At 63.8% G+C, this 82,500-nt stretch carries 88 protein-coding genes, 2 tRNA genes and 1 pseudogene (1 of these 91 only partly in view); 39 read left to right on the forward strand and 52 right to left on the reverse strand.

What is annotated here, in order from left to right; all coding sequences use genetic code 11:
* Positions 1-51: 51 nt before the first annotated feature.
* The 4 genes from DKB74_RS17610 to DKB74_RS17625 all read right to left on the reverse strand — a co-directional run bounded on the left by DKB74_RS17610 (position 52) and on the right by DKB74_RS17625 (position 2,736).
* Complete coding sequence (locus tag DKB74_RS17610; RefSeq protein ID WP_109809600.1) at positions 52-1,071, reverse strand: nucleotidyltransferase domain-containing protein; 1,020 nt, start codon at positions 1,069-1,071, stop codon at positions 52-54.
* Entirely contained in the window at positions 1,071-1,931 is an 861-nt protein-coding gene (locus tag DKB74_RS17615) for an HprK-related kinase A (RefSeq protein WP_109809518.1), read from the reverse strand. Before DKB74_RS17615 ends, DKB74_RS17610 begins: the two co-directional genes overlap by 1 nt.
* The gene (locus tag DKB74_RS17620; RefSeq protein WP_239987592.1) at positions 1,928-2,206 is read right to left on the reverse strand and encodes an HPr-rel-A system PqqD family peptide chaperone; all 279 of its coding nucleotides are present in this window, start codon (positions 2,204-2,206) and stop codon (positions 1,928-1,930) included. Before DKB74_RS17620 ends, DKB74_RS17615 begins: the two co-directional genes overlap by 4 nt.
* Positions 2,207-2,325: 119 nt before the next feature.
* Positions 2,326-2,736: a hypothetical protein gene (locus tag DKB74_RS17625; RefSeq protein WP_109809519.1), complete on the reverse strand. Its 411-nt coding sequence runs from the start codon at positions 2,734-2,736 to the stop codon at positions 2,326-2,328.
* A gap of 97 nt (positions 2,737-2,833) precedes the next feature.
* Here DKB74_RS17625 and DKB74_RS17630 point away from each other — a divergent pair, with 97 nt between their 5' ends.
* The 10 genes from DKB74_RS17630 to DKB74_RS17675 all read left to right on the forward strand — a co-directional run bounded on the left by DKB74_RS17630 (position 2,834) and on the right by DKB74_RS17675 (position 12,809).
* The gene (locus tag DKB74_RS17630; protein ID WP_109809520.1) at positions 2,834-4,048 is read left to right on the forward strand and encodes an ATP-binding protein; all 1,215 of its coding nucleotides are present in this window, start codon (positions 2,834-2,836) and stop codon (positions 4,046-4,048) included.
* A gap of 94 nt (positions 4,049-4,142) precedes the next feature.
* Complete coding sequence (locus tag DKB74_RS17635) at positions 4,143-5,174, forward strand: PstS family phosphate ABC transporter substrate-binding protein (protein ID WP_109809521.1); 1,032 nt, start codon at positions 4,143-4,145, stop codon at positions 5,172-5,174.
* Between the two features lie 45 nt (positions 5,175-5,219).
* The gene (pstC, locus tag DKB74_RS17640) at positions 5,220-6,596 is read left to right on the forward strand and encodes a phosphate ABC transporter permease subunit PstC (protein WP_109809522.1); all 1,377 of its coding nucleotides are present in this window, start codon (positions 5,220-5,222) and stop codon (positions 6,594-6,596) included.
* Entirely contained in the window at positions 6,589-7,917 is a 1,329-nt protein-coding gene (pstA, locus tag DKB74_RS17645) for a phosphate ABC transporter permease PstA (protein WP_109809523.1), read from the forward strand. Before pstC ends, pstA begins: the two co-directional genes overlap by 8 nt.
* 50 nt (positions 7,918-7,967) lie before the next feature.
* The gene (gene pstB, locus DKB74_RS17650; RefSeq protein WP_109809602.1) at positions 7,968-8,741 is read left to right on the forward strand and encodes a phosphate ABC transporter ATP-binding protein PstB; all 774 of its coding nucleotides are present in this window, start codon (positions 7,968-7,970) and stop codon (positions 8,739-8,741) included.
* A gap of 20 nt (positions 8,742-8,761) precedes the next feature.
* Positions 8,762-9,466, forward strand: coding sequence for a phosphate signaling complex protein PhoU (gene phoU, locus DKB74_RS17655; RefSeq protein WP_109809524.1), 705 nt, complete (start codon positions 8,762-8,764; stop codon positions 9,464-9,466).
* Between the two features lie 17 nt (positions 9,467-9,483).
* On the forward strand, positions 9,484-10,176 hold the full coding sequence (phoB, locus tag DKB74_RS17660; protein WP_109809525.1) for a phosphate regulon transcriptional regulator PhoB: 693 nt from the start codon (positions 9,484-9,486) through the stop codon (positions 10,174-10,176).
* Between the two features lie 106 nt (positions 10,177-10,282).
* Positions 10,283-10,585, forward strand: coding sequence for a DUF2059 domain-containing protein (locus DKB74_RS17665; protein ID WP_109809526.1), 303 nt, complete (start codon positions 10,283-10,285; stop codon positions 10,583-10,585).
* 117 nt (positions 10,586-10,702) lie between these two features.
* Positions 10,703-11,599 carry an SDR family NAD(P)-dependent oxidoreductase gene (locus tag DKB74_RS17670; RefSeq protein WP_109809527.1) on the forward strand — a complete coding sequence of 299 codons (897 nt, stop codon included), beginning with the start codon at positions 10,703-10,705 and terminating at the stop codon, positions 11,597-11,599.
* 91 nt (positions 11,600-11,690) lie between these two features.
* Positions 11,691-12,809 (forward strand): hypothetical protein, encoded by a 1,119-nt coding sequence (locus DKB74_RS17675; protein WP_109809528.1) that lies wholly within the window; start codon positions 11,691-11,693, stop codon positions 12,807-12,809.
* Between the two features lie 61 nt (positions 12,810-12,870).
* On the opposite strand, the gene DKB74_RS17680 is transcribed toward DKB74_RS17675, so the two are convergent.
* The gene (locus tag DKB74_RS17680; protein WP_109809529.1) at positions 12,871-13,209 is read right to left on the reverse strand and encodes a DUF2794 domain-containing protein; all 339 of its coding nucleotides are present in this window, start codon (positions 13,207-13,209) and stop codon (positions 12,871-12,873) included.
* Positions 13,209-13,895: a serine O-acetyltransferase EpsC gene (epsC, locus tag DKB74_RS17685; protein ID WP_109809603.1), complete on the reverse strand. Its 687-nt coding sequence runs from the start codon at positions 13,893-13,895 to the stop codon at positions 13,209-13,211. The genes DKB74_RS17680 and epsC overlap by 1 nt, the downstream gene beginning before the upstream one ends.
* Positions 13,896-14,168: 273 nt before the next feature.
* On the opposite strand from epsC, the gene DKB74_RS17690 reads away from it, so the two are divergent.
* From DKB74_RS17690 to DKB74_RS17705, 4 genes are all read left to right on the forward strand, one after another.
* Positions 14,169-14,750 (forward strand): hypothetical protein, encoded by a 582-nt coding sequence (locus DKB74_RS17690; RefSeq protein WP_145961042.1) that lies wholly within the window; start codon positions 14,169-14,171, stop codon positions 14,748-14,750.
* A 143-nt stretch (positions 14,751-14,893) separates the two neighbouring features.
* Positions 14,894-15,457, forward strand: coding sequence for an alkyl hydroperoxide reductase subunit C (gene ahpC / locus DKB74_RS17695; protein ID WP_109809531.1), 564 nt, complete (start codon positions 14,894-14,896; stop codon positions 15,455-15,457).
* 84 nt (positions 15,458-15,541) lie between these two features.
* On the forward strand, positions 15,542-17,122 hold the full coding sequence (gene ahpF, locus DKB74_RS17700; protein WP_109809532.1) for an alkyl hydroperoxide reductase subunit F: 1,581 nt from the start codon (positions 15,542-15,544) through the stop codon (positions 17,120-17,122).
* A 140-nt stretch (positions 17,123-17,262) separates the two neighbouring features.
* Positions 17,263-18,168, forward strand: a complete 906-nt coding sequence (locus DKB74_RS17705) for a hydrogen peroxide-inducible genes activator (RefSeq protein ID WP_109809533.1) — start codon at positions 17,263-17,265, stop codon at positions 18,166-18,168.
* A 3-nt stretch (positions 18,169-18,171) separates the two neighbouring features.
* Here DKB74_RS17705 and DKB74_RS17710 read toward each other — a convergent pair whose 3' ends face one another.
* The 6 genes from DKB74_RS17710 to pgsA all read right to left on the reverse strand — a co-directional run bounded on the left by DKB74_RS17710 (position 18,172) and on the right by pgsA (position 21,886).
* Positions 18,172-18,759 (reverse strand): DUF1989 domain-containing protein, encoded by a 588-nt coding sequence (locus tag DKB74_RS17710; RefSeq protein WP_109809534.1) that lies wholly within the window; start codon positions 18,757-18,759, stop codon positions 18,172-18,174.
* Positions 18,756-19,436 (reverse strand): guanitoxin biosynthesis heme-dependent pre-guanitoxin N-hydroxylase GntA, encoded by a 681-nt coding sequence (gntA, locus tag DKB74_RS17715; protein ID WP_109809535.1) that lies wholly within the window; start codon positions 19,434-19,436, stop codon positions 18,756-18,758. Before gntA ends, DKB74_RS17710 begins: the two co-directional genes overlap by 4 nt.
* A gap of 87 nt (positions 19,437-19,523) precedes the next feature.
* Complete coding sequence (locus tag DKB74_RS17720) at positions 19,524-20,639, reverse strand: FG-GAP repeat domain-containing protein (RefSeq protein ID WP_161956906.1); 1,116 nt, start codon at positions 20,637-20,639, stop codon at positions 19,524-19,526.
* 1 nt (position 20,640) lies between these two features.
* Positions 20,641-21,078, reverse strand: a complete 438-nt coding sequence (locus tag DKB74_RS17725) for a molybdenum cofactor biosynthesis protein MoaE (protein ID WP_109809537.1) — start codon at positions 21,076-21,078, stop codon at positions 20,641-20,643.
* Positions 21,075-21,332: a molybdopterin converting factor subunit 1 gene (moaD, locus tag DKB74_RS17730; RefSeq protein ID WP_109809538.1), complete on the reverse strand. Its 258-nt coding sequence runs from the start codon at positions 21,330-21,332 to the stop codon at positions 21,075-21,077. The genes DKB74_RS17725 and moaD overlap by 4 nt, the downstream gene beginning before the upstream one ends.
* The gene (gene pgsA, locus DKB74_RS17735) at positions 21,332-21,886 is read right to left on the reverse strand and encodes a CDP-diacylglycerol--glycerol-3-phosphate 3-phosphatidyltransferase (RefSeq protein ID WP_109809539.1); all 555 of its coding nucleotides are present in this window, start codon (positions 21,884-21,886) and stop codon (positions 21,332-21,334) included. The genes moaD and pgsA overlap by 1 nt, the downstream gene beginning before the upstream one ends.
* Before the next feature lie 128 nt (positions 21,887-22,014).
* On the opposite strand from pgsA, the gene DKB74_RS17740 reads away from it, so the two are divergent.
* The gene (locus tag DKB74_RS17740) at positions 22,015-23,304 is read left to right on the forward strand and encodes an MFS transporter (RefSeq protein WP_109809540.1); all 1,290 of its coding nucleotides are present in this window, start codon (positions 22,015-22,017) and stop codon (positions 23,302-23,304) included.
* 10 nt (positions 23,305-23,314) lie between these two features.
* On the opposite strand, the gene DKB74_RS18920 is transcribed toward DKB74_RS17740, so the two are convergent.
* From DKB74_RS18920 to DKB74_RS17765, 6 genes are all read right to left on the reverse strand, one after another.
* Positions 23,315-23,485 carry a hypothetical protein gene (locus DKB74_RS18920; protein WP_164497960.1) on the reverse strand — a complete coding sequence of 57 codons (171 nt, stop codon included), beginning with the start codon at positions 23,483-23,485 and terminating at the stop codon, positions 23,315-23,317.
* 165 nt (positions 23,486-23,650) lie between these two features.
* Positions 23,651-23,726, reverse strand: a tRNA-Ala gene (locus DKB74_RS17745).
* Between the two features lie 257 nt (positions 23,727-23,983).
* Positions 23,984-24,943 (reverse strand): alpha/beta fold hydrolase, encoded by a 960-nt coding sequence (locus DKB74_RS17750; RefSeq protein WP_109809541.1) that lies wholly within the window; start codon positions 24,941-24,943, stop codon positions 23,984-23,986.
* The gene (locus tag DKB74_RS17755; protein WP_109809542.1) at positions 24,940-25,146 is read right to left on the reverse strand and encodes a helix-turn-helix transcriptional regulator; all 207 of its coding nucleotides are present in this window, start codon (positions 25,144-25,146) and stop codon (positions 24,940-24,942) included. The genes DKB74_RS17750 and DKB74_RS17755 overlap by 4 nt, the downstream gene beginning before the upstream one ends.
* Positions 25,143-25,553 (reverse strand): hypothetical protein, encoded by a 411-nt coding sequence (locus DKB74_RS17760; RefSeq protein WP_109809543.1) that lies wholly within the window; start codon positions 25,551-25,553, stop codon positions 25,143-25,145. The genes DKB74_RS17755 and DKB74_RS17760 overlap by 4 nt, the downstream gene beginning before the upstream one ends.
* Positions 25,554-25,636: 83 nt before the next feature.
* Entirely contained in the window at positions 25,637-27,037 is a 1,401-nt protein-coding gene (locus tag DKB74_RS17765) for a glutamate ligase domain-containing protein (RefSeq protein ID WP_109809544.1), read from the reverse strand.
* A gap of 171 nt (positions 27,038-27,208) precedes the next feature.
* Between DKB74_RS17765 and DKB74_RS17770 the strand changes: the two genes are divergently transcribed.
* Positions 27,209-28,036 (forward strand): LD-carboxypeptidase, encoded by an 828-nt coding sequence (locus DKB74_RS17770; protein WP_109809604.1) that lies wholly within the window; start codon positions 27,209-27,211, stop codon positions 28,034-28,036.
* A gap of 9 nt (positions 28,037-28,045) precedes the next feature.
* On the opposite strand, the gene DKB74_RS17775 is transcribed toward DKB74_RS17770, so the two are convergent.
* On the reverse strand, positions 28,046-29,116 hold the full coding sequence (locus DKB74_RS17775) for a M48 family metallopeptidase (protein WP_109809545.1): 1,071 nt from the start codon (positions 29,114-29,116) through the stop codon (positions 28,046-28,048).
* 5 nt (positions 29,117-29,121) lie between these two features.
* On the reverse strand, positions 29,122-30,234 hold the full coding sequence (locus tag DKB74_RS17780) for a YjgN family protein (protein ID WP_239987593.1): 1,113 nt from the start codon (positions 30,232-30,234) through the stop codon (positions 29,122-29,124).
* 203 nt (positions 30,235-30,437) lie between these two features.
* On the opposite strand from DKB74_RS17780, the gene thrS reads away from it, so the two are divergent.
* Entirely contained in the window at positions 30,438-32,429 is a 1,992-nt protein-coding gene (gene thrS / locus DKB74_RS17785; RefSeq protein WP_420822424.1) for a threonine--tRNA ligase, read from the forward strand.
* A 205-nt stretch (positions 32,430-32,634) separates the two neighbouring features.
* Positions 32,635-33,153: a translation initiation factor IF-3 gene (gene infC, locus DKB74_RS17790; protein WP_109809548.1), complete on the forward strand. Its 519-nt coding sequence runs from the start codon at positions 32,635-32,637 to the stop codon at positions 33,151-33,153.
* A gap of 79 nt (positions 33,154-33,232) precedes the next feature.
* Here infC and DKB74_RS17795 read toward each other — a convergent pair whose 3' ends face one another.
* Positions 33,233-34,237 (reverse strand): proline iminopeptidase-family hydrolase, encoded by a 1,005-nt coding sequence (locus DKB74_RS17795; protein WP_239987594.1) that lies wholly within the window; start codon positions 34,235-34,237, stop codon positions 33,233-33,235.
* 100 nt (positions 34,238-34,337) lie between these two features.
* Positions 34,338-34,721: a VOC family protein gene (locus tag DKB74_RS17800; RefSeq protein WP_109809606.1), complete on the reverse strand. Its 384-nt coding sequence runs from the start codon at positions 34,719-34,721 to the stop codon at positions 34,338-34,340.
* 92 nt (positions 34,722-34,813) lie between these two features.
* Between DKB74_RS17800 and DKB74_RS17805 the strand changes: the two genes are divergently transcribed.
* The gene (locus tag DKB74_RS17805) at positions 34,814-36,697 is read left to right on the forward strand and encodes a cation:proton antiporter (RefSeq protein WP_109809549.1); all 1,884 of its coding nucleotides are present in this window, start codon (positions 34,814-34,816) and stop codon (positions 36,695-36,697) included.
* Between the two features lie 18 nt (positions 36,698-36,715).
* On the opposite strand, the gene DKB74_RS17810 is transcribed toward DKB74_RS17805, so the two are convergent.
* Entirely contained in the window at positions 36,716-39,484 is a 2,769-nt protein-coding gene (locus DKB74_RS17810) for a [protein-PII] uridylyltransferase (protein ID WP_109809550.1), read from the reverse strand.
* Positions 39,485-39,663: 179 nt separating this feature from the next.
* On the opposite strand from DKB74_RS17810, the gene DKB74_RS17815 reads away from it, so the two are divergent.
* A complete protein-coding gene (locus tag DKB74_RS17815; protein WP_109809551.1) occupies positions 39,664-40,203 on the forward strand; it encodes a glycoside hydrolase family 108 protein in 540 nt (179 codons plus the stop codon).
* A gap of 96 nt (positions 40,204-40,299) precedes the next feature.
* Positions 40,300-40,713, forward strand: a complete 414-nt coding sequence (locus tag DKB74_RS17820) for a holin family protein (RefSeq protein ID WP_109809552.1) — start codon at positions 40,300-40,302, stop codon at positions 40,711-40,713.
* A 3-nt stretch (positions 40,714-40,716) separates the two neighbouring features.
* On the opposite strand, the gene DKB74_RS17825 is transcribed toward DKB74_RS17820, so the two are convergent.
* Positions 40,717-40,899, reverse strand: coding sequence for a hypothetical protein (locus DKB74_RS17825; protein WP_109809553.1), 183 nt, complete (start codon positions 40,897-40,899; stop codon positions 40,717-40,719).
* Between the two features lie 315 nt (positions 40,900-41,214).
* On the opposite strand from DKB74_RS17825, the gene hslV reads away from it, so the two are divergent.
* The gene (gene hslV / locus DKB74_RS17830) at positions 41,215-41,769 is read left to right on the forward strand and encodes an ATP-dependent protease subunit HslV (protein ID WP_109809554.1); all 555 of its coding nucleotides are present in this window, start codon (positions 41,215-41,217) and stop codon (positions 41,767-41,769) included.
* Between the two features lie 60 nt (positions 41,770-41,829).
* On the opposite strand, the gene DKB74_RS17835 is transcribed toward hslV, so the two are convergent.
* Positions 41,830-42,126, reverse strand: coding sequence for a DUF4282 domain-containing protein (locus DKB74_RS17835; protein ID WP_109809555.1), 297 nt, complete (start codon positions 42,124-42,126; stop codon positions 41,830-41,832).
* 279 nt (positions 42,127-42,405) lie between these two features.
* On the opposite strand from DKB74_RS17835, the gene hslU reads away from it, so the two are divergent.
* Entirely contained in the window at positions 42,406-43,701 is a 1,296-nt protein-coding gene (gene hslU, locus DKB74_RS17840) for an ATP-dependent protease ATPase subunit HslU (RefSeq protein ID WP_109809556.1), read from the forward strand.
* A gap of 45 nt (positions 43,702-43,746) precedes the next feature.
* On the opposite strand, the gene DKB74_RS17845 is transcribed toward hslU, so the two are convergent.
* Together DKB74_RS17845 and gloB are read right to left on the reverse strand one after the other, a co-directional pair.
* Entirely contained in the window at positions 43,747-44,148 is a 402-nt protein-coding gene (locus DKB74_RS17845; protein WP_109809557.1) for a hypothetical protein, read from the reverse strand.
* 39 nt (positions 44,149-44,187) lie between these two features.
* Positions 44,188-44,913, reverse strand: a complete 726-nt coding sequence (gene gloB / locus DKB74_RS17850) for a hydroxyacylglutathione hydrolase (protein WP_193504504.1) — start codon at positions 44,911-44,913, stop codon at positions 44,188-44,190.
* A 190-nt stretch (positions 44,914-45,103) separates the two neighbouring features.
* Here gloB and DKB74_RS17855 point away from each other — a divergent pair, with 190 nt between their 5' ends.
* A complete protein-coding gene (locus DKB74_RS17855; protein WP_161956907.1) occupies positions 45,104-46,774 on the forward strand; it encodes a GGDEF domain-containing protein in 1,671 nt (556 codons plus the stop codon).
* 14 nt (positions 46,775-46,788) lie between these two features.
* On the opposite strand, the gene DKB74_RS17860 is transcribed toward DKB74_RS17855, so the two are convergent.
* From DKB74_RS17860 to ypfJ, 4 genes are read right to left on the reverse strand one after another with little or no spacing between them, the layout of a single operon-like run.
* A complete protein-coding gene (locus tag DKB74_RS17860; protein WP_109809560.1) occupies positions 46,789-47,202 on the reverse strand; it encodes a VOC family protein in 414 nt (137 codons plus the stop codon).
* Positions 47,202-47,951 (reverse strand): tetratricopeptide repeat protein, encoded by a 750-nt coding sequence (locus DKB74_RS17865; RefSeq protein WP_109809561.1) that lies wholly within the window; start codon positions 47,949-47,951, stop codon positions 47,202-47,204. Before DKB74_RS17865 ends, DKB74_RS17860 begins: the two co-directional genes overlap by 1 nt.
* Positions 47,939-48,679, reverse strand: coding sequence for an alpha/beta fold hydrolase (locus DKB74_RS17870; protein WP_109809562.1), 741 nt, complete (start codon positions 48,677-48,679; stop codon positions 47,939-47,941). The genes DKB74_RS17865 and DKB74_RS17870 overlap by 13 nt, the downstream gene beginning before the upstream one ends.
* 58 nt (positions 48,680-48,737) lie before the next feature.
* Positions 48,738-49,637: a KPN_02809 family neutral zinc metallopeptidase gene (ypfJ, locus tag DKB74_RS17875; protein WP_109809607.1), complete on the reverse strand. Its 900-nt coding sequence runs from the start codon at positions 49,635-49,637 to the stop codon at positions 48,738-48,740.
* Positions 49,638-49,794: 157 nt separating this feature from the next.
* On the opposite strand from ypfJ, the gene DKB74_RS17880 reads away from it, so the two are divergent.
* On the forward strand, positions 49,795-50,940 hold the full coding sequence (locus DKB74_RS17880) for a patatin-like phospholipase family protein (protein WP_109809608.1): 1,146 nt from the start codon (positions 49,795-49,797) through the stop codon (positions 50,938-50,940).
* Positions 50,941-50,965: 25 nt separating this feature from the next.
* Positions 50,966-51,751, forward strand: coding sequence for a 3-hydroxybutyrate dehydrogenase (locus DKB74_RS17885; protein ID WP_109809563.1), 786 nt, complete (start codon positions 50,966-50,968; stop codon positions 51,749-51,751).
* Positions 51,752-51,823: 72 nt separating this feature from the next.
* Here DKB74_RS17885 and DKB74_RS17890 read toward each other — a convergent pair whose 3' ends face one another.
* A complete protein-coding gene (locus DKB74_RS17890) occupies positions 51,824-52,288 on the reverse strand; it encodes a peptidase S1 (protein WP_109809564.1) in 465 nt (154 codons plus the stop codon).
* A 228-nt stretch (positions 52,289-52,516) separates the two neighbouring features.
* On the opposite strand from DKB74_RS17890, the gene DKB74_RS17895 reads away from it, so the two are divergent.
* Together DKB74_RS17895 and DKB74_RS17900 are read left to right on the forward strand one after the other, a co-directional pair.
* Positions 52,517-53,143 carry a DUF4893 domain-containing protein gene (locus DKB74_RS17895; protein ID WP_109809565.1) on the forward strand — a complete coding sequence of 209 codons (627 nt, stop codon included), beginning with the start codon at positions 52,517-52,519 and terminating at the stop codon, positions 53,141-53,143.
* A gap of 89 nt (positions 53,144-53,232) precedes the next feature.
* Positions 53,233-54,549, forward strand: coding sequence for an amidohydrolase (locus tag DKB74_RS17900; RefSeq protein ID WP_109809566.1), 1,317 nt, complete (start codon positions 53,233-53,235; stop codon positions 54,547-54,549).
* 291 nt (positions 54,550-54,840) lie between these two features.
* Here the strand turns inward: DKB74_RS17900 and DKB74_RS17905 are convergent, their stop codons facing one another.
* The 3 genes from DKB74_RS17905 to DKB74_RS17915 all read right to left on the reverse strand — a co-directional run bounded on the left by DKB74_RS17905 (position 54,841) and on the right by DKB74_RS17915 (position 57,049).
* Positions 54,841-55,782, reverse strand: coding sequence for a cation diffusion facilitator family transporter (locus tag DKB74_RS17905; protein ID WP_109809567.1), 942 nt, complete (start codon positions 55,780-55,782; stop codon positions 54,841-54,843).
* Between the two features lie 71 nt (positions 55,783-55,853).
* Positions 55,854-56,156, reverse strand: coding sequence for a hypothetical protein (locus DKB74_RS17910; RefSeq protein ID WP_109809568.1), 303 nt, complete (start codon positions 56,154-56,156; stop codon positions 55,854-55,856).
* A gap of 140 nt (positions 56,157-56,296) precedes the next feature.
* The gene (locus tag DKB74_RS17915; RefSeq protein ID WP_109809569.1) at positions 56,297-57,049 is read right to left on the reverse strand and encodes a Bax inhibitor-1/YccA family protein; all 753 of its coding nucleotides are present in this window, start codon (positions 57,047-57,049) and stop codon (positions 56,297-56,299) included.
* 117 nt (positions 57,050-57,166) lie between these two features.
* On the opposite strand from DKB74_RS17915, the gene thpR reads away from it, so the two are divergent.
* Positions 57,167-57,709, forward strand: coding sequence for an RNA 2',3'-cyclic phosphodiesterase (thpR, locus tag DKB74_RS17920; protein WP_109809570.1), 543 nt, complete (start codon positions 57,167-57,169; stop codon positions 57,707-57,709).
* A 9-nt stretch (positions 57,710-57,718) separates the two neighbouring features.
* Here the strand turns inward: thpR and DKB74_RS17925 are convergent, their stop codons facing one another.
* A complete protein-coding gene (locus DKB74_RS17925) occupies positions 57,719-58,183 on the reverse strand; it encodes a low molecular weight protein-tyrosine-phosphatase (RefSeq protein ID WP_109809571.1) in 465 nt (154 codons plus the stop codon).
* A 91-nt stretch (positions 58,184-58,274) separates the two neighbouring features.
* On the reverse strand, positions 58,275-58,889 hold the full coding sequence (locus DKB74_RS17930; protein ID WP_239987595.1) for a superoxide dismutase family protein: 615 nt from the start codon (positions 58,887-58,889) through the stop codon (positions 58,275-58,277).
* 135 nt (positions 58,890-59,024) lie between these two features.
* On the opposite strand from DKB74_RS17930, the gene DKB74_RS17935 reads away from it, so the two are divergent.
* Positions 59,025-59,300, forward strand: a complete 276-nt coding sequence (locus tag DKB74_RS17935; protein WP_109809572.1) for a hypothetical protein — start codon at positions 59,025-59,027, stop codon at positions 59,298-59,300.
* A gap of 71 nt (positions 59,301-59,371) precedes the next feature.
* On the opposite strand, the gene DKB74_RS17940 is transcribed toward DKB74_RS17935, so the two are convergent.
* Positions 59,372-60,961: a methyl-accepting chemotaxis protein gene (locus tag DKB74_RS17940; RefSeq protein WP_239987596.1), complete on the reverse strand. Its 1,590-nt coding sequence runs from the start codon at positions 60,959-60,961 to the stop codon at positions 59,372-59,374.
* Positions 60,927-61,259 (reverse strand): hypothetical protein, encoded by a 333-nt coding sequence (locus DKB74_RS17945; protein WP_109809573.1) that lies wholly within the window; start codon positions 61,257-61,259, stop codon positions 60,927-60,929. Before DKB74_RS17945 ends, DKB74_RS17940 begins: the two co-directional genes overlap by 35 nt.
* A gap of 515 nt (positions 61,260-61,774) precedes the next feature.
* On the opposite strand from DKB74_RS17945, the gene acnA reads away from it, so the two are divergent.
* Together acnA and DKB74_RS17955 are read left to right on the forward strand one after the other, a co-directional pair.
* Positions 61,775-64,450: an aconitate hydratase AcnA gene (acnA, locus tag DKB74_RS17950; protein ID WP_109809574.1), complete on the forward strand. Its 2,676-nt coding sequence runs from the start codon at positions 61,775-61,777 to the stop codon at positions 64,448-64,450.
* A gap of 12 nt (positions 64,451-64,462) precedes the next feature.
* On the forward strand, positions 64,463-65,005 hold the full coding sequence (locus DKB74_RS17955) for a hypothetical protein (protein WP_109809575.1): 543 nt from the start codon (positions 64,463-64,465) through the stop codon (positions 65,003-65,005).
* Between the two features lie 140 nt (positions 65,006-65,145).
* On the opposite strand, the gene DKB74_RS17960 is transcribed toward DKB74_RS17955, so the two are convergent.
* Positions 65,146-65,649: an SRPBCC family protein gene (locus tag DKB74_RS17960; RefSeq protein ID WP_109809576.1), complete on the reverse strand. Its 504-nt coding sequence runs from the start codon at positions 65,647-65,649 to the stop codon at positions 65,146-65,148.
* The gene (locus tag DKB74_RS17965; RefSeq protein WP_109809577.1) at positions 65,633-65,989 is read right to left on the reverse strand and encodes an ArsR/SmtB family transcription factor; all 357 of its coding nucleotides are present in this window, start codon (positions 65,987-65,989) and stop codon (positions 65,633-65,635) included. Before DKB74_RS17965 ends, DKB74_RS17960 begins: the two co-directional genes overlap by 17 nt.
* Positions 65,990-66,199: 210 nt before the next feature.
* Between DKB74_RS17965 and DKB74_RS17970 the strand changes: the two genes are divergently transcribed.
* A complete protein-coding gene (locus DKB74_RS17970; RefSeq protein ID WP_239987597.1) occupies positions 66,200-68,086 on the forward strand; it encodes an acyltransferase family protein in 1,887 nt (628 codons plus the stop codon).
* A gap of 15 nt (positions 68,087-68,101) precedes the next feature.
* Here the strand turns inward: DKB74_RS17970 and mtnP are convergent, their stop codons facing one another.
* Entirely contained in the window at positions 68,102-68,968 is an 867-nt protein-coding gene (mtnP, locus tag DKB74_RS17975) for an S-methyl-5'-thioadenosine phosphorylase (protein ID WP_109809578.1), read from the reverse strand.
* A 107-nt stretch (positions 68,969-69,075) separates the two neighbouring features.
* On the opposite strand from mtnP, the gene DKB74_RS17980 reads away from it, so the two are divergent.
* Positions 69,076-69,498 (forward strand): DUF2147 domain-containing protein, encoded by a 423-nt coding sequence (locus DKB74_RS17980; RefSeq protein WP_109809579.1) that lies wholly within the window; start codon positions 69,076-69,078, stop codon positions 69,496-69,498.
* A gap of 12 nt (positions 69,499-69,510) precedes the next feature.
* Here DKB74_RS17980 and DKB74_RS17985 read toward each other — a convergent pair whose 3' ends face one another.
* The 3 genes from DKB74_RS17985 to DKB74_RS17995 are packed head-to-tail and all read right to left on the reverse strand — an operon-like array spanning position 69,511 to position 72,753.
* A complete protein-coding gene (locus DKB74_RS17985; RefSeq protein ID WP_109809580.1) occupies positions 69,511-70,137 on the reverse strand; it encodes an Isoquinoline 1-oxidoreductase subunit in 627 nt (208 codons plus the stop codon).
* The gene (locus tag DKB74_RS17990; RefSeq protein ID WP_205007901.1) at positions 70,134-72,287 is read right to left on the reverse strand and encodes a xanthine dehydrogenase family protein molybdopterin-binding subunit; all 2,154 of its coding nucleotides are present in this window, start codon (positions 72,285-72,287) and stop codon (positions 70,134-70,136) included. Before DKB74_RS17990 ends, DKB74_RS17985 begins: the two co-directional genes overlap by 4 nt.
* A 4-nt stretch (positions 72,288-72,291) precedes the next feature.
* Positions 72,292-72,753, reverse strand: coding sequence for a (2Fe-2S)-binding protein (locus DKB74_RS17995; protein ID WP_109809612.1), 462 nt, complete (start codon positions 72,751-72,753; stop codon positions 72,292-72,294).
* 138 nt (positions 72,754-72,891) lie between these two features.
* Between DKB74_RS17995 and otsB the strand changes: the two genes are divergently transcribed.
* Genes otsB through DKB74_RS18010 form a run of 3 tightly spaced genes read left to right on the forward strand, consistent with a single transcriptional unit; the run spans position 72,892 to position 76,849 of the window.
* On the forward strand, positions 72,892-73,659 hold the full coding sequence (otsB, locus tag DKB74_RS18000; protein ID WP_239987598.1) for a trehalose-phosphatase: 768 nt from the start codon (positions 72,892-72,894) through the stop codon (positions 73,657-73,659).
* The gene (locus DKB74_RS18005; RefSeq protein ID WP_109809582.1) at positions 73,656-75,449 is read left to right on the forward strand and encodes a glycoside hydrolase family 15 protein; all 1,794 of its coding nucleotides are present in this window, start codon (positions 73,656-73,658) and stop codon (positions 75,447-75,449) included. The genes otsB and DKB74_RS18005 overlap by 4 nt, the downstream gene beginning before the upstream one ends.
* Positions 75,446-76,849, forward strand: a complete 1,404-nt coding sequence (locus DKB74_RS18010) for an alpha,alpha-trehalose-phosphate synthase (UDP-forming) (protein WP_109809583.1) — start codon at positions 75,446-75,448, stop codon at positions 76,847-76,849. The genes DKB74_RS18005 and DKB74_RS18010 overlap by 4 nt, the downstream gene beginning before the upstream one ends.
* Here the strand turns inward: DKB74_RS18010 and DKB74_RS18015 are convergent.
* From DKB74_RS18015 to DKB74_RS18030, 4 genes are all read right to left on the reverse strand, one after another.
* The gene (locus DKB74_RS18015; protein ID WP_239987604.1) at positions 76,794-77,894 is read right to left on the reverse strand and encodes a mechanosensitive ion channel family protein; all 1,101 of its coding nucleotides are present in this window, start codon (positions 77,892-77,894) and stop codon (positions 76,794-76,796) included. The two genes, DKB74_RS18010 and DKB74_RS18015, sit on opposite strands and share 56 nt — an antisense overlap.
* Positions 77,895-78,221: 327 nt before the next feature.
* Complete coding sequence (locus DKB74_RS18020; protein ID WP_109809585.1) at positions 78,222-78,824, reverse strand: DcrB/PsbP domain-containing protein; 603 nt, start codon at positions 78,822-78,824, stop codon at positions 78,222-78,224.
* Positions 78,825-78,864: 40 nt separating this feature from the next.
* Positions 78,865-79,212: a hypothetical protein gene (locus tag DKB74_RS18025; RefSeq protein ID WP_109809586.1), complete on the reverse strand. Its 348-nt coding sequence runs from the start codon at positions 79,210-79,212 to the stop codon at positions 78,865-78,867.
* Positions 79,213-79,321: 109 nt separating this feature from the next.
* Positions 79,322-80,083, reverse strand: coding sequence for a helix-turn-helix transcriptional regulator (locus DKB74_RS18030; protein ID WP_109809587.1), 762 nt, complete (start codon positions 80,081-80,083; stop codon positions 79,322-79,324).
* Between the two features lie 294 nt (positions 80,084-80,377).
* Between DKB74_RS18030 and DKB74_RS18035 the strand changes: the two are divergent.
* Positions 80,378-80,713: pseudogene (locus DKB74_RS18035) on the forward strand (transposase); the annotation flags it as partial.
* Here the strand turns inward: DKB74_RS18035 and DKB74_RS18040 are convergent.
* Together DKB74_RS18040 and DKB74_RS18045 are read right to left on the reverse strand one after the other, a co-directional pair.
* Complete coding sequence (locus DKB74_RS18040) at positions 80,679-81,308, reverse strand: GyrI-like domain-containing protein (RefSeq protein WP_109809588.1); 630 nt, start codon at positions 81,306-81,308, stop codon at positions 80,679-80,681. The pseudogene DKB74_RS18035 and the gene DKB74_RS18040 sit on opposite strands and share 35 nt — an antisense overlap.
* Positions 81,302-81,838, reverse strand: a complete 537-nt coding sequence (locus DKB74_RS18045; protein WP_109809589.1) for a PadR family transcriptional regulator — start codon at positions 81,836-81,838, stop codon at positions 81,302-81,304. Before DKB74_RS18045 ends, DKB74_RS18040 begins: the two co-directional genes overlap by 7 nt.
* A 138-nt stretch (positions 81,839-81,976) precedes the next feature.
* Here DKB74_RS18045 and DKB74_RS18735 point away from each other — a divergent pair, with 138 nt between their 5' ends.
* Complete coding sequence (locus DKB74_RS18735; protein ID WP_154670837.1) at positions 81,977-82,129, forward strand: hypothetical protein; 153 nt, start codon at positions 81,977-81,979, stop codon at positions 82,127-82,129.
* A gap of 366 nt (positions 82,130-82,495) precedes the next feature.
* Here the strand turns inward: DKB74_RS18735 and DKB74_RS18055 are convergent.
* Positions 82,496-82,500: transfer RNA gene (locus tag DKB74_RS18055), tRNA-Met, on the reverse strand; it runs 72 nt beyond the window's last position.

The raw sequence follows: 82,500 nt of genomic DNA on the forward strand, positions 1-82,500 counted from the left end.
GCTGAGCCATTTTGCCTCAAACCTCGACGGCGCCGTTTATGAGTTCACGACCTAGCCCACCGGGCGATAGCCCTTGCGGAACTTGGTCCATAAATGCCGCGCCAGCATCGCGGGCGGCATGCGCAGCATATGGCCACGCACATAAAATACGAACTCCACTGCCTTGGCATTGCAGCGGCCCCAGCCGTCGCGCGACAGCAGCCGGCGAAGGAACCAGCGGTCGCTGGCGCTGATCCGCTGCCACGCCACGGGAACCTCGGTTCCGAACAGATGGTGCGTCAACCGCCCTGCCCGCGCCATTGCCTTGCCAAGCCCATGTCGCTCTGCGCGCTCTGCCAGCCCGGTACAGCCATATTCGCCGATCAGGCAGTGGATATCCCACAGATTGCGCAGCCCCCCGGCCAGATCGCCATCGGCAAAGAGATGCGCGGCGGCATGGCACAGCATGTCATTGGGGCACAGCACCCGCATCCCGTTTTCCAGCGCCACGCTGTCCGCCACCATCGCCGCCGCATCGGGCGTAATCCTTGCGGTCAACGGCAACACGGTGTGATGCACGTCGATCATCCGGTCGCGCTCGCGATGGATCAGCGGGGGCAGTTCGTGCATCCATTGGCGATAATAGGCGTCGTCATAGGGATCGGGCTTCACCCATTCCCATCCGGCGCCCAGAATAGCGGTTTCCGCCCGGGGCATGTCGGCACGCGGGACCAGGATGTCGAGATCGCCGATATGCCGTCCCTGCCCCGCCGACAGCCCCGCCGCGACAAAGGCAGTCCCCTTGAGCAGGATCAACGGCACTTCGGCGGGCGCCAGCGCGCGCCGCGCCATTTCGGCTTCCCACAATGCGGCGGTGCGCCCCTGTTCCGCCGACGCCCTGGCATCGGCAAGGATATGCGCGGCGGCAGGCGGAAGTTCGAGCCCCTCGAGCCGCCAGGCAAGCGTACCGATCAATTGCTCGGCGCGCGCAACCGCGATCAGCGCGTTCCACTGCGTTGCATTCAGGCCGCGCACCGTCTCCGGTTCGCGCAGCGCCGCCACCAGCCGTCGCGAATCCACGCTGCCGACCATCACAGCGCCTCCCACAGCCGCTCGACCTGCGCCAGCGCAGTATCGGCATCGGGATAATCGAGCGCGCGCGACGGCACGTCGCGGACGAGCCGGGTAAGCGCGTCGAACCCGCGCTCGGCAAGCTTGGTATAATTGGTCGATGCCTGAGTCAGCCGCACGAAGGATTCGCTGGGCAGTACCGGGCGCTCGGCGGCCTGATGCCCGAAACTGGGAAACAGGATCAGCGCGGGGGCCGCCGGTTCGCCCATCGCGGCAATGGCGCGCGCATCGGGAACCAGATGGCGTATCGTGCCCTTGGGCGTTCCCTCCAGCCTTGGGCCGAACGCTGCATCGGGCAGTGCGCGGGCGACGACATCGATCGATTCATTCTTCAGACTGACCAGCCGGGGGAACCCGTGCACCAGCCCAGTGGCAGGGTCGAGCAATGCAAATTCATCGCCCATCAACCGCCAGCCGCGCGCCATCAGCAATGCCGCAAGCGTCGATTTCCCCGCGCCCGAAATGCCGGTCATCAGCACCGCGCGTCCGTCGCGCTCGGCGGCGGCGGCGTGGAGCAGCAAATAGCGGCGCTGGCCCAGCGCCATTTGCAGGTTCATCCCCATCTCGGCAGCAAGCAGCCCCTGCGCCAATGGCAGCGGCGCGGCGTCGGGAATGACGAAATCGCCGCCGATATGCACCGAGGGGCGCAGGAAGCGTCGCCATGGCCGCGCCGCGAACAGATGCACGTTGAAATCGGCAATCCCGTCATCGGGCCTGGGGAAATCGGCATAGAGCCGCTCGACCTGCGCCACCGGCGCTTTCCAGTCACAACCGATGCGAAACCCGATCGGCCCGATCTTCAGGCTGGTGACGTGCTTCACAGCCGCTCGACCAGACCCGAAGCGACCATTTCATCGAGCCGCAGCGTCAGCGCCGCCGGATCGGCATCGCCAAGATCGAACGCCTGCGACAGCTGCGCGAGCAGCTGCGCGCCCGTCATCGCCTTATCGCCCAGCGTTTCGAGAATTTCGGGAACCGGCGCGTCGACGACATGCGTCATCCCCGAAGCGTGATGATAGATCAGCGTCAGCGCATCAAGCGGCACGATCCGCAGTGTTTCCGGAGCGGCGGCGCGATAGCTGGGGCTGTCCTTCACCTTTCCCTCCGTTTGCCCTGAGCCTGTCGAAGGGCTGTTCTACTTTTTCGCCATGTCGGGAAGGCACTGCAGGGCTTCGACAGGCGCAGCCCAAAGCGATGCGCAGGCAATCGCCCGGCTTAGCCGCGCGGCATTTGCAGCGATGCGAAACAGGTGAAGCCGCTCGTCCCCTGCTGCAGTCGGCGGATATAATTGGTGTAGGCGCGATTGCTCTCGTAATCGGTGCCCGGCAGCATCCCGCCATTGAGCGCCTTCTTGACGTCCTCGCCCTTGAACGCGCCGCCCGGCGGCGGATAGGCGCCCGGGGTGCCTGCAGGCACCAAAGATCCGTCGGCGGCGATATACATCCCCGCCCGGCCCGGATCGGGCACGGGAATTTCGCAATTGAGCACCGAAGCGCTGGTCTGTGCGAGCGCGGGACGGATCGATACGATCGCCGTCGCGCTCACTGCGCCGAGCATCAATGCGCGGCGCCGCGTAGTGCCCGAAGACGATTGCTCGCCCCCTGCATCGAATGTTTCGTCGGCCATAATGTCTTTTCATGCCCTTGCGGCACTTTCGCAATCGTAAATAGATGCCGCGCAAGGGCGCTTCCCCCCTGCCCCGTCCCACCCTAGGAATGCGCGCATGGAAGATTCGGTCGGCAAACGCATATTGCTGGCGCTGGCCATCGCGACGATGGCAGCGCTCGCCAGCCTGTTCGTCAATGGCGATATCGAAGCGAGCCTGATCGTGCTGGTATGCGCGGTCGCCGCGGTGCTTGTCGCGGCAGGCATGGGCGATGCGATGCCCGAATTGCCCGCGTCTCCGCCCCCGCCCCCTGCCGCATCGGACAGCCCGTCGCTGTCGGAAGTGATCGAAGCGATCGTCGAGCCGGTGCTCGTCGTCAGCGACCAGCGCGTGACCGAAGCCAATCGCGCCGCGCGCGCGCTGCTCGGCGAGCATATCCTCTATCAGGACGTGCGGCTGGCGATCCGCCATCCCGCGGCGAGCGAGCGGCTGCTCAATCCGGCGCTGGAAATACCGGGCGCGCCGATCCACCTCGTCGGGCTGGGCACCCGCGACCAGCGGTGGGAAATGCGCATCCGCACACTGTCGAGCGGCCAGCGTATCGTGCATCTGGTCGATCGCACCGGCAGCTATGCCGCCGACCGGATGCGCGTCGATTTCGTCGCCAATGCCAGCCATGAACTGCGCACGCCGCTCGCCTCATTGCTCGGCTATGTCGAGACACTGGGCGAAGAGGCCGGCGAGGATCGCAAGACCCGGAAACGCTTTCTCGATGTGATGCACAATGAGGCCAAGCGGATGCAGCGGCTGGTCGACGACCTCATCTCGCTGTCGCGGATCGAGGCGGAAAAATATCGCGAGCCCAGCCAGTCGGTCGACCTTGCCATATTGATCGAACAGGTGCGCGGAGAGCTTGCGTCGATGCAGCCCGAGCGCGCCGCCGACCTTCAGCTCGCCCTGCAACCCACCCCGGCGGTACGCGGCGATCCGGCCCAATTGTCGCAGCTGCTGCACAATATCATCAGCAACGCGATGAAATATGGAAAGCCCGGCACCCCGGTCGACGTAGCGCTCGAATCGCAGCGCGGCGGCATGGTGCGCCTCAAGGTCGCGGATCAGGGCGAAGGCATCGCACCCGATCATCTGCCGCGGCTGACCGAGCGATTCTATCGCATCGATTCGAGCCGCAGCCGCGCGATGGGCGGCACCGGACTGGGCCTGGCCATCGTCAAGCATATCGTCGAACGCCATCGCGGAAGGCTGGACATTACCAGCCAGCTTGGCCTTGGAACGCAGGTGACGATCCTGTTGCCGGAGCATCGTTTGTCATAATAGCGTAACGTGATTCCCCGATGCGCGGGCCAGCGATACGACTCGCGCGACGATCGAGACCACGCGCGACCACCCGATACGGAAGGAAATAGCGATGCTGGGCAGGCTGGCACTCACCATGACGCTGGCGGCAACCCTCGCGGCATGCGGCGATTCGAACGGCGGCGCCCGGACGCAGATCACTGCGGTCGGATCCTCGACGGTATATCCGTTCACGACCCGCGTCGCCGAGGCGTTTCGCAATCAGGATTCGAACCGGGATGCGCCGGTGATCGAATCGACCGGTACGGGCGGTGGCATGGCGCGGTTCTGCGACGGTGTCGGATCGGAATATCCCGACATCGTCGATGCGTCGCGCCGCATCAAGAAATCCGAATATCAAAAATGCGAAGCCAATGGCGCGTTGCCGATCCTGGAGATCCAGATCGGCATGGACGGCGTGGCGCTGGCCGAGTCTCTTCAGGGGCCGAGCTTCGAACTCACCAAGAAGGACATTTATCTGGCGCTCGCCGCGCATCCGATGGGCAAGGACACGAACAGCGCCCAGACCTGGCGCGACGTCAATCCGGCGCTGCCGGCGATCCCGATTCAGGTCTATGGCCCTCCGTCCACCAGCGGCACGCGCGATGCCTTTGCCGAACTGATCATGGAACCCGGCTGCACCGAAGCCTTTCCGCAGGTCGAGGAAAGGTCGAGCGACGACAAGAAAATGGTCTGCATGCAGCTTCGCAGCGACGGGCCCTATATCGACGCGGGCGAGAACGATAACCTGATCGTCCAGAAACTGACCGCCAATCCCAATGCCGTGGGCATTTTCGGCTACAGCTATCTGGAGGAAAATCACGATCGCCTGCGCGGCATCCCGATCGAAGGGGTTTCGCCGACCTATGAAACGATCGCCGGTGGCAGCTATCCGGGCGCGCGTCCGCTGTTCATCTATGTGAAGGCCAAGCATCTCAATGCCGTTCCGGGCCTCAAGGAATTTCTCCGCCTCTATTCGACGATGTGGGGGCCGGACGGCGATCTGGTGAAACGCGGGCTGATTGCAGCGCCGCAGGATGTGCGCGACCATGCGGTCGAGATCATCCAGCAACAGATTCCGCTTGATGCCACCACGCTCGACTAGGCCTAAGGGCTCCCTTCCCGGCGCAATCGGCGAGACGATTCGACTGTGACTTTTTCTGCCCTGATTTTCTTGATCGCCGGCCTCGGCCTGATCAGCTGGCTGACGGCGCGTGCCCGGGCCGCGCGGTTCGACCGCGCCGGGCGCCGGCGGCTGCATTCGCTGCCCGCGCAACATGGCTGGTACGTCGCGCTATGGACCGTGGTTCCGCCGCTGTTGTTCCTGCTGTGCTGGTCGGCGATCGAGCCCGGGCTGGTGTCGCAGGCGGTCATGGCGCATCCGGCCGCGGCGCAACTGCCCGGTTTCGATTTCGAACGCCAGGCCGTGCTCGCCGAAGCGCGGCGGCTCGCCTCGGGCAGCCAGATCGGCGCGTTCAACCCGCTCGCCGAACAGCTCGCGCCGGTGATGGCGGAGGCGCAATCGCATTATGCATGGCTCGGCACGCTGGTCGCGATGCTGTTGGCCTTTGCCGGCGGGGCATTCGCCTTCACGCGGATCCGGGCGAATTTCCATGCGCGTACCCGGGTGGAACGGGTGGTGATGTTCGTGCTGATCATCGCGTCGCTGATCGCGATCCTGACGACGCTCGGCATCTTCCTGTCGCTGGTGCGCGAATCGCTGCGTTTCTTCAGCATGGTGCCGGTCACCGACTTCCTGTTCGGCACTCATTGGGCGCCACAGGTGATCGACCCCAATGATCCCGGCGCCTCACTGGGCGCGGTTCCGCTGTTCTGGGGCACCTTCTTCATCGGCGCAGTGATCGCAATGCTCGTCGCCATCCCGTTCGGGTTGATGAGCGCGATCTACCTTACCCAATATGCCGCCCCGCGCGTGCGGCGCTGGATGAAGCCGATCCTCGAAATCCTCGCGGGCGTGCCGACGGTCGTCTACGGCTATTTCGCTGCGCTCACCGTCGCCCCGGCGGTCCGCGACCTTGCCGTGATGCTCGGCATGGAATTCGCTTCGTCCGAAAGCGCGCTGGCGGCCGGTGTCGTAATGGGGGTGATGATCATCCCCTTCGTCTCTTCGATGGCCGACGATTCGATTGCCGCCGTGCCCACCGCGATGCGCGACGGCAGCCTGGCACTGGGCGCCACGACCAGCGAGACGATCGGTCGCGTGCTGGTTCCCGCCGCGCTTCCCGGTGTCGTCGCGGGCGTGCTGCTCGCGGTCAGCCGCGCGATCGGCGAAACGATGATCGTCGTGATGGCGGCATCCGGCGCCGCGAACATCACGCTCAATCCGTTCGAAAGCACCACCACCGTCACCAAACAGATCGTCGACCTGCTGACCGGCGACGCGGCGTTCGACAGTCCCAAGACGCTCGCCGCCTTTGCGCTGGGCCTGACGCTGTTCCTCGTGACGCTGGCGCTCAACATCATCGCGCTGCGCGTCGTGAAGAAATATCGGGAAGCTTATGAGTGATCCGCTGATGCCCGAATTGCCGAGCGCCGGCGGCGGCACCATCGCGCCGCGCCAGCCGACCGACTGGACCACCGACGCCATGCGCCAGCGGATTCGCAAACGCTATGCGCGCGAACGGCGTTTCCGCCGTCTCGGGCTGGTCGCGGTGGTGATGTCGGCGGCGTTCCTCGCCTTTCTGCTCGTCACCATGGCGTCGCAGGGGCTGGGCGGCTTTTTCCGTACCGAAGTCGCGCTGCCGATCGATTTCCCGCAGACCGGGATCGAAGTCGACAAGGCCGCGCTCGACCAGCCGGGTGCCGATCTGGCGCTCGCCGGGGCGGGACTGGAGAATATCGTCGGCAGCGCCGCCATCGCCGCGTTCGGCGACTATGGGCCGAACGTGATTTCCGACAATGCCTGGCTGACCGTGCGCGAAGCGATCAAGCACGATCCCTCGATCCTCGACGGTCGCGCGGTGATCCATGTTCCCGCCTCGGCAGAGATCGACCGCGCGATCAGCGAAACCGGCACGCCCGAGGCCGAAGCCGCAGTCACCAAGCTGCAGGCGGAAAACGCCATTACCGAAGGCTTCAACTGGCGTTTCCTTTCGGCATCGGATTCGACCGATCCGACTCAGGTCGGCATCTGGGGCGCGCTCAAGGGATCGTTCTTCACGATGCTCGTGACGTTCCTGATCGCATTCCCGGTCGGTGTGCTCGCGGCGATCTATCTTGAGGAATATGCGCCCAAGAATCGCTGGACCGACCTGGTCGAGGTTTCGATCAACAATCTGGCCGCGGTGCCGTCGATCATTTTCGGCCTGCTCGGCCTTGCGGTGTTCCTGGGCACCTGGACATTGTTCGGGCACAAGGTCGGACCGCTGCTGCCGCGATCGGCGGCGCTGGTCGGCGGGCTGACGCTCGCGCTGATGATCATGCCGGTCATCGTCATCGCCAGCCGCAACGCGATCAAGGCAGTGCCGCCATCGATCCGCGACGCGGCGCTCGGCATCGGGGCGAGCAAGGTGCAAGTGGTGTTCCACCATGTCCTGCCGCTCGCGCTTCCGGGCATCCTGACCGGCACGATCATCGGCATGGCCCGCGCGCTGGGCGAAACCGCGCCGCTGCTGCTGGTCGGCATGCGCGCATTTATCGCCACGCCGCCCGACTCGCTGACCGACAAGGCGACGGTGCTGCCGGTGCAGATTTTCCTCTGGTCGGACGAAGTCAGTCGCGGTTTCGTCGAAAAGACATCTGCGGCTATTATCGTGCTGCTGGTGTTCCTGCTCGCGATGAATGCCGTCGCCATCTACCTTCGCAACAAGTTCGAGACCCGCTGGTGAATGATTTGACCGACACGACACTCGCCCAGACGGCGCGCGAACATGCCGACATGGCGGATTCCGCCGCGCCGGTGAAAATGGCCGCGCGCGACGTGCACGTCTATTATGGCGAAACCCATGCCATCAAAGGCGTGTCGATCGACATCGACATGGACCATGTAACGGCATTCATCGGTCCGTCGGGATGCGGCAAATCGACGTTCCTGCGGACATTGAACCGCATGAACGACACGATCGCGGCCGCGCGGGTCGAAGGACAGATCACACTTGATGGCGAGGATATCTATGCCTCTGGCATGGACGTGGTCCAGCTACGCGCGCGCGTCGGCATGGTGTTTCAGAAACCGAACCCCTTTCCCAAATCGATTTACGAAAACGTCGCCTATGGCCCGCGCATTCACGGACTGGCGGCGTCGAAATCGGATATGGACGCGATCGTCGAACGCTCGCTGCGCCGCGCCGGATTGTGGGATGAAGTGAAGGATCGGCTGACCGACAGCGGCACCGCCATGTCGGGCGGTCAGCAGCAGCGGCTGTGCATCGCCCGCGCGATCGCGGTCGATCCCGAAGTCATCCTGATGGACGAACCCTGTTCGGCGCTCGATCCGATCGCCACCGCCAAGATCGAGGAACTGATCCACGAACTGCGCGGCAATTATGCGATCGTGATCGTCACCCACAACATGCAGCAGGCGGCGCGCGTTTCGCAGCGCACGGCGTTTTTCCACCTGGGCAATCTGGTCGAATATGGCGTGACGTCCGACATCTTCACCAACCCGCGTGAAGACAAGACCAAGGATTATATCACCGGGCGCTACGGCTGAGCCGCGAACGCACCGGAGTCATGGAGACAGGCAGCTTGAACGAACATACCGTCAAGGCATTCGACGAGGAGCTGACGCAGCTTCGCGGTCTGGTCGCGCAGATGGGCGGCCTTGCCGAACATGCCGTTACCGGCTCGATCGATGCGCTCAAGAAGCACGACCTGACGCTCGCGCGCGAAATCATCGCCGAGGACCGGCGGATCGACGATCTGGAAAGCGAGATCGAGCGGCTGGCGATCCGGCTGATCGCCCTGCGCGCGCCGATGGCCGACGATCTGCGCGAGATCGTCGCCGCGCTGAAGATCGCCGCCGTGCTCGAGCGCGCCGGCGACTATGCCAAGAATATCGCCAAGCGCGTTGCGATCATCGAGGATCATGGCACGATCGAACCGCTGTCGGTGTTGCCGGCAATGGCCGCGATCACCAGCGACATGCTGCGCGACGTGCTCGACGCCTTTGCCGCGCGCAACGCCGATGCCGCGATCGAGATATGCGAGCGCGACAAGACGGTCGACGATTTCTACAATTCGATCTTCCGCGCGCTGGTGACGTTCATGATGGAAAATCCCAAGAGCATCACCCAGGTCGCGCATCTGCTCTTCGTCGCCAAGAATCTCGAGCGGATCGGCGACCACGCCACCAATGTGGCCGAGATGGTCTATTACGCCGCGACCGGAAATCACATGGCCGAGCGCGAGCGGGGCGAGAGCCCCCTTTCGAACTGAAACGACAGGAACGAATAATGGCACGCGTCAAGATGTTGTTGGTCGAGGATGACGCGGCGCTCGCCGAGCTGCTGACCTATCATTTCAAGCGCGAGGATTTCGAAGTCCGCCAGACGCCCGACGGCGAGGAAGCGTTGCTGCTCGCGCGGGAATCGCCGCCCGACATCGTGCTGCTCGACTGGATGGTCGAAAGCCTGTCGGGGATCGAAGTGTGCCGCCGCCTGCGCCGCGCGCCCGACACCGCCAATGTGCCGATCATCATGCTGACCGCGCGCGGCGAGGAAGAGGATCGTGTCCGCGGGCTGGAAACCGGCGCCGACGATTATGTCACCAAGCCGTTTTCCCCGCGCGAACTGGTCGCCCGCGTCAATGCCGTGCTGCGCCGCGTACGCCCCGCGCTTGCCGGCGAACAGCTGACCTATGGCGACATCGAAATGGACACGGTGGGGCACAAGGTCCGCCGTGGCGGCGATGTGATCCCGCTCGGCCCGACCGAATTTCGCCTGCTCAAGCATTTCCTGGAACATCCCGGCTGGGTCTTTTCGCGCGAACGATTGCTCGACGCGGTCTGGGGGCATGACGCCGATATCGAATCGCGCACCGTCGACGTCCACATCCGGCGGCTGCGCAAGGCGATCAATGTCGGCGATCGTCCCGACATCATCCGCACGGTACGCTCGGCAGGATATTCGCTCGATTCGGGCAATTGAGACCGTTGCGGGAAATCATCATTGCGCATGCGGAACGATAGGAAATAATCCTCTGCGCCATCGTTTCCGGTTGTGAGCGGGGAGCTCGAATAACCAGGAGACCATCATGAAGCTGATTTTCGCGACAGCAATGCTTGCTGCCAGCTTCACCGTCGCACCCGCGATGGCCCAGACCGCCCCGGCGCAGGACGCCAGCGCCCAGGCCCCCGGCAACAACGGCGCCGAACTGCTGGGCGGCTATATGCCCTCCAAGCCTGCGCTGAGTGGCCCGGTGACGCCGGAGACGCGCGTCATCTTCCGCGCCAATCCGCAGACGCCGTCCGAGGCATTCCCCCCGCCTGCGCCCAAGGCACACTATCCGATCTGCGGGCCCGACCAATATGACGGTTGCCGCCAGCGCGGCGGGTGATTCGGCCATGGCGCGGCGGTCAAGCGCCGCCGCGCCGTAGCGTCCTTTCCCGCGACATTCCCAACCCCCGATTTCCGCGTTAGGAAGCGCTCCGAAACCAAATGGGAGCGCAAAGACATGACCATCCGCTTTGACGACAAGGTCGCCATCGTCACCGGTGCCGGCGGCGGGCTGGGCCGTGCCTATGCGCTCGAGCTCGCGCGACGCGGCGCAAAGGTGGTCGTCAACGATCTGGGCGGGTCGCGCGACGGCACCGGCCATTCCGATGCCGCTCTGAAAGTGGTCGAGGAGATCAAGGCCGCGGGCGGCACCGCCATGTCGAACGGCGGCAGCGTCACCGAATATGAACAGATGGTCGAAATGGTCGCCCGGACCAAGGAAGCCTGGGGCCGCGTCGACATCCTGATCAACAATGCCGGCGTGCTGCGCGACAAGAGCTTCGCGAAAATGGAACCGGCGGATTTCGAATTCGTCGTCGATGTGCATCTCAACGGATCGGCCAACTGCACCAAGGCGGTCTGGGATACGATGCGCGAGCAGGCCTATGGCCGCATCCTGATGACCGCCAGTTCGACCGGCCTGTACGGCAATTTCGGCCAGGCCAATTACGGCGCGGCAAAGCTGGGCCTCGCCGGCCTTACCAAGACGCTGCAGCTCGAAGGCGCGAAATACAATATCAAGGTCAACACGCTCGCCCCGACCGCGGGTACGCGCATGACCGAAGACATTTTCCCCGAAGAAGCGTTCAAGCTGTTCACGCCCGAAAGCGTGGCGCCTGCCGCGCTGTTCCTCGTTTCGGAAGATGCGCCCACCAACGCCATATTGGGCGCGGGCGCGGGCGTGTTCCAGGCCGCCTATGTCACGCTGACTCAGGGCGTGGCGCTGAAGGGCGACGAACTGACGCCCGAAGGCGTCGCCGCGCATTGGGCCGAGATTATCGACCGCACCGATGAGATGACGCCGCAATCGGGCGCCGAACAGGCGATGTCGATCATGAAGAAGCTGCAAGGTTAAGGGGTTAGCGATCGCATTGCGGCGAATACCTAGGTGTATTGCCGTATCAATACACTAATGCTATCCTCCTTGCTCTAACAGGGAGGATGGCATGTATAGCGAAAGCGATCTCGCAGCGGCCGTGGAGGCGGGAGTGCTCTCCCCCGAAGCGGTCGATGCGTTCCGAAATCATGTCGCCGAAAGCCGGGAGACCCCGGCGGTCGACGAAGAACATTTCCGGCTTCTGACCGGTTTCAACGATATTTTCGTCGCGATTGCAGCGGCACTGGTGCTTGCCGCTGTCGCATGGCTGGGTGCCGATCTGATGCGGATGCTGGTCCCGGTCGGCGATCATGACGGCCCGCGCGCGGCAGGCGCGGCCATGATCGGCGGCGGCGCGGCGGTTGCCGCATCGAGCTGGCTGCTCGCCGAATATTTCACCCGCCGCCGCCGCATGGCGCTGCCCAGCATCCTGCTGCTACTCGCCTTTGTCGGCAGCGCCTTCGCGACGCTGGCCGGCCTGTTCGCGATCAACGCCGAATGGATCGAACAGACCTTCAACCTGCAAGGCGATATGGCGCATCGCCAGGCGGGCGGCGTCATGATTGCCCTGATCGGCATCGGCACGGCGGCTGCGACTTTCCTCCACTGGAAGCGCTTCATGGTGCCGATCACGGTCGCGGCGGGCGCAATGGCGATGGTCGGTATCGCCATCGGCATGGTCGTCGCGCTGGTGCCCGGCGCGGAAACGCGCGTGTACTGGATGGCGCTGGCCGCCGGCCTGATCGTCTTTGCCGTTGCGATGGCATGGGACATGAGCGACCGGGAACGCCGCACGCGCCGTTCGGACGTCGCCTTCTGGCTGCACCTTCTCGCCGCACCGTTGATCGCGCACCCGGTCTTTCACCTGCTCGGCGTGTTCGACGGCGACATCCCGATGGCGATGGCCGGCGTGGTCCTCATTCTCTATATCGCTTTTGCCAGCGTGGCGCTGGCGATCGACCGCCGCGCGCTGCTGGTCTCGTCGCTCGCCTATGTGCTCTATGCGCTCTACGCGATCTTCAACCAGACGGGTGCGGTCGAAGTGAGCGCGGCTCTGACGGCGCTGGTGATCGGATCGGCACTGCTCACGCTCTCGGCCTTCTGGCAGCCGATGCGGCGCGGCGTGGTCGGGATGCTCGGCGGGCTAGAACACCGCCTGCCCCCGGTCCGGCAGCCCGTACTCGCCTGAACGAAACGACTATCATGAAATCCTGCGGCTCGCGCTTCCGGCGCGGGCCGCCTTTTTTTGGCTAGTCCGCCACCAGCTTCATCAGGCGCCGCTCGACGGGGGCGAGCACCGGGCCGAGATCCTGCCCGCGTTTCACCACCGCGCCGCTTTCGCTGACCAGCGCCCACATGCCCTGGCGATTGCGCAGCGCCGGGCGTTTCTCGATCCGGAATTCAGGCCGCTCGGCGGTGCGGCGGAACGCCGAGAAAATGGCGACATCCTTGCCGAAATCCATTGCATAGTCGCGCCAATGCCCGGCAGCGACCATCCGGCCATACAGGTCGAGGATGCGGGCGAGTTCGATCCGGTCGAACCCGACCTGAGAGGGGCTGGACAGGGGAAGTGGCGTAACGCTGCCCATCAGGCCCGGTCGCGGCGCCCTTCGGTTTCGCGTTCGGCCATCAGCGCGTCGAGCCGCTTGCGCAGCGTTTCGATCTCGCAGCGCATGATTTCCAGCTTCTGCGTCGCCGGGTCGAACACTTCGCTGCACGGCGTGCCATAGGGGACGAAGTCCTTCTGCCACGTCTCCGCCTCGACCAGAGTCGCGCGCGCGGGAATGCCCACCACCACTGCGCCTTCGGCCACGTCCCTGGTCACTACCGCATTGGCGCCGACGCGCCCGCGCGGGCCGATCGTGATCGGGCCGAGCACCTGCGCGCCCGAACCGATGATCGCGCCGTCCATCACCGTCGGGTGGCGCTTTCCCGCGACGCCATTGTCGGGGCTGGTGCCGCCCAGCGTCACGCACTGATAAATGGTGACATTGTCGCCGATTTCAGCGGTTTCGCCGATCACGGTAAAGCCATGGTCGATGAAGAAATTGCGCCCGATCTTCGCCCCTGGATGGATATCGATCGCCGTCAGCCAGCGCGACCAGTGATTGACCAGCCGCGCGGCGAAGAACCAGCGATTGCGATAGAAACGATGGGCAATACGGTGATAGCCCAGCGCCCACACGCCCGGATAAAGCAGGATTTCCATGCGCGATCGCGGCGCAGGATCACGCGCCTTGATCGAATCGAGATACGACTTCAGCCGCAGGAACATCGGCAAACCCCTTTCGACGGCCACCATTTAAGCATTCCCGCAACCGATTGCCAGAAGCGCGCGGCAAGCAGCCGCAACATGCGAAGGATTCGGCTTGTTCCGGAGCAACATTCCCATACCCCTTCATTCCCATTGGCGCTCACCCGTGCGTTCAGCCTGGGGAAAGAGCTGTCGCTATAATCGTTGCCCCTGCGCAACATCCGCTGCGAGCGGAGCCCGTGTTGACAAGGCCGGTCGCATGCTGGCGTGTTTGCGCGGAAAATGGGGGCCATGATGAAATCATTTGCACTTGCCACGGCCGCGCTGGCGGCGTTTTTCGGCAGCGTTTCGAGCGCAGCGGCACAGGAAGTCCTGCAGCTCGAATTCGTGATGAGCTATCCGGGCTATCCCAACGGCGCCCGCACCACCGATGACTGTCTGGAGGTCAATCACCAGACCTATCTCAGCCAAGGGGCCGTCGAAGCGAGCCGCACCCGCAATGGCCGCTGGTATACGGCCGATGACGATTACGGGAAGGGCAAGTTCCTGATGTATTGCAGCGACAATCCCGGGGTCGTCGGCATCGGCGTCCGCTTCGCGTCCGGCGCCACGCGCTATCCCAATCTCAACTTCAACCCACGTGCGCATCATGGGCAGGCGGACTGCCTGCGCCGCGCCAATGCCGTGGTCGACGGCAATATGATCTATTCGCGCTTCGATACGCGTGACGACTCCGTCACTGCGTTCAATCGCACATCCAACATCGCCGTCACCATCGTCTGCACCGATTTTGGGGAAGTGTTGTTTATCGGATGGGGTCGCGGCGAATTGATCGGCGAACGCAACACCGTCGAACAGCTATGGGCGGCACAATAGCGACCGCGCGCGATATCGCCGCCAACGATTAATTGCGCAAGTTTCAGCGATAATCTCGATCACACCATCCGAAGCTTCCAATTTCACATGCGTTGCGGCGCCCCATATATGAGCCACCGCAACGCAAAAATTTGGAGATTCTCATGGCGAAGATCGGAGACAAGCTGAAGCCCTTCACGACACAGGCCTTCAAGGAAGGCAAGTTCGTTGAGGTGAGCGACAGCGACGTGACCGGCAAGTGGGCCGTCTTCTTTTTCTATCCGGCCGACTTCACCTTCGTCTGCCCGACCGAACTGGAAGACCTGGCCGACATCTATCCCAAGCTGCAGGAAATGGGCGTCGAGGTATATTCGGTCTCGACCGACACCCATTTCTGCCACAAGGCATGGCACGACACCTCGCCCGCCATCGGCAAGATCAACTATTACATGCTGGGCGATCAGAACCACACGATCAGCAACAATTTCGACGTGCTGCGTGAAGGCGTCGGCCTGGCCGATCGCGGTACCTTCGTCGTCGATCCCGACGGCGCGATCCAGCTGATGGAAGTGACGCCGGAAGGCGTGGGCCGCAACGCCGCCGAACTGCTGCGCAAGATCAAGGCGCTGCAATATTGGGTCAGCCACCCCGGCGAAGTCTGCCCGGCCAAGTGGGAAGAAGGCGAAAAGACGCTTGCTCCCTCGCTCGACCTCGTCGGCAAGATCTGACCCAGCCCCCTTTGGGTCTCAACGCGGCCCGGGGTGGAACCTGCCGCCCCGGGCCGTTTTGTATCTGAACACAAGGAAATCCTCATGCTCGACGCCAACATGACTCAGCAGCTCAAGGGCTATCTGGCCAATATCAAGCAGCCGATCGAGCTCGTCGCCAGCCTGGGTGACGATGCCAAGTCGCGCGAGCTTGAGGAGTTGCTGGGCGAAATCGCCGCGCTGTCCGATCTGATCGAAGTCGTCCCCAGCGACGCCGACAAGCGCAAGCCCAGCTTCATGATCCGCCGCAAGGGCACCGATATCGGTGTGCGCTTTGCCGGCATCCCGATGGGCCATGAATTCACGTCACTGGTGCTCGCCCTGCTCCAGGTCGGCGGCCATCCGTCCAAGGCCGCGCAGGAGCTGATCGAACAGATTCAGGGCATCGACGGCGATTATGAATTCGAAACCTATTTCTCGCTGTCGTGCCAGAACTGCCCGGATGTGGTGCAGGCGCTCAATCTGATGAGCGTGCTCAACCCGCGCATCCGGCATACCGCGATCGACGGCGCATTGTTCAAGGACGAAGTCGACGGACGCAAGGTGATGGCAGTGCCGACCGTGTTCCTGAACGGCGAACAATTCGCCAGCGGGCGCATGGACCTGGAACAGATCGTCGCAAAGATCGATACCGGCGCCGAAGCCAAGGCAGCCGAGAAGATCGCAAAGAAAGATCCGTTCGACGTGCTGATCGTCGGCGGCGGCCCCGCCGGTGCGGCTTCGGCCATCTATACTGCGCGCAAGGGGCTGCGCGTCGGCGTCGCTGCGGAACGTTTCGGCGGGCAGGTGCTCGACACGATGGGCATCGAGAATTTCATCTCCGTCCCCTATACCGAAGGGCCCAAGCTCGCCGCGCAGCTGGAGCAGCACGTCAAGGAAAATGACGTCGACGTGATGAACCTGCAAAAGGCGGAAAAGCTGATCCCGGCCCAGGAAGAAGGCGGCCTGCATGAAGTGAAGCTCGCCAATGGCGCTTCGCTCAAGGCACGCACGGTGATCCTGTCGACGGGCGCGCGCTGGCGCCAGATGGGCGTGCCGGGCGAGGACGAATATCGCAACAAGGGCGTGGCCTATTGCCCGCATTGCGACGGCCCGTTGTTCAAGGGCAAGCGCGTGGCGGTGATCGGCGGCGGCAATTCGGGTGTCGAGGCGGCAATCGATCTCGCCGGCATCGTCGCGCATGTCACGCTGATCGAATATGACAGCGATCTGCGCGCCGACGCAGTGCTCCAGCGCAAGCTCGCCAGCCTGCCCAATGTCAAGATCATCACCTCTGCGCTGACCACGCAGGTGCATGGCGATGGCGAGAAGGTGACGGGCCTGACCTATAAGGACCGCAACCACGGCACCGATCATGACGTCGAGCTGGAAGGCATTTTCGTCCAGATCGGCCTCGTCCCCAACACCGAATGGCTGAAGCAAGCGATCGCGCTTTCGCCGCGCGGCGAGATCGAAATCGATGCGCGCGGCGAAACCAGCCAGCCGGGCATTTTCGCGGCGGGCGACTGCACCACCGTTCCCTACAAGCAGATCGTGATTGCGATGGGTGCGGGATCGACTGCCGGGCTTTCGGCGTTCGACTATCTGATCCGCCTGCCCGCAGCCGAAGTCAGCGAAGCGGCCTGAGCTCCCATTGGTCGCGTTGCACGACTGGCCCGAAACAGCACCCCCCGCTGTTTCGGGCCTTTTCGCGGGTGCGACCGGACGATCTGGAACTAATCTACCACTCCACTTATATACCTCCCATAAATCGATGGGGACGATAAGTGGCAACGACCTACCTTCCGACGCTCAAGCAGCTGCAATATCTGGTCGCGCTGCGCGATGCCGGCCATTTCGGTCGCGCCGCCGAAGCCTCTTTCGTCACGCAATCGACGCTGTCGGCGGGGATTCGCGAGCTGGAAACGCTGATCGGCGTGACATTGGTCGAACGCACCCGCCGCGTGGTGCGCTTCACGCCGCTGGGCGAGAAAATCGTCGACAAGGCACGGCGCGTGCTGCGCGAAGCCGATGAACTGGGCGATATCGCCCGCTCGGCCGGTCGCCCTTTGTCGGGCGAGATGCGGATGAGTGTCATTCCCACCATCGCCCCGTTCCTGCTGCCGCGCATCCTGCCGCGGCTGCGGAAGGATTATCCCGACCTCAAGCTGTTCCTGCGCGAGGAAACCAGCGCTCATGCCTGCGAAAGCCTGCACCATGGCCGCAGCGACTGCGTGCTGCTCGCGCTCCCCTATGGCTGTGGCGATGTCGAGGCGCAGATATTGTTCGACGACCGGCTGTTCGTCGCCTTTCCCGAAGGCGAACTGGAGCCGCCGACGCCCGACATGGTCGAACCCGAAGCGATCGACGAAGGCCGGCTGCTGCTGCTCGAGGACGGGCATTGCCTGAAGGACCATGCGCTCGCCGCGTGCAATCGCCCCGAACTGCGCGCTGAATCGACGATGCTCGGCACGTCGCTCTATACGATGGTGCAAATGGTCGAAAATGGCCTGGGGGTTACCATGCTGCCCGAAATGGCAGTCACGGCGGGCATCCTCGACAACACCCATGTCACTGCCCGACCGCTCCATGCCGAAAATGCCGCGCGCCAGATCGCGCTGGTATGGCGCAAGGCAAGCCCGCGCGAACGCGACTTCCGGCTATTGGCGGATGTGCTGGGCGCGCAGGCCTGAGGTTCAGCCTTCGATCTGATAATGGATCGGCTTGAAGCTGCCCCCGTTCGACGCATAGGCCGAACAGGCCGTCAGGCCGATCACCAGATCGCGCTGCGCGCGCAGGCGGATGAAATCGCCCGGCGCGCTGGTCGGCGGCAACACTTCCAGCCTTCCGGTCGCGCCATCGACCGGCACATTCATGAAGACATTGAACGCCACCGGAATCGCATCGGCTTCGACGCCATACGGCGCCAGCGCCTCGGCAAGATTGCCGAAACAGCCGCGATGGACCGGATGCTCGGGATAGAAATGGCGGAACGTCGCTTCGCTGCACGGCGTCAGCAGGAAATCGTGCCGACCGACGCTGTCCTCGACGATTTCGAGCAGCGGGTTCGATCGGTTCGACCAGAGCGTGTTGCCGGTCGTCAGCGAAATCGTCTCTTCATAATCGAAGGTGCGCCCGTTCGAGATGACTTCGCGCACATCGTCCGCAGCAAAGGCGAGCAAGTCGCTGACCTGTGTTCCTTGCGGATCGATCACCTTCAGCACCTGTCCGGTTTTCAGCGCAAAGGCGGCGCCGCTGCGTGGCGCTATTTCGACCACGCTCATGCGCGCGGGTCCCGGAACGGGCATTTCCAGTCATCGGTGACCACCCGGCCGCTATATTGCCGCGCCTCGCTCGCTTCGCCATGCCGCGCGAGCATCGGATTGGTGTCGCCGGCAAGCGCGACGTCGCGCTCGAGAATGCGATCGCGCATCCGCTCATATTTGCCTTGCTCGCGCAGCTGCTCGAACTGCTCGTGCAAATTGAAGACCATGGTCGGTCGCGGAAAGCGCCGCGCCGGTCGCGATGCATTGGGATGCAGACCGACGACGAAGAACGCCTCTCCGCCGAAACTCAACGAGAAATGCGGGTCCTCAGGATTGGCGCTGACATCGGCGTCATAATCCTGCCCCAGCCAGGCGTCCTTGTCGGCAAAGGATTGAATGCGCCGCCACATCACCTGTTCGAATTCGCGCTCGCTCAGCGTCAGCGGCTGTTCGAACACGACTGCCAGACTGCGAAACCCCTGCGGGTCCTTGCGATAGGCATGCGCCCAGTCGAGCAGCGCCGCATGAATCTCCAGATCGTTCCACCCGCTTTGCATGTCGCGCGCGGTAACGACTCGCAAATTGCCTCGCGCCAGCGCCGCTTTCGCTCCGACACAGGGGAATTCGGGTGTTTCGATGATGCCGCGCAGCTCGTCTTCGAGTGCGCTGGTCCTTGGTGCCGCCAGTGTCTCCATGCCGCTACAACTCGCGACGAGAGAAATTGGTCCAGCTATCGAATGCTATTTATACAATGGCTTAGCGCGCCATTGTTGCGGCGTGACCTATTCGTCCGCCAGTCCCAGCAGGATGTTGTTCGAAGACCCCGAATTGGCCAGCACGATATCCGCCCGACCGTCGCCATTCATGTCGCCGACCGCGACGCCATAGGTGTCCGCCTCCCCGCCAGGAAGCGTTTCGCGCGTGAAGTTTCCCCTACCGTCGTTGCGCAAAAGGCGGTTCTCCCCTTCCGTGCCGACCACCAGATCGACGTCTCCGTCCCCATCCATGTCGGCCGCTGCAATCGCCATGACGACATCACCGCTGGCGACCTGCACTTTGTGCGGCGATCCAAAACCGGATGACTCCTGCCGATACATCAGAACGCTCCCGTCGGGGCCGATCAGCAATATGTCGGGGCGTCCGTCACCATCGAAATCGGCGACAGCGGTTTTCCGGTGATCGCCCTCGCTGTCCGAAAGCGGTTCGGCAGCAAAATTACCGGCACCGTCGTTACGCATGATCGCGCTGATGCCCCGGTCGCGACGAGCGAGCACGAGATCATTATCGCCATCGCCGTCGAGATCGGCGGCCGCGATCGCCGTGGTACCGAAACCCGAATCGGGCAGTTCCACGCCATTGCCGAAGCCGCCTTTACCGTCGCCGCGATATACGCGATCCGGGCCGCGCCGGGTTGCGATGGCAAGATCGAGGACCCCGTCCCCATCCGCATCGAACAGCAATGCCGACCGGGCATGCCCGATGCTGTCAGGGACCGCGCCATGGGCCTGCAAATGTCCGGCTCCATCGTTCAGGAACACCAGTGCGGGCAACTGGTCGCGCACTACCACCACGTCCGGATCGCCATCCCCGTCGAGATCGCCCGGCCGGATCGTATAGCTCGCCGACAGAAAGTCCCCGATCGGCAACGCTTCCAGCATCCGGCCATTGCCGCGATTGAGGAACAGGTAGTCCTGCTGCGCCCAGTGCCGCCCGTTGGCGGCGAGGATGTCGAGATCGCCGTCGCCATCCATATCCGCCAGCGTGACATCCGCCGTCAGACTGTTTTCGCTGTCGAAAATCCCGAACGGGAACTCCCGCATCGGTGCCTGCTGTTCCTGCGCGATCGCCGGACAGGAAGCGAGCAGCAACGGAATGATCAGCGGCTGGATTGCTTTCATCTCACTCCCATCGCCCCGCAGCATCGGCGTCGCTGCCGCGCGCGTCGACCCAGCGGCTTTCGCTGCCCAGTTTTTCACGTTTCCAGAACGGCGCGTCGGTCTTCAGCCGGTCGATCAGATAGGCACAGCTTTCCAGCGCTTCGCGGCGGTGGCTGGCAGCGGTGCCGACAAAGACGATCCGGTCGCCCGGCACCATCGGCCCGACGCGATGGACGATCGTCACCCCCATCAGATCCCATCGCGCCAGCGCCGCCTCGGCAATGCCGACCAGCGCCGCCTCGGTCATGCCCGGATAATGTTCCAGCATCAGTTCCGTTACGCCATCATCGCCGCGCACCACGCCGGTAAAGGTGGCGACGCCCCCTGCCCCGCGCTCTTCAAGGGCGGCAACCTCGACGCCGAGTTCGATCGGCGCGGGCTGAACCGAAACGCGGATCATCCGCCGGTCACCGGGGGGAAAATCGCGACTTCCCGCGCGGCACCCAGTTCGGCATCGAGCGGTACGAAATTCTGGTCGATCGCGGCGCGCAGCCTGCCCATGTCTTCCAGCGCCTGCGCATGGCCGTCGCTGCGTTCGCGCAGCCAGACGATGAGATCGGACACCGTCCGGACGCTTTCGGGCGGATCGACACTTTCCTCGCCGCACCCCACGGATTCGCGCACCCAGGCAAAATAGAGGACGGCGATCGCCATCAGCTGTCCATATGCTTCAGGCCGACACGCAGATAATCCCAGCCGGTAATCATGGTCAGCGCCGCAGCACCCCAAAGCGCAGCGATGCCGACCGTGTCGAGCCAGCCATAGGCCGGCAGCGCAGGGACGAGAATCAGCGCCCCCAGCGCCATCAGCTGCAGCGTCGTTTTCCATTTGGCGAGTTTCGACACCGGCATCGACACCTGAAGCTGCGCCAGAAATTCGCGCAGGCCCGACACCATGATCTCGCGCATCAGAATGATCAGTCCCGCGATCACATGCCAGTCATGGATCACGCCCTTGGCCGTCAGCAGCACGATCACCGATGCGACCATGATCTTGTCGGCAATGGGATCGAGAAACGCACCCAGCCGCGACACCAGCCCCTGCGCGCGCGCCAGATAGCCGTCGAGGAAATCGGTGACTGCGATCAACGCGTAAACACCAAAGGCGATCGCATATCCCAGTCGCCATTCCGGCCACCAGAGAAAGAAGATCAACAGCGGCACCGTGAAGATGCGCGAGAGCGTGAGCAGGTTGGGCAGAGTCAGCATCGCGAGCGTTCCTAGCACCGCCGATCCCGGAGCGGGAGGGGGCTAGGTGATATAAGCAATTGATACGGCTGGCACGCCTCGGCTATGGCGCTGGCATTATTTGCTGACCAGCAGGGGTCGTTCTTCGCATGATTCACGCCGTCGGGCTCCTCAAGGAACGGCGTTTCCTGCCTCTTTTCCTCACCCAGTCGCTCGGCGCATTCAACGACAATCTGTTCAAGAATGCGCTGGTCTTCTTTGCGACCTATCACATCTATAATTCGATCGATGCCGAAACGCGCTTCAGCGCGATCGCGACGGGCATCTTCATCCTGCCCTATTTCCTGTTCTCCGCGCTCGCCGGCCAGCTGGCCGACGGATATGACAAGGCGCGGATCATGCGGATCATCAAGGCGGCGGAAATCGGCATCATGTCGGTCGGCGCCTTCGGCATCTTTACCGCGCATATCGAACTGATGCTGCTCGCGCTGTTCGGGATGGGCGTGCATTCGGCCTTTTTCGGGCCGATCAAATATTCGGTGCTGCCGCAACATCTGCGCGACGACGAAGTGCTGGGCGGAACCGGCCTGATCGAAGCGGGTACCTATATCGCGATTCTGGGCGGCACGATCGCGGGCGGATGGGTCAGCCCCTATGTGGCGGCCGCCTCGGTGATTTCGATCGCGGTGATCGGCTGGTTCGCGTCGCTCCAGATCCCGTCGGCGCCGCCGCTCACCAAACTCAAGATCGATTTCAACATCTTCCGCTCCTCCTATCGGCTGATCGCGACGACATTGCGCATCCGCCGAGTCGCGCTCGCGATTCTGGCGATGAGCATCTTCTGGACGGTCGCGGCGATCCTGGGCGTGCTCTTCCCGCCGCTGGTGAAGAATATTTTTCACGCGCAAAAGGACGTCGCCAGCGTCTTCCTGGCGATCTTCTCGGTCGGCATCGCGATCGGATCGGTGATCATCAACCGCCTGCTCAAGGGCGAAGTGTCGGCCAAATACGGCCCGGCTTCGGTGCTGGTGATGGCTGCTTTTGTCGTCGATTTCTATTTCGCCGCCGAAGGCTGGCATGTGCCCGACAGCCGCGCGCTGTTCGATACCGCCGAATTCCTCGCTCTGCCCGGCACGTGGCACATCCTGTTCGATCTGGCGATGATCGCGATCACCGGCGGCATGTTCGTGGTGCCGCTCTATGCCTTTCTCACCACCACGGTCGACAAGTCGCAAACGTCGCGCACCGTTGCGGCGAACAATATTCTCAGTTCGGGTGCGATGGTGGTCGGCTCGGTCGGTATCTATCTGGTGGTAGAGGCCGGAATCTCGGTGCTCGGCGGTCTGTGGGTGGTGTTCGCACTGTGCATCGCATCGGCCTGGACGGCGTGGATGCTGCACAAGGCCGGCGATGCCCCGGCCCGTCCGACAGAGGGCTGAGCGCGCCGGTTCAGGCGATAAAGGTATAGAAGCAGACGAAGAAGGCCGTGAAGCTGAGCAGGAACAGCTTCACGTCGCTGTCCTCGCGTGTCCGGCGTCTTTCGATGACGGCAGTCCGCATCGTGCTGCGGAACGGATGGCCCCTGCGGCCGTCGGCGATGCGAAGCTGCTGACTGGTCATATCGCAACGTTAACGCGTTGTTTACGATTATGGCCACTGCGCAAGATGGTTAACCCGCGTTTAATTTCGGGACGCGGGTGACGCGCGCCCCGGAATCGGACGGGCGCAACGGCACAGCCACCGCGCGGGTGGCGCGGCACTATGGCCATGAAAATGTGGGGGTTCTGGTGGAGCCGAGGGGAATCGAACCCCTGACCTCTGCAGTGCGATTGCAGCGCTCTCCCATCTGAGCTACGGCCCCGCCACGATCCGGCCGACGCCGGAAGGCGCTCCCCTTAGCGGCGTCTCACGCGCGATGCAACTGCTCTGCGCATGCCGATCGGCACTTGTTCGACGCGGCCTCCGCCTCTCGCGTAAAAACCTCGCAAAAACGTCGATACATTTCCCGGACATGCCGGGCAAACCGCCCCCGCATGGGCGGCAGAAACGAAAAGGAGCCCGGACATTGTGCCCGAGCCCCCTTGCGTTCGATCCGCGGCGTTGCGGATTGCGTGCGGATCAATCGAGGAAATTCGCCATCGCCTCCAGAAACGCATCGCGATTGTCGAGCATCAGAAAGTGATAGGCGCCGGGGATCGCGATCATTTCGGCCTGCGAACCGGCGAATTGCGGTTCCCACACCGCCGCGGCCTCTGCCTCGCCCATTCCGGCGGCATAGACGACCGTGAAGGGCATGGTGATCGCCGCGATCTCGCCGCGAAGATCCATGGTCATGTCTTCATACAGCGCCTGGGCGACGACACGGGTATCGGCCTGCATCGACCAGTTGGCGACCTTGATCCGTCCCTCCGGCGTCATCGACAAATTGCCGCCCGGATCGCTGGTCACCGGAGTTTGCGCCGCTGCACGCACCGTTTCATATTGCGCGATCATCATGTCGCGCATCTGCGCCGCGCGCGGTTCGATGCTGGCGACGTCGGGTGCGCCCATCACGACACCGAAAAAGGGCATGGCGTCGACCACCAGGATCCGGCCGATCAGATCGGGATGCGTCAGCGCCAGCTTCATCGCGACAAGGCCACCCATCGAATGGCCGATCACTGCCGGCTTTTCGATATTATTGTCGCGGATATAGGCGGCGATGTCGGCGACGATGCCGTCGATCACGCCGGGTTCCAGATTGGCGCCGGGCGCACCGCCGGCGAAACCATTCACCTGAACCAGCGCGACCGGATGGTCCTGAGCCACGGCTTCCCAGCTGCCGTCCCACACCGCGCGGGGTGAGGACAGGCCGGGGATGAAGATCACCGTCTGGCCGCTCTGCGCGCCCCTGGTGACGATGGAAATATGATCCATCCGGACTTCGGCGTCCTGAGCTGCCATCGCTGTCGCTGCGGCAGGCGCCGTCGCCGGCCCGGTTTCGGCGCGAGTGGCGCCGGCATAGATCAGCATGGCTACGGCCAGGCCGATGCTGAGGAACAGGTCGCGCTTACGCGCCGGGCAATGCGTACGCATCATGCATTCTCCTTGGAAGGATTGGAAAAAATCTCTTCGATCGTCAGATCGAACACATCGGAAATCTTGAAGGCGAGCGGCAGCGAGGGATCGTATCGGCCGGTCTCGATCGCATTCACGCTCTGGCGCGATACTTCGAGCAATTCGGCGAGATGCTGCTGGCTCCATTTGCGTTCGGCGCGGAGCACGCGGAGGCGGTTGTTCATTCCCCACCCCCCACGCGACTGTCACGCCAGGTCAGGAAGCACTGGAACAGGCCCCAGGACATCGCCCAGATGGGAAAGCCCCAGAAGACGTCCACCTTCCCCACCAGATCGTTATATTGGAGGAAGCCGAGGACGGTGGAGACCGAGAGGACCACGCCGATCCCGAACAGCATCGCCGAAACGATCCGCTGCCGGACGAATTCGTCGGTTTCCTCGATCAGATACAGCCCCATCACGACCATCGCGATGATGACCGGCAGTGCCGGCAGCACCGACAGGATGATCAGCGGGACGCCGGTAGGCTCATAGGTGTTGGTCGCCCAGACACAGGCGAACAGGATACCGACATAGGCCAGCATCGAGGAAAGGAAGCGCCGCTGGTAGCGCTTGGCGGCTTGAGTACGCATTGGAAAGCTCCCTTGTTCAAATGACAAGTGAGCTTTACGCCGATTCGCATCGACGTGTCAACTACCCTTTCCATTTTGCTGCGCTAGCTTGTCAAATCGTCCAGCATCCTTTGCGCAAGCTGGCTCAACGTATCGTCACGCGCGCCCATGATGACGATACGGTCGCCCGGTTTCGCCTGCGCGACGATGTGCGCCGCAGCGGCTTCGCGTTCGGGAATGTGCATGGCATGCGCCCCGGTCGCGGCGATGTCGGCAATGATGTCTGCGCTGGTGACTTCACGTGTCACTGTCCCGCCCTGATAAACCGGGTCGGGCAGGACGAGCAGGTCGTCCCCGGCGAGTTTTTCGGCGAACATGGCGACAAGCTCGCGCCGCATCACCTTGAGCGGACCAAAGCCATGCGGTTGAAACATCAGCAGCAGGCGACCGGGAAAGGCGTGGAGCGTATCGAGCGTCGCTGCGATCTTTTCGGGGTTGTGGCCAAAATCGTCGATCACTGCGATCCGGTTGGCGATGCCGACCAGATCGAAACGACGGCGCAGCCCGCTGAAGCCGGTGATCGCTTCGGCGGCCATCGCCAGCGGTACATCGATCGCGCGGGCAGCGCCGATCGCGGCAAGCGCGTTCGACACATTGTGGAGCCCCGGCACGGCAAGCCTGACCGCGAGCCCGCTGAACGCGCCGCCTTCCCACAGATCGAAGGTCACCCCGAACGGGGCTTCGACGATGTTCCGGGCCGAAAGCGACACGTCGCGATCGATGGCAAATCCGATCACCCGGTCCGCCGGCAGCGCCATGGCAAGCGCGGCAGCCTCCGCATTGTCCAGATTGACGACGGCCTTGGCCGCCTTGCCGATGAAATCGCCGAACAGCGCGCGCAGCTCTTCCATCGTCTTATGGTCATGGCTGACATTGTTGAGCACCGCGACGCTGGGCGAATAGAGCGCGATCGATCCGTCGCTTTCGTCGACTTCGGTCACGAAATCCGCGCCCGTCCCGACCAGCGCGCTGGCAAAGGGAGCATCGGGAGTCGCGAAATTCTTCATCACCGCGCCATTCATCACCGTGGGATGATGGCCGCAGCAATGCAGGATCCAGCCGATCATGCCGGTGACGGTCGATTTGCCGCTGGTGCCGGCGACACCGATACGGCTGGGCGCAGCGTTGAACAGCGACGCGAGCAATTCCGCGCGGCTCAGCCGTTGCGCGCCGACGTCGGCGGCTGCGACCATGTCGGGCACGCTGTCTTCGACCGCGGCGGAGGCGACGACGATCTGATCGGCCGAGGTGATTCCGCTGCCGTCCTGTTCGAACAATGCGATGCCCCGCGCACGCAGCGAATCGAACTTCGCGGCAAGCTCCGCCTTGCCCAGGCTGCGATCCGATCCGGCGACGCTGGCGCCCTGACCTTTCAGGATCATCGCCAGCGGCATCATGCCCGAACCGCCGATACCGACAAAGAAATAGGGTTTGCTGTGCTCCATCGCATCGGGCTATCCGGGCTGAAGGCGGGGAGCAAGGGCTTGGCGCCTTCCCGTCGACCCGTTCGGGCTGAGCTTGTCGAAGCCCCGTCCTTTTCTGTCACGCGGTGGTGGAAGCAGGACCGCCCTTCGACAGGCTCAGGGCGAACGGCTCATAACATGGGGTGGGACAAGATGCGCATCGCCGTCGTGGCACCGGGACGTCCGATCAGCGAAGCCAATGCGGCACGCGTTTCCGCCTTCATGGCGCTGACCTATCCGCAGCATGACGTGGTGTTTCACCCGCAATGCTATCTGTCCGACGGGCATTTCGCCGGATCGGACGATGCCCGCGCCGCCGCCTTTCTGGAAGTCGCCAACGACCCGCAATATGACGCGATTTGGTTCGCACGCGGCGGCTATGGGTCGAACCGCATCCTTTCGCGGGTGATGCCCAATCTTGGCCCGGCGGCACGCGACAAGGCGTATCTCGGCTTTTCCGACATGGGGTTCCTGCTCGGGGCGCTCTATGCCGCCGGAATCGGGCGTCCGATCCATGCGGCCATGCCGATCACGCTGGGCAGCAACGATCCGGGCGAAAGCCTTGGCTGGGCGCTGGCATGGCTGATCGACGGCGACCGCAATGCGCTCGAACCCAGCCTCAACGGCGAAGGCAAGGGCCGCCCGGCCGCTGCCTTCAATCTCGCGATTCTCGACGCGCTGATCGGCACGCCATATTTGCCCGACCTCACCGACCATGTGCTGATGATCGAGGAAGTGTCAGAGCCGCTCTATCGCATCGACCGGATGTTGTTCACTGTCGCGCACGCAACCCAGCTGAAGGGCATTGCCGGCATCCGGCTGGGCCATGTCACGCATATTCAGGAAAACGACCCGCCCTTTGCCGAGACCGCCGAACAGATCGCCCGGCGCTGGTGCGACGAAATGGGCGTCCCGTTCCTTGGCCGTGCAGAAATCGGCCATATCGCGCTCAATCGCGTGGTGCCGTTCGGCGTGGCGTGAGGCCCAGGCTCACGAAACCCAGCGTATCGGCGAGGCAACGTTCGGATCGTCCCGGCAGGCATTTCTCACCGCCTGCCACTGCTCGTTCGTCAGCGCCGAACGATAGGCGCGACCGGCAACCACGGAGGTTTCGAAGCGCCGGCGCCGATCATCCGAGACAGGATGGGACGAAAGAAAGCTCATCACACGCGCATTGGAACCTTCTTTCCTGGCCAGTTTCGCAAAAAAATCGGCCGTCGCTTTCGGCGAAATATCGGCAGCCTCCAGCCGTTCGATTGCCACACCATCGGCGGCAGCCTCTGCCTTTCGGCCATAGCTGAGCGTCACCAGGTTGCTCAGCGTGTTGCCGGCTTCGCCGCCAAAGCCTCCCAAAAACAGCCCAACACCGATCTGACGCAGCAACCCCGCCATCGAATCGCGGTGGCGGACATGACCAAGCTCATGACCCAACACGCCCGCCAGTTCATCGGGTGAGTCCGCCGCCTGAACCAGCCCGTCGAACAGCAGGATATGCCCGCCGGGCAAGGTGATGGCATTGACCATCGGTATATTCGCGATCTCCACCTGACGCGCTTCCCCCTTGGGGTCGATTTCGCGCACCAGCGCCTGCAACGCGGCGGCGCTTTCCGGCGTGCGGCAATAGCGATTGCCGAAATCCCCGATCATGGCGTCGCCCAGATTGTTTTCCCAACTCTGCGGAACCAGCGGGGCAAGCCATTGCGGCGATTGGAACAGGACAAATATGGCAACGACGGCAAGCGTCGCAAAGGTGCCGACGGCAGGCCAAAGCCCGATCTTGTCGACCCATTTTCCATAATGTTCGTTTTTGGGGAGCAAGGCGGCAAATTCCGGCGGCGCATCGCCCGTAAAGCCGATCCGCCAGCCGGGTCGATCCCGATGGCCATAGGCGGAGTGCCCGCGCTGTTGCCGGATCACGACCAGATCGGACCAGGCGACCGGATCTCCGATCCAGTCGCTCTCCGGGTCCGCGAGCACGAAACCGCCGTCCCTCGTCTGCGGGACGACCGAACGGCGGGTCGCGCTCTTGCCGTCATAGTGCCAGAGAAGGAAATCCTCCATCTGCGTCAGAACGCGCCCACATCGAGGGCATCGAGCAGTCCCTCGCCATGCCGCGCAAGCGACGTGGTCGACTGCGTCAATGCGTCGGTATCGATCGAGCCGGTTGCGCCGAGATTGGTGATGAAGAATTTCCAGTGGCGATAATCGAGAAAGATCGCACCGATTCCCAGCGTGCCGATAACAAGCAGAATGTCGACCAGGATCAGCATGACCCAATCCTTTGTCCGCGCGTAAAAATGGAAATTCAGATCAGCCAGCGAGAGTTCGTCAACGGCTTCGCGGAAGAACTTGGCATAATAGGCCAACGCAATCAGTCCGAGCGCCGCGTAAATACCGATCGCCATGCCAACAAAGGCGAGTTGAGAAACAAGCGAGTCAGGATCGGGCGCTTCACCCTGCGGAGCGCCAGATTGCATCGCGACCATGACAGCGCCGAAAACGAAGCTGCCGATCAGCACCAGAATCGGAAAGAGGTAAAAAAGCAAAAAGCGCTTGAAGACATTTCTGTAATCGCCCGCCGCCTCAAAGCGGTGCGGCCCGAAGCTCATCGCGTTCCAGCGTTCGTTCCAGAGCGACATCATCGACCAGGGAACCAGCAGCCCCAGGAGAAACGAGCCGACAAAGGTTTTCCAGACATAGGACACACCATAACGCAGGCCGCTGTCTTCACTGCCGCCGCGAATGCCGTGCCACCAGGTCCGCCCGAGGCGGTAACGCACCGCGCGAAACCGTGCGAGACCGACCATGTAGAAAAGCAGCAGGAAGGCGAACAGCGCCGTTAACATCGCAAACAGGGGATGGCCGTGCAGGATCAACGCCTGAACACCGAAATTGAGGAACAGCACCGGCCCGCCGATCAACACCAGCGCCATGACGAAGCCGAGGAACAGCTCGAACCCCTTGCCGGTCCATTCCAGATGATCGTCGATAAAGCGCGTATTCTCCCAAAAATAGCGCCGCGACCGCGTCGTCGCCCAAAACCGGTAGATACCGAGCGTAACGATAGTCAGCAGTAAATTGGTGAACGCGATCGGCGCATATTCACGCCAGTTTCCTTCGAACGCGAAACCATCGCGTCCGACCTGATCTTCATCTTGCATTCTGCCCCCCCAGAACATGTGCTGAGCTTCAATAGATCAGCGCATTGCGCGCACCATCATCCACTTCCCGAGCATTACGCAATACCTAATCGGCATGGTGACGCGCGAAGATGTCTCGAATGCCTCGGCGACGCGCTACCCCCTTCCTATATCGCGCAGGTGCGGGCATACACCGCGCGCTTTCAACCCAAGCCATAGAGAAGGCCTTTCCCGTGTCCGACATGTTCCGCATTACGCTGCCCGACGGTTCCGTCCGTGAGGTAGCCCCGGGGACTACCCCGGCGGACATTGCCGCGGCGATCGGGCCGGGGCTTGCCAAGGCAGCGCTCGCCGCGCGTGTCGACGGTGAAGTGCGCGATATCATGCGCCCGCTGGAGGGCGACGCACAGCTCGCGCTGATCACCGCCAGGGACGAGGCCGACGCGCTCGAACTCGTCCGCCACGATTATGCGCACGTCCTTGCCGAAGCGGTGCAGGCGCTGTGGCCGGGCACGCAGATCACTTTCGGTCCCGCGACCGATGACGGTTTCTATTATGACGTGAAGGCACCCGACAGCCGCGCGCCCTTCTCGATGGACGACTTGCCCGCGATCGAGGAAAAGATGCGCGAGATCATCCGCGCCGACAAGCCGCTGATCCGGCAGGTGTGGAGCCGCGAAGACCTGATCGCCAAATGGGAAAAGGACGGCGAGACGTTCAAGGCCGAATGGGCGAAGGAACTGCCCGAGGGCGAAGATCTGACGGTATATTGGTCGGGTGAGGACTGGCTCGACATGTGCCGTGGGCCGCACCTTGCCTCGACCGGCAAGCTCGACCCGCAGGCGTTCAAGCTGATGCGCGTCGCCGGTGCCTATTGGCGCGGCGACCAGAAGAATGCGCAGCTGACGCGCATCTACGGCACCGGCTGGCTCAACAAGAAGCAGCTCGACGCGCATCTGATGCGGCTGGAGGAAGCGGCCAAGCGCGACCATCGCAAGCTGGGGCAGGAAATGGACCTGTTCCACCTGCAGGCCGAAGCGCATGGCAGCGTGTTCTGGCATCCCAACGGCTATGTCATCTGGCGCGAGCTGGAAGATTATATGCGCCGCGCGGTGAACGGCTCCGGCAGCAAGGAAGTCAAGACGCCGCAGGTGATGGACGCCCGCCAGTGGGAACAGTCGGGCCATTGGGGCAAATATCGCGAAAACATGTTCGTCATCCCCGACGAGACGCCGAACATCGAAGACGATGGCCCGATGGTGTCCAAGGACGCCGACTGGATGGCGCTCAAGCCGATGAACTGCCCGGCGCATGTCCTGATCTTCAAACAGGGGATCAAATCGTATCGCGATCTGCCGCTGCGACTGGTCGAAAATGGATGCTGCCACCGCAACGAGCCGCATGGCGCGCTGCACGGGCTGATGCGCGTCCGCCAGTTCACACAGGATGACGGCCATATCTTCTGCCGCGAGGACCAGATCGTCGCGGAAGTGCAGGATTTCTGCCGTCTGGCCGACCGGGTCTATAAGGATTTCGGCTTCACCTATGCGATCAAGCTGGCGCTGCGCCCCGAAAATCGCTTCGGCACCGAAGAAATGTGGGACAAGGCCGAGGCGGAACTGCGCGACGCCGTTGTCCGTGCCGGCATGGCGACGCAGGAATATGGCTGGGAAGAACTGCCCGGCGAAGGCGCCTTTTATGCGCCCAAGCTCGAATGGCACCTGACCGACGCGATCGGGCGGACGTGGCAGGTCGGCACGATCCAGTCGGATCGCGTGCTGCCCGAACGGCTCGACGCCAGCTATGTCGGCGAAGATGGCGAGCGCCATCGCCCGGTGATGCTCCACCGCGCGATCTTCGGTTCCTATGAACGCTTCATCGGCATCCTGATCGAACATTTTGCCGGCAAGCTGCCGACCTGGCTCGCGCCGGTTCAGGCAGTGGTCGCAACGATCGTGTCCGATGCCGACGACTATGCCCATCAGGTTGCCGACAAGCTGAAGGCCGCGGGCATTCGCGTCGAAACCGATCTGCGCAACGAAAAGATCAACTATAAGGTGCGCGAACATTCGCTGGCGAAGGTTCCGCAGCTGCTGGTGGTCGGCAAGCGTGAGGCCGACGAAGGCACCGTCGCCGTCCGCACGCTCGGCAGCCAGGGGCAGCGGATGATGTCGATCGACGAAGCGGTCGCCATGTTGCGCAGCGAAGCGACTCCGCCCGATCTGCGCGATTGATCCTGTCCGGCGGCTTGCAAGCGGGCCGCCGGATGCCGATATTGAGCCCTATGGTGCGGCAAACACGCCGCACCGCGCGTCTTTTTCGACACAATGTGGCGCTGACCGCTACCGGTCGGCGCCGAAATGCGTTATTCTGACATATTCGCAGTTTGTTTGAACGACCACAGGAGAGCTTCCTATACGACCCCCGATGCGGCGCCCCATGGCGCCCCCGCCGATGAACGGCCCTCGCTACAACGAATTCATCCAGGTGCCCAAGGTTCGCGTGATCGACCATGAGGGCGAGAATCTCGGCGTGATGTACACGCGCGAGGCGATCGAGCAGGCCGCCGAATACGGTCTCGATCTGGTTGAAGTGTCGCCGAACGCCGATCCGCCCGTGTGCAAGTTCCTCGACGTGGGGAAATATAAATACGAGGCGCAGAAAAAGGCGAATCAGGCGCGCAAGACTCAGCGGACGCAGGAGATCAAGGAGATCAAGATGCGTCCCAACATCGATGACCATGATTACGAGACGAAGATGAAAAACGTCCGTAAGTTCATCGGTGAAGGCGACAAGGTGAAGCTGACGCTCCGCTTCCGCGGACGCGAGCTTTCGCACGGTCAGCTGGGTATGCAATTGCTTCAGCGGGTTGCGGAGGACGTACAGGAAGAGGCGAAGGTCGAATCCTATCCGCGCATGGAAGGCCGCCAGATGCTGATGGTACTGGCGCCGAAATAAGCGCCGTATCACGGTTCAAAAAAAGCCCCTCGATCCTGCGATCGGGGGGCTTTTTTGTGCCTTGCCGCGCGCTGCGACTCTATTCGCCGTCGTGCCGGCGAAACCAGCCGCGGAGGATCGCCTCGGTCGCGATCGGGCGGTCGGTGATCATGCCGTGCGCGGCGCCCGGCACCACCGCCAGTTCCGATCCGGGCGTCTGACGCGCGAAATCCTGCACCGTGTCGATCCGCGCCTCGTCATACTGGCCGACCAGGAACATCGTCCGCGCGCCGTCGATTCTGGCGAGCAGCGGCACCGCGTCATAATCCTTGAGCGATCCGGTCGAGCGAAACTCGCTCGGGCCCCACATCGCGTTATAGATCACCGGATTGAAGCCATGCCCGCCGATGTTGCGGACATAGGCGATCAGTTCGGGACTGGCCGGTTCGCGGCGATTGAAATGGGCATAGAAGACTTCGGTCGCGGCATCGCAATCGGATGCGGGGGGCGGCGCCGTCCCTTCGCAGGCGGCGATCGTCGCCTGAACCGGCTTGGGCAATTCGGTGAGCAGCGCATTGGCGTCGGCAATCCAGCGCGGCGTGGAGATATAGGTCCCCGCCAGCACGCTCGAAGCCACATGCTCCGGATAGCGCGCGGCATATTCGAGCGCGATCGCCGACCCCCAGCTATGCCCGACGACGTGCCAGCGATCGACGCCCAGCGCCTGCCGGATCGATTCCAGTTCGGAAACGAAACGTTCGACGCGCCAGTTCGCCGGATCGTTCGGCCGGTCCGAACGGCCGCTGTCGAGCTGGTCGTACAGGATCACCGGCCGCTCGTCGGCCAGCCCCAGCATCGCGGCAAAGCCGTCATGGGTGCCGCCCGGGCCGCCATGGATGAAGACGACCGGGGTGGCGCCTTTGCCGATCACGCCGTTGACGCGCACATAGACGCGTCCGCCCTCCACCGGGACCATCAGCTCGCGATCGGGCGCGGCATAGGGTTGCGCCGAAACGGGCGCCGCTGCCTGCGCCCATGCCGGCGCCGAAAGGATTGTCGACAGCGCGAGCGACAGTGCCGCCAACAGCCGAATGGGAAATCTCACCAGTCACTCTCCCCGCATCGCTTCGAATCATGCCCGTGCCGGGCGCTATAGCCGTTCGGCCGCCGGTTTTCGAAATCGCCGCGCATGCGCCGCCACGGCTTCAGGCGCTCGCCGGCGGCTCCCATAATTCGATCGGATTGCCCTCCGGGTCGTGGATGCGCGCGAACCGGCCGGTTTCGGGCGAATCCCATTCCTCGCGCGTCGTGATGGCGATGCCCGACGCATTGAGCTGTTCGAGCAGCCCTTCCAGGTCATCGACTCGAAAATTGAGCATGAATGCCTTTTCGGGGGCGAAATAATCGCTGTCTGCTTTAAACGGCTCGAAAACAACCGGGCCGCCACGGATATTCCAGAACCATTCGTTCGTTTCGCCCTGACCATCGCCGCATCCCGCGCCGATGTTCAGATGTTCCCGATACCAGGTTCGCAACGCATCCGGGTCCTTCGCCCGGAAAAAGAAGCCGCCAAATCCCAGGACGCCCATTTCGTGAGTCTCCCCTTCTGCACGCCGTGCCATCCTAACCCGGATTGCGCCGCGTACCCATCCCCGACGCAACCCGTGTACAAGGCGCAGCAATGATCGATTCGCTCCTCGTCAAATTCGCGCTGATCGGCGTGATCGGTATCGGCGCGCAATGGGTGGCGTGGCGGACCGGTCGTCCCGCCATTGCGCTGATGCTGATCGCCGGGCTGATCGCCGGGCCGGCGTTGGGAATCATTGTCCCCGACCGCGATCTCGGCCCGCTGCAGGAACCGATCATCAAGCTCGCCGTCGCGGTGATCCTGTTCGAAGGCGGCCTGAGCCTCAATTTCCGGGATCTGCGCCATGCCGGCAATGCGGTGCTGCGGCTGGTGATTTTCGGTGTGCCGATCGGCTGGCTGCTCGGCACGATGGCGGCGCATTATGGCGGTGGCCTTCCGCTCGGCCTCGCCTCGCTGATCGGCGGCATATTGGTCGTCACCGGGCCGACGGTGATCGGGCCGATGCTGCGCACGCTGCGGGTGCCCGCGCGCGTTGCCGATACGCTGAAATGGGAAGGGATCGTCAACGATCCGATCGGCGCGCTGCTCGCCGTCGCGATCTTCGGCTATGTCGCGTTTGACGGGCCGGGCGCGACAGTCACCAATGTGATGCGCGACGTGGTGGCGGCGACGCTGGTCGCCGCGTTGCTGGGCGTGGCGCTCGGCTTTGCGATCACCTGGCTGTTTCCGCGCGGCTATGTTCCCGAATTTCTGAAGGCGCCGGTGCTGCTCGTCACGGTGATCGGCGGATTCGTGCTTGCCGATGTGGTGAAGCACGAAACCGGGCTGGTCACCGTTACCCTGATGGGCGTCGTCATGGCGAACCGGCCGGTGCATTCGAGCCGATGGTTGCGAAGGTTCAAGGAAGATCTTTCGGTCCTGCTGATCTCCGGCGTGTTCATCATCCTGTCGGCGACGCTCGATTGGCAGACGCTGTCGGCGTTCCGCCTGCAATTCATCGTCTTCCTGCTGTTGCTGCTGTTCGTCGTTCGCCCCGTGACGGTGATGCTCAGCCTCGCCGCATCGGACATGCCCTGGCGAGAGCGATTGTTCATCGCCTGGATCGCGCCGCGCGGTATCGTCGCGGTCGCGATCACCGGCCTGTTTGCCTATCGCCTGACCGATTATGGCATTCCCGGCGCCGACGCTTTGGTACCGCTCAGCTTCGCGGTCGTCATCACCACCATCTTCGCGCATGGCTTTTCGGCGCGCTGGGTGGCGCAGAAGCTCGGGCTCGATCTGGGCAAGGGCGAAGGCGTGCTGATCGTCGGCGCGAACGACTGGACCAACGCATTCGGCGGCTATCTGAAGCAGATGGGGTATAAGGTGACGATCGCCGACAGTTCGACCTTCGCGCTACGCGCGGCGCGACGCCGCGAGCTGGACGTGTGGCGCGGCGATATCCTTGAGGAAGTGAACGAGGACCGGCTCGATCTTTCCGAATATCAACAGCTGCTCGCGGCCACCGACAACGACGCCTATAACGCGCTGGTCTGCGCCGATCTCGGGCCAGAAATGGGCTTTGAAAAACTGACTCAGACCGCGCCGCAGGACAAACAGGGCTCGGTCCGCGCGCGCGCCCGCGTGCTGCTCGACAGCCAGCGCGGAGTCGAGGAACTGCAACGGCTGATCGGCGAAGGCTGGCAATTCGGCCGCACCCGTATCACCGAGAAGTTCAGCTTCGACGATTATCGTCAGCGGCTGGCCAAGGGCGCCGAAACCGTCGCGGTGCGCCGCGAGGACAATTCGATCGAATTCTTCTCACCCCAGCAAAAGCCGTGGGTCGAGGAAGGCGATGAAGTGATCAGCTTCGTTCCCCCAGAGCAACAGGCCGCGCAACAGGCCGTCCGCACCTCACGCAAGGTCGAGGAAGCCGCCGTGAAGGAAGGATCGGCCAAGGCTGCGGCAGCGAAGGCTGGTGACGAGCAGTCCTCATAATCCTGCGCAGCCGAACGATCAGAGCACGGCAGCACCCGCTGAAGCGGGAGTCGCCTCGCCCGCTTCCTGAGCCGCGTCGAGCAACCTGCGATCGAGCATGCGCAGGCGCGAAGTTGACGTGATCCGGTCGCCGATCAGGTCGGTGACATAAAATGTGTCGACCGCACGTTCGCCATAGGTGGCGACATGCGCCGAATGGATCGTCACCTTCGCCTGAAACAGCGCATGCGCCAGCCGATAGAGCAGCGCGGGACGGTCGCGCGCATTGACTTCGACCACGGTGAACCGGTTCGACGCCTTGTTGTCGATCAGCACATTGGGCTCGATCGTGAAGGTTTCGGCACGCGGATGCAGCAACGGCTTGGTATGCAGCCGCTCGGTCAGCTTGGCGCGATTGGCCAGCGCATCGGCAATACCCGTCTTCAGCCGGTTGATCTGGCTGGGATCGTCATAGGGCTGGCCGAACGCATCCTGGACGAGGAAATTGTCGAGCGCCATGCCGTCGCGCGTCGTGTGGATGCGCGCGTCGATGATGTTGCCGCCGGCAAGGTGGATCGCGCCGGCGATGCGATAGAAGAGGCCGGGATGGTCGGCGGCATAAATTGTGACAAGCGTCGCCGAACGTTCGGGATATACCTGCGCCTCGACGGAAAGGCCGGTTTGCCCCGCCCCTTCGATCTGACGGGCATTGCGCGCCAGCACGTCTTCGGGTTCCGCGATCCAATAGCTTTCGGGAAGCCGATCGACGAACGCGCCCATCCGGGCGGCGTCCCAGCCGAGCATCTGCGCAAGCGCCTCCTGCTTTGCCGCGATCCGCTCGCCGCGCCCCTTTTGCTTGTGGCCGAGCCGCAGCACTTCCTCGGCCGATTCATACAGGCTGGTGAGCAACTGGCGTTTCCAGCCGTTCCACACGCCCGGCCCCACCGCACGGATATCGACCACCGTCAGGATCAGCAGCATCATCAGCCGCTGCGGCGATTGCACCATCTCCGCGAAATCGAGAATCGTCTTGAAGTCGGAAAGGTCGCGTTTGAACGCCGTTGCCGACATCAGCAGATGGTGGCGCACCAGCCAGGCGACCGTCTCCGTCTCCGCGCCGGTCATTCCCAGCCGCGGGCACAGCCGTTCGGCAACTTCGGCGCCCAGCACCGAATGGTCGCCGCCGCGCCCCTTTGCAATGTCGTGGAGCAGCACCGAGACATAGAGCGACCGGCGGGCGACGACATTGTCGAAAATGCCGGTGGCGAGCGGGTGGTCCTCCGAAAGCTCGCCTTTTTCGATCCGGCTGAGCAGGTCGATCGCGCGGATGGTGTGCTCGTCCACCGTGAAATGATGGTACATGTCGAACTGCATCTGCGCGACGACCCGGCCGAAATCGGGAATGAACCGGCCGAAAACGCCGGCTTCGTTCATCCAGCGCAGCACCTTGGCCGGCTGGCGCGGGCTGGTCAGCACATCGAGGAACAGCGCGTTCGCCCGGGGATCGTCGCGGCATTCGTCGACCAGCTTTGCATCGCGCGCCGCCGCGCGCATCGCCAGCGGATGAATCTCGACCCCGTGCAGATCGGCGAGCTGAAAAATCTCCAGCAACCGGCGCGGCTCCTGAACGAAGAAATCGTCCTGCGGCAGCGCCAGGCGCCCGCGATCGAGCACGAACCCCTTTAGCTTTTTCGGGCTGCGGCGGATCGCCGGCAGGCCCATCCGCCGCCCGCGCGCGGCATATTTCTCATCGAGATGCGCCAGGAACAGGCCGGTCAGGTCGCCGACCTTCTTCGCCTGCAGGAAATAGAAGTGCATGAACCGCTCGACCTTCGATTTCCCCGGCCGGTCGGCATAGTTCATCCGGTCGGCGATCTCGCGCTGGAAATCGAAGGTCAGCCGGTCCTCGGCGCGCTTTGCCAGCACGTGGAGATGGCATCGCACCGCGAGCAGGAAATTCTCCGCCCGGCGAAACTGGCGATATTCGAGCGAGGTGAGCAGCCCGGCTTCGACCAGCTGGCCCGGTTCGCGCACGTCATAGGCATATTTGCCGATCCAGAAGAGTGTGTGGAGGTCGCGCAGCCCGCCCTTGCCTTCCTTCACATTGGGTTCGACGACATAGCGGCTGTCGCCCATCTTCTTGTGCCGCGCATCGCGTTCGGCGAGCTTTTCGGCAATGAACGTGCGCGCGGTGCCATCCTGCACCTCCGCGCTGAACCGGCGCGCCGCCTCGTCATAGACATCGGTATCGCCCCACACATAGCGCGCTTCGAGCAGCGCGGTGCGGATCGTGATGTCGCCCTTCGCCTGTCGCACCATGTCGTTGAGCGACCGTGTCGAATGGCCCACTTTCAGCTGCATGTCCCACAGCGAATAGAGCATCGATTCGACGACCTGTTCGGCCCAAGGCGTGACCTTCCACGGCGTCAGAAAACCGATATCGATGTCCGAATGCGGCGCCATTTCGGCGCGGCCATATCCGCCGACCGCGATCAGCGTCATCCGCTCCGCCGCGGTGCGGTTGTTGCGCGGATAGAGCCGTTCGACCGTGAAATCCCACAGCAGCCGCAGAATCTGATCGATCAGGAACGCGCCCGCCAGCGCAGTGACGATCCCGCGCGTCGGATTTTCGATCAGCCGCCGCTCGATTTCGGCGCGACCGGCGGCCAGAGCTTCCTTCAGCACAGCAGTCGCCGCCTGGCGCATTGCGGTCGTATCGCCGTCCTCAAGCTGCGCGAGCGCGTCTGCGACGAGCCGCCGGTCGACGATCGCGCGACGGTTGGGGACTGAATCGAAGCGGGAAGACATGCCAGCCGAGATAGGGCCAAGCGCGGCAAAGCACCACCATGGTCTGCATCGCCGCCGCTAACCCCGACCGCGCTTGTCCGACAGGTCGGCCGCCATCGCATCATCGGGGTGAAAAAACACTGTCCTACATATAACCATATAGGTTATTTCCGAGTCGCGGCCATATTCGGGAGAAGGACATGACGGTCGATGCGATGATCGACGCGCTGATCGCGCGCGAAGGCGGATATGTGAACCATCCGGCGGATCGCGGCGGCCCTACCTGCTGGGGCATCACCCAGGCGGTGGCGCGCGCCGAAGGCTATGACGGGCCGATGGCGACGATGCCCGTGGACCAGGCGGCAGCGATCTATCGCACACTCTATTGGCAACGCCCGGCATTCGACCGGATCGGCGCGCGTGCCCCCGCGCTTGCCGCCGAATTGTTCGACACCGGCGTCAATATGGGGCCGGAAATCGCCGCGGGATTCCTGCAACGCGCGCTCAACGCGCTCAATCGCAACGGCCGCGACTTCCCCGATCTGACGCGCGACGGCCGGGTCGGTGCACAGACGCTGGCGGCGCTCGACCATTTTCTCGCCACGCGCGGCGCATCGGGCGAAACCGTGCTGTGCAAGGCCGTCGATGCGCTGCAGGGCGAACGCTATCTCGCGCTCGCCGAAAGCCGCCCGGCAAACGAAGCCTTTGTCTATGGCTGGCTTGCCAATCGCCTGGACTGAAGCTCCGCGCCGCCGATCCGCGCAAAGGCGCGGGACGCCACAGCCATCTGCAACACCGACGGGCGACGCTACGCCCTTTTTTGAAAGGAGAACCAAATGGGTTTGCTTGAAGGGATATTGGGGCCGATCACCGGTTTGATCGACAAGATCATTCCCGACCCCGAGGCGCGTGATCGTGCGAAACTGGAACTCATCAAGCTGGAAGGCAGCCAGGAACTGGAAACGGTGCGGACGCAATTGTCGGCGATCGTTGCCGAGGCGCAATCGGCCGATCCGTGCACCAGCCGCGCGCGGCCGAGCTTCCTCTATGTGATGTACGCCCTGTTGCTATGGGCGATTCCGATGGGGCTGATCGCCGCGGTCCGGCCCGAAATGGCGACCGAAATCGCCAGGGGCATGAACGCCTATCTCGCCGGCATTCCCGAACCGCTCTATGCGCTCTTTGGCACCGGCTATCTCGGCTATACCGCCGCGCGCCAGTGGGGAAAGATCAAGGGCGTCGAGAAATAACCCTTAGACGAAGGGGATCAGCAGCAACGCCCAGGCGACCATGCCCAGGGGGAGCGCGATCAGGATACCGCGTATCGCGGCGCCTTCGCGCTCTTCCACGGCGGTGCCGTAATCGCCAAGCTGCGCCATGTCGCAATCCATCGCCATGGCACCCTGATCCTTGATCGCAAGCCACTCGTAAGACATCGAGCCTCTCCGTGTTCCGCCTGATCCCCCTTTCATTTTAGAGCGTGATTGCCCTGGGGATCGCGAACCAGCGGCAAATTATCATTCTGCGGATATGCCGCCATTCGGGTGGTATACGGATGGCGGGTAAAGATTTGGGTAACCCTGTGTGACAGGCATGGCGGAACGCGCTCCGGCAAAGCCTGAAGCCGCGCGCATATCCCTCTCCCAACGCTGCCCGGCGTTCGGGTCGCATGCCCGTTACGCGCGCTGCCGGAACGCCACTGCGGCGCCATGGATTTGCGAGAAGCGGGTCGCGATCCCATATGCGGCGCCATGAGCGACAAGTCAGCGGTGTGGCACGGCACCACCATTCTCTCCGTGCGCAAATCAGGCAAGGTCGTGATCGCCGGAGACGGGCAGGTCACACAGGGCCATACAGTGATGAAACCCAATGCACGCAAGGTGCGGCCGCTGGGGGACGGCAAGGTGATTGCGGGCTTTGCCGGCGCCACTGCCGATGCCTTTACCTTGTTCGAACGGCTCGAGACCAAGCTCGAGCGGCATCACGGCCAGTTGCTGCGCGCCGCCGTCGAACTCGCCAAGGAATGGCGCACCGACAAATATCTGCGTAATCTGGAGGCGATGCTGATCGTCGCCGACAAGGATGTGACGCTGATCATCACCGGCAATGGCGATGTGCTCGAACCGGTCGAAGGGATCGCCGCGATCGGATCGGGCGGCAATTATGCGCTGTCGGCCGCGCGCGCGCTGGTCGAATATGAACCCGACGCCGAAACGCTGGCGCGCAAGGCGATGAAGATCGCCGCCGATATCTGCGTGTACACCAACGAAAATCTGACGGTGGAAATCCTCGACAGCGACAGCTGATCGGGCGACTTCGAATGTCGGTAGGATGCAGGGCCTTCGCGGCCCTGTACCCGCTGCCGCCTAGGTCGGCGGCAGCCGGTCGCGCACTTCGCCCAGACGGTCGTGGATTTTGTACAGGAGAATCATCAGTTCGCAGCAAAGCCGCCAGAAGATGAGTGCGGCGATCATGCCGCCCGGAACCGCGATAATGCCGACAAGGAAGATCGTCGGCGAAAATCGCGTCATCGCAAACAGGCTGACCAGCTCGACCAGACCAAATGCGACGATCGCCACCAGGCCGATATGATAGAGTATCCTGATTAGCGCCGCGCCGATCATGTCGTCGAAACTGACGAATTCCTTAAGCAAATCCCGCACAACATCCCCCTGATCATCGGCGAAAACACGACGATACCCCCCGAAGGGCGCATGTGAAGAACAGTCGGACCGCCAACCGCTCTATGAACAGCCCCGACGCGCGCATCGCACGACAAGCCCATGCAAATCACGCAAATATTTCCCCGCGGCCACGCGCGTGCGCAAGCCAGAAGCCGGAATGGTCCGGCTACGGCTTGATCGGCGGGCAGGCGACCCAATATCGGCGGGCATGATCCAACCGGGCGGCATCGCGCCCACCCCTCTCCCAAGCAAAAGCGAATGAACGACAACCTTACCCCCAAAGCCATCGTCTCCGCGCTCGACGCGCATATCATCGGTCAAAAGGATGCCAAGCGCGCGGTCGCCGTGGCGCTGCGCAATCGCTGGCGTCGGCAAAAGCTCGCCGCAGATCTGCGCGACGAAGTGACGCCCAAGAACATCCTGATGATCGGCCCGACAGGCTGCGGCAAGACCGAGATCAGCCGCCGCCTCGCCAAGCTGGCCGATGCGCCGTTCGTCAAGGTCGAAGCGACCAAATTCACCGAAGTCGGCTATGTCGGCCGCGACGTCGAACAGATTGCCCGCGACCTGGTCGAGGAAGCGATCCGGCTGGAAAAGGATCGCCGCCGCTCGGCAGTGAAGGACAAGGCCGAGGAAGCGGCGATGAACCGCCTGCTCGACGCGCTGACCGGCAAGGACAGCTCGACCGCAACCCGCGAAGCGTTCAAGCAGCGGTTCGAGGAAGGCATTCTCGACGACAAGGAAATCGAGATCGAGCTGGAGGCGGCCCAGCAGATGCCGTTCGAAGTCCCCGGCGGCGGCGCGCAGATGATCAATCTGGGCGAGATGATGGGCAAGGCGTTCGGCGGCCCGCCGCTCAAGCGGCGCAAGCTTTCGGTGCGCTCGGCCTGGGAAAAGCTGGTCGATGAGGAAGCCGAAAAGCGGCTCGATCAGGACGAAGTCAGCCGCATCGCCATCGCCGATGCCGAAGCCAATGGCATCGTGTTTCTCGACGAGATCGACAAGATCGCGGTCAGCGACGTGCGCGGCGGATCGGTGAGCCGCGAAGGCGTGCAGCGCGATTTGCTGCCGCTGATCGAAGGGACCACCGTCGCGACCAAATATGGGCCGATGAAGACCGACCATATCCTGTTCATCGCGAGCGGAGCCTTCCACGTCGCCAAGCCCAGCGACCTGTTGCCCGAATTACAGGGCCGGCTGCCGATCCGGGTCGAGCTCACCGGGCTGACCGAAGAGGATTTCGTCGCGATCCTGAGCGACACCAAGGCCGCGCTTCCGCAGCAGTATAAGGCATTGATCGCCACCGAAGGCGTGACGGTCGATTTTACCGAAGACGGCATCCGCGCCGTGGCGAAAATCGCCGCCGAAGTGAATGCCGAGGTCGAGAATATCGGCGCCCGTCGGCTGCAGACGGTGATGGAAAAGCTGCTCGAGGAAGTCAGCTTCGACGCCGAGGACCGTCAGGGCGAAACGCTGACGATCGACGCCGCCTATGTCGAGAAACAGCTTTCGAGCATCGCCCGCAACACCGATCTCAGCCGCTACGTTCTGTAGCAAAAGGCAGCGGCGCCGGCGGCGTTCCGTCGGCGCCGCGCGCGCTTATTCCGGGCGCGAATATTCGGTGAAGTCGCGCAGCGCACAGGTGCCGGTCAACATGCCGCCCGTACGCGAACGGGTGCGCACGATATCGCCCGAGCAATAGCTGCTGCTGACGGTGGTTTCGAACACCAGCAGATCGCCGCTCGCCGCCCCCGGACAGCCGGTGGCGTCGGTGACGGCAACCTTGTTCCGCCCCTGGACGAACAGGAATTTGCCCGCCGCCGAATCGACGCGATTGACGCGGACCTTGTCGATGCAGCGGCGCGTCTCGCCCGGCTGCATCCCTTCCAGCGCGGCGGCAAGCTTCTGTGCCTGTCGCTCCGAATAGGTGGCATTGCCTTCAACCGGCGTGCACGCCGCGACAAGCAGCAGCGGAAGGGAAAATGTGATGATACGCAACATGGCTCAACTCCCTGACGATCGACTCGGACTCGAACGGCTCTACCCTTTGAAATTATCCTTGGCTTCGCGAAGTTGCGCCAGTGTTTCGACACTGTCGGCGCGCAGGAAGGGATTGGTTTCCAGTTCGATCCCGATGCTGGTCGGCACCGTGGCATCGCCGACGGCGCGCATCGCATCGACTGCCGCCATGCGATCGAGGATCGCCTGATTATCGGGTTCGGCCACGCGCGCAAATCGGCCGTTCGATTGGGTATATTCATGCGCGCAATAGACAGTGGTTTCGGCGGGAAGCGCCGCCAGCCGCCGCATATTCGCGAACATCTGCGCCGCGGTACCTTCGAACAATCGGCCGCAGCCCATCGCGAACAGCGTGTCGCCGATGAACAACGCCCCGCAATCGGCGAAATGATAGGCGATATGCCCGGCGGTATGCGCGGGCACTTCCATCACCGTCGCTGTCGCGGTGCCGAGGCGTACGACATCGCCTTCGCCGACCAGCCGGTCAGCGGTGGGAATACGCTCCGCCTCCGCCGCCGGAGCGATCACGGTCGCACCGGTCGCTTGCTTGATCGCGGCATTGCCGCCGGTGTGATCGGGATGCCAATGGGTGTTCCAGATCGCCGAGATGGCCCATCCGCGTGCATCGGCCTGCGCCAGCACGGGATCGGCGAGCGCGGGATCGACCACCATCGTTTCCCGGCTTTCCGGCTCGTGCACCAGCCAGACATAATTGTCGTTCAGAACCGGGATGCGGACGATTTCCATGGGTCTCCTCCTCTGACGGCGACACCGGTCTAGGGAAGATTGCGCCGCGAAGCCACCGGCAGCATCGCGACGCTTTTTTGCGCCCATGGATCGCCGCGCAGTGCATCCGAAACGGCGTAAGGTTAACCGATCGGAAAGTAGTGTTGCGTACCCAGTTCGCGTGCGCCCTATACCGTTTCTCCTTGCAGCATTGCTGCTCATCCTCTGCGGAGCGGGCGTCGCGCCCGCCCGCGCGGAAACGCCGATCGCGCGCGCCGGATGCGGGGTCGCTACGGGGCTCGATGCGACGCTGGCGGACGCGCTGCGGCAAGCGGCCACCGCTTCCTGCACCACCCCGGGCAGCAGCCGCGGCGCGCGGCAATGGACCATCATCGATTTCGACGGTCCGGTGAGCATTGCCCGATCGGCAGTGCTGCGCACCAAATTCACCGATTTCTCGTCCGTCGCCGTGCATATCCAATATGCCGACGGACATTGGGCCAATCGCCAATGGGGCAGCGATATCGCCCAGCGCAACTGGCTAGCCGGGGGCAGAGTCGTTCTGCCGCTGTTGACCGAACACGCCCCGGTGCGGCGGATCGTCGTGTCGGTCGACAATGCCAATTCGGCGGACATGCTGACCAATCTGACGGTGGTCGGCGGAAGCTCCGTGGCCGAACATGGCTATGATGCCGCGTTGCTGTTCGCATTCCTCTGTGGCCTGGTGGCGATCCCGATCCTTTATGATCTGGCGTTTCTGTTCGTGCTGCGCGAACGGTTTCTGGTGTGGCACATCGCCATGGCGGCGGGCACGCTTTCCTATATCTTCGTATCCTCGGGACTGGTGGTCGTCGCTTTTCCGGGAATTTCGACAGCGCTTCGCTCGCAGCTGCTGATCTGGACATTCGTCCTCGCCATTGCCTCGGCGATGCAGTTCGCGGCGCATTATCTGGAGGAAAAGGGACTTTCCCGCGTGATGCGGCGCCTGTTGCACATCGCCTCGCTCTGGGCGCTATGTGTCGGCTGCGTGCTCAGCTTCGGGCATTTCAGCGCCGTCGGGATCTTCGATCTGGTGCACGATATCGGCCTGGGCATGGTGCTGGCGACGTGCATCGCGGCGCTGGCACATGCGCTGATCCGCGGCAGCCGCCCGGCGCGCTTTCTCGCTGCGGGGTGGAGCCTGACGATCCTCTTCTTCTTCGACCGGCTGCTTCGCGCGTTCGAACTCTATTCCGCGCCCGACTGGATGACCTATGCGGTCTATTTCGGGCTGGCCTTTGAAACCGTCGTCACGGCGCTGGGTGTCGCCGACCGCTTCCTGGCCATTCGCCGCGACCGCGACCGCGCGCGAGCGCTCGCCCGGACGATGGAGCATCTCGCCGACACCGATCCGCTGACCGGTATCGGCAACCGGCGCGCGCTGGAGCGGCGCTTCCGCGATGCCCCCCGCCCCACTGCGCTGGCGCTCATCGACCTCGATCATTTCAAGCATGTCAACGACCGCAACGGACATGATGTGGGCGATCTGGTGCTCAAGGCTGTGGCGCGGGCGCTCAGCACCATTCCCCGCCATCTGGCGGGCCGGATGGGCGGCGAGGAGTTTGCGCTATTGCTGTACGGCACCGATCCCCGGGCCGACGCCGAACGCCTGCGTCAGGCGATCACCAGCCATGTCGCGCGCGAAGTGCCGGGGCTCGAAACGCCGGTCACCGCCAGCATGGGTCTGGTCCAGCTTGCCGGCAACGACGTGTTCGAAACGGCGTTCAAGGCCGCCGACCGGCTGTTGTACGAGGCGAAGGCGAGCGGGCGAAACCGCCTGATTGCGGGCGATTCCGCCGGCGTGGCGCACGCAAAACCGCCACGCCGCCACGCCGCCGCCTGAGCGCGACTGCCGCGTTACCAGCTGCCGGTGTTGGGCATCGACGCCCAGGGCTCGGCCGGTTCGAGATGCCCGTCCTGCAGCAATTCGACCGAAATCCCGTCGGGCGTGCGGACGAACGCCATATGGCCGTCGCGCGGCGGGCGGTTGATCGTCACGCCCGCATCCATCAGCCGCTGGCAAGTCGCGTAGATATCGTCGACGCGATAGGCGAGATGGCCGAAATTGCGCCCGCCCGAATATTCCTCGGGATCCCAATTGTGGGTCAGCTCGACTTCGCCTTCGTCGCCCGGCGCGGCAAGGAATATCAGCGTGAACCGCCCCTTTTCATTTTCCATCCGGCGCCGTTCCTCCAGCCCGATCAGGTTGAAAAAGCGGATGGTGGCATCGGGGTCGGTCACCCGGATCATCGTGTGGAGATATTTGGTCATCACTGGTCCTGCGTATCGGTAGGAGTATCGAATTGGGCGAGCGCCTGTCGGGCGGTGGCGGCACGCGCGGTGCCGGGTGCCAGCGTGATCACGCGCTCCCATGCGGTGCGCGCGCCATCGGCATTGCCGCTGACCGCTGCGATGTTGCCGAGTTCGAGTTGCACGGCGGGATCGTCGCCCGCCAGCCGCACCGCCTCGGCAATATCGCGATGCGCGCGCGGCAGATCGCCCATCCGCCGCGCCAGCGTGGCCGACAACAGCCATGCGAACGGGTCCGCAGCCGCCAGCCGCACCGCGATATCCAGATCCTCTCGCGCGCCGGCTTCATCGCCGCCGCTCACCCGCGCGCGGGCGCGATCGAGATGCGCCTCGCCCAGCGTCAGCCCTTCGAGCTTTTGCTTTGCAATCGCCTTGTCGAGCGCGGTCAGCGCGCGATCGGGCACGCCTTCGGCAAGCCAGGCATTGCCGGCCAGCGCCCAGAGATTGGCGGCGCGGACATCGTCCTTATCCTCCGCTTCGGTCGCGGCGGCGGAAAAGGCAGAAGCCGCATCGCGCCAGCGCTGCTGGTTGGCGAGCGCAAGGCCCAGACATTCGCGCGCCTGATAGCCGCCGCCATCGACGATCCACTGATTGGCGAGCGTTTCGCCCTGGCGGGGCGCATTGACCGCCGCGCGTTCGCACGCATCGCCGCGATCGGAAATCGGCAATGTCGGCCCCGCGACCTGCGCCGCCAGCATCAATGCGAACATGTTGTCACCACATCCTCTACCGCGCGCCGGATCAGCGCAATGTCGGGCTCACGCGACAACCGATGATCGCCGTCCTTGATCAACAGCGTCTGGACATCGTCGCCGGTCAGCAATTCGGCCAGCTTCAGGCTGCGCTCCCATGGCACATCGGGATCGCGCTGGCCGTGGAGCAGCCGCACCGGCCCGGAAAATTCAATCGGGGCGATCATCACGCGATTGGCCTCGCCCGAATTCCAGAAATCGCGCGTCGTGATCGTCGGCTGGTCGCCATAGTCGCTATGTTCGGCGATCCGCCCTTCGCGCAGCAGCGTCAGCTTCTTTTCTTCCGAAAAGCCCCAGTCGGTGAAATCGGGCGCGGCGGCGATGCCGACCATGCCGGCCACCCGTTCGGGACGCGCCAGCGCGATCAGCAGCATCAGCCATCCGCCCATCGACGATCCGACCAGCACCACCGGCCCGGAAACCAGCGTATCGATCAGCGACAGCGCATCGTCGCGCCATGTCACGAGCGTCTGGTCCTCGAACGCGCCCGGGCTTTCGCCGCATCCCGAATAATCGAACCGCAGAAAGGCGCGTCCCGCCGCCTTCGCCCATGTCTCGAGCGCCACCGCCTTCGATCCGCTCATGTCGGACGCATAGCCGGGCAGAAAGACGATGGTCGGCCCGGTCCCTTCGCTCAGATGATAAGCGAGCGTGCGCGCCACCGGCGCGGTGTGAGTCTCCGTCATGCCCCGGCCTTTAACGCTGGGGCGTGGCAGGAGAAAGGCGGCGGCGCGACGCCATGGGTTACAGGCTCGCCGCGCCGAACGTGTCGCACTTGCCCGGATCGCCGGTGTCCAGCCCGCGCTTCAGCCAGCGCATCCGCTGTTCCGAAGTGCCGTGGGTGAAGCTGTCGGGCACCACCCGGCCCTGCGCCTGTCGCTGCAGCGTATCGTCGCCGATCGCATTGGCGGCGGTCATGCCTTCCTCGATATCGCCCGGATCGAGCCGCCCCTTGTTCTGCGCGGCCCAGACGCCGGCAAAACAATCGGCCTGCAATTCCAGCCGCACCGACAGCGCGTTCGATTGCGCCTCGCTCGCCTGTGCCTGCTGGCGCGACACTTCGGTCGAGGTGCCGAGCAGATTCTGGACATGGTGGCCGACTTCATGTGCGATGACATAGGCCTGGGCGAAATCGCCGCGCGCGCCGAAACGCTTGGCGAGTTCATCGAAAAACGCCGTGTCGAGATAGACGCCCTGATCGGCGGGGCAGTAAAACGGCCCGACCGCCGAACTGGCATAGCCGCATTGCGATTGCGCGCCGCCGGTGAAGAAATTGATCGTCGCCGGACGATAGGTCCGCCCCGCCTGCTGGAACAGCGCGCTCCAGGTCTGTTCGGTGCTGGTCATCACGCGGCACGCGAACAGCCGTTCCTCGCTGTTGCAGGCCGCCGATCCTTCCGCACCGGCGCTGCCCACCTGCGCGCTGGGGCCGGTGCCGCTCGACGGGACGAGCGATCCCAGCCCGCCGCTGAAATAGGCATAGGCGGCAATGCCGATCAGCACCAACGCCGTCCCGCCGCAGCCCAGTCGTCCGAGCAGGAGCGGCAACAGGCCGAGCAGCCCGGCGCCACCACCACCGCCGCCGCCACCGCCGCGTCCCAGATCGCGCGCATTACGGGTGGGATCGAGATCGTCGAGACGCATCGGCCGGCATCCTGTTTCGTTGGTTCCCCGCAACAATGCGCGAAACTGCCACATGTTGCACGCGCTGTCGGCATTGCCCCGGGACAATCGGAGCCGCAGCACGATTTTCCTGCTTCCAACCGTTGATGCAGCGCACAACAAACGCCATCTATCGGCAATGGCAGATGCCGAGCCCCATCCGCGGCGCCATAGCCGCACCGCCGCAATGCCGCTGCCCGATTGCGTGGCGCTGGTGCTGCAGGGCGGCGGCGCGCTTGGCGGGTTTCAGGGCGGCGTGATCGAGGCGCTGGACGATGCCGGGATCGCGATCGACTGGGTTGCGGGCATTTCCATCGGCGCCGTCAACGCAGCGATCTTTGCCGGCAATCCCCCCGAACAGCGCGTGGCAAAGCTGCGCGAATTCTGGGATCTGGTGACCGGCGCGCTCCCCGATTTCCAGATCCCGCTCGACGACCGGCTGCGCGAATGGGTGCATGAATGGTCGGCGGGCGCAGTGCTGGTCGGCGGCGTTCCGGGCTTTTTCCATCCGCGCCCCGTGCCGCCGGTGATGGCGCTGCCCGGCACGCTTCAGGCGCTCAGCTTTTATGATTCCGCGCCGCTCGCCCAAACGCTCGACCGGTTGATCGACTGGGATCTGCTCAACGACGGCCCGGTCCGGCTGTCGGTCGGCGCGGTGAACATCGAAACCGGCAATTTCCGCTATTTCGACACTGCCGAAGAGCGGATCGATGCGCGCCATATCATGGCGTCGGGCGCATTGCCGCCGGGCCTGCCGCCGATCGAGATCGACGGCGAATATTATTGGGACGGCGGCCTGGTGTCGAACACGCCGCTCAGCCATGTCCTCGACCATCAGCGCGATCCGATGCTGGTGTTTCAGGTCGATCTGTTCGCCGCCGCGTCGGGCCGTCCGCGCACGATCATGGACGTGATGGCGCGCGAAAAGGAAATCCGCTTTTCCAGCCGCACGCGGCAGATCACGTTCGAACGGCTGCGCCTGCGCCGCGAGCGCGAGGCGATCCGCAAGGTTCTGGACAAGCTGCCCGCCGATCTGGCCGACGATCCCGATGTCGCCGCGCTGCGCATCGCGGCCGAGGAAAAGCCGGTCAGCCTGGTCCACCTCATCTATCGCGCCAATGCGTGGGAGGGCGGCAGCCGCGATTTCGAATTTTCCGCCCGCACCCTGCGCGAACACTGGCATTCGGGCGCAGCCGCCGTCGCCGAAACCATGGCCAATGCCCGGTTGATCGCCAGCAATATCCTCGACGGAAAATCCGCCGCGTTCGACCTTACCCATCGTTGATTTCACGAAAGAACGGAGTGTTCCCATGTTTCTGAAAGGCAAGTCGGCCATCGTAACCGGTTCCACCTCCGGCATCGGCCTCGCCTATGCCCAGGCGCTGGCAGCCGAGGGCGCTTCGGTGATGATCAACGGGTTCGGCGACGCCGACGATATCGAAAAGGAACGCGCCGCGCTGGCCGAAAAAAGCGGTGCCAAGGCGCTGTACGATGCCGCCGACATGACCAAGCCCGATGAAATCTATGCGATGATCGATCGCTGCCACAGCGAACTGGGCGGGCCCGACATCGTCATCGCCAATGCCGGTATCCAGCATGTCGACCCGATCGAGGATTTCCCGATCGACAAGTGGAACGCGATCATCGCGATCAACCTGTCCTCGGCCTGGCATCTGATGCGCGGCGCGGTGCCGCATATGAAGGCAAAGAAATGGGGCCGGATCATTTCGACCGCTTCGGCGCATTCGCTGACCGCCAGCCCCGGCAAATCGGCCTATGTCACGGCCAAGCACGGCATCGCCGGCATGACCAAGACCGTCGCGCTGGAAACCGCGACCGATGGCATCACCGTCAATTGCATCTCGCCCGGCTATGTCTGGACGCCGCTGGTCGAAAAACAGATCCCCGACACGATGAAGATGCGCGGCATGACGCGCGAGCAGGTGATGAACGACGTGCTGCTCGCCGGTCAGCCGACCAAGGAATTCATCAAGCCCGAGGAAGTCGCCGCGCTGGCAATCTATCTCTGCCGCGACGAAGCTTCGGGCATTACCGGCGCCAACCTGTCGATCGACGGCGGCTGGACCGCGCAATAACGTCCGCGTTGCGATGGGCGCGGTGCAGGCGCCGCGCCCATCGCATAGCTGACAACCCCGCCGGAGCGTCGGTTATTCGCCCAGCATCTCGGTAATGACCAACGTCACCGGGACTTCGCTGCCCGATTCCAACGTACCGACATAAATGTCGTAATAGCCGCTCTGGGGATTGCGGAAGTGGAAGATGGGATCGCCGTCTTCGAAACTGTCGTCGTCGCAATACCATTCCCCATCGGGGCCGTTGATCGCGATGGTGGTGTCGGCACCATCGCCGATCGCACCGATCGACAGCGTATAATCGCCGGCGGTATAATCGAGCGTCACATCGGGCGCGTTCGCGATGAAACCGACACAGGCGCCGCCCAGCCGTTCGGCATTGATGTCGCCACCGGCGATCATCTGGACCTGATGCGGGTCTTCGTCGAATCCGGCCGATAGCGTCACGGATTCGAATGTGGGATCGAGGCTGACATCCTGCGCGGCGGCGGGCGTGGCAAACGCGGCGGCGAGCGCGATAACAGCGATAGTGCGAATCATGGAAAACTCCCCCTTCTCCGGCGAAGCGAAGCGCCTCACTCGACTTGTCTTATGAATTGCACAGCCTGTCACCAGGATTAATGCAATCGGGCCCCGGCCGGAGCCGGAAGGCCGCACCGGGCATCCCGATTGACGGGCAATTCCATTCTCCCCCACCGGGGGACTGGACCGCAGCCCCATAGCGCGCGACAAGGGTGCGCGGCACGCAGGGTTCGGGAGAAGCGTTTTATGGTCTGGAAACCTGCACTTGCCGCCGTGGCGGCGCTATCGACTGCCTCGTGCGGCATCTATCGCCAGATGTATGCGCCGCCCGCGCAAATGGGCAGCGACTGGCGTCAGGTCGCGACCGACACCGATCGCGATCGGCTGCGCCGCTGGCATCTGGCATGGGACGAAGCGCTCCCCGCCGCCCGCGCCGCCGATCCCGCCGGCGTGGCAGCCGCCGGGGCGTTGCTCGAACCGGACCGGGCATTGCCCGGCGCGATGCCGCCGCCGGGCAGCTATCGCTGCCGCACGTACAAACTGGGCGCGGCCGGCCCTGCCGCGCGCGACTTCACCGCCTATCCCTGGATGGAATGCCGGGTCTTTTTCGAAGACGAAGTGCTCAGCCTGCACAAATTGTCCGGGTCGCAGCGTCCGGTCGGGCTGTTGTTCCGCGATCGCGATGCGCGCGCGATCTTCCTCGGCACGCTGGTGCTGGGCGACGAAAACGCACCGCTTCGCTATGGCGTCGATACGACGCGCGACATGATCGGCTATGTCGAACGCGTCGGGGATGCGCGCTGGCGGCTGGTGCTGCCCTGGCCCCGCTTCGAATCGAAGCTCGACGTGATCGAACTCGTTCCCGCTTCCTGATCCCGCAAATATTCGGCCCGATCGCGCGCTTGCGCTTCGTCCGCGCGGGGGCGAAGCTGTGGCGAACGCCAAAGCCTAAAGGGGGTCCTATGCTTCGTTCGCTGCTTCTCGCCACTGCGCTGATCGCCGCGCCTGCCGCGATGGCCCAATCCGGTCCGTCGCCCGCCGATCCCGCGCCGCAGGACATGCCCGCGCTGATGGACCTGTATCGCCATCTCCATGCTCATCCCGAACTCAGCCTGCACGAAACCCAAACCGCCGCATTGCTGGCGGAGGAAGCGCGCAAGGCGGGCTTTACCGTCACCGAAGGAGTCGGCGGCACCGGCGTGGTCGCGATCCTGGAAAACGGCCCCGGCCCGACGTTGCTGATCCGCGCGGATATGGACGCGCTGCCGGTGACCGAGGAAACCGGGCTCCCCTATGCTTCGACGGTTCGCGCGACCACCGATGAGGGGATCGAGGCAGGCGTGATGCACGCATGCGGCCATGATACGCACATGGCGGCGTGGGTCGGCACGATGCGGCGGCTGGCCGAATTGAAGGACCAATGGTCGGGCACGCTGGTGATGATCCTTCAGCCGGCCGAGGAACGCGGCATGGGCGCGCGGATGATGATCGAGGACGGACTGTTCACGCGCTTTCCCAAGCCGACCCATGCCATCGCCTTTCACGACAATGCGGGGATGGCCGCCGGCACGATCGGCGTGACGTCGGGCTATGCGCTCGCCAATGTCGATTCGGTCGATATCGTCGTGCACGGCATTGGCGGCCATGGCGCCTATCCCCAGACCACGCGCGATCCGGTCGTGGTCGCCGCGCGGATCGTCACGTCGCTGCAGACCCTGGTCAGCCGCGAAGTCGATCCCCAGCAACCCGCGGTCGTCACGGTCGGCAGCTTTCACGCCGGATCGAAGCACAACATCATTCCCGACACCGCGACGCTGCAGCTTACGGTGCGCAGCTATACCGACGAAGTGCGCCAGCAATTGCTCGACGGCATCGCCCGGATCGCACGCGGCGAAGCGATCGCGGCGGGCATTGCCGAGGACCAGCTGCCCGACGTGACGGTGAAGGACGAATATACGCCATCGACTTACAACACGCCCGAATTCAGCACCCATGTCGCCGGCCTGTTCGCCGAACATTTCGGACAGGCGCGGGTCATCGCCACCCCGCCTGTGATGGGGGGCGAGGATTTCGGCCGCTATTATCGCGCGGAACCGACGATGGAGAGCCTGATCTTCTGGGTCGGCGGCGTGCCGCAGGATCAATGGGACGCGGCAAAGCGCGGCGAAGCCGATCTGCCCTCGCTCCACAGCTCCAAATGGGCGCCCGATGCCGAAGCGGTGGTCGGCACCGCCAGCGAAGCGCTCACCCTCGCCGCACTCGACATCCTGAAGAAATAGCGGGGGAGAGTTTCTCCACCCCGCCGTCGGAAGGGGATCATCGTCCTCACCCTTCAGTCTTTCCCTCTCGCATGGGGAGAGGGAGGGAGGCGCGAAGCGCCGGAAGGTTGAGGGCGACACATCCCAACCTTTGGCCTCTGTCCTGGGATCGGAGATGACCGTTCGCCCTGAGTAGCCATTGAGCTTGTCGAAATGGCGTATCGAAGGGTCCTTCGATACGGGTCTTCGACTTCGCTCAGCCCCTACTCAGGAGAAACGGATTCAACCAACGTGGCCCAAGCAGGGCCTGCTCTAATGATCCTTGGCATCCTCGCGCTTTTCGGGCCGGACATAGATGGACGAAAGCGCGGGCACGGCCTCGCGCAGTCTGGTTTCCAGCCGTTCGATGATCGCCTCGCCTTCGCCCAAGGTCACGCCGTCTTCGAAATCGGCACTGATCGCCGCGAAGATCGCATCGGGCGACGTGTGAATCGTGCGCACGTGATTGACGTGAAGGACCGACGGTTCGCTCGCGACGATGGCGCGAATGCGCGCGACCAGATCGGGATCGGCAGGCTCGCCGATCAACAGCCCCTTGGCTTCGCGCGCCAGCAATGCCGCCACGCCCGCCAGGATCAGGCCGATCACCATCGACGCGGCGCCGTCCAGTTCGGGAATCTTGAAAGTCACGCTCGCCCAGACGCCGATAGCCGCGACGATCAGCCCGGCCAGCGCCGCCGAATCCTCGAACAATACAATGAAGGTCGACGGGTCCTTCGAATCGCGAACCGCGCGCCACCAATGGGTATCGCCCTTGGCCTGCCCGAATTCCTTGAGCGCGATCCCCCAGCTGGTTCCTTCGAGCGCGAAGGCAAAGCCCAGCACGATATAGTTGATCGTGGGGTCTTCGATCGGATGGGGGTCGGTGAAATGGACATAGCCTTCATACAGCGAAACGCCCGCACCCGCACCGAAGATCAGGATCGCGACGACGAAGCTCCAGAAATAGAGCTCGCGGCCATAGCCGAAGGGATGGAGCTTGTCCGGCGGACGCTTGGCGCGATGTTCGCCGTGCAGCAACAGCGCCTGATTCCCCGAATCGACCAGCGAATGCACGCCTTCGGTCAGCATCGAGGACGAACCGGTAATCGCCGCCGCCACGAACTTGGCGACGGCGATGCCGAGATTGGCGACCAGCGCCGCATAGATGACGATATGTTCGCGCCAGCCACCGGCCGATGCGTCGCGTTGCAACTCCTGGGTCAGAGCCCGGTCCCCCTGTTACGGCCCGGGCATTGCCCCGGACCGGTGGCGCCTGGCGCCGATCAATCCCTCTTTGCCGCGCGTTCCTTTTCGGCTTCGGCGTCATAGCCCGACGACGGCGGCGCGTCATGGCTGTGCACCGGCTGCGTCGTCGCGGGCGGGTCCGACGCATCCATCGATTCGTCGAGCGCGCGATCGAGCCGCGCCTGACGGCTTTCCGGGTTCCGTTCAAGCCGCTCGGAAATGCTTTCGTCGGTGCCGGCATCCTTGCGCGCGGACGAATTTTCCTGTTCCGCGTCGGGTTCGGGGGGCGCCACGGGCATATCCTTGGTCACGGCATCGGCGGTCTGGTTGCGGTCGGTCATGATCTTTCTCCTGCTTTCACAGGGAAAAACGAGCCGGCGGCCCTCGACGTTCCCGCCAAAGCCGCAACCACGCCCCCCAGCCAAAGAAAAAGCCCGGCGAGTTTCCCCGCCGGGCCATTTTCCGTTGCCATGTGCAGCGATCAGTTCCGCTGGCTGCCGAACAGACGCAGCAGGAACAGGAACATGTTGATGAAGTCGAGATAGAGCGTCAGCGCGCCCATGATCTCGACCTTCGACTGCAGCTCGCCATTGTGCGAGACATGGAAGTACATGCTCTTGATCTTCTGCGTGTCATAGGCGGTCAGGCCGGCGAAGATCAGCACGCCCAGCGCGCTGATGATCATGCTGCCTTCCTGCGACTGGAACACGAATGCGTTGAGCAGCATCGCCACGATCAGGCCGAACAGACCCATGATCAGGAACGTGCCGATCGGGCCCAGGTCACGCTTGGTGGTGTAGCCATAGAGGCTGAGGCCAGCGAAACCCGCCGCCGTCGCAAAGAACACCGACGCGATCGACGCCGAGGTATAGACGAGGAAGATCGACGAGAGCGACATGCCCATCAGCACCGCAAAGCCCCAGAACAGCGCCTGAAGCGTGCCCTTCGACATGCGGTTCATGCCCATGCTCATCGCGAACACGATCGCCAGCGGCGACAGCATCACGATCCAGCCGAGGCCGCTTGCGCCGCCCTGCGGACCATGGAGCATCGAAACCGCGCCGCTCTGGGCGAACAGCATCGACACCAGGCCGGTCAGCAGCACGCCCGACATCATGAAATTATAGACCGAAAGCATGTAGGACCGCAGCCCCGCATCGACCGCGCCGGCCTCCGTCGCGGTGCCCGCGGCATAAGGCGCGCCCGTCGTCCGGGGATCAGACCAATTTGCCATCTCAAACTCCTTTGCCCGGCCTGTCTGCCGGATGGTGCAAATATCATCATTCGCGCACCGGATTTCAAGCAAAACCGGTTCCCCGCCGCACCTGCTACGCTTAAGGACAGGTTCACGATGCAACGGCTATTTGTCGGATTCCGCCCGCCCCTGATGGTTCGCGAGGCATTGCGGCGCACCATGGGCGGCATTCCCGGCGCGCGCTGGCAAAGCGACGACCAGCTTCACGTCACGCTGCGCTTCATCGGCGAGGTCGAACGCCCGGTGGCCGAAGACGTCGCGCTGGCGCTCGCGGCGATCCGCTATCCCCGGTTCGACGTGGCGATCGACGGGGTCGGCGCGTTCGACAGCCGGGGGAAGCCCAACGCGCTATGGGCCGGCATCCGCCCGCGCGACGCCGCCACCGGCCTGCACAAAAAGATCGATCAGGCGCTGGTCCGCATCGGACTGGCGGCGGAACATCGCGCCTATCTGCCGCACATCACTCTTGCCCGCATGGCCCGCACCGCCGCCGACCCCGACCGCTGGCTCGCCGACCATGCCGGACTGGCGATCCCGGCTTTTGCCGTGACGCATTTCCTGTTGTTCGAAAGCCGGCTGGGCAGCGAAGGCGCCAGCTATGACGCCATCGAACGCTATGCGCTGACGCAAACCGAATGACGCGCCAGGCTATTCCTGCGAAAGCCGCGCCACCAGCGCGTCGGCGGCGGCGGTCACATCCGCCCACACCGTGTCGAAATCGGCGACGCCGCCATAATAGGGGTCGCGAACGCCCTGGCCGCGCCGGCCGGGGACATGATCGAGCAACAGGCTGATTTCGGCGCTGGTATCGCTCGGCGCGATCGCGATCAGGTCGCGCAGATTTTCCGCATCAAGCGCCAGGATATAGTCGAAATTGCGAAAATCGCCCGGCGACACGCGCCGGGCGCGATACTGCGCAATATCGATTCCGTGCCGCGCCGCCACTTCCTGCGACCGGGGATCGGGCGCGTGACCGACATGCCACTCGCCGGTGCCCGCCGAATCGACATGTACATCCAGCCCAACGCGTTCGGCCGCGGCGCGGAACGCCGCCTCCGCCAGCGGGGATCGGCAGATATTGCCAAGACACACGAACAGCAGCGACGTCGCCATCCCATCCCTTCCCTACCGAAATCGAAACGGCCGATAGCCGGGATCGCCGCTGCGGGGAATGGCGCCGGGCCGAACGCCCGGCACACTCGGTTTACTGCGCTTCGAACACGCCACAGGCATAGCGCGCACCGGCATCGCCCGCCGGATCGCTCTTCAGATCATCCTCGCCCGCATGGACGACGAACGCCGAACCATCGTCATCCATCAACGTGGCAAAGCTGCCGCCCTGAAGCGTGAAGGTGAGCGATCCCGTGCCGTCGTCCCCGACGACCAGATTGGGCATGTCGCCGGCATGCGCGCCCTGGGGATTTTCGATGCCATGCTGCTTGGCGTCGGGGTTCCAATGGCCGCCGGCGCTCTTGAAATCGGGCGCTTCGCAGCTGCCGGTCATATGAACATGCACGCCATGCTTGCCGGCGGGCACGCCGTTCACCTGCACCGTCGCCTGCAGCCCATCGGCGGTCTGCTGCACCACCGCGGTGCCGACCTGCGTACCGTCGGCAGTCTTCAGCACCGCCTCGGCACGCTCGCCGCCCGGCACCATCGCATTGCCCATCATGTTGCCCGTTTCGGGCGCGGGCATCATGTCGTTGGCCAGGATATCGGTCGAATTGTCGACATAAGTCGTCTTCTCGCTCGAACAGCCCGCCGTCGCCGCCAGCGCCAGCATCGAACCGATCATCAAACCATTGCGCAATACAGACATGCCCCGTTCCTCCTTTTGAAAATGCTCCTGCAGGAATGAACGGGACTGGGCAAGGGTTCCGAATTGCAGTGGCGACGGCGCCCCGGCTCGCGTTATGCGCGGTCGCGATTGCGAAATCCGGGGGCAGCAGAGGCGATGGCGCGCAGGAAACGATATCTGACCGCAGTGATGCCCGATGGCTATGTAAAGACCATCGGCCCCACCAACGCGCCCTTCACTCATTATTGGCGCATCGTCGCCGAACTGGGCAGCGGCCGGACCGAAGTCTTCTGGGGTCACGCAAAATCGCTGAAGGAGGCCAGCGGCAAGAAAGCGGCACTGGCGGAAGCCGCGCGCCAGCGCGGCTGGCAATCGCATCGCTTCGAAATGGTCGAACTGACCGAAAGCGCCGACCCGCCCGAACCCGCCTGAGCGCGGTCAGGCAACGGAAAAATGCCCGTTCCGCATGGGGTCATGCGGAACGGGCATGTTCAAAGCCATGCTCAGTGCAGCACGACTCCCTGCCGGCCGTTGCTGGCCGACCGCGCCTGGGATCGCGCCATATCGGGCAGACGGAAGCGGCGTGCGTCTTCCGACAATATCTGCCCCTGTTCCATCAATACCCGAACCGCCGCCGAGCTTTGCTCGACCATCGCCGCATTTTCCTGGGTATTGCGATCCATATCGGTCACTGCGGTGCTGATCTGCTTGATCACCGTCGCCTGCGCCTGATTTTCCTCGGCGATGCTTGCGATCCGATCATGTACCTCGGACACGTCATCGACGATGGTCGACAGCGACGTCCCGACACGACCGACCGCTTCCACTGCGACTGCGATGTCGGCCTGTGTCGCGCTCAACTGGTCGCGAGCGTTCTTGGCCTCTTCCTCGGCGCGCATCGCCAGTGCGGAAACCAGGTCGGCGACGACCGCGAAGCCACGCCCGGCCTCGCCGGCACGCCCCGCCTCGACGGCGGCGTTCATCGCCAGAACGCGGGTCTGGAACGCGATCTTGTCGAGGCCCTCGATCACTTCGTCGATGCCGCGCGCGCTCTCGTGCACACGGTTCATCTTCTCGACCGCATCGCCCGCCGTATCGCGCCCGGTACCGACGGAGCTAATCGCGCCGCCGGCGCGGCTCACGGTATCGCGCGCGGCGTCTGCGATTGCGCGCAACCGCTTGTCCAGCTCCACGATCGACGCAGTCGTCTCTTCGACATTGGCAGCGTTGATCTCCGAACGGCGCGCGAGATTATCCGAGCCCTGGGCGATTTCGGTCGAACCGTGGCGGATGGCGTCGGCGCGTTCGAGAACCGATCCGACCAGCGCCCGCAGGCTGCCGATCGTGGCATTGAAATTCTCGCCAAGCACCCGATAGGATTCGGGAAGCTGGGTTTCGAACTCGTGCGAAAGATCGCCGTCGGCAAGATCGGTGAGCGCGTCGGAAACCGCCGCGATGACGAGGGTCAGCTCGCGATCGCGCTCTTCCTGCGCGGCCCGTGCCGTGGCTTCGACTGCCTGACGCTCCTGTGCTTCGCGCTTGACCGAATCGAGCAGCGCGACAATCTGCACGACCATCACGACGAGCGAGAACCACTCGGCGATCCAGATCGTGCCGTGCAGCAGGATGCGCGGCAGGCCGCCGCCGCCCAGGAACACCCAGTCGGGCACGCCCAGGCCGAGCACCATATGGTGGACGACCACATAGCCCGCAGCAACGGTGAGCGCCTTCCAGTCGAGCAGCGTGGCAGCCATCGCCAGCGATGCGAAGAAGACGAGGTGCAGGTCGATCTGCCACGGCATGCCGCGGAAGATGTAGAGCATCAACGTTTCCTGAACGACGACACTGAGCAGAGTGATCATGCGATCCGGCGCTTCGGTCCTGCCGCGAACGGCGACGATGGTCGGATAGATCGGCAGCGCCAGGACGAGCAGGTCGGCAACGATCGACCCCTGACCGACCAGCAGATCGCCGATCAGCGTTCCCAGCGCGACCAGCCACATCGACCCCGTCACCGTACGCATGCCGGTAACGCGCATGCTGTCGATGCTCAGCGCCTCAGGATTCACCAGCTTCTGTATTAGAGCAACCAACGTATTTGCCTCCCATCAGCATCGCGCCCGCCAGTACGGCGCGCGGCAGCAGGTCGCCCCGCGAACCCCGGACGTAGAGCGACCCCGATATCTCTCCACGGCTCAGGATCTGGGCACCCGCATCGGTCGCGATGCGTGCCATCGATCCATCCGCCCGCGGAACCAGCGGAACGAGCAGAAATACACCCTCGGGTGGCGGCAGCGCCGCCAGCAGGCTGGCGAAAATCAGGAGGACGCCCTGACAAGCCACGCCCAAATGGCGCAAGCCGCCCCGGCGCCGTTTACCACCCGGTTCCATGGTTGATTATAGGATGGCTGGCGTCGACCACGGCGCAGAATGCGAAATTTCTTCGCGATGGCGGCGCCACCCATCGGGGGTGCGATGGCAATCGCAACCGCACGAAAAACACCGGAAAAGCACCAAAACGGGCCGCTCGCGCGTATCGCGTGGCGATCCAGGCGGGGGACATGGTTGTCGAGGGCGAGCCGGCGCCGACCCACGACATCGCTCGCTGGCTGCGTCCCGGCTGGCGGTTCCTACTCCTGACTGGAGCGCACCCGCCCGATGATTTCATCGCTGGAAGTCTCTCACCCACATCGACGCCAGGCACTGGCGGCTTGCGGGGCCGCGCAGCAACTCCGGGACGGCCGGCATGCGGCGCAAAGCCGCTACCACCCCCTCCCCCACTTCCCCAACTCCCACCCCCTTGCTACAGCGCGCGCGACTCTCGTGCTCACCGCTCCGGGCTGTGCGCGTGCGGAACGATCCGCGCCGCGCCGCGCTTGGAAGAACAACAAGGGAAAGGCCCTCACATGACTGCAATCGGCCAGGACAGCCTCGGCACGCGCGACACGCTCAGTGTCGGCGGCAAGACCTATAGCTATTATTCGCTGCCCAAGGCGGCGGCGAAGCTCGGCGATGTCAGCCGCCTGCCGTTCAGCATGAAGGTGCTGCTCGAAAACATGCTGCGCTTCGAAGACGGCACCACCGTCACGCCGGAGGACGCACAGGCGATCGTCGACTGGCAGGCGAACCCCAACGCGCCCGAGCGCGAGATTCAGTATCGCCCCGCGCGCGTGCTGCTTCAGGATTTCACTGGCGTTCCCTGCGTCGTCGATCTCGCCGCGATGCGCGATGCGATCACCAAACTTGGCGGCGATGCGGAAAAGATCAATCCGCAGGTTCCCGTCCACCTCGTCATCGATCACTCGGTGATGGTCGACGAATTCGGCACGCCCCAGGCGTTCGAACAGAATGTCGAGCTGGAATATCAGCGCAACGGCGAACGCTATGAATTCCTGAAATGGGGTTCGAAGGCGCTGGCGAATTTCCACGCAGTTCCCCCTGGCACCGGCATCTGCCACCAGGTCAATCTCGAATATATCGGCCGCGGCATTTGGTCGTCGGACGCACCCGACGGCACGGCGATCGCCTATCCCGACACGCTGGTCGGCACCGACAGCCACACGACGATGATCAACGGCCTCGGCGTGCTCGGCTGGGGCGTCGGCGGCATCGAAGCCGAAGCCGCGATGCTCGGCCAGCCGGTCAGCATGCTGATCCCCGAAGTCGTCGGATTCAAGCTTACCGGCGCGCTGCCCGAAGGCATCACCGCTACCGATCTGGTGCTCACCGTCACTCAGATGCTGCGCGCACGCGGCGTGGTGGGCCGCTTCGTCGAATTCTATGGCCCGGGCCTGGCCAGCATGACGCTGGCCGATCGCGCGACCATCGCCAACATGGCGCCCGAATATGGCGCGACCTGCGGCTTTTTCCCGATCGACGACAAGACGCTCGAATATATGCGCCTGACCGGCCGTCCCGACGAAGACGTCGCGCTGGTCGAAGCCTATTGCAAGGCGCAGGGCATGTGGCACGACGAAAACGCGGCCGAGCCGATCTTCACCGACACGCTCGAACTCGACATGGGCACGGTCAAGGCGAGCCTCGCCGGTCCCAAGCGTCCGCAGGACCGCGTCAGCCTCGACGCCGTCGACGAAGTGTTCAACGGCGACCTTCAGAAAGTGTACAAGAAGGAACGCCCGGTCCGCGTCGATGTCGATGGCCGCGACCATGACATCGGCGATGGCGACGTCGTGATCGCCGCGATCACCAGCTGCACCAACACCTCCAACCCGTCGGTGCTGATCGCCGCCGGGCTCGTCGCCCGCAAGGCGCGCGAAAAGGGCCTGACTCGCAAGCCGTGGGTCAAGACCTCGCTCGCGCCGGGATCGCAGGTCGTCACCGACTATCTCGACAAGGCGGGCCTGACCGAGGATCTGAACGCGCTCGGCTTCAATCTGGTCGGCTATGGCTGCACCACCTGCATCGGCAATTCGGGTCCGCTCGCCGAGCCGATTTCGAAGGCGATCAACGGCAACGACATCGTCGCCGCCAGCGTGCTGTCGGGCAATCGCAACTTCGAAGGCCGCGTGTCGCCCGATGTGCGCGCCAATTTCCTCGCCTCGCCGCCGCTGGTCGTCGCCTATGCGATCAAGGGCACCGTCACCGAAGACATCACCGAAACCCCGGTGGGTCAGGATCAGGACGGCAAGGACGTGTTCCTCAAGGACATCTGGCCGACCAATGAGGAAGTCCAGGGGCTGATCATGTCGTCGGTCAAGGAAGACATGTTCAAGGAACGCTATGGCAATGTCTATGCCGGCGACGAACATTGGCGGAAGATCAATGTTGAGGGTTCGGATACCTTCCAGTGGAACCCGACCTCGACCTATGTCGCCAATCCGCCCTATTTCGAAGGCATGGAAATGACGCCCGCTCCGGTCGGCGACATCATCGATGCCAAGCCGCTGGCGATCCTGGGCGATTCGGTCACCACCGACCACATTTCCCCGGCCGGATCGATCAAGGCCGACAGCCCGGCGGGCACGTATCTGCAGGAGCATCAGGTCGCGAAGGCGGATTTCAACAGCTATGGCTCGCGCCGCGGCAACCATGAAGTGATGATGCGCGGCACCTTCGCCAATATCCGCATCCGCAACGAAATGGCGCCCGGCACCGAAGGCGGCGTGACCAAATATGACGGCGAAGTCATGCCGATCTATGACGCGGCGATGAAGCACAAGGCCGACGGCACGCCGCTGGTCGTCGTCGCGGGCAAGGAATATGGCACCGGCTCGTCGCGCGACTGGGCGGCAAAGGGCACGATCCTGCTCGGCGTCCGCGCGGTCATCACCGAAAGCTTCGAACGTATCCACCGCTCGAATCTGGTCGGCATGGGCGTGCTGCCGCTGCAGTTCGCCGAAGGTGTCACGCGTCAGACGTTGAAGCTCGACGGCAGCGAAACCTTCACGATTCTGGGCGTGGCGGACATCCGCCCGCGTCAGGACGTGGAAGTCGAGCTCACCCGCGCCGACGGGTCGAAAGAGACGTTCATGACCAAGTGCCGCATCGATACCGTCAACGAGCTGGAATATTATCTCAACGGCGGCATCCTGCAGTACGTCCTGCGCAAACTCGCCGCCTGATCGTATCGGGCGATGGCGTCGAAAAGCTTCGAGGCCGGCGTCCGCAAGGTCATTGCGCCGCGGCTTGCCGAACTTGGTTTCCGGCGCTTCGGCACACGATATGTCCGCCCCTGCCCGCCCTTCGGCGTGCAGGGGCTGGCCCTTATCCAGGGCAAATGGAACGGCAGCGGCTATTGCGGTTTCAGCTTTCTCGTGACGCGCTCGCTGAAGCTCGGCGCGTCGCGCGACCGGCTGGTCGAGCGCGCGCGGCGCGATAACGGCCTGTTCGACACATACGCATTCCGCTTTCAGCGCATCGAATGGCTCGGCACCCTCACCGAAGTGCGCGCGGATTTCCAATATGGCTATCTGCCCGACGACGCGGCCGGGATCGAAGCCGCGCAGCGTGAGGCGCTGGCCGACATCGAACGCTATGCGCTGCCGTTCCTCCGCTGGGGCGTCGCCAATCCCCTGCGCGGCAACGATCAGGCGCGCGCGGTGCGGGAGAAAGCCCGCTGGCACGAATTCGTCGGAGTGTCGGCCCCGTCGGAAAATGCTTCCGCCGACCCGTCCTGACGATCAGAGCCGCGCCATCGGCCGCCATTCGCCGGCCCTGCGGCAAGCGATCCGAGCCACGCCATCCGTGCCTCGTCATATCGCTCCTGCGCCCTTTTTTCCTTTCTTCCGGCGAAAGCGGGCGTGACGGAACCGCTCCGTTACGCCTCCATGTCCGAAAGCATCTCATCCAGCTGATCGAGCTGTTCGGGAAGGCCAGCCGCCGAGCCCTGCATCGCTTCTTCGAGCGCCTGCGCCGACGGATAAGCCTCATGGAACGTCAGCAGCGTCTTGCCGTCCTGCTCGGCAAAGGTGACGGTGGTTACCGCGCCTTCCTCGCCCTCGTCATTGGTCCAGACGATGCGTTCGTTCGGCACGACGTCGAGATATTTGCCGAAAAACGCCATGGTTTCGCTGCCGCCCGCGCTGAATTCGAGCCGATATTTCCCACCGGTCCGCACGTCCATATCGCAACCGACCAGCGACACGCCCGTCACCGATTTCGGCATCCACCAGCGCCGGAACAATTCGGGCCGGCTCCACGCCTGGAACACCATCGCGGGCGGCGCGTCGAAGATCCGCGTGACGACCAGCTCGCGGTCGCCCCTGCGTTCCACCGATGTCCGATTGCGTGCGCCCTCTGCGTCCTTAATTTCCTGATCCATCGTCATTCTCCTGCTTCATCTCGTTGAGGATTTCGTCCAGGGCGTCGAACCGGTCTTCGAACAGCCGGCGGTGGACCTCGATCCACGCCGCCTCTGCGGCAAGTCCGCGACTGCCCAGCGCGCAACTGCGCACCCGGCCGACTTTCCGGGTGACGACCAGCCCCGCCCGCTCAAGCACCTGCACATGTTTCTTCATGCCGGTCAGCGTCATTCCGAACCGGTCGGCCAGCACTGTGATCGACGCCTCGCCGCGCCCCAGCTCGTCGATGATCCCACGCCGCGTCGCATCCGACAGCGCCGCAAAGGAACGATCGAGGGCCGTGTTTGAATACTGAACCATATAGTTCAGTGTTATGCCGATTCGATGCGCGGCACAAGTCCCCGAAAACGATGTCGCGGGCCAAGCTGCACGGGGACGGGGACCGGCACCGCCCTGCTCCCTGCCGCCGCTCTGCCGTTCGTTCGGCCGCGCAAAATGAGCCCGCGTAACGCGTTATTATCCGTTGGATTGCTACCCGCTGCCGTTCCTGACGACAGAGCGGCGAGCAAGTTGACCAACGCGAAAATCCAGTATCGACCGGATATCGACGGACTGCGCGCGCTGGCGATCCTGCCAGTGCTATTGTTCCATGCGCGCTTTCCGGGAGTCACCGGCGGCTATGTCGGCGTCGACCTGTTCTTCGTCATTTCCGGTTTTCTGATCACGCGTATCATCGCGCGCGAGATCGACGAGCACCGTTTCTCGATCATCCGCTTCTACGAACGGCGTGCGCGGCGCATCCTGCCTGCGCTGCTCCCGGTGATCGCAGTGGTGCTGGTGGCAGCAGCGGTTCTTTTCCTGCCCAGCGATTTCAAGGGTGTACCGCCGTCGGCGCTCGCCGCGACCTTCTTCGTATCGAACATCCTGTTCTTTTCCGAAATCGGCTATTTCCAGACCGGCGCCGACACGAAGCCGCTGCTCCATACCTGGTCGCTGGCGATCGAAGAACAATATTACATCTTCTTCCCGATCCTGCTGATCCTGATCGCGCGCTTTCTGCCGCGCTGGCGCAAGCCGATCGTGGCTGCAATCGCGCTTGTCTCGTTCGCGATGGCAGTGGCGACACAGGGCGACGGTTCGGGCTTTGCCTTTTACTGGCTGCCTCCGCGCGCATGGGAATTGTTCATGGGCGGCCTGCTTGCACTGAACGTCTTTCCGGAAGTCCGCCGCCCCCTGGCGCGGGAAGGCATCGCCGCGGCCGGCCTGATTGCGGTGCTCGCTGCGGTCACATGCTATGACAACCATACCGTCTTCCCCGGCGTCAGCGCGCTGGCGCCGGTGCTGGGTGCCGTGGCGATGATCCATTGCGCGCCGGGTACCGCCACCGGCCGCCTTTTGTCGTGGCGACCGTTCGTGGCGATCGGACTGATCTCCTACTCGCTCTATTTGTGGCACTGGCCGCTGATCGTGTTCACCGAATATGCGACCGCCGAACGACTGGCGGGAGTCACGCAGTGGATGGTGCTCGCCGCTTCCTTCGCGCTCGCATGGCTGTCGTGGCGCTTTGTCGAGAGGCCGTTCCGCGATCGCGGGACGATGAGTCGCCGGACGATCTTCATCGCATCGGGCGCGGGAATGGCCTTCGTGGCGCTCGGCTGCGCGGCACTGCTGCCGTTGGGCGGCTGGCCGCAACGTTTCCCGGCCGATGTCACGCGCATGGCGGCGGGAGCATCGGATTTCAGCCCGTATCGTGCGCGATGCCATGATGCCGACCCGGCCCGGGGCCGCCCGGCATGTGTGCTCGGCGCGCCCGATACGCCGCCGACCGCGATGATCTGGGGCGACAGCCATGGCGTCGAAATGGCCTATGTCCTTTCGCAGATGTTAGCCCGGCGCGGACAGACGCTGATCGAGCGGACGCTCTCCAGCTGCCCACCGATCCCGGGCCAGCCATTCGCCGAAGCGCCCGATTGCGAACGGATCAATCGCGACGTGATGGCATCGATCCTCGCCGACCCGAATATCAAGACCGTCTATCTGGCCGCCTTCTGGGCCAGCCCGGCCTATGCCGACCCGCAAACGCTGGCACGGCTCGACAACACGATCGCCCGGATCATCGATGCCGGACGCAAAGTCGTGCTGATCGGGCCGGTTCCGCCCAATCTGTTCGATGTGCCGCGCCAGCTGCAGCGGCTGGCGAGACAGGGCAGACTATCCGAAGCGATTGGGCGCGACCGGCGCGACATTGCCGCTGCCGAAGCGCGAATCGGCGAAGTCGCGGCGCGCTGGCAGGGCCATGGCCTGGAATATATCAATCCCGCCGATACGCTGTGCGCGACTGGCCGCTGTATCCTGCTGCACGACGGCCATCCGCTCTATTTCGACAGTCACCATCCAAGCGTCGCGGGCGCAGCGCTGATCCTCGCGCCGCTGTCGCGCGAACACGCCACCAACTGACCCGCGCGGCGCCGATCAGCCCAGCGCGCGCCCGGCCACCGCGTCCAGCTTTGCCAGCACATGCGGATCGCGCGCATGCGGCGCCGTGATCAGCGCCGTGTCGAGGCAGGTGTCGATCGGGCTGGCCGGCCGCTCCTCGGGCAGTGCACGCAGCAGGTTGAGCAGCATCGCGCGCGCCTTTTCGGCATTGCCCATCAGCTGTTTGATCACCTGCTCGACGGTCACATCCTCATGGCCTTCGCGCCAGCAGTCATAATCGGTGACCATGCCGACCATCGCATAGGGCAGCTCCGCCTCGCGGCACAACTTGGCTTCGGGCATCGCGGTCATGCCGATGATGTCGCAGCCCCAGCTGCGATAGAGATTGCTTTCGGCGCGCGTCGAAAATTGCGGCCCTTCCATCACCAGGCACGTACCGCCGACATCGACCTGAACACCGGTCGCCTTCGCCGCATCGGCGACCAGCCCGGACAGGCGCGGACAGACCGGATCGGCCATCGATACATGCGCGACCATGCCGCTGCCGAAAAAGCTCGACGGGCGGCCCCTGGTGCGGTCGATGAACTGGTCGGTGATGGTGAAGCTGCCCGGCGGACGCCCCTCGGCGAGCGAACCGACCGATGAGATCGACAGGACATCGGTGACGCCCAGCCGCTTGAGCACATCGATATTGGCGCGCGCATTCAGCTGGTCGGGCGAAATCCGGTGCCCGCGCCCGTGGCGCGGCAGGAACACGACGCGGACATGGCCGACGCGGCCGACGAAACAATCGTCCGACGGCGCTCCCCATGGGCTGTGCGTTTCCACCCAGTCGGCATCTTCGATACCCTCGACATCGTAAAGCCCTGATCCGCCGATGATTCCGATCGTCCAGCCGCCCATGGGTCGCTCCATATTGTCTCTGTTCGCGGCACTGCCGCGCGCGTACAAGGGCGCTGATGCCTCAGCCGACGGCCCGGTGTCGAGATAACTTTGTTTCGGGAGAGTCCATGTTTCGCGCCTTGTCGCTTTTTGCCGCCGCCGCTCTTGTCGCGCTTCCTGCCGCCGCGCAGCAGGCCAACACTGCAATTACCGGCGTCTGGCTGATCGAGGACGGCACCGCGCAGGTGACCATCGCGCCGTGCGGAAATCAGGTTTGCGGGCGTATCACGCGCGTCATCCGCGCCCGTCCGGGCTCCAACGGGCGCGATGAGAATAATCCCGATCCCGCACTGCGCAACCGACCGATCCTCGGCCTGTCGATCCTCACCGAAATGACGCGCGACGGCGATGTCTGGCGCGGCAAGATCTATGATCCGCGCGGCGGCAAGGTCTATCGCTCGGTGGTCGAGCGCGACGGCGCGAACCGTCTGTCGGTGAAGGGCTGCATCTCGTTCATCTGCAAGGCGCAAAGCTGGACGCGCGTTTCGTAAGCCACGCCGCAATCAGCCGGCGGGGCAATGCGCCCCGCTGTCGACCCAGGCCCTGGTCAGGGCACCGAACTCGGCCTGGGTTCCCGGCGCGGGCGTGCGTCCCGCACCCGGGTTCCAGCCCCATCCGACCAGCGAATCATGCGCATTATGCTCGACGATCTGGTCGAGCGACTTGCCGCCATTGCGCGCCGGATCCTTGATCTGCTCGCAAATCTGCGCCAGCGATTTCCCTTCCCACGCCATTTCGATCGGCGCGAGATGCCATTGCGGATTGCCCGGGACACTCCCCTCGCCATTGGCGAAGGCGACATTGGCCGGTCCGTGGCAGGTACTGCACTCCAGCCCGGCCGCGCCATGGCCATCGGGACCGCGCGTAACCGGCGGATCATGCGGCCGCTGATCGTCGCCCTGCAGCGGCCGATCGGTGCGCGGATGGCAATTCACGCAGCGCGGGCTCTGCAACACCTTGCCCATTTCCTCGAAGATCGCGACCGATCGCTGCGTGGGATCGCCGATCGTCGCGAAACTGCTGGCGGGACGCAGCCCTTCGCCGCCCTCGCGCGGCGCGGCGACGATGGCGATGGGAAGCGCAACAGCGGAAAGCGCCAGCGCCGCGATGCCGGAGGCCATGATCTTCATCGATTGTCTCCGTGAATGAAGGGCAGCCGATCGACCGCCTTGCCGGTCAATTTGCGCCAGGCATTGGCGACGGCCGGGGCGATCGGCGGCAATCCGGGTTCGCCGACGCCGGTCGGCTCTTCGCGCGAAGCGATCACCGCGACTTCCACCTCGGGCATCTCGCCGATCCGCAACGAGCGATAGCTGTCGAAATTATGCTGCTGCACGACCCCGCCTTCGCCCAGCACCAGTTCGGCATAGAGCGCATGACCCAGGCCATAGCCGATGCCGCCCTCCATCTGCGCGCGGATCACATTCGGGTTCACCGGCACGCCGCAATCGACCGCACACCACACTTTATGGACGCGCGGCACGCCCTCTGGCCCGCGCGACACTTCGGCGATCTGCGCGACATAAGTGCCGAAGCTCTTATGTACCGCGACGCCGCGCGCGCGCCCTTCGGGAACCGCGGCACCCCAATCGGCCATTTCGGCAACACGCGTCAGCACGCCCTTGCGCCGGTCTTCCTCGATCAGCGCCAGCCGCCCGGCGACCGGATCGACGCCGCCCAGTTCAAGCAGCCGATCGAGAAACGTCTCGACCGAATAGGCGGTGTGCGTGCTTCCCACCGATCGCCACCACAATGTCGGCACCCGCGAATCGACGATATGCGCGCCCAGCCGGTGCGCGGGAAAGGCATAGCCCGATTCCCGCGCGCCTTCGACCATCGTGCCGTCGATGCCGTCGTGGATCATCATCGCTTCCATCGGCGTGCCGCGGGCAAAGGATTGTCCGGCGATCACCTGATCCCAGCCGACGATCCTGCCCGCCGCATCGACCCCGCCGCGCAGGCGATGCACCATGATCGGCCGGTAATAGCCGCCGGTCAGGTCGTTTTCGCGCGTCCAGACATGCTTGACCGGCGCGCGGCCGCCATAGGCCTTGAACACGCTCGCCGCTTCGACCGGGAACGCCATGGTGCCTTCCACCCTGCGCCCGAAACTGCCGCCGGCATATTGCTGGTGCAGCACTGCCTTTTCGGGCGGCACGCCCAGTACCCTGGCCGCGGCGGAAAGCTGGGCGACCTGCATCTGCGCGCCCATCCACATTTCCATGCTGTCGCCGTTCATTTCGATCACGGCGTCGAGCGGCTCCATCGGCGCATGCGCCAGATAGGGGAAATAATAAGTCGCTTCGATCGTCTTCGCCGCGCCTGCCAGCGCCGATGCGACATCGCCTTCGGCCTCGGCCTCGACGCCGGGCTGCGCCGCCGCCTCGGCACAGACCTTCAGCAGTTCGTCGCTCGATCGCCGCTCGGCGGCGGACAAATCCCATTCGACTTTCAGCGCCGCGCGCCCGCGCATCGCGGCATAGGTATCGCGGGCATAAACGGCGACGCCCTGCGGCACCGGCTTTACTGCCAATACGCCGGGAACCGCCATCGCCGCGCTGTCATCGACCGACGCCATTTTGCCGCCGAACGCGGGGGGATGGAGGATCGCCGAATGCACCATGTTCGGGCGGCGCACATCCATCGTGAACTGCACGCTGCCGTCCGTCTTGATCGCGCTGTCGACCTTGGGAACATCGGTACCGATCAACGTCCATTGCTCGGGCGTCTTCAGCACCGGCTTTTCGGGCGGGCTGAGCGCTGCGGCATCGTTGGCAAGCTCACCGAACGTCGCCGCGCGATCGCCATGGCGCACCACGCCTTTCGACGCCGTGACTTGCGAAACCGGCACGCCCCAGCGTCTGGCCGCGGCCTCCACCAGCATCGCGCGAGCGGCGGCACCTGCTTCGCGCATCTGGATGAACGCCGTCGCGATCGACGTCGAACCGCCGGTTCCCATCGTGTGAAGCGCCGCATTGGCATAGAGCGCGTCGTTGGCCGGGGCCATTTCGACTGCGATCTGCGACCAGTCGGCATCCATCTCATCCGCCGCCAGCGTGGCGAGGCCCGTCGCCGGGCCCTGACCGAATTCGACATTCTTGATGACGATGATGACCTGGTTGCCGGGCGTCACGCGTACAAAGGCGTTGGGCGCGAAGAGCGCATCGGGCGCGCCGCCCGCCACCGCGCGCGCCGCCGCGCGTCCGGCGGGAAGGCTGAGCCCCAGGATCAGGCCGCTCGTCTGAAGAAAGCTGCGGCGGGTGGGCGTGACTGCGTTCATCGGTTCAGCCCTCCATCGCTTCGGCAGCATCCTTGATCGCCTGCCGGATGCGGACATAGGTGGCGCAGCGGCAGATATTCCCTGCCATTCCGGCGTCGATATCGTCATCGCTGGGCCTCGGCCTGGCCTTGAGCAGCCCGACCGCCGACATCACCTGACCCGACTGGCAAAAGCCGCATTGCGGCACGTCGATCGCAACCCAGGCGGACTGGACCGCTTCGGCCTCGGGCCCGGACACGCCTTCGATGGTCGTTACCGATCGCCCCGCAACCGTCGAAACCGGAGTTACGCAGCTGCGCCGGTTCTTGCCGTCCAGATGCACCGTGCACGCGCCGCACTGCGCAATGCCGCAACCATATTTGGTTCCCGTAAGGCCCAGATGATCGCGCAGCACCCACAGCAGCGGTGTATCGGGATCGCCATCGAAGCTTGCGGAAGCGCCATTCAGCGTGAATTCGGTCGCCATCATGCCCTCCTTATGGCTTTCCCGGCAGGTCTGGATCGGAGCAATGTTGCACTTGCGAACTCGGTCCGCGAAAAAGCGAAGGAACGATCCAAAGGCTCCGGCCTTTCATTCGCTGACAATATGCCGCAGGGAGGGATAGTGCAAAGGGGAACAACCGACCAACTCGCCGCCCCGCCGGTGGACCTGCTGCGCGGCGCGAGCCTGTTTCTCGATTTCGACGGAACGCTGGTCGAAATCGCCGACCGCCCGGATGCGGTTCAGGTGGACGAACGGCTCCACCGGCTGATTGCCTCGCTGGTCGCGGCGCTCGACGGACGCGTGGCGCTGATCAGCGGGCGTCCGGCGGGCGAAGTCCGCAGCTTTCTGGGCGGCGGCGCACAGCCCGGTTTCGCGATCGCCGGTAGCCATGGGATGGAATTCCTCTGGGCCGACGGGCGCCGCACCGCCGCGGAACGACCCGCCTCGCTCGAACAGGTGCATGCCGAAATGACTGCGCTCGCGACCCAAAATCCCGGCGTGATGGTGGAGGACAAGCCATTGGGCGCCGCGCTCCATTTCCGCCAGGCGCCCGAGGCCGAAGAGGCGTGCCGCGCGCTCGCCACCAAATTGGCCGACGTCCACGGTCTGCAGCTCCAGCCCGGCAAGATGTTGTTCGAAGTCCGTACGACAGGCGGCGACAAGGGGCGCGCAATCGCGACCTTCCTCGAAAAATCCGAATATTCCGGCACCCGCCCGATCTTCATCGGCGACGACACGACCGACGAACCCGGCTTCGCCATGGCCGAGCGGCTGGGCGGCGCGGGCATCCTTGTCGGTACGCCGCGTGACACATCGGCTACCTATTTGCTCGCGGGCGTTCCCGAAACGCTCGACTGGCTGACCCAAGCAACGGAGGCGCTCGCGTGACCAACCTGGACCTCTGGCCGATCGGCAATTGCCAGGTAAGCGCGCTGATCGATCGCGCGGGCAATTTCGTCTGGGGCTGCGTGCCGCGCGTCGATGGCGATCCGCTGTTTTCCTCGCTGGTTCGGGGCGAAGACGCTTCGGGCGAAACGGCGCAGGGGCTCTGGTCGATCGATCTGGAAGACGGAATCGCGGTTGAACAACGCTATCTGCGCAACACGCCGATCCTGATCAGCCGCCATACCGATGCCAGCGGCAACGCCATCGAAGTGATCGACTTCTGTCCCCGCTTCGAGCGGATGGGCCGTACCTATCGCCCCGTCGCCTATGCCCGGATCGTCCGCCCGGTGGCCGGCAGCCCGCGTATCCGCGTGCGGCTGCGCCCTACCTGCCATCATGGCAGTTCGTGCCAGCAACGCATCGGCGGGTCGAACCATATCCGCTATTCGATGGATTCGATGACGCTGCGCCTCACCACCACCGCACCGGTGGGCATGATCGAGGAAGAGCGCGCCTTTCGCGTCGAAAAGCCGCTGCATTTCTTCCTCGGCCCCGACGAAAGCTTTGCCGGCAATGTCGCGGCGACGATCGAGGACATGCTGACCAACACCACGCTCGAATGGCAGGAATGGGTGCGCGGCCTCGCCATTCCGCTCGAATGGCAGCAAGTGGTGATCCGTTCGGCGATCACGCTCAAACTGTGCCAGCATGAAGAAACCGGCGCGATCGTCGCCGCGCTGACCACGTCGATCCCCGAACATGCCGATTCCGAGCGGAACTGGGACTATCGCTATTGCTGGATCCGCGACGCCTATTACACGGTTCAGGCGCTCAACCGGCTGGGCGCGCTCGACGTGCTCGAAAACTACCTCGTCTATCTGCGCAACATCGTCGACGCGGCCAAGGGCGGGCATATCCAGCCGCTCTATGGCGTGCTCGGCGACTCCGTGCTCGAAGAACGCATCGCCCGCGATCTGCCCGGCTATCGCGGCATGGGCCCGGTGCGGATCGGCAACGCCGCCTATGACCAGCGTCAGCACGACGCCTATGGCCAGATCGTCCTGTCCAACGCCCAGGCATTTTTCGACCATCGCCTGTTCCGCATGGCAGGGATCGAGGATTTCGAAGGGCTCGAACGCGTCGGCGAACGCGCCTGGCAGCTGTACGACCAGCCCGATGCCGGGCTGTGGGAGCTGCGCACCCGCCAGAGCGTCCATACCTATTCCGCTGCGATGTGCTGGGCCGCGTGCGACCGGCTGGCCAATGTCGCCGGCGAACTGGGTCTGCCCGAACGCCAGCATTTCTGGGAAGCGCGCGCGGGCACGATGCGCCAGCGGATCGAACAATCGGCATGGCGCGAGGATGCGGAATTCGTCTCGGCGACCTTCTCGGGCAGCGATCTCGACGCCAGCCTGCTCCAGCTGCTCGATCTGCGTTTCCTGCCGCCCGACGATCCCCGCTTCGTCGGCACGCTCAAGGCCGTCGAGGCCGGGCTGCGGCGCGGGTCGCACATGCTGCGCTATGCGACCGAAGATGATTTCGGCCTGCCCGAAACCGCGTTCAATGTCTGCACCTTCTGGCTGATCGAAGCGCTGCATTTCACCGGTCGCGGCGAAGATGCGCGCGAGCTTTTCGAAGAAATGCTGTCGCGATGCACCGCCGCCGGGCTACTCTCCGAAGACATCGATCCGGTCACCGGCGAATTATGGGGGAACTATCCCCAAACCTACTCGCTGGTCGGAATGATCAACTGTGCCGTTTTGTTGAGCAAACCGTGGAGCGCCATACGATGAGCCGATTGATCATCATTTCCAATCGCGTCAGCGCACCCAAGGGATCGATGTCGGGTGCGCAGGGCGGGCTCGCCGTCGCGCTTCAGGCGGCGTTACGCGAATCCGGCGGCATCTGGTTCGGCTGGTCGGGCGAGCTGACCGAGAATTTCACCGGCCAGATCAATTTTCAGCGCAACGAAGGCGTGACGACCGCGACGGTCGATCTGGAAGAACAGGATATCGAGGAATATTATAACGGCTACGCCAATCGCACGCTCTGGCCGCTGTTTCACTATCGCATCGACCTCGCCGAATATGAGCGCGATTTCGCCGGAGGATATAAGCGCACCAACGAACGCTTCGCCGACACGGTTCGCCCGCTGATCGAACCGGAAGACGTTATCTGGATTCAGGATTATCACATGTTCCCGCTCGGTTCGGAGCTGCGCAAGCGCGGCTTCCGCAACCGGATGGGCTTTTTCCTCCACATCCCCTGGCCGCCGCGCCGCCTGCTCACCACCCTGCCCGAAGCACATGAGCTGGTGACGTCGATGTTCGCCTATGACGTGATCGGCTTTCACACCCAGGAATGGCTGGAAAGCTTTTGCGATTTCGCGCGGATCGAACTTGGCGCCGTGCTCGAAGAGGATGGCCTGGTGCGGCTGGGCGATCGCACGGTGCGGCTGCTCAACTGTCCGATCGGCATCGATTCCCAGGATTTTCAGGCGATGGCGGATTCCGATATCGCCGCCGCGACGTTCAAACAGATGCGCAAGAGCGCCGTGGATCGCGCGATGATCGTCGGCGTCGACCGGCTCGATTATTCCAAGGGGCTGGAAGAGCGGTTCAACGGCTATGAACGGTTCCTCGAGGAAAGCCCCGAAGAGCGCAAGGAAGTGTTCCTTCTCCAGATCGCCCCGCCCTCGCGCGCGGCGGTCGACAGCTATCAGCGGATTCGCGCCCGGCTGGAGGCGATGTCGGGCCATATCAACGGCGCCTATGCCGATCTCGACTGGGTTCCGATCCGCTATGTGAACAAGGGCTATCCGCGCGATGTGCTCGCCGGCGTCTATCGTGCCGCGCGGATCGGTCTGGTCACGCCGCTGCGCGACGGCATGAATCTGGTCGCCAAGGAGTTCGTCGCCGCGCAGGATCCCGAAGATCCCGGCGTGCTGATCCTCTCGCGCTTTGCCGGCGCTGCGGCGCAGATGCCGACCGCCCTGCTCGTCAATCCGCTGTCGGCAGAGGAAATCGCCGATGCCATTCGTCAGGCGCTGCGCATGCCGCTCGAAGAACGCAAGGCGCGGTGGAAGCCGCTATACGACAATGTCGTCACCGAAGATGTCAGCTGGTGGCGCGAGCGGTTTACTGCTGCGCTGATGGCGGAGGTGCAGGATCAGCAAACCGAAGTGGTGGACTGATTTCGGCCTCGCTGCGATAGCGCAGCACCGCTTCGGGCATTTCCTCGCGCACGAATTTCAACATCGCCTCGCGCACATCGCAGCGCAGGTCGAACGCGGTCGATGCGTCCTTGGCCGTCATCAGCCCGCGCACTTCGACCGAACCATTGGGCTTGGTGTCGGTCACCTGAATATTGTTGAACCGCCCGTCCCAGCGCGGATTGCCCTCGACCACTTCCTTATGCTTCGCGCGAAAGCGATCGATGTCGGCATTGGCGTCGAGATACCAGAACACGCTGCCCAGCAACTCGCTCGTCTGGCGCGTCCAGTTCTGGAAACTGTCCTCCAGGAATTTGGAAACCGGCACCACCAGCCGCCGCTCGTCCCATATCTTGACGACGACATAGGTCATGCGGATTTCCTCGATCTTCCCCCATTCGCCTTCGATAATGACGACATCGTCGATGCGGATCGGTTCGGTCAGCGCCATCTGGATGCCGGCGATCAGATTCTTGAGCGCGGGCTGCGCCGCAGCGCCCACCGCCAGCGCCGCCAGTCCGGCCGAGGCGGCCAGCGTCACGCCGATGCTCCGCACGCTCGGAATGCTCATCAGCATCGCGCAGAAGGTGATCAGGATCACGACGAAAGTGGCGATGCGGAACAGGATGTCGGCACGCGTGCGGCGGCGGCGGGCGTGGAGATTATCCTCCACCGAAATATCGGCGCGGCGCTGCACGAAACCATTGGCGACCCGGATCAGCGCGACCGCCAGCCAGCCGACCAGCGCCGGCACCACCAGCCCGGCAATCTGGTCCCAGATCGCGGCGGCGCGCGCATTGAGCGACAGGGCCGGCCGAACCCAGGCGAGCGCGAACGCGACCAGCAGCCAGCGGCTCGGGCGTTTGACGCGACGGACAAGATCGGCAGCGGTAAGATAGGGGGTGCGCTTCCCGATCCGGCGGACCAGGATCAGGATGAACTGATGCAGCAGCAGCGCCGTCAGCACGGCAAGCGTGCCCAGGACGACGTCCTCGATCCAGCGTGCATTGGGGTCGGCACCGACCAGATCGAGTATCGGTGTCGTCACCGACGCGATCCAATCGCTCGCCCTGGCAAGGAAATCCTGCAAAATGCCGCTCCCTGTTGCGTGTCCCTTTCCAACGGAACCGGGCGCTGCCGGTTCCCGCAGTGCGGCGTAACCGCGCATGCGGCGCCCGCCTGACGGGCGCTTCGGCCATCACGCGACGCAGCAAAACCTGCCGCTGCAAAGATGACCCTATCGGCACGGGCGCGCAAGGCACAGGGCGCGGAGACAAGTCCCCGCGCCCTTACCGCCCGATCCGGATCGGAATATCGGCCGGAGCGCTCCCCCATCGCCCCGGCCTGAGCCGCTCTATTGCGGCGGCGTCGCCAGCAGCGTCAGCATGCCCGGCCGCATGCGATTGGCCGCGACTTCGATCGTCGCGCCCGATGCCGTGGTCATCAACGGACGGAAATCGCTCCCGGGCATATTGTTCGCCACCAGCTTGAACCGCGTCAGGTCCGAACGAAACTGCTGCTGATCGGCCTCGGTCATCCCGGTCACTGCGAAAAACAGGTCATACAGTTCGCTGAACGCCATCGGGTGCGGATGATTGCCGAAATCCACCTGAAACGTGCCTGCCGGCGCATTCACCCCGTCGGTGGTGAGCAGCGCCATCCCGTAATTTTCTTCATTGGAAATGCGCCCCGAACACAGCAGCAGCTTGGCGCCCTCCAGCACGTCCGCCGTCCCCTCCGAATCCTTGAAGAACGGGCACCGGCTCTCATTCACATCCCGAAACGCTTCCATCGCGGCGCGTTGTTCGGCCACGGTCGGATAGCTTGCGGCCGGACTCGCTTCGGCGGCTACCGGGTCTCCGCCGCCTGCATCGGCGGTGTTTCCCCCGTCCGATCCGCATGCCGAAAGACCGATCGCCATTGCGGCGACTGCCGCCAGCCCGATTAGCTGTTTCATACGCATCCCCTCACTTTTTTCACTGTCCCCGGCCACCTGGTCACTCACAGGCGACGATTTCGAATTTCGAGCCGCTCGCTTCCAGTTCGGACTGGGTGGAGCCATAGCTTTTCATCAGCGGCCCCAGCGCGCGCGTAACCGAATCATTCGCCGCAATCGAAATCGGGCCGACGCGCGACGCATTGCCGTTCGGATCGGTGGCCAGGATCGTCACCTGTCGCATTTCGCTCGACCCGTTGGTGATCCGCGCCGAGATCGTGTTGGCGAAGATCCCCGAATCCACCAGAATATCCATCTTCACCGCCGAACAGCCGCCTCCGCCCAGGCCGCATGAGGACAGCAACCCGCACCCCAGCGCAATTGTCAGCGTCTTGACCAGTTTCGGCATTTTCACTCCTTGCCCTGCCATTCCCCCGCCTTTTCCGCAGGATCGTTGCGATGCAGGATAGAGCCGCTGCGGCGCGCCCGGGCACCTATAAAAAGATTAGGTCGCGAACCTAAGCCGGGTTCGGGGACATGGGCGCGCCCAGCAGGCCGACCTGAAAGGCGCGCGGAAGGATCTCGCGATTGAGCGCGCAATCGAGCTTTGCGCGCAACTGTTTCAGGTGAAAGGATATAGTGACTTCGGACACGCCCAGCCGGTCGGCAATCTGCTTGTTCGACAGTCCGTCCCATAATGCCATCAGCACATCATATTGCCGCGGCGATATCCTCAGGTCGTCCAGTGCGATACGCTTGCGACATTCGGGATGGAGCCGCTGATAGGCGATCGAATAGATCGTATAGAGCAGCGGAACATGCTGTCCGACGAAGTCGGTAAAGTCGGATGCGGACATCAGATCGGTTCCGATCGCGATGCCGCCATCCACCTGGCCATATGCATTTTTGTGCGAAAAACCCACTGCCCGTTCCATGCCGGCATGCCGCGCTTCGGCGATCAGCTCGCGCCCCTTGCTCGACCAGATCAGGGGTTGCTCCTCATCCACCGCGAACATGAGTGCGGGGCGATCGCTGTTCAGGACATGCGGGATCAGCGCATCCTCGGGCCCGTAATTGCGCGCAGCATAATGCGCGACCCAATTGTTGCGAAAATTCTCGAGAAAGACCGGAAGGTCACGCGTCGTCCCATTGGGGAAAACGACATAGTTGACCACATTGAAGCCCAGCTCGAGCAGCGATTGCGTCAGGCAATGCCATTTCGCTTCAAAGCTCTGCGCGGCTTCCATCCGATAGATATAGTCTATCAGGGTATTTTGCATCTTGCTTCAGGCGTCCGGCACGTCGTTGCGCGCGCCTTCGTCACCCCTCCCACCGGTAACACGACTATTAAGATCGCCGCATGAAGCGGCGAAATACGCCCCGAGCACATTGGGGCAGCGATCTAAGCACAGCGGAAACAAGGGGTCTAGGCCCTGTTGGCCAAAGGGGATTCCCAAATCGCCGCATGACTGATTCAAGACTGCCTTTCAGGGAGGCAGCTTTGGCTCGAGGTGATCTGACAGACGATGAGTGGGCGCTGTTGCCTGCCGAGCGCGGTCGGTGGGCTCGCCTGGCCCAGGCTGATGCTAGCCGACAAGGGCTACGACAGCGACGATGTCCGCGCCAGCTTGCTGCTCGAGGGGAGTCTGCCGGTCATCCCGCCGAGGGCCAACCGCAAAAAGGCCATCGCCTGCGACTTCCGCGCCTACAAGGACCGCAACCGGGTCGAGCGCATGTTCAACAAACTCAAGCAGTTTCGTCGCATTGCAACCCGATACGACAAGACAGCCGTCTCCTTCCTCGGCTTCCTGGCGCTCGCCGCCGCGAGGCTACGGATGCCTAGCTTCACAAGAGGGGCTTTCGCCAATCATCCCCCTACTTCGTCGGGCGCACCGGCTGCCGGAGGATGATTTTGCGCTGCGGCGGGGCAACGCGGCTCCAATCATCGAGATAGATCTCATGATAGGGACCATCCGGCTCTAGCCCTTCCTGTGGCAGGTAGTCGCCGTAAAGCCTTGCCAATACCGCCGGAAGGTCGCTCGTTCCGCCAATATGCAGGAACTGCACGCACTTGCCTTCAGCCAGAACCTCCCATCGAACAGCGCGATCATCGCCCAATTCGCGGCGCGCTTCAGCAGCCGAGTCCTTCAATCTCTGTGCATCAGCCCAGACCGGCAAGGTAATCTGCACACGCCAATGCCACTTCTCACGGTTGCCCGCAGCCAGGTCATCCATATCATCGGCCCAGTAGACCATTTCCACCGGCGGCTCGACAAATGACTTGCCCATCCGCTCCCGCGCTTCGCGTCGGATAGCGTAGATTGCGGTGTAGAGAGCTTTCACTGCGGCTTCGATTGAGGCCTGTTCAGGCGGGCCTTCGCCATCCAGGATCGCAAAGGGAAGCTTGGGCACTTCAACAATGCTGAAGTCGCCAGCCGGTGGCGCGTAAAGCGTACGCAACGCAGTTCGGTCCTGTGTTAAATCTATCAGTGCTGCGTCTACCACGGCTTGTTCCTCATATAGTCCAGTGTGGTGTTGATCCAGCTTCGCTCGGCCTTCAGTTGGCCGGTCGAAAAGTCAAAAAGACTTTCGATGTGATCGGGCATGGGCTGTCTTTGTCGGCGCACTTGCTCGAGCCGCTCCAGTTCCGCGACAACCGACGACAGGCGCATCTCCAAGGCGTTCAAGGCCGCTTCGCGCGCGAGCACTGGCCAATGCACCATTCCAAGCAGAAGCGATGAGAAGGTAGGACGATAGGCGCCAAGAGCGGCAATCGTCTCTTGGCGCAAAACCTCACGGCCGGATGGCGTGATGCAGAACGTCTTTCGCGCCTTGGCACCCCTGGGTAGCTCGGACTCCACAAGCCCAGACTTCTCCAGCTTGCCGAGCACGAAATAGATCGAAGAGAAGCCGACTTGCGTCCACTCCCGCATGCCCCGTGTGTCAATGATCTGCTCCAGCTCATAGCCATGGCGCGGCATCTCGGCGACGAGCCCCAGGAGCAACAGTTCAGCATCTGTAAGGTGCGCCGACATATTCTAGTACTAGAATATGTGGCTAGCCAGTGTCAATCACTCGTGCTTCACCGGGTTCCCGAAATCCGGGCAACAAGGAGGGGAAACACTCCCTAGGGTCACCTTTCGTCAACAGGCGCTAGGTGGCGCGCACGAGACTTGTCCCGCAATCGCCAGCCTGCCGAATTCCCCGAAGCGCATGATCGCGCCGCCATGCCGCAACTCACCCGGCGCGCGGCGGTATCCGAACCGGCCATCGGCAAATATGTCGAATATCGTGGCGGAAAAGCATGCCGGACGGCGCCGCTATAGCCCGCCGGTTCGGCTTCCTGGCAGTTGCGACGAACGTGGTCGCTCTGAAGAAAGCGCCAGAGCCAATGCCGGCGCGGCGTACCGCGATCGGATTGATAGCGGCAATCCGACGGGGTCAGGCGTGACGGGCGGTCGAATCCCGTGTGAGGGGCTGCCAGATCAGTCCCGGCCCGATGATGCGCAGCATTACTGCGTTACGAAAACCGGGCCTGCCTCGCCAGAAGCGCCGAACACCGCCGAATTCGTCCGGACGCATCGGCAAATCCGCGCAAGGCGCCGCATCCTCGTCGACCGAAAAGACGCCCAAAAAAGCGCCAAAACGCAAAAACGCCCGCGCAGGACGAGCCTGGCGGGCGTTTTGATATTTGGTT

The sequence above is a fragment of the Stakelama portus genome (assembly GCF_003171655.1).
Classification (GTDB): Bacteria; Pseudomonadota; Alphaproteobacteria; order Sphingomonadales; family Sphingomonadaceae; genus Sphingomonas; species Sphingomonas portus.

Coding starts and splice junctions, on each gene's coding strand:
- DKB74_RS17610 (WP_109809600.1), bottom strand. CDS start 1,071: ATGGTCGGCAGCGTGGATTCGCGACGGCTGGTGGCGGCGCTGCGCGAA.
- DKB74_RS17625 (WP_109809519.1), bottom strand. CDS start 2,736: ATGGCCGACGAAACATTCGATGCAGGGGGCGAGCAATCGTCTTCGGGC.
- DKB74_RS17630 (WP_109809520.1), top strand. CDS start 2,834: ATGGAAGATTCGGTCGGCAAACGCATATTGCTGGCGCTGGCCATCGCG.
- DKB74_RS17635 (WP_109809521.1), top strand. CDS start 4,143: ATGCTGGGCAGGCTGGCACTCACCATGACGCTGGCGGCAACCCTCGCG.
- pstA (WP_109809523.1), top strand. CDS start 6,589: ATGAGTGATCCGCTGATGCCCGAATTGCCGAGCGCCGGCGGCGGCACC.
- pstB (WP_109809602.1), top strand. CDS start 7,968: ATGGCGGATTCCGCCGCGCCGGTGAAAATGGCCGCGCGCGACGTGCAC.
- phoU (WP_109809524.1), top strand. CDS start 8,762: ATGGAGACAGGCAGCTTGAACGAACATACCGTCAAGGCATTCGACGAG.
- phoB (WP_109809525.1), top strand. CDS start 9,484: ATGGCACGCGTCAAGATGTTGTTGGTCGAGGATGACGCGGCGCTCGCC.
- DKB74_RS17665 (WP_109809526.1), top strand. CDS start 10,283: ATGAAGCTGATTTTCGCGACAGCAATGCTTGCTGCCAGCTTCACCGTC.
- DKB74_RS17670 (WP_109809527.1), top strand. CDS start 10,703: ATGACCATCCGCTTTGACGACAAGGTCGCCATCGTCACCGGTGCCGGC.
- DKB74_RS17675 (WP_109809528.1), top strand. CDS start 11,691: ATGTATAGCGAAAGCGATCTCGCAGCGGCCGTGGAGGCGGGAGTGCTC.
- DKB74_RS17680 (WP_109809529.1), bottom strand. CDS start 13,209: ATGGGCAGCGTTACGCCACTTCCCCTGTCCAGCCCCTCTCAGGTCGGG.
- epsC (WP_109809603.1), bottom strand. CDS start 13,895: ATGTTCCTGCGGCTGAAGTCGTATCTCGATTCGATCAAGGCGCGTGAT.
- DKB74_RS17690 (WP_145961042.1), top strand. CDS start 14,169: ATGAAATCATTTGCACTTGCCACGGCCGCGCTGGCGGCGTTTTTCGGC.
- ahpC (WP_109809531.1), top strand. CDS start 14,894: ATGGCGAAGATCGGAGACAAGCTGAAGCCCTTCACGACACAGGCCTTC.
- ahpF (WP_109809532.1), top strand. CDS start 15,542: ATGCTCGACGCCAACATGACTCAGCAGCTCAAGGGCTATCTGGCCAAT.
- DKB74_RS17710 (WP_109809534.1), bottom strand. CDS start 18,759: ATGAGCGTGGTCGAAATAGCGCCACGCAGCGGCGCCGCCTTTGCGCTG.
- gntA (WP_109809535.1), bottom strand. CDS start 19,436: ATGGAGACACTGGCGGCACCAAGGACCAGCGCACTCGAAGACGAGCTG.
- DKB74_RS17720 (WP_161956906.1), bottom strand. CDS start 20,639: ATGAAAGCAATCCAGCCGCTGATCATTCCGTTGCTGCTCGCTTCCTGT.
- DKB74_RS17725 (WP_109809537.1), bottom strand. CDS start 21,078: ATGATCCGCGTTTCGGTTCAGCCCGCGCCGATCGAACTCGGCGTCGAG.
- moaD (WP_109809538.1), bottom strand. CDS start 21,332: ATGGCGATCGCCGTCCTCTATTTTGCCTGGGTGCGCGAATCCGTGGGG.
- pgsA (WP_109809539.1), bottom strand. CDS start 21,886: ATGCTGACTCTGCCCAACCTGCTCACGCTCTCGCGCATCTTCACGGTG.
- DKB74_RS17740 (WP_109809540.1), top strand. CDS start 22,015: ATGATTCACGCCGTCGGGCTCCTCAAGGAACGGCGTTTCCTGCCTCTT.
- DKB74_RS18920 (WP_164497960.1), bottom strand. CDS start 23,485: ATGACCAGTCAGCAGCTTCGCATCGCCGACGGCCGCAGGGGCCATCCG.
- DKB74_RS17750 (WP_109809541.1), bottom strand. CDS start 24,943: ATGATGCGTACGCATTGCCCGGCGCGTAAGCGCGACCTGTTCCTCAGC.
- DKB74_RS17755 (WP_109809542.1), bottom strand. CDS start 25,146: ATGAACAACCGCCTCCGCGTGCTCCGCGCCGAACGCAAATGGAGCCAG.
- DKB74_RS17760 (WP_109809543.1), bottom strand. CDS start 25,553: ATGCGTACTCAAGCCGCCAAGCGCTACCAGCGGCGCTTCCTTTCCTCG.
- DKB74_RS17765 (WP_109809544.1), bottom strand. CDS start 27,037: ATGGAGCACAGCAAACCCTATTTCTTTGTCGGTATCGGCGGTTCGGGC.
- DKB74_RS17770 (WP_109809604.1), top strand. CDS start 27,209: ATGCGCATCGCCGTCGTGGCACCGGGACGTCCGATCAGCGAAGCCAAT.
- DKB74_RS17775 (WP_109809545.1), bottom strand. CDS start 29,116: ATGGAGGATTTCCTTCTCTGGCACTATGACGGCAAGAGCGCGACCCGC.
- DKB74_RS17780 (WP_239987593.1), bottom strand. CDS start 30,234: ATGTTCTGGGGGGGCAGAATGCAAGATGAAGATCAGGTCGGACGCGAT.
- thrS (WP_420822424.1), top strand. CDS start 30,438: ATGTTCCGCATTACGCTGCCCGACGGTTCCGTCCGTGAGGTAGCCCCG.
- infC (WP_109809548.1), top strand. CDS start 32,635: ATGGCGCCCCCGCCGATGAACGGCCCTCGCTACAACGAATTCATCCAG.
- DKB74_RS17800 (WP_109809606.1), bottom strand. CDS start 34,721: ATGGGCGTCCTGGGATTTGGCGGCTTCTTTTTCCGGGCGAAGGACCCG.
- DKB74_RS17805 (WP_109809549.1), top strand. CDS start 34,814: ATGATCGATTCGCTCCTCGTCAAATTCGCGCTGATCGGCGTGATCGGT.
- DKB74_RS17810 (WP_109809550.1), bottom strand. CDS start 39,484: ATGTCTTCCCGCTTCGATTCAGTCCCCAACCGTCGCGCGATCGTCGAC.
- DKB74_RS17815 (WP_109809551.1), top strand. CDS start 39,664: ATGACGGTCGATGCGATGATCGACGCGCTGATCGCGCGCGAAGGCGGA.
- DKB74_RS17820 (WP_109809552.1), top strand. CDS start 40,300: ATGGGTTTGCTTGAAGGGATATTGGGGCCGATCACCGGTTTGATCGAC.
- DKB74_RS17825 (WP_109809553.1), bottom strand. CDS start 40,899: ATGTCTTACGAGTGGCTTGCGATCAAGGATCAGGGTGCCATGGCGATG.
- hslV (WP_109809554.1), top strand. CDS start 41,215: ATGAGCGACAAGTCAGCGGTGTGGCACGGCACCACCATTCTCTCCGTG.
- hslU (WP_109809556.1), top strand. CDS start 42,406: ATGAACGACAACCTTACCCCCAAAGCCATCGTCTCCGCGCTCGACGCG.
- DKB74_RS17845 (WP_109809557.1), bottom strand. CDS start 44,148: ATGTTGCGTATCATCACATTTTCCCTTCCGCTGCTGCTTGTCGCGGCG.
- gloB (WP_193504504.1), bottom strand. CDS start 44,913: ATGGAAATCGTCCGCATCCCGGTTCTGAACGACAATTATGTCTGGCTG.
- DKB74_RS17860 (WP_109809560.1), bottom strand. CDS start 47,202: ATGACCAAATATCTCCACACGATGATCCGGGTGACCGACCCCGATGCC.
- DKB74_RS17865 (WP_109809561.1), bottom strand. CDS start 47,951: ATGTTCGCATTGATGCTGGCGGCGCAGGTCGCGGGGCCGACATTGCCG.
- DKB74_RS17870 (WP_109809562.1), bottom strand. CDS start 48,679: ATGACGGAGACTCACACCGCGCCGGTGGCGCGCACGCTCGCTTATCAT.
- ypfJ (WP_109809607.1), bottom strand. CDS start 49,637: ATGCGTCTCGACGATCTCGATCCCACCCGTAATGCGCGCGATCTGGGA.
- DKB74_RS17880 (WP_109809608.1), top strand. CDS start 49,795: ATGGCAGATGCCGAGCCCCATCCGCGGCGCCATAGCCGCACCGCCGCA.
- DKB74_RS17885 (WP_109809563.1), top strand. CDS start 50,966: ATGTTTCTGAAAGGCAAGTCGGCCATCGTAACCGGTTCCACCTCCGGC.
- DKB74_RS17890 (WP_109809564.1), bottom strand. CDS start 52,288: ATGATTCGCACTATCGCTGTTATCGCGCTCGCCGCCGCGTTTGCCACG.
- DKB74_RS17895 (WP_109809565.1), top strand. CDS start 52,517: ATGGTCTGGAAACCTGCACTTGCCGCCGTGGCGGCGCTATCGACTGCC.
- DKB74_RS17900 (WP_109809566.1), top strand. CDS start 53,233: ATGCTTCGTTCGCTGCTTCTCGCCACTGCGCTGATCGCCGCGCCTGCC.
- DKB74_RS17910 (WP_109809568.1), bottom strand. CDS start 56,156: ATGACCGACCGCAACCAGACCGCCGATGCCGTGACCAAGGATATGCCC.
- DKB74_RS17915 (WP_109809569.1), bottom strand. CDS start 57,049: ATGGCAAATTGGTCTGATCCCCGGACGACGGGCGCGCCTTATGCCGCG.
- thpR (WP_109809570.1), top strand. CDS start 57,167: ATGCAACGGCTATTTGTCGGATTCCGCCCGCCCCTGATGGTTCGCGAG.
- DKB74_RS17925 (WP_109809571.1), bottom strand. CDS start 58,183: ATGGCGACGTCGCTGCTGTTCGTGTGTCTTGGCAATATCTGCCGATCC.
- DKB74_RS17930 (WP_239987595.1), bottom strand. CDS start 58,889: ATGTCTGTATTGCGCAATGGTTTGATGATCGGTTCGATGCTGGCGCTG.
- DKB74_RS17935 (WP_109809572.1), top strand. CDS start 59,025: ATGGCGCGCAGGAAACGATATCTGACCGCAGTGATGCCCGATGGCTAT.
- DKB74_RS17945 (WP_109809573.1), bottom strand. CDS start 61,259: ATGGAACCGGGTGGTAAACGGCGCCGGGGCGGCTTGCGCCATTTGGGC.
- acnA (WP_109809574.1), top strand. CDS start 61,775: ATGACTGCAATCGGCCAGGACAGCCTCGGCACGCGCGACACGCTCAGT.
- DKB74_RS17955 (WP_109809575.1), top strand. CDS start 64,463: ATGGCGTCGAAAAGCTTCGAGGCCGGCGTCCGCAAGGTCATTGCGCCG.
- DKB74_RS17960 (WP_109809576.1), bottom strand. CDS start 65,649: ATGGATCAGGAAATTAAGGACGCAGAGGGCGCACGCAATCGGACATCG.
- DKB74_RS17965 (WP_109809577.1), bottom strand. CDS start 65,989: ATGGTTCAGTATTCAAACACGGCCCTCGATCGTTCCTTTGCGGCGCTG.
- mtnP (WP_109809578.1), bottom strand. CDS start 68,968: ATGGGCGGCTGGACGATCGGAATCATCGGCGGATCAGGGCTTTACGAT.
- DKB74_RS17980 (WP_109809579.1), top strand. CDS start 69,076: ATGTTTCGCGCCTTGTCGCTTTTTGCCGCCGCCGCTCTTGTCGCGCTT.
- DKB74_RS17985 (WP_109809580.1), bottom strand. CDS start 70,137: ATGAAGATCATGGCCTCCGGCATCGCGGCGCTGGCGCTTTCCGCTGTT.
- DKB74_RS17990 (WP_205007901.1), bottom strand. CDS start 72,287: ATGAACGCAGTCACGCCCACCCGCCGCAGCTTTCTTCAGACGAGCGGC.
- DKB74_RS17995 (WP_109809612.1), bottom strand. CDS start 72,753: ATGGCGACCGAATTCACGCTGAATGGCGCTTCCGCAAGCTTCGATGGC.
- DKB74_RS18010 (WP_109809583.1), top strand. CDS start 75,446: ATGAGCCGATTGATCATCATTTCCAATCGCGTCAGCGCACCCAAGGGA.
- DKB74_RS18020 (WP_109809585.1), bottom strand. CDS start 78,824: ATGAAACAGCTAATCGGGCTGGCGGCAGTCGCCGCAATGGCGATCGGT.
- DKB74_RS18025 (WP_109809586.1), bottom strand. CDS start 79,212: ATGCCGAAACTGGTCAAGACGCTGACAATTGCGCTGGGGTGCGGGTTG.
- DKB74_RS18030 (WP_109809587.1), bottom strand. CDS start 80,083: ATGCAAAATACCCTGATAGACTATATCTATCGGATGGAAGCCGCGCAG.
- DKB74_RS18045 (WP_109809589.1), bottom strand. CDS start 81,838: ATGTCGGCGCACCTTACAGATGCTGAACTGTTGCTCCTGGGGCTCGTC.